General features: G+C 69.2%; 87 protein-coding genes and 2 pseudogenes (2 of these 89 running past the window's edge). 51 read left to right on the top strand and 38 right to left on the bottom strand.

All coding sequences use genetic code 11. The features are described from left to right. From E2169_RS01105 to E2169_RS01145, 9 genes are all read left to right on the top strand, one after another. A protein-coding gene (locus tag E2169_RS01105; protein ID WP_132984780.1) for a TldD/PmbA family protein crosses the window boundary here: on the top strand, positions 1 to 1384 show its 3' portion. It extends 245 nt beyond the left edge of the window; the window shows 1384 of its 1629 coding nt (coding positions 246-1629); its start codon lies off the left edge, out of view; its stop codon occupies positions 1382 to 1384. A 132-nt stretch (positions 1385 to 1516) separates the two neighbouring features. After that, positions 1517 to 3151 (top strand): TldD/PmbA family protein, encoded by a 1635-nt coding sequence (locus E2169_RS01110; protein WP_165942289.1) that lies wholly within the window; start codon positions 1517 to 1519, stop codon positions 3149 to 3151. 24 nt (positions 3152 to 3175) lie between these two features. After that, complete coding sequence (locus tag E2169_RS01115; RefSeq protein ID WP_132984781.1) at positions 3176 to 4510, top strand: TldD/PmbA family protein; 1335 nt, start codon at positions 3176 to 3178, stop codon at positions 4508 to 4510. Between the two features lie 19 nt (positions 4511 to 4529). Beyond that, on the top strand, positions 4530 to 5228 hold the full coding sequence (locus E2169_RS01120; RefSeq protein ID WP_132984782.1) for a DUF4159 domain-containing protein: 699 nt from the start codon (positions 4530 to 4532) through the stop codon (positions 5226 to 5228). Between the two features lie 49 nt (positions 5229 to 5277). Continuing rightward, on the top strand, positions 5278 to 6276 hold the full coding sequence (locus E2169_RS01125; protein ID WP_132984783.1) for an AAA family ATPase: 999 nt from the start codon (positions 5278 to 5280) through the stop codon (positions 6274 to 6276). Positions 6277 to 6292: 16 nt separating this feature from the next. Further along, positions 6293 to 7198 carry a DUF58 domain-containing protein gene (locus tag E2169_RS01130; RefSeq protein WP_132984784.1) on the top strand — a complete coding sequence of 302 codons (906 nt, stop codon included), beginning with the start codon at positions 6293 to 6295 and terminating at the stop codon, positions 7196 to 7198. Then, the gene (locus E2169_RS01135) at positions 7195 to 8472 is read left to right on the top strand and encodes a BatA domain-containing protein (protein ID WP_132984785.1); all 1278 of its coding nucleotides are present in this window, start codon (positions 7195 to 7197) and stop codon (positions 8470 to 8472) included. Before E2169_RS01130 ends, E2169_RS01135 begins: the two co-directional genes overlap by 4 nt. Next, on the top strand, positions 8469 to 10793 hold the full coding sequence (locus E2169_RS01140) for a DUF4175 domain-containing protein (RefSeq protein ID WP_229659122.1): 2325 nt from the start codon (positions 8469 to 8471) through the stop codon (positions 10791 to 10793). Before E2169_RS01135 ends, E2169_RS01140 begins: the two co-directional genes overlap by 4 nt. Next, entirely contained in the window at positions 10790 to 12598 is a 1809-nt protein-coding gene (locus E2169_RS01145) for a hypothetical protein (protein ID WP_132984786.1), read from the top strand. The genes E2169_RS01140 and E2169_RS01145 overlap by 4 nt, the downstream gene beginning before the upstream one ends. Positions 12599 to 13070: 472 nt before the next feature. On the opposite strand, the pseudogene E2169_RS01150 reads toward E2169_RS01145, so the two are convergent. Beyond that, a pseudogene (locus tag E2169_RS01150) lies at positions 13071 to 13397 on the bottom strand (OmpA family protein); the annotation flags it as partial. Positions 13398 to 13996: 599 nt separating this feature from the next. Here E2169_RS01150 and E2169_RS01155 point away from each other — a divergent pair. Both E2169_RS01155 and E2169_RS01160 read left to right on the top strand, forming a co-directional pair. After that, positions 13997 to 16708 (top strand): hypothetical protein, encoded by a 2712-nt coding sequence (locus E2169_RS01155; RefSeq protein WP_132984788.1) that lies wholly within the window; start codon positions 13997 to 13999, stop codon positions 16706 to 16708. A gap of 90 nt (positions 16709 to 16798) precedes the next feature. Further along, positions 16799 to 17505: pseudogene (locus E2169_RS01160) on the top strand (IS3 family transposase); the annotation flags it as partial. 122 nt (positions 17506 to 17627) lie between these two features. On the opposite strand, the gene E2169_RS01165 reads toward E2169_RS01160, so the two are convergent. The 7 genes from E2169_RS01165 to E2169_RS01195 form a co-directional block, all read right to left on the bottom strand. Continuing rightward, on the bottom strand, positions 17628 to 18305 hold the full coding sequence (locus E2169_RS01165) for a YiaD family glycine zipper/OmpA-like lipoprotein (RefSeq protein WP_132984789.1): 678 nt from the start codon (positions 18303 to 18305) through the stop codon (positions 17628 to 17630). A 101-nt stretch (positions 18306 to 18406) separates the two neighbouring features. Further along, positions 18407 to 19549, bottom strand: coding sequence for an alanine racemase (gene alr / locus E2169_RS01170; protein WP_132984790.1), 1143 nt, complete (start codon positions 19547 to 19549; stop codon positions 18407 to 18409). Between the two features lie 6 nt (positions 19550 to 19555). Beyond that, positions 19556 to 20971, bottom strand: a complete 1416-nt coding sequence (locus E2169_RS01175) for a replicative DNA helicase (RefSeq protein ID WP_132984791.1) — start codon at positions 20969 to 20971, stop codon at positions 19556 to 19558. Between the two features lie 200 nt (positions 20972 to 21171). Beyond that, positions 21172 to 21621: a 50S ribosomal protein L9 gene (gene rplI / locus E2169_RS01180; protein WP_132984792.1), complete on the bottom strand. Its 450-nt coding sequence runs from the start codon at positions 21619 to 21621 to the stop codon at positions 21172 to 21174. A 97-nt stretch (positions 21622 to 21718) separates the two neighbouring features. Further along, on the bottom strand, positions 21719 to 21949 hold the full coding sequence (rpsR, locus tag E2169_RS01185) for a 30S ribosomal protein S18 (protein WP_132984793.1): 231 nt from the start codon (positions 21947 to 21949) through the stop codon (positions 21719 to 21721). Positions 21950 to 21960: 11 nt separating this feature from the next. Further along, entirely contained in the window at positions 21961 to 22413 is a 453-nt protein-coding gene (gene rpsF / locus E2169_RS01190; RefSeq protein ID WP_132984794.1) for a 30S ribosomal protein S6, read from the bottom strand. Positions 22414 to 22692: 279 nt separating this feature from the next. Continuing rightward, positions 22693 to 23034 carry a HesB/IscA family protein gene (locus E2169_RS01195; protein ID WP_132984795.1) on the bottom strand — a complete coding sequence of 114 codons (342 nt, stop codon included), beginning with the start codon at positions 23032 to 23034 and terminating at the stop codon, positions 22693 to 22695. Between the two features lie 106 nt (positions 23035 to 23140). Between E2169_RS01195 and asnS the strand changes: the two genes are divergently transcribed. The 17 genes from asnS (at position 23141) to E2169_RS01280 (ending at position 37762) form a co-directional block, all read left to right on the top strand. After that, positions 23141 to 24541, top strand: a complete 1401-nt coding sequence (asnS, locus tag E2169_RS01200; RefSeq protein ID WP_132984796.1) for an asparagine--tRNA ligase — start codon at positions 23141 to 23143, stop codon at positions 24539 to 24541. A gap of 4 nt (positions 24542 to 24545) precedes the next feature. Further along, positions 24546 to 24848: a hypothetical protein gene (locus tag E2169_RS01205; protein ID WP_132984797.1), complete on the top strand. Its 303-nt coding sequence runs from the start codon at positions 24546 to 24548 to the stop codon at positions 24846 to 24848. Then, positions 24845 to 25165: a hypothetical protein gene (locus E2169_RS01210; RefSeq protein ID WP_132984798.1), complete on the top strand. Its 321-nt coding sequence runs from the start codon at positions 24845 to 24847 to the stop codon at positions 25163 to 25165. The genes E2169_RS01205 and E2169_RS01210 overlap by 4 nt, the downstream gene beginning before the upstream one ends. Positions 25166 to 25199: 34 nt before the next feature. After that, the gene (locus E2169_RS01215; protein WP_132984799.1) at positions 25200 to 25985 is read left to right on the top strand and encodes an SDR family oxidoreductase; all 786 of its coding nucleotides are present in this window, start codon (positions 25200 to 25202) and stop codon (positions 25983 to 25985) included. A 4-nt stretch (positions 25986 to 25989) separates the two neighbouring features. Beyond that, a complete protein-coding gene (nei, locus tag E2169_RS01220) occupies positions 25990 to 26802 on the top strand; it encodes an endonuclease VIII (protein WP_132984800.1) in 813 nt (270 codons plus the stop codon). Between the two features lie 31 nt (positions 26803 to 26833). Next, the gene (locus E2169_RS01225; RefSeq protein ID WP_132984801.1) at positions 26834 to 28258 is read left to right on the top strand and encodes an aldehyde dehydrogenase; all 1425 of its coding nucleotides are present in this window, start codon (positions 26834 to 26836) and stop codon (positions 28256 to 28258) included. A gap of 37 nt (positions 28259 to 28295) precedes the next feature. Next, positions 28296 to 28958 carry a carbonate dehydratase gene (can, locus tag E2169_RS01230; RefSeq protein ID WP_132984802.1) on the top strand — a complete coding sequence of 221 codons (663 nt, stop codon included), beginning with the start codon at positions 28296 to 28298 and terminating at the stop codon, positions 28956 to 28958. Between the two features lies 1 nt (position 28959). Further along, positions 28960 to 29397, top strand: coding sequence for a RidA family protein (locus E2169_RS01235; RefSeq protein ID WP_132984803.1), 438 nt, complete (start codon positions 28960 to 28962; stop codon positions 29395 to 29397). Further along, positions 29394 to 29942 (top strand): 3-hydroxyanthranilate 3,4-dioxygenase, encoded by a 549-nt coding sequence (locus E2169_RS01240; protein ID WP_132984804.1) that lies wholly within the window; start codon positions 29394 to 29396, stop codon positions 29940 to 29942. Before E2169_RS01235 ends, E2169_RS01240 begins: the two co-directional genes overlap by 4 nt. 77 nt (positions 29943 to 30019) lie before the next feature. Further along, positions 30020 to 30661 (top strand): nucleotidyltransferase domain-containing protein, encoded by a 642-nt coding sequence (locus E2169_RS01245; protein WP_207918342.1) that lies wholly within the window; start codon positions 30020 to 30022, stop codon positions 30659 to 30661. Beyond that, positions 30645 to 31049: a hypothetical protein gene (locus E2169_RS01250; protein WP_132984805.1), complete on the top strand. Its 405-nt coding sequence runs from the start codon at positions 30645 to 30647 to the stop codon at positions 31047 to 31049. The genes E2169_RS01245 and E2169_RS01250 overlap by 17 nt, the downstream gene beginning before the upstream one ends. A 48-nt stretch (positions 31050 to 31097) precedes the next feature. After that, complete coding sequence (locus E2169_RS01255; protein ID WP_132984806.1) at positions 31098 to 32123, top strand: amidohydrolase family protein; 1026 nt, start codon at positions 31098 to 31100, stop codon at positions 32121 to 32123. 136 nt (positions 32124 to 32259) lie between these two features. Continuing rightward, positions 32260 to 33552 carry a kynureninase gene (kynU, locus tag E2169_RS01260; protein WP_132984807.1) on the top strand — a complete coding sequence of 431 codons (1293 nt, stop codon included), beginning with the start codon at positions 32260 to 32262 and terminating at the stop codon, positions 33550 to 33552. Beyond that, positions 33549 to 34955: an FAD-dependent oxidoreductase gene (locus E2169_RS01265; protein WP_132984808.1), complete on the top strand. Its 1407-nt coding sequence runs from the start codon at positions 33549 to 33551 to the stop codon at positions 34953 to 34955. Before kynU ends, E2169_RS01265 begins: the two co-directional genes overlap by 4 nt. A gap of 85 nt (positions 34956 to 35040) precedes the next feature. After that, a complete protein-coding gene (sbcB, locus tag E2169_RS01270) occupies positions 35041 to 36507 on the top strand; it encodes an exodeoxyribonuclease I (RefSeq protein WP_132984809.1) in 1467 nt (488 codons plus the stop codon). Then, positions 36504 to 37190: a DUF2461 domain-containing protein gene (locus E2169_RS01275; protein ID WP_132984810.1), complete on the top strand. Its 687-nt coding sequence runs from the start codon at positions 36504 to 36506 to the stop codon at positions 37188 to 37190. Before sbcB ends, E2169_RS01275 begins: the two co-directional genes overlap by 4 nt. A gap of 2 nt (positions 37191 to 37192) precedes the next feature. After that, complete coding sequence (locus E2169_RS01280) at positions 37193 to 37762, top strand: DUF2939 domain-containing protein (RefSeq protein WP_132984811.1); 570 nt, start codon at positions 37193 to 37195, stop codon at positions 37760 to 37762. Here E2169_RS01280 and E2169_RS01285 read toward each other — a convergent pair whose 3' ends face one another. Together E2169_RS01285 and E2169_RS01290 are read right to left on the bottom strand one after the other, a co-directional pair. Continuing rightward, a complete protein-coding gene (locus E2169_RS01285; protein WP_132984812.1) occupies positions 37763 to 39148 on the bottom strand; it encodes a flavin-containing monooxygenase in 1386 nt (461 codons plus the stop codon). A gap of 226 nt (positions 39149 to 39374) precedes the next feature. Further along, a complete protein-coding gene (locus E2169_RS01290; protein WP_132984813.1) occupies positions 39375 to 40283 on the bottom strand; it encodes a 5'-nucleotidase in 909 nt (302 codons plus the stop codon). 124 nt (positions 40284 to 40407) lie between these two features. On the opposite strand from E2169_RS01290, the gene E2169_RS01295 reads away from it, so the two are divergent. Continuing rightward, a complete protein-coding gene (locus E2169_RS01295; protein WP_165942290.1) occupies positions 40408 to 41550 on the top strand; it encodes an alpha/beta fold hydrolase in 1143 nt (380 codons plus the stop codon). 27 nt (positions 41551 to 41577) lie between these two features. Here the strand turns inward: E2169_RS01295 and E2169_RS01300 are convergent, their stop codons facing one another. From E2169_RS01300 to E2169_RS01310, 3 genes are all read right to left on the bottom strand, one after another. Next, positions 41578 to 42363, bottom strand: a complete 786-nt coding sequence (locus E2169_RS01300; protein ID WP_132984815.1) for an NAD kinase — start codon at positions 42361 to 42363, stop codon at positions 41578 to 41580. Positions 42364 to 42448: 85 nt separating this feature from the next. Further along, positions 42449 to 47368, bottom strand: a complete 4920-nt coding sequence (locus E2169_RS01305) for an NAD-glutamate dehydrogenase (RefSeq protein ID WP_132984816.1) — start codon at positions 47366 to 47368, stop codon at positions 42449 to 42451. Positions 47369 to 47528: 160 nt separating this feature from the next. After that, positions 47529 to 48734, bottom strand: a complete 1206-nt coding sequence (locus tag E2169_RS01310) for an acyl-CoA dehydrogenase family protein (protein WP_370465105.1) — start codon at positions 48732 to 48734, stop codon at positions 47529 to 47531. 105 nt (positions 48735 to 48839) lie between these two features. Between E2169_RS01310 and E2169_RS01315 the strand changes: the two genes are divergently transcribed. The 4 genes from E2169_RS01315 to E2169_RS01330 all read left to right on the top strand — a co-directional run bounded on the left by E2169_RS01315 (position 48840) and on the right by E2169_RS01330 (position 55072). Further along, positions 48840 to 49769 (top strand): ArsR/SmtB family transcription factor, encoded by a 930-nt coding sequence (locus tag E2169_RS01315; protein WP_132984818.1) that lies wholly within the window; start codon positions 48840 to 48842, stop codon positions 49767 to 49769. After that, positions 49766 to 50842 carry a homocysteine S-methyltransferase family protein gene (locus E2169_RS01320; protein ID WP_132984819.1) on the top strand — a complete coding sequence of 359 codons (1077 nt, stop codon included), beginning with the start codon at positions 49766 to 49768 and terminating at the stop codon, positions 50840 to 50842. Before E2169_RS01315 ends, E2169_RS01320 begins: the two co-directional genes overlap by 4 nt. Before the next feature lie 325 nt (positions 50843 to 51167). Beyond that, positions 51168 to 53873: a methionine synthase gene (gene metH, locus E2169_RS01325; RefSeq protein ID WP_132984820.1), complete on the top strand. Its 2706-nt coding sequence runs from the start codon at positions 51168 to 51170 to the stop codon at positions 53871 to 53873. 17 nt (positions 53874 to 53890) lie between these two features. Further along, positions 53891 to 55072, top strand: a complete 1182-nt coding sequence (locus tag E2169_RS01330) for an MFS transporter (RefSeq protein ID WP_132984821.1) — start codon at positions 53891 to 53893, stop codon at positions 55070 to 55072. A gap of 318 nt (positions 55073 to 55390) precedes the next feature. Here E2169_RS01330 and E2169_RS01335 read toward each other — a convergent pair whose 3' ends face one another. From E2169_RS01335 to bamJ, 5 genes are read right to left on the bottom strand one after another with little or no spacing between them, the layout of a single operon-like run. Beyond that, on the bottom strand, positions 55391 to 56080 hold the full coding sequence (locus E2169_RS01335; RefSeq protein WP_132984822.1) for a DUF2058 domain-containing protein: 690 nt from the start codon (positions 56078 to 56080) through the stop codon (positions 55391 to 55393). A 6-nt stretch (positions 56081 to 56086) separates the two neighbouring features. Beyond that, positions 56087 to 56302 (bottom strand): SlyX family protein, encoded by a 216-nt coding sequence (locus E2169_RS01340; protein ID WP_132984823.1) that lies wholly within the window; start codon positions 56300 to 56302, stop codon positions 56087 to 56089. 2 nt (positions 56303 to 56304) lie between these two features. Then, entirely contained in the window at positions 56305 to 57648 is a 1344-nt protein-coding gene (locus E2169_RS01345) for a UDP-glucose dehydrogenase family protein (RefSeq protein WP_132984824.1), read from the bottom strand. A gap of 4 nt (positions 57649 to 57652) precedes the next feature. Further along, positions 57653 to 58414 (bottom strand): FKBP-type peptidyl-prolyl cis-trans isomerase N-terminal domain-containing protein, encoded by a 762-nt coding sequence (locus tag E2169_RS01350; protein ID WP_132984825.1) that lies wholly within the window; start codon positions 58412 to 58414, stop codon positions 57653 to 57655. A gap of 36 nt (positions 58415 to 58450) precedes the next feature. Then, positions 58451 to 59392 carry a BamJ family beta-barrel-assembly machinery protein gene (gene bamJ, locus E2169_RS01355; RefSeq protein WP_132984826.1) on the bottom strand — a complete coding sequence of 314 codons (942 nt, stop codon included), beginning with the start codon at positions 59390 to 59392 and terminating at the stop codon, positions 58451 to 58453. 185 nt (positions 59393 to 59577) lie between these two features. Between bamJ and E2169_RS01360 the strand changes: the two genes are divergently transcribed. From E2169_RS01360 to E2169_RS01380, 5 genes are read left to right on the top strand one after another with little or no spacing between them, the layout of a single operon-like run. Further along, a complete protein-coding gene (locus E2169_RS01360; protein ID WP_132984827.1) occupies positions 59578 to 59832 on the top strand; it encodes a hypothetical protein in 255 nt (84 codons plus the stop codon). A gap of 3 nt (positions 59833 to 59835) precedes the next feature. Continuing rightward, a complete protein-coding gene (locus E2169_RS01365; RefSeq protein ID WP_132984828.1) occupies positions 59836 to 60198 on the top strand; it encodes a GntR family transcriptional regulator in 363 nt (120 codons plus the stop codon). Continuing rightward, positions 60195 to 61064, top strand: coding sequence for an ABC transporter ATP-binding protein (locus tag E2169_RS01370; protein ID WP_132984829.1), 870 nt, complete (start codon positions 60195 to 60197; stop codon positions 61062 to 61064). The genes E2169_RS01365 and E2169_RS01370 overlap by 4 nt, the downstream gene beginning before the upstream one ends. Further along, a complete protein-coding gene (locus E2169_RS01375) occupies positions 61064 to 62110 on the top strand; it encodes a hypothetical protein (protein ID WP_229659121.1) in 1047 nt (348 codons plus the stop codon). The genes E2169_RS01370 and E2169_RS01375 overlap by 1 nt, the downstream gene beginning before the upstream one ends. Before the next feature lie 57 nt (positions 62111 to 62167). Next, positions 62168 to 63019 carry a DUF4097 family beta strand repeat-containing protein gene (locus tag E2169_RS01380; protein ID WP_132984830.1) on the top strand — a complete coding sequence of 284 codons (852 nt, stop codon included), beginning with the start codon at positions 62168 to 62170 and terminating at the stop codon, positions 63017 to 63019. Positions 63020 to 63035: 16 nt separating this feature from the next. Here E2169_RS01380 and E2169_RS01385 read toward each other — a convergent pair whose 3' ends face one another. Continuing rightward, positions 63036 to 64424 carry a class II fumarate hydratase gene (locus E2169_RS01385; RefSeq protein ID WP_132984831.1) on the bottom strand — a complete coding sequence of 463 codons (1389 nt, stop codon included), beginning with the start codon at positions 64422 to 64424 and terminating at the stop codon, positions 63036 to 63038. Positions 64425 to 64923: 499 nt separating this feature from the next. Between E2169_RS01385 and purB the strand changes: the two genes are divergently transcribed. The 9 genes from purB to pilH all read left to right on the top strand — a co-directional run bounded on the left by purB (position 64924) and on the right by pilH (position 76089). Further along, positions 64924 to 66294 (top strand): adenylosuccinate lyase, encoded by a 1371-nt coding sequence (gene purB, locus E2169_RS01390; RefSeq protein WP_132984832.1) that lies wholly within the window; start codon positions 64924 to 64926, stop codon positions 66292 to 66294. A gap of 25 nt (positions 66295 to 66319) precedes the next feature. Then, positions 66320 to 67546, top strand: coding sequence for a JmjC domain-containing protein (locus E2169_RS01395; protein WP_132985430.1), 1227 nt, complete (start codon positions 66320 to 66322; stop codon positions 67544 to 67546). Next, on the top strand, positions 67543 to 68043 hold the full coding sequence (locus E2169_RS14605) for a DUF7931 domain-containing protein (protein ID WP_132984833.1): 501 nt from the start codon (positions 67543 to 67545) through the stop codon (positions 68041 to 68043). Before E2169_RS01395 ends, E2169_RS14605 begins: the two co-directional genes overlap by 4 nt. A gap of 168 nt (positions 68044 to 68211) precedes the next feature. Further along, positions 68212 to 71076 (top strand): 2-oxoglutarate dehydrogenase E1 component, encoded by a 2865-nt coding sequence (locus tag E2169_RS01405; protein ID WP_132984834.1) that lies wholly within the window; start codon positions 68212 to 68214, stop codon positions 71074 to 71076. Between the two features lie 43 nt (positions 71077 to 71119). Further along, positions 71120 to 72343 carry a dihydrolipoyllysine-residue succinyltransferase gene (gene sucB, locus E2169_RS01410; protein WP_132984835.1) on the top strand — a complete coding sequence of 408 codons (1224 nt, stop codon included), beginning with the start codon at positions 71120 to 71122 and terminating at the stop codon, positions 72341 to 72343. Between the two features lie 85 nt (positions 72344 to 72428). Then, on the top strand, positions 72429 to 73865 hold the full coding sequence (lpdA, locus tag E2169_RS01415; RefSeq protein ID WP_132984836.1) for a dihydrolipoyl dehydrogenase: 1437 nt from the start codon (positions 72429 to 72431) through the stop codon (positions 73863 to 73865). 103 nt (positions 73866 to 73968) lie between these two features. Further along, positions 73969 to 74562, top strand: a complete 594-nt coding sequence (locus tag E2169_RS01420) for an LOG family protein (RefSeq protein ID WP_132984837.1) — start codon at positions 73969 to 73971, stop codon at positions 74560 to 74562. Between the two features lie 77 nt (positions 74563 to 74639). Continuing rightward, complete coding sequence (locus E2169_RS01425; RefSeq protein ID WP_132984838.1) at positions 74640 to 75632, top strand: acrylyl-CoA reductase family protein; 993 nt, start codon at positions 74640 to 74642, stop codon at positions 75630 to 75632. 67 nt (positions 75633 to 75699) lie between these two features. Beyond that, positions 75700 to 76089, top strand: a complete 390-nt coding sequence (gene pilH, locus E2169_RS01430) for a twitching motility response regulator PilH (RefSeq protein WP_132984839.1) — start codon at positions 75700 to 75702, stop codon at positions 76087 to 76089. A gap of 12 nt (positions 76090 to 76101) precedes the next feature. Here the strand turns inward: pilH and E2169_RS01435 are convergent, their stop codons facing one another. Then, a complete protein-coding gene (locus E2169_RS01435) occupies positions 76102 to 77007 on the bottom strand; it encodes a DnaJ C-terminal domain-containing protein (RefSeq protein WP_132984840.1) in 906 nt (301 codons plus the stop codon). Between the two features lie 160 nt (positions 77008 to 77167). Between E2169_RS01435 and E2169_RS01440 the strand changes: the two genes are divergently transcribed. After that, positions 77168 to 77644, top strand: coding sequence for a peroxiredoxin (locus E2169_RS01440; RefSeq protein WP_132984841.1), 477 nt, complete (start codon positions 77168 to 77170; stop codon positions 77642 to 77644). Between the two features lie 3 nt (positions 77645 to 77647). On the opposite strand, the gene pbpC is transcribed toward E2169_RS01440, so the two are convergent. From pbpC to smc, 8 genes are all read right to left on the bottom strand, one after another. Next, positions 77648 to 79975, bottom strand: a complete 2328-nt coding sequence (gene pbpC, locus E2169_RS01445) for a penicillin-binding protein 1C (RefSeq protein ID WP_132985431.1) — start codon at positions 79973 to 79975, stop codon at positions 77648 to 77650. A 154-nt stretch (positions 79976 to 80129) separates the two neighbouring features. Then, positions 80130 to 85052 (bottom strand): alpha-2-macroglobulin family protein, encoded by a 4923-nt coding sequence (locus tag E2169_RS01450; RefSeq protein WP_165942291.1) that lies wholly within the window; start codon positions 85050 to 85052, stop codon positions 80130 to 80132. Positions 85053 to 85193: 141 nt separating this feature from the next. After that, positions 85194 to 87929: a DNA gyrase subunit A gene (gene gyrA / locus E2169_RS01455; protein WP_132984843.1), complete on the bottom strand. Its 2736-nt coding sequence runs from the start codon at positions 87927 to 87929 to the stop codon at positions 85194 to 85196. Positions 87930 to 88101: 172 nt separating this feature from the next. After that, entirely contained in the window at positions 88102 to 89175 is a 1074-nt protein-coding gene (gene mtnA, locus E2169_RS01460; RefSeq protein ID WP_132984844.1) for an S-methyl-5-thioribose-1-phosphate isomerase, read from the bottom strand. 24 nt (positions 89176 to 89199) lie between these two features. Then, on the bottom strand, positions 89200 to 90150 hold the full coding sequence (gene epmA, locus E2169_RS01465) for an EF-P lysine aminoacylase EpmA (RefSeq protein WP_132984845.1): 951 nt from the start codon (positions 90148 to 90150) through the stop codon (positions 89200 to 89202). Continuing rightward, on the bottom strand, positions 90147 to 92510 hold the full coding sequence (ligA, locus tag E2169_RS01470) for an NAD-dependent DNA ligase LigA (RefSeq protein ID WP_132984846.1): 2364 nt from the start codon (positions 92508 to 92510) through the stop codon (positions 90147 to 90149). The genes epmA and ligA overlap by 4 nt, the downstream gene beginning before the upstream one ends. 360 nt (positions 92511 to 92870) lie before the next feature. After that, the gene (zipA, locus tag E2169_RS01475; protein ID WP_132984847.1) at positions 92871 to 93626 is read right to left on the bottom strand and encodes a cell division protein ZipA; all 756 of its coding nucleotides are present in this window, start codon (positions 93624 to 93626) and stop codon (positions 92871 to 92873) included. Between the two features lie 19 nt (positions 93627 to 93645). Next, a complete protein-coding gene (gene smc, locus E2169_RS01480) occupies positions 93646 to 97149 on the bottom strand; it encodes a chromosome segregation protein SMC (protein ID WP_132984848.1) in 3504 nt (1167 codons plus the stop codon). A gap of 275 nt (positions 97150 to 97424) precedes the next feature. Between smc and E2169_RS01485 the strand changes: the two genes are divergently transcribed. Continuing rightward, complete coding sequence (locus tag E2169_RS01485) at positions 97425 to 98303, top strand: DNA ligase (RefSeq protein WP_132984849.1); 879 nt, start codon at positions 97425 to 97427, stop codon at positions 98301 to 98303. A 111-nt stretch (positions 98304 to 98414) separates the two neighbouring features. Here the strand turns inward: E2169_RS01485 and E2169_RS01490 are convergent, their stop codons facing one another. The 4 genes from E2169_RS01490 to E2169_RS01505 all read right to left on the bottom strand — a co-directional run bounded on the left by E2169_RS01490 (position 98415) and on the right by E2169_RS01505 (position 104844). Next, complete coding sequence (locus E2169_RS01490) at positions 98415 to 98681, bottom strand: hypothetical protein (RefSeq protein WP_132984850.1); 267 nt, start codon at positions 98679 to 98681, stop codon at positions 98415 to 98417. Between the two features lie 112 nt (positions 98682 to 98793). Further along, positions 98794 to 102912: an RHS repeat domain-containing protein gene (locus tag E2169_RS01495; protein WP_132984851.1), complete on the bottom strand. Its 4119-nt coding sequence runs from the start codon at positions 102910 to 102912 to the stop codon at positions 98794 to 98796. Between the two features lie 10 nt (positions 102913 to 102922). Continuing rightward, entirely contained in the window at positions 102923 to 103522 is a 600-nt protein-coding gene (locus E2169_RS01500) for a DUF6531 domain-containing protein (RefSeq protein ID WP_132984852.1), read from the bottom strand. A gap of 200 nt (positions 103523 to 103722) precedes the next feature. Continuing rightward, complete coding sequence (locus E2169_RS01505; RefSeq protein ID WP_132984853.1) at positions 103723 to 104844, bottom strand: ABC transporter ATP-binding protein; 1122 nt, start codon at positions 104842 to 104844, stop codon at positions 103723 to 103725. Positions 104845 to 104959: 115 nt separating this feature from the next. On the opposite strand from E2169_RS01505, the gene E2169_RS01510 reads away from it, so the two are divergent. Beyond that, entirely contained in the window at positions 104960 to 106339 is a 1380-nt protein-coding gene (locus E2169_RS01510) for a GH1 family beta-glucosidase (RefSeq protein ID WP_132984854.1), read from the top strand. Positions 106340 to 106356: 17 nt separating this feature from the next. Further along, positions 106357 to 107106 carry a 6-phosphogluconolactonase gene (gene pgl, locus E2169_RS01515; protein WP_132984855.1) on the top strand — a complete coding sequence of 250 codons (750 nt, stop codon included), beginning with the start codon at positions 106357 to 106359 and terminating at the stop codon, positions 107104 to 107106. Positions 107107 to 107147: 41 nt separating this feature from the next. On the opposite strand, the gene E2169_RS01520 is transcribed toward pgl, so the two are convergent. The 6 genes from E2169_RS01520 to E2169_RS01545 form a co-directional block, all read right to left on the bottom strand. Next, positions 107148 to 107876 carry a hypothetical protein gene (locus tag E2169_RS01520; RefSeq protein ID WP_132984856.1) on the bottom strand — a complete coding sequence of 243 codons (729 nt, stop codon included), beginning with the start codon at positions 107874 to 107876 and terminating at the stop codon, positions 107148 to 107150. 5 nt (positions 107877 to 107881) lie between these two features. Beyond that, complete coding sequence (locus tag E2169_RS01525; RefSeq protein WP_370465143.1) at positions 107882 to 111013, bottom strand: discoidin domain-containing protein; 3132 nt, start codon at positions 111011 to 111013, stop codon at positions 107882 to 107884. Positions 111014 to 111128: 115 nt separating this feature from the next. After that, entirely contained in the window at positions 111129 to 111965 is an 837-nt protein-coding gene (locus E2169_RS01530; RefSeq protein WP_132984858.1) for a carbohydrate ABC transporter permease, read from the bottom strand. Further along, entirely contained in the window at positions 111962 to 112840 is an 879-nt protein-coding gene (locus tag E2169_RS01535) for a carbohydrate ABC transporter permease (protein WP_132984859.1), read from the bottom strand. Before E2169_RS01535 ends, E2169_RS01530 begins: the two co-directional genes overlap by 4 nt. Further along, positions 112840 to 114135 (bottom strand): sugar ABC transporter substrate-binding protein, encoded by a 1296-nt coding sequence (locus E2169_RS01540; RefSeq protein WP_132984860.1) that lies wholly within the window; start codon positions 114133 to 114135, stop codon positions 112840 to 112842. The genes E2169_RS01535 and E2169_RS01540 overlap by 1 nt, the downstream gene beginning before the upstream one ends. Before the next feature lie 6 nt (positions 114136 to 114141). Further along, positions 114142 to 115343: the 3' portion of a glucoamylase family protein gene (locus E2169_RS01545; RefSeq protein ID WP_370465103.1), read on the bottom strand. The gene runs 433 nt beyond the window's last position; 1202 of the gene's 1635 nt are visible here — the last part of the coding sequence; the start codon falls outside the window, past its right edge — the gene reads right to left on this strand; it ends in the stop codon at positions 114142 to 114144.

The following is a 115343-nucleotide window of genomic DNA, read 5'->3' on the forward strand; positions in this document are numbered from 1 at the left end:
CAGCGAATCCACCGGCGTGGGCATCCGCGTGCTTGCGCACGGTGCCTGGGGCTTTGCCGCGACCAACGCACTCGCCCCCGACGCGGTCGCCGCAGCCGCACGCCAGGCGGCCGCGGTCGCCCGGGCCAACGCGGGCCTGCAGGGCAGCCCGGTGCGATTGGCGCCGGCGCCGGCGCTGGGCGAACGCAGCTGGCGCACGCCGCTGCGCCGCAACGGCATGGAGGTGCCGGTCCAGGAGAAGATCGAGCTGCTGCTGGGCGTCAACGCCGCGGCGATGGCCGCAGGCGCGGACTTCATCGAATCCAACCTGTTCCTGGTCAACGAGCAGAAGTACTTCGCCTCCACCGACGGCTCGTACGTCGACCAGGACGTGCACCGCATCTGGGCGCCCTTCACCGCCACCGCGGTGGACAAGGCCAGTGGCCGCTTCCGCACCCGCCAGGGCCTCGGCACGCCGGTGGGCATGGGCTATGAATACCTCGACGGCGACGCCTCCGGGAAGATCGCCCTGCCCGGAGGCATGGTCCAGTACCGCGACTCCTACGACATGGTCGAGGACGCGGTGGCCGCGGCGCGGCAGGCGCGTGAAAAGCTGTCCGCGCCATCGGTGAAGCCCGGCCGCTACGACCTGGTGCTCGACCCCTCCAACCTGTTCCTCACCATCCATGAGTCGGTCGGCCACCCGCTGGAGCTCGACCGCGTGCTCGGCTACGAGGCCAACTACGCCGGCACCAGCTTCGCCACCCTCGACAAGCGCGCCGACGGCTTCCGCTTCGGCAGCGAACGCGTGAATTTCGTCGCCGACCGCACCGTGGCGGGAACCCTGGCCGCCGTGGGATACGACGACGAAGGCGTGCCGGGCAAGCGCTGGGACCTGGTGCGCGACGGCATCCTGGTGGATTACCAGACCATCCGCGACCAGGCGCACATCCTCGGCAAGGATGCATCCGACGGCTGCTGCCATGCCGATTCATGGTCGAGCGTGCAGTTCCAGCGCATGCCCAACGTCTCACTGGAAGCAGGACCCGCCGAGCTGTCGGTGGCGGACATGATCGGCGACGTCGAGGACGGCATCTGGATCCACGGCCGCGGCTCGTACTCCATCGACCAGCAGCGCTACAACGCCCAGTTCGGCGGCCAGCTGTACTACGCCATCAAGGACGGAAAGATCGCCGGCATGGTCGAGGACGTGGCCTACCAGATCCGCACGCCGGAGTTCTGGAACGCCTGCAGCGCGATCTGCGACGCCGGCGACTTCCGCCACGGTGGCTCGTTCTTCGATGGCAAGGGCCAGCCTTCGCAGGTGTCCGCGGTGTCGCACGGCTCCAGCACCACGCGCTTCGATGGCATAAATGTGATCAACACCGCACGCAACCTCGGCTGACGGCTTTCGACCGTGCCATTAGTTTGTTGACCCTCCGGCTACGGCGCGTCAAGAATCAGGGAGCCCCGGCGGCACGGATGCACGCGGTCCGCCGGTGCACCCAATCCACGCGCACTCACCGGGGAACCTGCCTTGGACAGACGTGATTTCCTTGCCTGCAGCGGCATCGGCCTCGGCGGCCTGATGCTGCCGTCCCTGTTCACCCGCGCCATCGCCGCGGAGGAACTCGCCACCACCATCGACGTCGCGCGCAAGAAAGCGCTGGCGGATGCCGGCCTGGCGGCGGCGCGCGAGTCCGGCGCCAGCTACGCCGACGTGCGCATCGGTCGCTACCTGCGTCAGTTCGTGGTCACCCGCGAGGACAAGGTGCAGAACGTGGTCAATACCGAATCCACCGGCGTCGGCGTGCGCGTGATCGCGGGCGGCGCCTGGGGCTTCGCGGCGACCAACAACCTCACGCCCGACGGCGTCGCCGGGGCCGCGCGCCAGGCCGCGGCCATCGCCCTTGCCAATGCCCGCATGCAGTCCGAGCCGGTGCGCTTCGCCGCCGCGCCGGGCTTCGGCGAGGTGTCCTGGCGCACCCCCATCCGTCGCAACGCGATGGAGGTCCCGGTCAAGGAGAAGGTCGAGCTGCTGCTGGGCGTGAACGCCGCCGCCACGAATGCCGGTGCCGACTTCGTCAACTCCACCCTGTTCGCGGTCAACGAGCAGAAGTACTTCGCCTCCACCGACGGCTCCTACATCGACCAGGACGTGCACCGGATCTGGGCGCCGATGACGGTCACCGCCATCGACAAGGCCAGCGGCAAATTCCGCTCGCGCTCCGGGCTGTCCTCGCCGATGGGCCTGGGCTACGAGTATTTCGAGGGCGACCCGGCGCAGAAGTTCGTCTCGCCCAACGGCGTGGTCAACTACGGCCATTCCTACGACATGGTCGAGGACGCCGTGGCCGCGGCGAAGCAGGCCCGCGAGAAGCTCCACGCGCCTTCGGTGAAGCCGGGCCGCTACGACCTGGTGCTCGACCCCTCGCACACCTGGCTCACCATCCACGAATCCGTCGGCCATCCGCTGGAGCTCGACCGCGTGCTCGGCTACGAGGCCAACTACGCCGGCACCAGCTTCGCCACCCTCGACAAGCGCGAGCAAGGCTTCCGCTACGGCAGCGACGAGGTCACGATCTTCGCCGACAAGACCCAGCCCGGCAGCCTCGGCGCCGTGGCCTACGACGACGAAGGCGTGAAGTGCAAGCGCTGGGACCTGATCCGCGACGGCATCCTGGTCGACTACCAGACCATCCGCGACCAGGCGCACATCCTCGGCAAGGACGAGTCCGACGGCTGCTGCTACGCCGACTCGTGGTCGACCGTGCAGTTCCAGCGCATGCCCAACGTCTCGCTGGCGCCGGGCAAGGACAAGCTTTCGGTCGCCGACATGATCAAGGACGTCGAGGACGGCATCTACATCGTCGGCGACGGCTCCTTCTCGATCGACCAGCAGCGCTACAACGCCCAGTTCGGCGGCCAGCTGTTCTACGAGATCAAGGACGGCGCGATCACCGGCATGGTCGAGGACGTGGCCTACCAGATCCGCACGCCGGAGTTCTGGAACGCCTGCGTCGCGGTCTGCGACGAGTCCGACTACCGCCTCGGCGGATCCTTCTTCGACGGCAAGGGGCAGCCCTCGCAGGTGTCGGCGGTGTCGCACGGCTCCAGCACCGCGCGCTTCAACGGCATCAACGTCATCAACACCGCCCGCAACCTCGGCTGACCGGACACAGGAGCCACGAACACCATGCCCATCCTCACCGAAGCCCAGGCCAAGGCGATCCTCGACAAGGTCGTCGCGCTGTCGACGGCCGACGAGTGCACCGCGACGCTGTCCGGCTCCACCGCCGGCAACATCCGCTTCGCGCTCAACAACGTCTCCACCAGCGGCATCGTCGACAACACCGAGCTGGCCGTGCAGGTCGCCTTCGGCAAGCGCGTCGGCACCGCCAGCATCAACGAGTTCGACGACGCCTCGCTCGAGCGCGTGGTGCGCCGTGCCGAAGACCTCGCCCGGCTCGCGCCCGAGAACCCCGAGTTCATGCCCGCTATCGGCAGGCAGGAATACAGGCCAAGCGCCACCTGGGACGACGCCACCGCGGCCATCACCCCCGAGTACCGCGCCCAGGTCGCTGCGGATTCGATCCTCCCCAGCCGCGCGGACGATCTCATCGCCGCGGGCTTCCTGGAGGACAACCGCGGCTTCACAGCGTTCGCCAACAGCAACGGCAACTTCGGCTACCAGACCTCGACCAGCGCCGACTACACCTGCACCGTGCGCACGGAGGACGGCACCGGCTCGGGCTGGGTCGGCCGCAACGTCACCGGCATCGGCCCCTTCGACGCCGGCCGCGATGTCCGCACGGCCATCCGCAAGGCCAGCGCCTCGGCGAATGCGCGCGCGCTTGAGCCGGGCAAGTACACCGTGATCCTGGAGCCGCACGCGGCCGCCGGCCTGGTCTCCTTCATGATGAACTTCTTCGACGCCCGCCAGGCCGACGAGGGCCGCAGCTTCCTGTCGAAGAAGGGCGGCGGCAACAAGCTCGGCGAACAGGTCTACGACCCGCGCGTGAGCATCTGGGCGGATCCGTGGAACGAGGAAGCGCCGGTCATGCCCTGGGACGGCGAGGGCCTGCCGCGTACGCGCATGCCGATCATCGACCAGGGCAAGATCGCCAACCTGCTGTACTCGCGCTACTGGGCGAAGCAGCAGGGCCGGCAGGAGGTCGCGCGCCCGGGCAACCTGATCATGTCCGGCGGCGAGGCCTCGACCTCGGACCTCGTGCGCGGCACCGAGCGCGGCATCCTGGTCACCCGCACCTGGTACATCCGCATGGTGGATCCGCAGACGGTGCTGCTGACCGGCCTGACCCGCGACGGCACCTTCTACATCGAGGACGGCGAGATCAAATACCCGCTGAAGAACTTCCGCTTCAACGAATCGCCGGTGATCATGCTCAACAACATCGACGAGCTCGGCAAGCCCGTGCGCGTCAGCGGCGACGAGTCGCGCTTCAGCATGATGGTGCCACCGATGCGCCTGCGCGACTTCACCTTCACCTCGCTCTCGGACGCGGTCTGAGGGCGGGGGCCGGGGCGACGTGGACCGCCGCGGAGTCCTGCGGCTGCTGGCCGCCGGCATTGCCGGCGCCGCCCTCGCTCCGGCGGCGCGCGGCAATCCCGGCTACGACTTCTGGTTCACCCGCCTGAAGTACGACTCCGGCGACTGGGACGTCGACCAGCGCATGCCGGCCAACGTGGCCACGGCCCTGGTCGACTACACCGGCCTGCGCGTGGACCCGAAGGAACACGTGGTCGCGCTGGCCGATCCGAAGATGCTGCTGGCGCCGTTCTGCTACCTCGCCGGCCACAAGCTGGTGGAGTTCAACCCCGACGAGCGCCGCAACTTCGAGCGCTACGTGCGCAACGGCGGCTTCGTCTTCGTCGACGACTGCAACCACGACATCGACGGGCTGTTCGCGAAGTCCTTCGAGCGGCAGATGGCCGACATCTTCGGCGCCACGGCGATGCGCAAGCTGCCCGACAGCCACCGGCTGTATTCGAGCTTCTTCCATTTCCCCGACGGCCCGCCGGCCACGAGCTACGAGCTCAACGGCTGGGGCGACGACCTGATCCACGACTACCTCAAGGGCATCGAGATCGACGGCCGGCTCGGCGTGCTCTACAGCAACAAGGACTACGGCTGCGAGTGGGACTACGACTGGCGCAACAAGCGCTTCCTCGCCGAGGACAACACGAAGTTCGCGGTCAACATCGTCATCTACGCCCTCGGTGCATGACGCGCTCGCCGGCCACCCACCAGAACCTGGAACCCCCAAGCACTCGCCCATGAACCAGCCCACCTTCGAATCCCGGGTCCAGGAGCAGCTCGACCGGCTCACCCTCCTCCGCGCCGCGATCGGCAAGGCCGTGGTCGGCCAGGACGCGGTCGTCGAGCAGATGCTCGTCGCCCTGTTCGCCGGCGGCCACTGCCTGCTCGAGGGCGTGCCCGGCCTGGGCAAGACCCTGCTCGTGCGCTCGCTCGGCCAGGCGCTCGACCTCGGCTTCCGCCGCATCCAGTTCACTCCCGACCTGATGCCCAGCGACATCCTCGGCACCGAGATCCTCGAGGAGGACCACGGCACCGGACGCCGCAGCTTCAAGTTCCAGCGCGGCCCGGTGTTCACCCACCTGCTGCTGGCGGACGAGCTCAACCGCACGCCGCCGCGCACCCAGGCCGCGCTGCTGGAGGCGATGCAGGAGCGCACCGTGAGCTATGCCGGCACCACCCACGCCCTGCCCTCGCCGTTCTTCGTGCTCGCCACCCAGAACCCGCTGGAGCAGGCCGGGACCTATCCACTGCCGGAGGCGCAGCTCGACCGCTTCCTGCTGCACGTACGCGTGGACTACCCCGACGAGGCCGAGGAACGCGAGATCCTGCTGCAGACCACCGGCAGCCACGCGGCCGAGGTGACGCAGGTGATGGATGGCGACGAGGTGCTGGCGCTGCAGGCGCTGGTGCGCGAAGTGCACCTGGGCGAGGACCTGCTGGCATGGATCACGCGCCTGGTGCGCGCGAGCCGCCCGGGCCCGGACGCACCGCAGGCGGTGCGCGACTGGGTGCGCTGGGGCGCGGGCCCGCGCGCCGGCCAGTCGCTGGTGCTGGCAGCGAAGGCGCGCGCCCTGCTCCACGGGCGTTACTCCGCGACCCGCGACGACGTGCACGCGCTGGCCGCCCCGGTGATGCGCCACCGCCTGCTGCTTTCATTCGCCGCCGAGGCCGAGCAGAAGGACGCCGACGACGTGGTGGCGGCGCTGCTGCGCGCGGTACCCGCGCCCGGCGCCTGAGCGCGCGGCGCGAAGCATGGCGACCCACGGATTCCTGCCGGCCGACGTCCGCGCCAGGCTCCGCCAGCTGGCCCTGGTGCCGCGCTCGGCCATCGGCGACCGCGGCTTCGGCCAGCACGCCAGCCGCAGCCGCGGCGCCGGGCTCGAGTTCGCGCAGTACCGCGCCTACGAACCCGGCGACGAGCTGCGCCAGGTGGACTGGAAGCTGTACGCGCGTTCGGACCGCTACTTCGTGCGCGAGGCCGAGCGCGACAGCCCGCTGACGGCCTGGATCGTGGTCGACGCCAGCGCATCGATGGCGCAGGCCGACGGCGCGCGGCCCGGCTGGTCGCGACTGGACGCGGCCCGCGGCCTGGCCGCGGCAACGATCGACATCGCCCTGCGCCAGGGCGACCGCTTCGGGCTGGCGGCGATCAACGGCGACGGGCTGGCGCTGCACACGGCCGCCGCCGGTCCGCGGCATCGTGATCGGTGCCTACTGGCGCTGGGCGCGCTGCGCACGGGCGGTGGCTGGCCGTCCGACGCCGCACTGGCCCCGCTGTACGAACGCGTCGCGCCGCGCGACCTGGTGCTGCTGCTGACCGACGGCTTCGACGCCGCCGCCCTGCGCCTGGCCGAACGCCTGGCCGCCGCGCGCCGGGAAGTGCTGGTGATCCGCGTGCTGACCGTGGAGGAGCGCGACTTTCCCTTCGAGGGCGGCCACCTGTTCCGCGACGTCGAAGGCGGTGCCGAACTCCGCGGCGACGGTGCCGCGATGCGCGCCGGGTTCCTGGAGCGCTTCGGGGCTGCGCGACGCGAGCAGTCGGCGTACCTCGCGGCCGCGGGCGTGCGCCAGGTCGAATACGTGCTCGACGAAGCGCTGGACCTGCCGCTGCGCCGGCTGTTCGCGGACGATGCGCGCGGCGGCGCAGCGGGCCGGTGATCCCGGCGCTGCTCCTGCCCGCGGGCCTGGCCGCGCTGGCGGCGCTGCTGCTGCCGCTGCTGCTGCACCTGGCGCGGCGCGAGGAACGTCGGCCGGTCGACTTCGCCGCGCTGCGCTGGCTGTCCACGCGCCTGCGGCCGCGACGCAGCGTCCGCTTCGAGGAATGGCTGCTGCTGGCGCTGCGCCTGCTGCTGGTCGCGCTGCTGGCGCTGCTGCTGGCGCGGCCGGTGCTGTACGGCACGGACGACGACAGGCCGTGGATCGTCGCAGTGCCGGGCCTGGCGCCGGCCGCGCTGCTCGAAGCGACGCGGCCCGACGCTGGTGGCAGCGCCGCAACGACGGTGAATCCCGGCGTCGAGGCCGAGTGGCGCTGGCTGGTCCCGGGCTTCCCCGCCGCGGACCCGGCGTCGCCATCCGCACCGTCGCCCTCCACGGCCCATGCGATCTCGAGCCTGCTGCGCCAACTCGACATGCGCATGCCCGCGGGCGCAGCGCTCACGGTCCTGGTGCCACCGGTGCTGGAAGGTGTCGACGCGGAGCGTCCGCGGCTGTCGCGCGCGGTGGACTGGCGCGTGGTCGAAGCACCCGCGATTCCGACCACCGATGCTCCGGCGCCGCATGCGACGCACGACCCCGCGCAGGCGCCGCGGCTCACGATCCGGCATGCGCCCGACCGCGCGGCCTCAGCGCGCTACCTGCGCGCCGCCGCCCTTGCGTGGAACGCAGGTGCGGCCGGAGGCGTGGACGCATCCAGCGACGAAGCCGCGGTCGACCTGGCCGCCATCGACAAGGACAGCGGCCTCCTTCCACCCGCCAGCGACACCGACGTGCTCGCATGGCTCGCCCCGGGCGAAGTCCCGCCCGCCGTGCTCGCCTGGGTCGAGTCGGGCGGCACCGCCCTGCTCTCCCATGACGCGACCCTGCAGGGGCTTGAAGGCGCAGTCGCCCACTGGCGCGACCCCGATGGACATGCACTGCTGCAGGGCGCCGTGCTGGGCCACGGACGCGCGCTGCAGTGGACCCGGCCGCTGCGACCGGACGCCGTGCCGGCGCTGCTTGAAGCCGATTTCCCGCATCGCCTGCGCGCCGTGCTGGTGCCGCCAGCGCCGCCATCGCGGGTCGTCGCGGCCGAGCATGCCCCGCTCGTGGGCGCGGTCGGACCGTGGCCGCAGGGCGCACGCGAGCTGTCGCCCTGGCTTGCACTGCTGATCGCACTGCTGTTCGTCATCGAGCGCTGGATCGCCGCCGGGCCGCGCCGCGAGCGCGTCGCATGAGCAGGGACCCCGTCGCAGGCCTGCTGGCTGTCGCGCGACGGCGCCGCATCGCCATCGTGCTGGCGCTGGCCCTGCCCTGGCTGCCGGCCGTGGCCGCGTGCACATGGCGCTGGCAGGGCGCCGCGGCCGCAGGCGTTGCCACCGCGGCGGCGGCCATCCTGATCGCCGCGCTGGCATGGCGGTCAGCCCGTGCCCTCGACAGCCGCTGGCTGCAGCGCCGCCTGGATGCCGCCCATCCCGCGCTCGAGGACAGCAGCGCCCTGCTCTCCACCCGAGCCGCCAGCCTGTCGCCACTGGCCCTCCTGCAGCGCGAGCGCGTGCTGCAGCGCCTGCCTTCCCCCGACGCCGCGGGCATGCGCTTCCCCTGGCCGCGTGCACGCATTGCAGCCGGCGCGGTGCTCGCGATCGCGCTCACCGCCGCGGCGCTGCTGTGGCCACCCCAGCCACCGCAGCCTTCGCGGGCCGTCGATGCCGTCGCCACCCCGGCCGCCGCCGACGCCGGGCCCGGCGCACTCCAACTGCTCGAACACACGCTCGGGATCACGCCGCCGGCCTATACCGGCCTGCCCCCGCGCAGCGGCAGCGCACTCGATGCGCGCGTGCCCGAAGGCGCCGTGCTGGCGTGGCAGCTGCGCTTCGCTCCAATGCCCGCATCCGTGGCCCTGGAATTCCTCGATGGCCGCCGCATCGCACTGCGCCGGGAGGGCGACGATTGGCGCGGCGAAGCCACCGCGTCCACCCCGGGCCTGTACCGCATCGTCGCCACCTCGCCGCTCCCATGGGCCGATGACACCCTGTACCGCATCGACGTCGCGCGCGACCGGCCGCCATCGATCCGCGTCATCGCGCCGGCGCAGAACCTCAGCCTGCGCACGCCCGCCCAGCGCCACTGGACGCTGGCCTTCGAAGCCGGGGACGACCACGGCATCGCCGCGTCGGCGGAGATGCACCTGACGATGACCGAGGGCAGCGGCGAGAACATCGGCTTCCGCGACGAAGTGCGCCGCCTCACCGGGCGTGGCGACCGGCACCTGAAGCGCTTCGAGCACCGCCTCGATCTCGACGGCCTCGGCCTCGTCGAGGGCGACGACCTCATCGTGCACTTCGTGGTGCGCGACAACCGCGCCGGCCGCGCGCAGTCCACGCGCAGCGCCAGCCATATCCTGCGCTGGCCGCCTCCGCAGGCGCGCGCGGACAGCGGCATCGACGGCGTGCTGCAGCGCGTGCTGCCGGCCTACTTCAGCAGCCAGCGCCAGATCATCATCGACGCCGAGGCACTGATCGCCGGGCAGCCGCGGATGCGGCCCGAGGCATTCGCCGCAGGCTCGGACAGCATCGCGGTGGACCAGCGCCTGCTGCGCCTGCGCTACGGCCAGTTCCTCGGCGAGGAGAGCGAGGGCGCACCGGCGGGACCCGGAGCCGACACCGCTGCCGCCGCGGAAGACCTCCCGCCGCCACCCATGCTCCTGCCGACCAACGACGCCGAGGACGAGGCCGAGGCCTGGCGCGACATGGTGGCCGCGCAGGCGGAGGACGGCCCCGCGCGAACTGCCGGCGACGCGCATGCACGTGGCGATGATGCGCACGGCCACGACCACGACCACGGCGATGGCGCCGCCGCGTCGACCGGCACCGAAGCCGCCAGCGCCGGCTTCGGCGTCGCGGGCGACGTGCTGGAGGAGTTCGGCCACACCCACGACATCCCCGAAGCCGCGACCCTGCTCGACCCGAAGACGCGCAGCCTGCTGCGCCGCGCGCTTGGCGAGATGTGGCAGTCCGAGCTCGCGCTGCGGCAGGCGCGTCCGCGCGACGCCCTCCCCCCCGCCAACCGCGCGCTGGCCCTGGTCAAGGAGATCCAGCAGGCCGACCGCATTTACCTCGCGCGCACGGGCACGGCGCTGCCGCCGGTGGACTTCAGCCGACGCCTGGGAGGCGAACGCGAAGGCATCACCAGCCGCCGCCACGGACTGGTGCCGGCCACCATGGACGACGACGTGCCCGCGGCAGTCTGGCGCGCCCTGGGTCCGCAAGCCGCGGCTGCGGCCGGTGACGGGCCTGCGGATGGCGTATCGCCGGCCGACCTGGCCGCATTGCAGGCCTGGCTCTCCGCCAACGAAGCGCGGGTCGAGGATCCGCTGTCCCTGCTCGCCGCGGTCGACGCGTTCGCGCGTGATCCCGGCTGCGACGACTGCCGCCAGCACCTGCGCGGCCTGCTCTGGCCGCTGGTCACACCGCCGCCCGCTGCACCCGCACCGCGTACCGCCGCCGATGGCGTCGGCCGTGCCTACCTCGACGCCCTGCGCGGGGAGCGCAGCGAATGAGCCTCGAGACCATAGCCGGCCTGCTGCTCGCGCTGGCCGTGCTTGCCGCCACGCTCCGACAGTCCCTGCGCTGGCTGCGCCTGCCCGCGCCGGCACGTCCCGCCGGTTGGCGCATGGCGCTGCTGCCCACCCTGCAGCTCGCATGCGCGGCCTTGCTGTACTGCACGCTGCTGCCTCCCCAGCGCAGCGTCGAAGCACCCACCCTCGTGGTGCTGACCGCACGCGCCGATCCAGCCCTTGCGGAGCGTGCGATCGGCCGCGGCGAACGGGTGGTTGCGCTGCCGGAAGCAGACCCGGCCCCCACGGGCGGCGTCGAACGCATGCCCGACCTCGCCACCGCGCTGCGCATGCATCCGGCCACGGCGCGCCTGCGCATCGTCGGCGAGGGACTCGCGGCGCGCGACGTCGATCCGGCGAAGGGCCTGGCGCTGGAATTCGAGCCTGCGCCGCCGGCGCGCGGCTTCATCGGCCTGCAGGCATCCGCGCGCGTGGTCGCAGGCGCCACCCTGCGCGTCGTCGCACGCGTGCACGAGGCCGGGGACGGCGTGGTGGAGCTGGTCGATCCCGCCGGTACCGTCCAGGATCGCGCGCTTCCGGATGCCGGGGGGCGCGTCTTGCTCCAGGCACCCGCGCGCGCGCGCGGCCCCGTGAGCTGGCACCTGCGCCTGCGCGACAGCGCCGCCGGCGACGCCGCCGTGATCGAGGAGGCAGCGGTCGCGGTCGACGTGGTGCCGGGCGGGCAGACGCGCATCCTCCTCCTCGCCGGCGCACCCAACCCGGAAGTGAAGTACCTGCGACGCTGGGCCGCCGATGCCGGCCTGCACCTGCAGAGCCGCATGGCGCTGGGCGCCGGCGCGGTCCTTGGCGACGGACCGCTCGCGATCGACGCCGACACGCTGGCCGGCTTCGACCTGGTGATCGTCGACGAACGCGCATGGAACGGCCTCACCGCAGCGCAGCGCACCGCCCTGCTGGCCGCCGTGGAGCAGGGCCTGGGTCTGCTGTGGCGCATCACGTCGGCGCCCGAACCTGGAACCCGCGCTGCGCTGCACGAACTGGGATTCGCGATCGACACCGACGCGGCGGCTCCAGGCGACGAAGTGCGGCTCGGTCCCCAGTCGCCACCGGGCGACAGCGCCGACGTCGGGGCCACCGCCGTGGATCCCCCGAACGCGCTGCCGGCCCTGGCCAGGCAGCCCTTGCGCCTGGCTGCCATCGACGGCGTCGCGCTGCTGCGCGACCGGGACGGCGAACCGCTCGCACTCTGGCGCGGCGCCGGACGCGGCCGCGTGGCCGCGTGGAACCTCGACCAGAGCTTCCGCCTGGTCCTCACCGGCCATGGCGAGCGCCACGCCCGCCTGTGGAGCGAAGCGGTCGGCACCCTGGCGCGGGCGCGCGCCGCCGAGGTCCCGCACTTCATCGATATCGCGCGCGAGGGCCAACGGGCGATCCTGTGCGGCATCCAGGCCGGCGCGACCCTGGTGGCGGAGGACGGCACCCGCATCCACCCGCTGCCCGATCCCGGCGCGGGCGGCTGCGCGGCCGCATGGCCGACGCGCGCCGGCTGGCATCGCACCGGCGACGGCGACGCTGCCGTCCACCTCCATGTGCGCGATGCCGCCGCGCTTCCGGGCGTGGAAGCGCACATGCGACGCGAAGCGACCCTGCGCCTGGCCGGCGCGGGCCCGGATCGGCCCGCGGGAACCGCGACATCAGGAACCCCGGCCTCCCGCTGGCCATGGTTCCTCGCCTGGCTGGCGACCGCGGGGCTTCTGTGGTGGCTGGAACGCCGGCCTGGCCGATGACACAGGTGCATCTCCCGACTGAGGGAATGGCGCGCCTATAGATACAGCGAGCGCGGGCGCCGGATGCCAAGGCCCTTGAGTGCTCATGTCCCCCGGCGCTGGCCTGCGGCCATCGCCTCCTCCTTGACTTCGCTCTCAAGGGCCTTGGCACCCGGTGCGCAGCAGTACGCGGTGGCCCGGGAGTAAAAGCCGGGCATCGTGCGTACTCCAGCCGAAGCCGAGCCCCGTCGTGGCCGGGAGGGCTTCGCGGGGAAGTCAAGGAGGAGGCATCCGCCGCAAGGCGGATGCCGGGGGACATGAGCCGCGAAGCCCTCCCGGCCACGGCGGGGCCCTCCAGCTCACGGCGACGCATGGCGAAGGAAGCAGACACTCCTCGTCGAAACCGTTTCCCAGGAGATGGGAGATGAACCAGTAAAAAGGGGTCGCATCCCTGCGACCCCTGGCTTGCTCCGTGATCGGTTGTCGGCTGCAATCAGCCGCGTAGCGGCACCACCCGAACCTCGACGCGACGGTTCTGGGCACGGCCCTGCTCGGTCGAGTTGTCCGCGATCGGCATCGTCTTGCCGAAGCCCACGATCTCGAAGCGCTCGCGCATCAGGCCCTGGCCGACAAGGTAGTTGGCGACCGACGAGGCGCGCTGCTCGGAGATGCGCTGGTTGACCGCATCGCCGCCGACGTTGTCGGTGTGGCCGGCCACTTCCACGATGGTCTGGTTGTACTCGGCCAGCGTGCGGGCGACGTTGTTCAGCGCCGGGTAGAACTGCGGCTTCAACTCGGTCTTGTTGAAGTCGAAGGTCACGTAATGACCAAGTGATTTCCTGCTCAGGTACTACCTTTGAATGGAGAGCACGATGAGCCAACTGATGGACAAGATTCGGTGACCACGCTAGGGTCTGGACGTGGGGGCCAAGTGAGCCGTAGGGATGGGGCAGCCGTCGTTTCTTTTGGCAAAGTATGCTTCGTCTTCGGGCAGTCGGACGCGACGTGGCTGCGGGTCTGAAAGAGCCCGGCCAATCAAAACTCTATGCCTGAGAATAAATCCCATGGACTGCAAGAAACGATTAGGACACATTGCGCTACAGGCTGATCAGATCGAGAAGAGCTTAATTTCTTCCACGTCAAACCCATCATGGGAACTCCGTCACAAAAAATAAATCTTGAGCCACAACTGACACGGAGGTGGTATCGCTAGCCAGACAATGTATCAGAGCATGCAAAAGGACAAGCGAAGGAACAGTTTCTAACCAATCTTGTGGAGGTCACATGTTCGCTCGAAGATCATTGTTAGGGATGCTACAAACGAAGGCCTTATTACTACTGCTTTGTGTTGTAGGCATGGCTACGGTAATGACATCCGCCAACGCGTCTCCACAAGTTCCCGGTGGACATACGTGCGAGGTGTATTACGACACCGCCAACGTGGTCATCGCCACGGAAGTCGACGGTCGCGGCGAGCAACGCAAGCTGCAGACGAAGCTCGACAATGCGTGGCGCGCATTCTGGAAGGATAAGCAACTGTCCACTGCCAACAACAGCTTGGATACACTGGACCAGCTGTTAGCCAGTAATGCGACTAAGGGCGTGTCGGAGGAAAGCAAGGTCCTCATTGCATTGGTCGTATCGGAGTTCCGCCAATGCATCAATGGGCAGCCTGCGGCCGGCACTGCAACACTTGCGGTCAGCGTCTTCTACTTCGACGAGACCACCTCGGACGGCAAGGGCGAACCGGCGGGTGAAGGCGTATATCTGTTCGTCGATGGCAACCATCTGGCCAGTACCGATGCGAACGGCCAAGCCATGTTGACGGTACCAGCAGGCACCGTGGCGGTGCAGGCCATCGTGCCGTCGACGGCGATTGCGGAAGCAACGGTGGTGGCGTCCGAAGGCACGACCGTGCCATTGCAGCTGATACTGGACGATTCCAAGGAAGTTACTTCGCCGGTTCAGCTATCGGTCAGCGGCATGACCGGAGATGTGCTGCCATCGACGTTCGACAGTTTCGCCATCACCCTGCTCGACAATGGCGCGTCCCGCGCGGCGGTGGCAGTAGCCGAGGTGGCCATCGAAGATGACTTGGGCAATACCTTGGAACGCCTGACCGACGACTTCCAGGTGGACGCGTTTGGTCGCCTGCTGCCTCCGGATCTGGCCGTCGTGGCCAATGCGGTGGCGAAGTACCCTGGAAAGGCGCTAGTCCTGCGAGTGATGGCGGAAGACGCGCTGGGCTTCACCCTGTTGGGTACGCAGCCACTGTACTTGGGCCAGTACACCCTCAACGTTGCCTTGGTGGCACCGCCGTCGAATCCGTCGCTGCCAGTCGCCGGCGTCCAAGTGACCTACCAACTTATGGGGACGGGGCTGATCTTGGCAGGAACCAGCGACGGAGCGGGGCACCTGACCTTCGGTCAGGTCCCGCTGGGTAACGCCAACTTGGACAGCGTGACCGTAGAAGCGGGTCGCTACTACTACGGGCAAGCGAGCTTCTTCTTGCCGCGGGCGAGCCAGGCGCGGGTGACAATGACCCATGCCGATGACATCGCCAACGGCGTGCCCCGCTTCGAACTGCTGTCCTTGCCCAACGCGACTAGCGGAAGTTCGACCTCTGCGGACGGGTACGACCCTGAAATAGCGGCGCACCGCGAGGCACTGCATGCACAGCTGAACGGCTACGGCGACCTCACTCCGATGGCTGCTGTCAATCTTCGCGTCGGCGCCGGTGCCGCCAACGAACCGGTCAGCGGCAGCCGGTCACTGACGGCGTCTCAGGGTACACAGCGTGTGATTCTCAGGTATCAGGTGGCGACGCAGGAATATCCGTACTACGTCAACCAGCAAAGTATCTACAACGACACATGGTCCCTGAGCGTGCATGCGCGCCAGTCTGGGCAACAGCTATTCAACATCGCCCGAAACGTGAACTCGCAGTTGCGCAATGCACCAGTCTGGCTTCCAGACGGTTCTACCGGCTACATCGAAGAGAGTTTCGATGTAGCCGCGCTAACGACCGAGGGTCCGGCAGAATTGCTGCTAGCCGCCGCTGTCACCAACGTCGCTGATTCGTTCCTACCGACGATCGTCGATGCAGACCTTAGCGATGATCCTGATCGCCTGATAGTTAAGCAAGTCACTCCGGAGCGGCTGATCAAAACCACCGGCGATCACAACTCGTACAGCGTGCCTTTACAGGGCGAGAACAACATACTCGCTCGCTGGTTTACGCTGACGCTAGATAAGCCCGACGGGGCGCAAGTCACCCGCGTACGCGCCGAGCTGCAGCATGGGAGCGGCGCGATGCCGGGTGGCCAGATCTTCGAAGAAGGTCCCGGTGCCAACGTGCAGGTGATCGATGACACCACACTGCGCGTGCGCGTCACGCTCCATGCGGGTGGTACGGTCAACACAGTTCCGCCACCAGCACATGCAATCACTTACAAATTCACAGTGTTCGCCAACCTGCAGGACGGCACCGAGGTTTCCGACGATGCCATCAGCGCAACCAAGCGAGCGCTGTGGCGGATGCCGGCTGACTGGCGCGATCCGGCACGGCGCTATGGTATGCGCGATAGCGGTCACGACGATTGGCTGTCGGCGCGAACTTGGGACTTCATCAGCCAGCACGGCACGTTGTTGACTCGCATCGACGACATCTCCGGTGAGCACGGTCGCGACATTGGTCACGCCACCCACGATGTCGGTACCGACATTGACCTTTACCATGTATATCGGTTCGCTGGCGCTACCAGCGGCGGAGACAACTACAATCGGCTGCGCAATGCGTTAATTCGAGTGTTGTCCCTGCCGGCCGAACAGACCGCTAACGACCGCGCGGCGATCACCAGTTGGACCGCCGATACCCGCGAGCGTTTCGCGGCGATCCTGTCAACAACCGATGCGCAAACACTGTACTACGCGGTGGGTAGCGCCTACACATCCTCGGGCATAGCCCTTCCACGCGGCTGGGCGCGCTCGTTGCTGGTGGATGGTACGGTAACGGCATCTGGCCAGCAGCTCGACACTGGGCTGGGTGCGTGGGGTTTCCCGCAGGATCGGCTCGTCTACAATGCCGTGCACAACTCTCACTTCCACATCAAGCGACCGCGCGAAAGATAGCGGTACGTTGTTTGAACGTATTGGAAAGGCCTCGCACACTCTGCGGGGCCTTTCTTCTTCACTCAAAATGCCCTTCTTCGAGTAGGAGGAGTGACCCAACGGGCCGAGATCCTGGGCATCAGCCGGGGCAGCGTGTACTACCTGCCACGACGGGTCCCGGCGGAAGACTCGGCGCTGATGCGCGGGATCGACGAGCTGCACCTGGAACTGCCGTTCGCCGGCAGTCGGATGCCGCACAACCTGCTGAACCAGAAAGGCTTTGCCGTGGGCCGCAAGCACGCGGCACGCTGATGCGGCGGATGGGTATCGAGGCGTTGTACCGCAAAGTCGCAAGCACCCCCAGCACAAGATCTACCCGTACCTCCTACGCGGCCTGAAGATCGACCGGCCCAACCAGGTCTGGGCAATGGACATCACCTACATCCCGATGGCCCGGGGCTTCGTCTACCTGGCGGCCCTGCTCGACTGGCACAGCCGGTGAGTGCTGTCGTGGCGGGTGTCGATCACCATGGACACGGACTTCTACATCGAGGGCCGTGGAGGAGGCGATTGCCTGCCACGGCACGCCGGAGATCTTCAATACCGACCAGGGCAGCCAGTTCACCAACCAGGCTTTCACCGACCTGCTCAAGGATCACGGCATCGCCATCAGCATGGACGGCAAGGGTTGCTGGCACGACAACGTGTTCATCGAGCGGTTGTGGAAATCGGTCAAGTACGAGGAGGTCTACCTGCACGCCTACGACAGCGTCAACCACACCAGAAACTCGCTGGGCCGCTACCTCGAGACTTCGAACCCATCGTCCCGCAGTCTCTGCTGGACCGAGACCATCAGGTTCTCGTCCTTGCCCAACAGGGACGCCAAAGAAAGGGCTGCATCGCTGCAGCCCTTTCCGGTTGCATCGTTCGCCGCCAGTGATCAGCCGCGCAGCGGTACCACCCGAACCTCGACGCGACGGTTCTGGGCACGGCCCTGCTCGGTCGAGTTGTCCGCGATCGGCATCGTCTTGCCGAAGCCCACGATCTCGAAGCGCTCGCGCATCAGGCCCTGGCCGACAAGGTAGTTGGCGACCGACGAGGCGCGCTGCTCGGAGATGCGCTGGTTGACCGCATCGCCGCCGACGTTGTCGGTGTGGCCGGCCACTTCCACGATGGTCTGGTTGTACTCGGCCAGCGTGCGGGCGACGTTGTTCAGCGCCGGGTAGAACTGCGGCTTCAAGTCGGTCTTGTTGAAGTCGAAGGTCACGCCGTCGGGCAGGTTGAGCTTGATCACGTCGCCCTCGCGGTCGACGACGATGCCTGTGCCGGCGGTCTGGCGACGCAGCTCGGCCTCCTGGCGGTCCTGGTAGACACCGACGGCACCGCCGGCCAGGCCGCCCACGCCGGCACCGACCAGCGCGCGCTGGCGGCGTTCGGTGGCGTCGGAGCCGCTGAGCAGGCCGGCGACCGCGCCGATGCCGGCGCCGATCAGCGCGTTGTTGCGGGTGCGGTTGGGATCGTTCGGGTCGCTGGTCTGGCCGGTATAGCTGGCGCAGCTGGTGAGCAGGACGGCACCCGCGACCGCGGTTGCGAGGAAAATAGTGGGCGAGTTGCGCATCGGGGGAACTCCTGTGACGGGCGGTGTGTGCCCAGGGGAATGTGAATGAACGCGGTCAAGCTACCCGCGTTTGCGTCCCCGCGGAGTGATGGCACCCAACCCTATTCAGCATCCAGATAGCCGTCGCCAGGGTATATGCGCGGGATGCGGTCGTTGAGTCCCACCAGCACTTCGTAGGGAATCATGCCCGCGGCATGCGCCACGTCTTCCGCGCGCAGCCGGACATCGCCCTGGCGACCGACCAGCACCACCTCGTCCTCGTTCCAGGCGCTGTCGTGGCCGATGTCGACCATGAACTGGTCCATGCACACCCGGCCCACGATCGGATATTCGCGGCCGCGTATGAGCACCGTGCCGCGCGACGACAGCGCGCGCGGATAGCCGTCGCCATAGCCGATGGGCACCGTCACCACGCGGGTGTCCGCTTCCGGCGCCCAGGTGCCGCCATAGCTCACCGCGTGGCCGGCTTCCACGACCTTGAAGTAGACCACCCGCGACACCAGCGACAGCGCCGGCTGCACCGCCACCGTGGGCTGCGACTCCGCGCCTGGCAGCACGCCGTACAGCAGGATGCCCGGGCGCACCATGTCCAGCCGTGCCTCCGGGAAATGCAGGATGCCGCCGGAGTTGGCGATATGCCGCGGCGGCACCGGCACGCCGAGGCGGCCAAAGTGCGCGCAGGCTTCCTCGAAGCGCTCCAGCTGCCGCGCGGTCATCGGCGAGCCGGGTTCATCCGAACAGGCCAGGTGCGAGTAGATGCCCGCCAGCTCGATCCAGCGCGAGGCCACCGCGGCCTCGATGAAGGGTCCGGCCGTCCAGGCGTGCACGCCGATGCGCTCCATGCCGGTGTCGACCTTGAGGTGCACCGTGGCGCGGCGCCCCCGGGCCTCGGCCGCGGCCTCGACCTGGCGCAGCTTCTCCAGCGACGACACCGTGATCTCGAGGTCGTGGGCGAGATACTGCGCCACCTGCGGGCCGTAGATGCCGCCGAGCACGAGGATCGGCACGGTGATCCCGGCACGGCGCAGCGCGATGCCTTCTTCCGGGAACGCGACGCCCAGGTGCTCCACGCCCTGCGCCTGCAGGTGGCGCGCCACCGGCACCAGGCCGTGGCCGTAGGCGTTGGCCTTGACGACGGCCATCACCGGCACCCCGGCGTGGGCGCGGATCGCGCGCAGGTTGCCGGCAATGCGGTCGAGGTCGACCAGGATCCGCGTCGGGCGCTCGGCGGCGTGCAGGCTCACGCGCGGCTACTCGAAGCTGCCGACCGAGTCGTGGGCGAGGTTGTCGAAGCGCGTGTACTCACCGAAGAACTTGAGCTTCACCGACCCGGTCGGGCCGTTTCGCTGCTTGCCGATGATGACCTCGGCCAGGCCCTTGTCCGGCGAGTTTTCCTTGTTGTAGTACTCGTCGCGATAGATGAAGACGATCACGTCGGCGTCCTGCTCGATGGCGCCGGACTCGCGCAGGTCGGCCATCACCGGGCGCTTGTCGGTACGCGTCTCCAGCGAGCGGTTGAGCTGCGACAGCGCGACCACCGGCACGTTGAGCTCCTTGGCCAGGCCCTTGAGCGAGCGCGAGATCTCCGAGATCTCGGTGGCGCGGTTCTCGCTGTTGCCCGGCACCGCCATCAGCTGCAGGTAGTCGATCACGATCAGGCCCAGGCCGTGCTCGCGCTTGAGCCGGCGCGCCTTGGCGCGCAGCACGTCGGGCGACAGCGCCGGGGTGTCGTCGATGAAGATCTTGGTCTCTTTCAGCAGGCGGATGGCGCTGGAGATCCGGCTCCAGTCCTCGTCCTCGAGCTGGCCGGTGCGCAGGCGGGTGGCGTTGACCCGGCCCACCGACGAGATCAGGCGCAGCGCCAGCTGGCTGGCCGACATTTCCATCGAGAACACGGCCACCGGCTTCTTGGTCTTCATGGCCGCGTACTCGGCCATGTTGAGCGCCAGGGTGGTCTTGCCCATCGCCGGGCGCGCGGCCAGGATCACCAGGTCGGTCGGCTGCAGGCCGGCGGTCATCTCGTCGAACTCGGTGTAGCCCGTCGGCAGGCCGGTGATGCCGCCGCCGTTGGCGTAGCGGGTCTGCAGGACGTCGAAGGCCTCGGCCATGGCCTGGTTGACCGCGGTGAAGTCGGTGCGCCCGCGGCTGCCGGCCTCGGCGATCGCGAAGACCTCCTGCTCGGCCTTGGCCAGGAGCTCCGCGCTTTCGCGGCCTTCGGGCTGGAAGCCGTCGTTGACGATCCCGGTTCCGACCTCGATCAGCTGCCGCAGCACCGCCTTGTCGCGGACGATCTCGGCGTAGGCGACGATGTTGGCGGCCGAGGGCGTGGTGCTGGCCAGTTCCACCAGGTAGGCGCCGCCGGCGACCAGTTCGGACTGGCCCTGCGACTCGAACCACTCACCCAGCGTCACCGCGTCGAACGGGCGACTGCGCTCGGCGAGCTCCTTGATGGCGCGGAAGATCAGTTGGTGGTCGCGGCGGTAGAAGTCGCTTTCGACGAGCTGGTCGCCGACGCGATCGTAGGACTCGGGCGACAGCATCAGCCCGCCGAGCACGGCCTGCTCGGCCTCCACCGACTGCGGGGGCACGCGCAGCTGCTCGATCCGGGCTTCGCCGCGCCCCTGGAAGTCGCGGCCCTGCTGGTGGAAGCCCGGTCGTGCGCTCATCGGTATCGGAACTCCCCTGGGGGGACCGTCGTCGCGGCCCCTGATCATGTGTCGGATAGTCATCCTAACGGCCTCCGAGGGAGAAGCGTTGCAGACAACCCTGTGGATAACCGGTGGGCATCGCAGGAATCGAGACTGTGGCCCCCCGGAACGAAGACGGGCGCCCCGAGGCGCCCGTCAGATGCCCTGCCTGCGATGGATCAGGCTTCGGGTTCGACGACCACCTTGACCGTGGTTTCGACGTCGGCGTGCAGGTGCACGAGGACGTCGTATTCGCCGACGGTGCGGAACGCACCCTCGCCCATCACCACCTCGGACTTCCCGACCGGGGTGCCGGCCTTGGTCAGCGCTTCGGCGATGTCACGCGGGCCGACCGAGCCGTACAGCTTGCCCTCGGTGGAGGCGTTGGCGTAGATGGTGACGCTGGCGTCGGCAAGCGCGGCGAGGCGCTTGTTGGCGTCGTCCAACGAACCCTGGGCCTTGGCCTCGTACTCGGCGCGACGCGCCTCGAAATCGGCCAGGTTGGCGGCGGTGGCCGGAACGGCCTTGCCCTGCGGCACCAGGAAGTTGCGGCCGTAGCCCGGCTTCACGCTGACCTTGTCGCCAAGGCTGCCGAGGTTCACGACTTTCTCGAGAAGGATCAGATCCATGGGGTGTCTCCGTATTCGTTAGCGGCGCGCGCTGGCGCCGCAACTTGTGGCTGTCCGAACGGACGGTGGCCGCGCCGCCCCGCGGTGCGGCGGCGGATCAGATGTTGTGGTTGTCGGTGTACGGGATCAGGGCCAGGAAGCGCGCGCGCTTGACGGCGGTGGCGAGCTGGCGCTGGTACTTCGACTTGGTGCCGGTGATGCGGCTGGGAACGATCTTGCCGTTCTCGGTCACGTTCTGGCGCAGGGTGTTGAGATCCTTGTAATCGATCTCCTTGACGCCCTCGGCGGTGAACTTGCAGAACTTGCGGCGGCGGAAGAACTTGGACATGTGCGTGATCCTCAGGCGGTTTCGGAGTTGTCGTCGGACTCGGGCTCGGCGGCAGGCGCTTCCTTCGCGCCCTCGCCTTCGCCTTCGTCGTCACGGCGGCGGCGCTCGCCGCGCTCCGGACGGTCGGTCTTCTCCGGCTTCTCGTCCTTGTTCTTCATGATCAGGGACTGCTCGGTCTCGGCCTCTTCGCGACGGATCACGATGTGGCGCAGGACGGCGTCGTTGAAGCGGAAGCCCTCGACCAGTTCGTCGAGCACCGGCTGGCCGGCCTCGATGTTGAGCAGCACGTAGTGGGCCTTGACCAGGTTGTCGATCGGATAGGCCAGCTGGCGGCGGCCCCAGTCCTCGAGGCGGTGGATCTTGCCCTCGGCACCTTCGATCAGGGTCTTGTAGCGCTCGACCATGGCCGGCACCTGTTCGCTCTGGTCCGGATGGACCAGGAACACGATCTCGTAATGACGCATGTTGTTTCCTTGTGGATATCGGCCCCGGCAGCGTGCCGCGGGCCCGGATAGCCCCCGGCCGGTCCTGTGTGGACGCCGTGGGGCAAGGTCTCCCGAAAAACGGGAGCCGCTCAGTATCGCATCGGCACGAGGCCCCCGCAAGCCGCCTGCCTGGCGGGGGAGGCTCTGGAGAGGCTCAGTCGCGGGCGCGCGCGACGGCGGGCTGGTGGGTACTCCGTGGGCTGACCACGGTGGTGGTCAGCCGGCGGAGTACCCGCGCACCCTCCGCCCCGCCGCGACTCAGGCGACCTTGTCGGCGTCGGTGGTGAAGCTCTCGCCGCAGCCGCACTCGGCGGCAGCCTTCGGGTTGCTGAACGTGAACTGTTCGTTCAGGCCCTGCTTCAGGAAGTCCATCCGGGTGCCGTCGACCAGCTCCAGGCTGTCGGCGTCGACGAAGATGCGTACGCCATCCTGTTCGAAGACGGTGTCGCCGGGATCTTCTGCACGGGCGAGGTCGACCGCATAGCCCCAGCCGGAACAGCCGGTGCGGCGCACGCCGAAGCGCAGGCCGAGGGCGTCGGGCGCCGAGGCGAGATAGCCCTTCACGCGTTCGAGGGCTGCAGGGGCAAGGGTGATGGCCATGGCGTCATTGTACTCCGTGGGGGCGGTCGCGCCCGGTGATCCGTCGGACGGTGCGTCCGGTAAACTGCCCGTCTTCAATCTGTCCCTTTCCCCAAGGATTCAAGGCATGACGGTGGTCAGCGTCGAACACGCGCTCGCGGGCAGGATCCCCGCCGGAGGCGAAGTCACGGTCCGCGGCTGGGTGCGCACCCGGCGCGACTCCAAGGCCGGGCTGAGCTTCGTCAATGTCAGCGATGGCTCCTGCTTCGCGCCGATCCAGGTGGTCGCGCCGTCGGCGCTGGCCAACTACGAAAGCGAGGTCAAACGGCTGACCGCCGGCTGCGCCGTCATCGCCACCGGCATCCTGGTGCCCTCGCAAGGCCAGGGCCAGAGCTTCGAGATCCAGGCTTCGGCGATCGAAGTCGTCGGCTGGGTGGACGATCCCGAGACCTACCCGATCCAGCCCAAGGCGCATTCGCTGGAGTTCCTGCGCGAAGTCGCCCATCTGCGCCCGCGCACCAACCTGTTCGGCGCGGTCACCCGCATCCGCCACTGCCTGGCGCAGGCCGCGCACCGCTGGTTCCACGAGAACGGCTACTACTGGGTCAACACGCCGATCATCACCACCTCCGACGCCGAAGGCGCGGGGCAGATGTTCCGCGTGTCCACGCTCGACCTCGCCAACCTGCCCCGCGGCAAGGACGGCAGCGTGGATTTCGACCGCGACTTCTTCGGCAAGGAAACCTTCCTGACCGTGTCGGGCCAGCTCAACGTCGAGGCCTTCTGCCTGTCGATGAGCAAGGTCTACACCTTCGGCCCGACCTTCCGCGCCGAGAACAGCCACACCACGCGCCACCTGGCCGAGTTCTGGATGATCGAGCCGGAGATCGCCTTCGCGGACCTGGCCGAGACCGCGCGCATCTCCGAGGAGTTCCTCAAGTACCTGTTCAAGGCGGTGCTCGACGAGCGCGGCGACGACATGGCCTTCATCGCCGAGCGCGTGCAGAAGGACGCGATCACGCGGCTGGAATCCTTCGTCAACGCCCCGTTCGAACGCATCGAATACACCGACGCGGTAGAGCTGCTGCAGAAGTCGGGGCACAAGTTCGACTTCCCGGTCGAATGGGGCCTGGACCTGCAGACCGAGCACGAGCGCTGGCTGACCGAGCAGCACGTCGGCCGCCCGGTGGTGGTGACCAACTATCCCGAGCACATCAAGGCCTTCTACATGCGCCTCAACGACGACGGCAAGACCGTCGCGGCGATGGACGTGCTGGCCCCGGGCATCGGCGAGATCATCGGCGGCTCGCAGCGCGAGGAGCGCCTGGACGTGCTCGACGCGCGCATGGACCAGTTCGGGCTCGACCGCGAGCTCTACGACTGGTACCGCGACTTCCGCCGCTACGGCACGGTGCCGCATGCCGGCTTCGGCCTGGGCTTCGAGCGCCTGATCGTCTACATCTGCGGGCTGTCCAACATCCGCGACGCCATTCCCTACCCGCGTGCGCCCGGCACGGCGGAGTACTGAGGCCATGCTGCTGTTCTTCGCCCTGTGCTTCGTCGGCATCGCGATCGCGGGAGCCAGCGCCTACATCATCTTCTGGCCGCTGTCGCTGGTGCAGCTGCGCGATCTCCATCCCGAGGTGCGCGAGCGCCTGGGCGAAGGCGCCTTCCTCAAGCCCTCGGTGATGTGGTGGCTGCTGTCCGGCGGCTACCGCGAGACCGGCGACCCGGCCTTCACCGGCCTGGCGACGCCGGCGCGCGTGGCGCTGTCGACGGTGATCTTCGGCCTATCCGGCGCCGCCATCATGTGGCTGTGGTCGGTGGCGCCATGAACCATATCGACGACGGACGCCTGCGCGACGAGTGGTGGCTGGCCACGCTCGGCCGCATGGTCATCTGGGCGCGGCTGCGCGTGCGCGAAGCCGGTACCGCCGAGGTGTTCGACAGCGATGGCAACACCCTGGTCTACGACAGCGAGGACACCGCGCGCGCCATGCTGATGGATGCCGAGTTCGTGTCGCTCGACGGCCTCGACGACGCGGATGCCGCCGAGCGCGGCTTCCTCCCCGGCGAGCTCACGCCGCCGCAGGGCGACGATGACGGCGTGCTGCAGGCCGGCATGGTGCAGACATTCGGCGGCAACGCCTGACAGCGCCCCACCCCACCCGGACAAGGAGACACCCATGGACCTCGACCTCACCGGACGCCACGCACTGGTCTGCGGTGCGTCCGAAGGCATCGGCCGCGCCACCGCGATCGAACTGGCCGCGCTGGGCGCCAGCGTCACGGTGCTTTCCCGCCGCGCGGATGCGTTGCGCGACGTGGTGGCGGCGCTGGCCACCGGCGGTGGCCGCGAGCACGCCTTTGCGGCTGCCGACAGTGCAGACACGGACGGCCTGGCCAAAGCAGTGGCCGCGGTGGTCGCACGGCGCCCCGTGCACATCCTGGTCAACAACACCGGCGGCCCGCCGGGCGGCCCTGCGGCCGACGCGCCGCTGGCCGCCTTCGAAGCCGCTTTCCGCCGCCACCTGCTCGCCAACCAGGTGCTGCTGCAGGCGGTGCTGCCGGGCATGCGCGATGCACGCTGGGGCCGCATCGTCAACGTGGTCTCGACCTCGGTGCGCGAACCGATCGCGGGCCTGGGCGTGTCCAACACCATCCGCGGCGCGGTGGCCTCCTGGGCCAAGACGCTCTCGCGCGAGCTGGCGCCCGAGGGCATCACGGTCAACAACGTGCTGCCTGGCTTCACCGAGACCGGGCGCATCCGCCAGATCATCGGCGACCGTGCGAAGAAGGAAGGCCGCAGCGAGGACGACATCCGCCGCGAGATGGAGGCCGCAATCCCGGCCCGCCGCTTCGCCACCGCCGACGAGACCGGCGGCGTGATCGCCTTCCTGTGCTCGCCGGCCGGTGCCTACGTCAACGGCGTCAGCCTCGCGGTCGACGGCGGGCGCATGGCCTCGATCTGAGGCCGTGCCCGAAGGCCCGGAGATCCGTCGCGCCGCCGACCGCCTCGCCGCAGCGGTGGCCGGGGAAGCACTGGTCCGCGCCTGGTTCGCATTCCCCGGGCTGAAACGCTTCGAGGCCAGCCTGGTCGGCCGCCGCATCGAATCGATCACCCCCCGCGGCAAGGCCCTGCTGATCCGCTTCGACGACGGCTGGACGATGTACAGCCACAACCAGCTGTACGGGGTGTGGAAAGTCGTTGCCGCGGGCGAACGGCCGGAGACGAAGCGTTCGCTGCGCGTGGCGCTGGACACCGCACGCGGCGCGATCCTGCTGTATTCGGCGTCCGACGTTTCGATGTGGCGCAGCGACGAGGTCGAGTCGCATCCGTTCCTGCTGGGCCTGGGCCCCGATGTGCTTGATCCCGCGCTCGACGCGACCGCGGTGGCCGCGCGCCTGCAGTCCCCGGGCTTCCGCGGCCGAGCGCTCGGTGGCCTGCTGCTCGACCAGGGCTTCCTGGCGGGCATGGGCAATTACCTGCGCTCGGAAGTGCTGTTCGCGGCCGGCCTGCGGCCCGGACGACGCCCGAAGGACCTCGACCCCGAGCGCACCGCGCGCCTGGCGCAGGCGCTGCTCGACATCCCGCGCCTGAGCTATGCCACCCGCGGCATCGCGCCGGCCGACCGCATGCGCGACGACTACCTCACCGATACCCCCGACGGCTTCCGCTTCCAGGTCTTCGGCCGCGAAGGCCAGCCCTGCCCCGCCTGCGGCACCGCCATCGAACGCATGAGCGTCGGATCGCGCCGGCTCTACCTCTGCCCGGCCTGCCAGTCCTGACGGCCCGGGCCGGCGCGGGTAAGCTTGCGGGATGCGACGCTACGCACACGTCATCGGCAGCGCCACCCGCGAAGCCGCCAGCGGACGCTGGCGCGAGGTCTTCGAGCCGGCAACGGCCGAGGCGTATGCCGAGGTCGCCGACGGCGATGCCGGTGACGTCGAGGCCGCGGTCGCAGCCGCCAGCGAAGCCTTCCCGGCCTGGGCCGGCCTGCGCAACAGCGAGCGCTCGCGGCACCTCGAGCGCCTGGCAGACGCGCTGGAAGCGCGCGTCGACGACTTCGCCCACGCCGAGGCCCGCGACGGTGGCAAGCCCTTCGCCCTCGCGCGCGACGCCGAGATCCCGCGCGCGGTATCGAACCTGCGCTTCTTCGCCCACGCCGCCACCCAGTTCGCGAGCGAGTCGCACCACGGCGAGGCCGGGCTGAACTACACCCTGCGCCAGCCGCTGGGCGTGGTCGGCACGATCTCGCCCTGGAACCTGCCGCTGTACCTGTTCACCTGGAAGATCGCGCCGGCGCTGGCCGCGGGCAATACCGTGGTCGCCAAGCCTTCCGAGGTCACGCCCGCGACCGCCACGATGCTCGGTGAACTGGCGCTCGAGGCCGGGCTGCCGCCGGGCGTGCTCGACATCGTCCACGGCGGCGGCCCCGAGGTCGGCGAAGCGATCGTGCGCCACGATGCGGTCAAGGCGATCTCGTTCACCGGCAGCACCGCGGTCGGCAAGCGCATCGCCGGGATCGCCGCGCCGCTGCTGAAGAAGGTTTCGCTGGAGCTCGGCGGCAAGAACCCGACCCTGGTGTTCGCCGACAGCGCCTGGCGCGACCACCTCGACACCATCGTCCGCTCCGCCTTCCAGAACAGCGGCCAGATCTGCCTCTGCGGTTCGCGCATCCTGGTCGAACGCAGCGTGTACGCCGAGTTCCGCGAGGCCTTCGTCGCGCGCGTGCTGGCGCTGCGCCCCGGCGACCCGATGGACAGCGACGCCAACTTCGGGCCGCTGGTCTCGCAGGCGCACTTCGACAAGGTGGTCGCGGCGATCGCACGCGCCCGCGACGAGGGCGGCGGCGTGCTCTGCGGCGGCACGGTGCTGGAGCGCCCGGGCTGGTTCGTGGCGCCGACGGTGTTCGAGGGCCTCGGCCCCGACTGCGCCAGCAACCGCGAAGAAATCTTCGGCCCCGTCGCCACCCTGCAGGCCTTCTACGGCGACGACCACGCGCTGGCGCTGGCCAATGCCGGCGACTACGGCCTGGCCGCCTCCGTCTGGACCCGCGACCTGGCGCGCGCGCACCGCTTCGGCGCGCAGCTGCGCACCGGCATCGTCTGGATCAACGCCTGGCTGATGCGCGACCTGCGCACGCCCTTCGGCGGCATGGGCCAGTCCGGCCTCGGCCGCGAAGGTGGCCTGGAGGCCATGCGCTTCTTCACCGAACCGCGCAACGTCTGCATCGCGACCTGAGCGCCCGCCCCCTTTCCCCCAAGCACCACGGAATCCCATGCACCGAATGCACGAGCTCCTTGAACGCAACCGCATCTGGGCCGAACGCGTCGAAGCCGAGGATCCCGGCTTCTTCACGCGCCTGTCGAAGATCCAGAAGCCGAAATACCTCTGGATCGGCTGCTCCGATTCGCGCGTGCCGGCCAACCAGATCATCGACATGGCCCCGGGCGAAGTGTTCGTGCACCGCAACGTCGCCAACGTGGTGGTGCACACCGATCTCAACTGCCTGTCGGTGATCCAGTACGCCATCGACGTGCTCGAGGTCGAGCACATCCTGGTGGTCGGCCACTATGGCTGCGCCGGCGTGGGCGCGGCGCTCGACGGCCAGCGCGTCGGCCTGGCCGACAACTGGATCCGCCACGTCAAGGACGTCAAGCACAAGCACCGCGCGATCATCGAAGGCCTCGACGACCACGCCATCCGCCACGACCGCCTGTGCGAACTCAACGCGCTGGAGCAGATGATCAACGTCGCCGAATCGACCGTGGTGCGCGAGGCCTGGGCGCGCGGGCAGAAGGTCTCGCTGCACGCCTGGGTGTATTCCCTCCGCGACGGTCGCGTGCACGACCTGGGCCTGTCCATCGACTCGCCCGCGGCACTGCCGGAACAGTACGACCCGGCGGTCGAGCGGATCCGCGACGACCGCGAGGACCGCTGAGATGGACGGCCGCATTTTCCGTACCGACAGCGCGCCGAAGCCGGTCGGCGCCTATCCGCACGCACGGCGTGTGGGCGACCTGCTGTTCCTGTCGGGCATCGGGCCGCGCGACGCGGCCACGGACAGCGTCCCCGGCAACGAGTACGGCCCCGACGGCGGTCTGCTCCGCCACGACATCACCGCCCAGGCCCACGCCGTGTTCGCCAATGTCCGCGCCGTACTCGAGGCCAGCGGCGCGCGCTGGGAGGACCTGGTGGACGTGACCGTCTACCTGACCGACATGGCGCGCGACTTCAAGGCCTACAACGCGGTCTGGGCCGAACATTTCCCCGACCCCGCCACCGCGCCCTGCCGGACCACGCTCGGCATCACCGCGCTGCCGACGCCGATCGCGATCGAGCTCAAGTGCGTCGCCGCCTTCCAGGGAGACCCGCCATGATTCCCGCCCCGCTGAACTTCCAGAAGTGGATCGAAGACAACCGGCACCTGCTCAAGCCGCCGGTGGGCAACAAGTGCATCTATGACGGCGAGTTCATCGTCATGGTGGTCGGCGGGCCCAACGCCCGCACCGACTACCACTGGGAGGAAGGCCCGGAGTGGTTCCACCAGCTCGAAGGCGAGATGGTGTTGCGCATCCAGGAGGATGGAAGGGTCCGCGACGTGCCGATCAGCGCCGGCGAGACCTTCCTGCTGCCGCCGCGCGTGCCGCACTCGCCGCAGCGCGCCGAGGGCTCGATCGGCCTGGTGATCGAGCGCAGGCGGCTGGCGCACGAGGACGACGGCCTGATGTGGTTCTGCGAGGAGTGCAACGAAAAGGTCTACGAAGAGTTCTTCCACCTCGAGGACATCGAGCAGGACTTCTTCCGCGTGTTCGAGACCTTCTATCGCAGCGAGGCGCTGCGCACCTGCAAGGCCTGCGGACATCTCAACCCGCGGCCGACGCGCTACGAGATGCAGGCGGATTCGCAGGCCGACATCACCTGAGCATCGCAGGTTCAAACCCCGCCCCCGCTACCACTGCGCGCTTGACCATGCTCAATCTGGGCATTAATGTGCCCAATATGGGCATCAAACCACCAACACCCCGGATCAGCGAAGCCGCGGCCCGCTTCGCCAAGGCGAGCCTGACCGATGCCCTGTTCACCGCCACGCAGCGCCGCGTGCTGGGCTGCCTGTTCGGCCAGCCTGGACGCAACTACAGCGTCACCGAGCTGATCCAGAGCACCGGAGCCGGCAGCGGCGCCGTGCAGCGCGAGCTTGCCCGGCTGGCCGGCAGCGGGCTGCTGCAGGTCGAACAGGTCGGCAACCAGAAGCGCTACAGCGCCAACCCGCACGCTCCCATCCACGATGAACTCGTGGCCATCGTGCGCAAGACCTTCGGCCTGGCCGAGCCCCTGCGCGAAGCGCTCGCGCCGCTGGCCAACCGCATCCGCGCCGCCTTCGTCTACGGTTCCGTGGCCAAGGGCACCGACGTCGCGAGCAGCGACATCGACTTGATGCTGGTGTCCGATGATCTCGCCTACTCCGAGGTCATGGGCGCGCTGCATCCCTTCATCGAACGGCTCGGGCGGGAGGTCAACCCCACCCTTTACACCCTTGCCGAGCTGCGCCAGCGCATCGATTCCGGCAACAGCTTCGTCACCCGCGTGCTGCAGCAACCGCGCATCTGGCTGATCGGAGGCGAGGATGGCCTCGCCGCTTGAGAACCTTGCCGGGCCGGGAAAGCCTCTGTCGCCGGAACCACCCGACGACGCCGAAGTCGCCGGCCTGCTGCGGTCTGGCCGTGCACGACTGGTCGACTCGCGCAATGGCACGCTTTCGATCGAGAGCCGCTTCGACCTCGCCTACAACGCCGCGCATGCCCTGTGCCTGGCCGCGCTACGCCGCAGCGGTTACCGCGCGCACCATCGCTATATCGTGTTCCAGGCGCTGCCGCATACGCTTGGGCTCGGCCCCGAGGTCTGGCGCGTGCTCGCCAAGGCCCACGACCTCCGCAACCTGGCCGAGTACGAAGGCCATGTCGATGTGGAGGAAAGGCTGGTGCGGGACGTGGTCGCCGCCTGTGAACGGGTTTCCGCACTGCTCGGCTAGCCCCACCCACGCAATGACATCTCCTTACGGGCAGCCTAGGATTCCACCATGCTGAAAATCGACATCCACGCCCACTACCTCCCCCGCGACTGGCCCGACCTCGCGCGCAAGTACGGCGACGACCGTTTTCCCGTCATCCACCACACCGAAGACGGCCGCCACCGGATCTACAAGGACGGCCGCTTCTTCCGCGAGATCTGGTCCAAGACCTGGGATCCGCAGGAGCGCATCGACGACTACGCGCGCTTCGGGGTGCAGGTGCAGGTGATCAGCACGGTGCCGGTGATGTTCAGCTACTGGGCGAAGCCCAACCAGGCGCTGGAGCTGCACCAGGCGCTCAACGACCACATGGCCGAGACCTGCCGCGCGCATCCGCGCCACTACGCGGGCATCGGCACGGTGCCGCTGCAGTCGCCGCGGCTGGCGGTGCAGGAACTGGAGCGCTGCATGGACGAGCTCGGCCTGCAGGGCGTGCAGATCGGCTCGCACATCCAGCTGGCCGACGGCCAGCACTGGAACCTGGACGCGCCCGAGCTCTTCCCCTTCTTCGAGGCCGCGGCCGACCTGGGTGCCGCGATCCTGGTCCATCCCTGGGACATGATGGGCACCGACACCATGCCCAAGTACTGGCTGCCCTGGCTGGTCGGCATGCCCGCCGAGCAGTCGCGCGCGGCCTGTTCGCTCGTGTTCGGCGGCGTGCTGGAGCGGTTGCCGAAGCTGAAGATCTGCATGGCGCACGGCGGCGGCAGCTTCCCTTACACCATCGGCCGCATCGAGCACGGCTTCAACATGCGCCCGGACCTCGTGGCCACCGACAACCCGCGCAACCCGCGCGAATACCTGTCGCGCCTCTACTTCGACTCCTGGGTCGCCGACTCGAAGGCGCTGGAGTACCTGATCGACACCTGCGGCATCGACCGCGTGATGCTGGGCACCGACTACCCCTTCCCCCTGGGCGAACAGGAACCCGGCGCCGGCATCGACGCACTGCGCCTGGACGACGCCGGCCAGTCCCGCCTCTACCACGGCACCGCGCTCGAATGGCTCGGGCTGCCGCGATCGAGGTTTTCATAAGAGCTTTTTTGCCGCGGATTTACGCGAGTTACGCGGATCAGAGCCGAAAGAACTTGACGTGGACCGACCCTCCAGACAGTTGTTGTCCTATCTGCTTTTATCCGCGTAAATCCGTGGCAAAAAAGGCTTTCTATCCATGACCGAGCTGTACACCGACCAGCACGCCGCAATGCTTGACGAGGCCGATCCGCTGCGCGGGCTGCGGGCGGAATTCCATCTGCCGCGGCACGGCGACCGCGAGCAGGCGTACTTCTGCGGGAACTCGCTGGGGCTGCAGCCGACGTCGGCACGCGGCCATGTGCTCGACGTGCTCGACAAGTGGGCGGCGGAAGCGGTGGAGGCGCACTTCACCGGAACCACGCAGTGGATGCCCTACCACGCGCTGCTGCGCGAGCCGCTGGCGCGCGTGGTCGGTGCGGAGCCGTCGGAAGTGGTGGCGATGAATTCGCTGACCGCCAACCTGCACTTCATGCTGGTCAGCTTCTATCGGCCCACGCGCGAGCGGCCGGCGATCCTGATGGAGGCCGGGGCGTTTCCGTCCGACCGCTACGCGCTGGAGTCGCAGCTGCGCTTCCACGGCTTCGATCCGGCCACCGACCTGATCGAGCTCGAGCCCGACCTGGCCGAGGGCACGTTCTCGATGGAGGCCATTGCGCGCGCCATCGAGGAACACGGCCCGCGGCTGGCGCTGGTGCTGTGGCCGGGCGTGCAGTACCGGAGCGGGCAGGCCTTCGACATCGCGGAGATCACGCGGCTGGGGCATGCCGCCGGTGCGGTGGTCGGTTTCGACCTGGCGCATGCCGCCGGCAACCTGCCGCTGCGGCTGCACGATGACGGCCCGGACTTCGCCGTCTGGTGCCACTACAAGTACCTGAACTCCGGGCCGGGCGCGGTGGCCGGCTGCTTCGTGCACGCGCGGCATGCGCGCACCGGGCGCCCGCGCTTCGCCGGATGGTGGGGACACGACGAGGCCACGCGCTTCCGCATGGCACCGACCTTCGAGCCGACGCCCGGCGCCGACGGCTGGCAGCTCAGCAACCCGCCGATCCTGGGCCTGGCACCGCTGCGCGGCTCGCTGGAGCTGTTCGACCGCGTCGGCATGGAGGCGCTGCGCGCGAAGTCGCATTCGCTCACCGGCTACCTGGAGACGCTGATCGACCAGCGCCTGCCGGACACCCTGCGCATCGCCACGCCGCGCGACCCGGAGCAACGGGGCGCACAGCTCTCGCTGCGGGTGCTGGAAGGCCGCGGCCTGCGTGGCCGTGACGCCGGTCGCTCGCTGTTCGAGTCGCTGTCCGCGCAGGGCATCGTCGGCGACTGGCGCGAACCCGACGTGATCAGGATCTCGCCGGCGCCGATGTACAACAGCCATGCCGACGTACTGCGCTTCGTCCGCGCCACCGAGGCCTGGCGCGAGGGCCGCGGATGAGCACTGCTCACGCAGCGGCCGGGGTGCCAGGGGCCGGCGCGGCGCGACGCGAAGCCACCATCGTCGGCGCCGGGCTGGCCGGCGCACTGATGGCCACCCTGCTCGCCCAGCGCGGCTGGAAGGTCGAGGTTTACGAAAGCCGCGGCGACCCGCGCCTTCACGGCTTCGCCGGCGGCCGCTCCATCAACCTCGCGCTGGCCGAACGCGGCCTGCACGCGCTGCGCGCCGCCGACGCCGACCGCGACGTGCTGGCGCAGGCGGTGATGATGCGCGGGCGCATGGTGCATCCCCTCGACGGCACCCCACAGCTGCAGCGCTATGGCCGCGACGACAGCGAGGTGATCTGGTCGGTCAGTCGCGGCGAGCTCAACATCACGCTGATCAACGCCGCCGAGTCCGCGGGCGCGGTGCTCCACTTCGACCGCCGGCTCGAGGCCGTGGACTTCGCGGCGCGCAGGGCCTTCTACCGGGGCGACGGCGCGCTGCATCGGGTCGGATTCAGCACCCTGATCGGCTGCGACGGCGCCGGCTCCACGCTGCGCGCGCAGATGGGACAGCGCGCCGACCTGGGCGAACGCACCGACTGGCTCGGCCATGGCTACAAGGAGCTGGAGATCCCGCCGGCCGCCGATGGCGACTTCCGAATCGAGCCCAACGCCCTGCACATCTGGCCGCGCGGCCGCTACATGTGCATCGCCCTGCCCAATGACGAGCGCACCTTCACCGTGACCCTGTTCATGGCGATGCGCGACGAAGGCGTGGGCGACCCGAGCTTCGAGACCGTGCCCACGGCCACAGAGGCGCGCGCGCTGTTCGAACGCGACTTCGCCGACACGCTGCCGCTGATCCCCGAGCTGGAGCACGACTTCGACACCAATCCGATCGGAACCCTGGGCACGCTGTACCTCGACCGCTGGCACCTCGGCGGCGACGCCGTGCTGATCGGCGACGCCGCGCACGCGATGGTGCCCTTCCACGGCCAGGGCATGAACTGCGCCTTCGAGGATTGCGTGGCGCTGGCAAGGCAGCTGGACGCATCGGCCGACCTGGCGACGGCCTACGCCGCCTTCGAGGCGCAGCGCATGCCCGATGCCGCGGCCATCCAGCGCATGGCGCTGGACAACTACATCGAGATGCGCGACCTCGTCGACGACGCCGACTACCTGCTGCAGCGCGAACTCGAGCTGGCACTGCAGGCGCGGCACCCCACCCGCTTCATCCCGCACTACGCGATGGTCACCTTCATGCGGATTCCCTACTCGCTCGCACTGGAACGCAGCGAGGTGCAGCGCGGCATCCTGGAGCGGGCCACGCAGGGCCTGTCATCGGTGGACGAAGTCGACTTCGAAGTCGTCGCCGCCGAGATCGAGCGGCTCCTGCCACCGCTGGAGGACGCCGCATGAACCGCCTCCCGACCATCGCCGCAGCCACTGCAGGACCGGCAATGGCCGCTCCTGCAAAAGCAGACGAAGAGGCGGCGCGACCGACGTGAGCGACAGCTTCCTGTTCTACGACCTCGAGACCTGGGGCATCGATCCACGGCGCACGCGGATCGCGCAGTTCGCTGCCATCCGCACCGATGCGGAACTGCGCCAGCTCGGCGACCCGATCGAGTTCATGGTGCGCGCCGCCGACGATCTGCTGCCCTCGCCGGGCGCGTCGATGGTCACCGGGCTTGCGCCGCAGGACGCGCTGGCCACGGGCCTGGGCGAGGCCGAAGCCTTCGCCCGGATCGTCGACGAGATGGCGCGTCCCGGTACCTGCACGCTCGGCTACAACTCGCTGCGCTTCGACGACGAGTTCGTGCGCCACGGCCTGTACCGCAACTTCCACGATCCCTATGAGCGCGAGTGGCGCAACGGCAACAGCCGCTGGGACCTGCTCGACGTGATGCGCCTGGCGCACGCGCTGCGGCCCGAGGGCATCGCCTGGCCCGTGCGCGAGGACGGTGGCGGCATATCGTTCCGGCTCGAGCACCTGGCCGAAGCCAACAACGTGCGCAGCGGCGACGCGCACGAGGCGCTGTCCGACGTCCGCGCGCTGATCGGACTGGCGCGGCTGTTCCGCGAGGCGCAGCCGCGCCTGTGGCAGTACGCGCTGGCGCTGCGCCAGAAGCGCCACGTCGCCGCCCTGCTCGACCCGATGGCGATGGCGCCGGTGCTGCACGTCTCGCAGCGCTACCCCGCCGCGCGCATGTGCGCGGCGGCCGTGCTGCCCTTGGCGATGCATCCGCAGATCGGCAACCGCGTGATCGTCTACGACCTCGACACCGAGCCCGACGACCTGCTGGCCCTGCCCCCGGAAGAGATCGCCGCCCGCCTCTATGTGCGGACGGCCGACCTGCCCGAAGGCGTTGCACGGGTGCCGCTCAAGGAAGTGCATACCAACCGCAGCCCGGCCCTGGTGCAGTGGAACCACCTGCGGCCGGCGGATTTCGAGCGGCTCGGGATCGATCCCGGTGTCGCGGAGGCCCGCGCCGCGCGCATCCGCGCGCTCGGTCCGGCGATCGCGGAAAAGGTGCGCCGGGTGTTCGTCCGCGACCGTGACGGCAACCGGGTCCCGCCCGACGTCGACGCCGCGCTCTACGACGGCTTCATCGGCGACGGCGACAAGGGCCGCCTGGCCATGGTGCGCGCGACGCCGCCCGCACAGCTCGGCGCGCGCGATTTCGGCTTCCAGGACCCGAGGCTGCCGGAGCTGCTGTTCCGCTACCGTGCGCGCAACTGGCCCGACACCCTCGACGCCGCGGAGCGCATGCGCTGGGACGACTACCGGCGCCTGCGCCTGAGCGGCGACGCCGGCCTGTCCGAACTCACTTTCGACGCGTATTTCGACGACCTCACGCGCCTGCGCGGAGAACACGCCGGCAGCGACGGCAGGCAGGCCCTCCTCGACAGGCTCGAGCAGTGGGGCCGCGGCCTCGCCGCAGGCCTCGCGCCCGACGCATCCCCATGAGCTCCTATTTCACCGACAGGACCTTCCGCTTCCTGCGCGCACTCGCCCGCAACAACGAGCGCGTCTGGTTCCACGCCCACAAGCACGACTACGAAGCGCACGTGCGCGACCCGCTGCAGCGCCTGGTCACCGATCTCGGACCCGACCTGGCCGAAGTGAGCCTGCAGTTCCGGGCCGATCCGCGCACGGTCGGCGGTTCGCTGTACCGCATCCAGCGCGACACCCGCTTCGCCAACGACAAGCGCCCCTACAAGACCTGGCAGGGCGCGCGCCTGTTCCATGCGCGCCGGCGGGAGCTGGCATCGCCGCTGTATTACCTGCACATCGAGCCCGGCGGCTGCTTCGTCGGCGCCGGCATCTGGCGGCCGGAGTCGCCGACGCTGCGCACGATCCGGCAGTTCATCGTCGACAACCCGGCCGGCTGGAAGGCCGCGGCGCACGCGCCCGCGTTCCGGCGCCGCTATGCGCTGGACGAAGAGGACATGCTGGTGCGCCTGCCGCGCGGCTTCCCGGCCGACTTCGCCTTCATCGACGACCTGCGCCATCGCAGCTTCGTGGCCTGGCGCGCGCTCGACGACGCCACCGTGACCGGCCCGCGCCTGCGGCAGGTGCTTGCAAAGGACCTGCGCGACCTCGCACCCTTCGTCGACTACCTCTGCGCTGCGCTGGACCTGGAGTTCTGAGCATGGCCGACACCCGCACGCTGCGCTGGTTGCCCTGGATCGTGGCCGCGGCGCTGGTGGCGCTGCTGGCGTGGACCGCCACCGGCCCGTGGCGCGCCATCGAAGGCATCCGCCAGGCAGTGAAGACCGAGAACGCGAGCGCGCTTGCGCGACACGTGGACTTCCCCGCATTGCGCGCTAGCCTGAAGCCGCAGATACAGGACCGCCTGGTGCGCGCGGCGGGAGTGGACGCGCAGTCCGGGCCCTTTGCCGCCTTCGGCCTGAGCGTTGCGAGCGGCCTGGCCGGAGGCCTGGTGGACGCAATGGTGACCCCGGTCGGCCTGGGTGCGCTGATGGAGGGACGCAAGGTCTGGAACCGGGTGGGCGGCATTCCCCCACCCACGCGCAGCGACACCAGCGCGCAGCCGGAGCCGATCGCGGACCCGCGGCTGCGCTTCGAGTCCTTCTCGCGTGCCACCGCCACGGTCACCATGGATGACGGCAGCGAACTGGAGCTGGTGCTGACCCGGACCGGACTGCGCTGGCGGCTGGCGGAGATGCGATTGCCGCCGCCAGCCGACCCGCCGCGCTGATCAGGCCCGCGCGAGCTCCCGTTCTGTTTCAGGTTCCGGGACCGTCGACGCCTCCAGGAAGGCCTCCAGCGAGTCGTCCATCGCCTCCATCCACGGCGTGTGGTGCGGCGGTGCCAGGGTGCCGGTGATGGTCGAACGGTAGCTCTTGTTGCGGTAATCGAGGATGCCCTCGGCCTTGTCCCGCATCCACTCCTTGAACATCTCCGCGACCTGCTCGATCGCGAACTCCGGGTAATCGGTGCGGTCGACCAGGTCGCGCACGTAGGCGGCCTGGAAATCGATGTCCTCGTCGACGCTGGAGGCCGCGTTCTCACGCGCGAACCAGCGATCGCTGTCGGCGCGCATGGCCTGCGCATCGGGCAGCGGGATCCGGCCCAGGATCATGTCGCGCGCCAGCCAGGCCTGGGCGTCGAACATGTTGAAGGTGTAGTACTGGTCCTGCATGCCGAGGTAGATGAGCTTGGGGTTGTCGATCCAGAACACGCCCTTGTAGAGATCCTGCGGGTACAGGCGATTGCTGGTGCGCAGGGTCAGCGCGTCGGGCAGGAACGGGAAGTGGTGCTGGTAGCCGGTGCACAGGATGATCGCATCGACGTCGCGGCTGCTGCCGTCGATGAAGTGCGCGGTATTGCCCTCCACGTGCTGCAACAGCGGGCGCTCGTCGAAGGCCTCGGGCCACTGGTAACCCATCGGCGCGCTGCGGTAGCTGAAGGTCACCGACCTGGCGCCGTACTTGTGGCACTGCGTGCCGATGTCCTCCGCCGAATAGCTGCTGCCCACCAGCAGCAGGTCCTTGCCGGTGAATTCGCAGGCGTCGCGGAAGTCGTGGGCATGCAGCACGCGGCCCGGGAACTGGTCCAGGCCCTTGAAGCCGGGCGCGTTGGGCGTGGAGAAATGGCCGGTGGCCACCACCACGTAGTCGAACTCCTCGGCGACCAGCTGGTCGTCCTCGAGCTTGCGCACGGTGACGGTGAACCTGCCGGTGTCCTCGCTGTACTCGACCGAATGCACGGCGGTGTCGAAGCGGATCTGCCCGCGCAGGTCGCTGCGTTCGATGCGGCCCATGATGTAGTCGCGCAGTACCGGGCGCGGCGGATAGGACGCGATGGGGCGTCCGAAATGCTCCTCGAAGCTGTAGTCGGCGAATTCCAGGCATTCCTTGGGGCCGTTCGACCAGAGGTAGCGATACATGCTCGCGTGCACCGGCTCGCCGTGCGCGTCCAGACCGGTACGCCAGGTGTAGTTCCACATCCCGCCCAGGTCGGACTGCTTTTCGAAGCAGACGACCTCGGGCACGTCGGCGCCCGCGCGGCGGGCGGCGTCGAAGGCGCGGAGCTGCGCCAGGCCACTCGGGCCGGCGCCGAGAACGGCGATACGAAGGGTCATGCGACTGGATCTCCTTGTTCGGTACGGCGCCCGGCGGGCGCGGGGAGCCCGGCTGCAGCGGGGCTGCACCCGTGGAATCAAGGCAGAACCAGGCTCGAAGGTACGCGCGGAAGGCAGCTCGAAGCGACTGCAAAGCCAGCGAACGTCATCTATCGGACGTAAATATGCGGCTATTTGCGCGTAACGCCGGCAATACTAACACAGCGACCCGCAGGCCTCCGGCGACTCAGCCGGGATTGGCGACACCGTGCGGGACATGGCCCGTGGCGACATGCTGGCGCGCGCTGTCGATATTGTGCTGCGAGTCGTCGAAGAAGATGTCGGCGCCGAACACGTCGAGGAACGGACCCTTGGCGCGGCCGCCCAGGAACAGGGCCTCGTCCAGGCGCACGCCCCATTCGCGCAGGGTGCGGATCACGCGCTCGTGCGCCGGCGCCGAGCGCGCGGTGACGAGCGCAGTGCGGATGGGCGAGGCCTCCCCGGGCGGATACGCGGCCTGCAGGTGATGCAGGGCGTCAAGGAAGCCGCGGAACGGGCCGCCCGAGAGTGGCTCGTGGGCGCGTTCCCTTTCGTGGCGGTGGAAGGCTTCGATCCCGCCCTCGCGCGACACGCGTTCGCCCTCGTCGCCGAAGATCACCGCGTCGCCGTCGAAAGCGATGCGCAGCTGGTCGTGGCGGTGCGCCGGCGCCTTGGCCGGCAGGATGGTGGCCGCGGCGACGCCGTTCTCCAGCGCCGCGCGCACCGAGTCCGGATTGGCCGACAGGAACAGCTGTGCGCCAAAGGGGCGGATATAGGGCCAGGTCGGCTCGCCCGAGGTGAAGGTGGCGCGCGCGATCGCCAGGCCGTGGTGCTGGATGGAGTTGAAGATGCGCAGCCCGGTGTCGGCGGAGTTGCGCGACAGCAGGATCACCTCCACGCGCGGCGCGTCGGGAGCGGCTCCATCGTTGAGCCCGAGCAGCTTGCGCACCAGCGGGAAGGCGATGCCGGGCTCGAGGATCTCGTCCTCCTTGCTGCGCTGGTGGTCGGCGTAGGCCTCGATGCCATCGCTTTCGAACAGTGCATGGCTGTCCTCCAGGTCGAACAGTGCCCGGGAGGAGATGGCAACGATCAGCGGTGGCAGGACGTCGGATGGCATGCGGCCAGTATGCGTGATGGCCGTCGCAGGGAGCGAGATGTGCGATCCGGGCGTGACCGTTGACACTGCCTGCGGCGCGCCGGCGCTTGCGAAGCTGCCGCCACCACGCGGACAAGGCCCGACCATGCAATCCATCGCCCATACACGGTATCCCGCAGCAGTCCTGCTTGCCCTGCTGCTTGGCTTCGCCACGACGGCATCCGCTGCGCCATCCCCGCCGGCGGATGAGCCCTATGCGGACGCCAAGCGCATCCTCGCCGACCTCCAGCAGGTGGTCACGCCGGATGGCGTGCAAGCCCTGGAACAGGTGCGCCTGGGCGGCATCGACCAGTGGATCTCGGTGCGCGGCGCCGATCGCGACAATCCGATCCTGCTGTACCTGCACGGCGGCCCGGCACAGCCGATGATGCCGGCCAGCTGGACCTTCCAGCGCGCCTGGGAGGATTACTTCACCGTGGTCCAGTGGGACCAGCGCGCCTCCGGCAAGACCCATCTGGCGAACGACCCCGCCGCGGTCGCGGACACGATCCACATCGAGCGCTACGTCGACGACGCGCTCGAACTGATCGCGCTCCTCCGCGAGCGCTTCGGCAAGGACAGGGTGGTGGTGATGGGCCACAGCTGGGGCACGATCATCGGCATGGAAGTGCTGCTGCGGCGCCCGGAATGGCTGCACGTCTACGTCGGCCTGGGCCAGATCATCAGCGTCAAGGAGAACGAGACCCTCGGCTACGACTACGCCCTGCGCCGCGCACGCGCCGAAGACAATCGGGAGGCCGTCGCCGAACTCGAAGCACTGGCGCCCTACCCCGGATCCGAACCGCTGCACCGCGACCGCATCGGCACGCAGCGCAAATGGAGCATCCACTACGGCGGCCTCAGCGGCTACCGCAGCAACGCCGACCAGTATTTCGCCGCGCAGCGGCTGTCGCCGGACTACAGCGAGGCCGACCGCCGCGCGATCCACGAGGGCAGCATGCTGACGCTGGACCGGATCATGGCGGAGTGGAACGCGGTGGATTTCCGCGCCGTGCGCAAGGTCGGCGCACCGGTGGTGATGTTCATGGGACGGCACGATTACACCACGCCCTCGCAGCAGGCTGCCGACTGGGTGGCGCGGGTGGAAGCGCCTGGCAAGGACGCCGTGTGGTTCGAGCACTCGGCGCACCTGGCGCCGCTGGAAGAACCGGGACGGGTGCTGATGGCGCTGGTGGACCGGGTGCGCCCCTTCGCGGTGGCCAAGGGCGACGGCGCGCCCGCACGCTAAGCGTTCCCGGGCAAGCCAGGAGCACGTTCAGGCCTCGAACTGCTCGCTGAGGATGCGTTCCTCGAGGTTGTGCTCGGGATCGAAGAGCAGGGTCACGGTGCGGTCGCGCGATTCCTGGATGGTGACCTCGACCACGTCGCGGACTTCATGCGAATCGGCGGTGGCGCTGACCGGGCGCTTGTACGGATCCAGCACCCGGAAGCGCACCACGGTATCGGCCTTGAGCAGGGCCCCGCGCCAGCGCCGCGGCCGGAAGGCGGCGATCGGGGTCAGGGCGACGACGCTGGAACCCAGCGGCAGGATCGGGCCTTGCGCCGAGTAGTTGTAGGCGGTGCTGCCTGCGGGCGTCGCCAGCATCACGCCGTCGCAGACCAGCTCGTCCAGGCGCACCTGGCCGTTGAGTTCGATCGAGATGTGCGCGGCCTGCCGCGTCTGCCGCAGCAGCGAGACCTCGTTGTAGGCCAGGGAGCCGACGCTGGCGCCGGACTCGGTGGTCACGACCATGTCCAGCGGCCGCAGCACGGCCGGCTCGGCGGCCTCCAGCCGCGCCATCAGGTCGGGCACGGTGCCACCTTCGCGCTGGTCGTGGTTCATCAGGAAGCCGACCGTGCCCAGCTTCAGGCCATACACCGGCTTGCCCAGCGCCGCGTGGCGGTGGAGGGTCTGCAGCATGAAGCCATCGCCGCCGAGCGCGCAGATGATGTCGGCGTCCTCGGGCGCGCACTGGCCGTGGCGCGCGGTGAACTGCGCGAGCGCCGCCTGGGCGTCGGCGGTGGGGCTTGCGAGGAAGGCGATGCGCGGCGACCCGGTCATGCCCCAAGCATACCCGCCCATCCCCGCTTGAAGCGCCCCCTTCCCCCGCAGGCCGGGGGAAGGGGTCCCGGAGGTCGGCCCTGCCTCAGCCCACGCTCGCCAGCTGCGCCAGCCTGCGCACCGCCACCGACGCCGTCGGGTAATCCAGCGTCTTCTGCGCGGCCAGTTCGGCAAGCATGCCGAGCGTGAACTTCAGCGCAGCATCGTCGCGACCGACCCACTGCGCGACCTTGGCGTCGGCATCGCGTCCCGGCATCGACAGCACCTGCCCGACCAGCGCGCGATGCTGGGCGGCAAGCTCGTCGCGCAGCGCTCCGTGGGCGACCGCGTGCCAGCGGCCGTCGACCGCCAGTGCATCGATCTGCTCGACCAGCCAGGGCAGGTTGAGCGCGTCGGCCAGGCGGAAGTGCACGCGTGCGACCTCCGCGGGCTTGCGCTTGCGCTCGCGCGCCAGCTCGATGTTGTCGGCGCAGGCTTCCAGGTACGGCAGCGCCGCCAGCTGGCCGCCAAGCGCGTCGGGCACGCCCTTCTCACGCCAGTCGGCCAGTGACTGCTCATAGGCCGGACGCTGCGCCGCGGTGAGGATGTCGTCCCCCGCGCGGATCGCCTCGAAGCCGTCGTGGTAGCGCGTGACCGCGCTGGTGATGTCGGGCAGCGCACCCGGCCGCGACAGCAGCCAGCGGGTGAAGGAACGCTGCAGCGCCCAGATCACCTGCAGGGCGTCGATCTGCACCGACTCGGCCACCTTGCCGTCCAGGGCGTCGATCTGTGCCCAGAGCGACCGCGCCTCGAGCGTTTCACGGGTGACCGTGAACGCCTTGGCGACCTCGGCCGGCGTGCGTCCGGTGTCTTCCTGCATGCGCAGCAGGAAGGTCGCGCCCATGCGGTTGATGGTGGAGTTGGTGACCGCGGTGGCGATGATCTCGCGCTTCAGGCGGTGCTGCTCCATGGCCTTGGCGTACTTGGCCTGCAGCGGCTGCGGGAAATAGCGCTGCAGCTCGCGCGACAGGTACGGATCTTCCGGGATGTCGGAGTTGAGCAGCTGCTCGAAGGCCACCAGCTTGGAGTACGACAGCAGCACCGCCAGCTCCGGCCGGGTCAGGCCGAGGTTGCGCGCCTTGCGGTCGGCGATCTCGGCGTCACTGGGCAGGAACTCGATCTGGCGGTCGAGCAGGCCCTGCGATTCCAGGGTCCGGATGAAGTGCTGCTTGGAACCCAGCCGCGGCACGCTCATCCGCTCCATCAGGCTCAGCGCCTGGTTCTGGCGGTAGTTGTCGTGCAGCACCAGGCCGGCGACCTCGTCGGTCATCGACTTGAGCAGCGTGTTGCGGTCGGCCAGCTTGAGCTTGCCGGCCTGTACCTGCGCGTTGAGCAGGATCTTGATGTTCACCTCGTGGTCGGAGGTGTCCACGCCGGCGGAGTTGTCGATGAAGTCGGTGTTGAGGATCACGCCGGCCTGGGCCGCTTCGATGCGTCCGCGCTGGGTCATGCCGAGGTTGCCGCCCTCGCCCACCACGCGGCAGCGCAGCTCGCCGCCGTTGACGCGGATCGCGTTGTTGGCGCGGTCGCCGACGTCGGCGTGGGTCTCGCCCGCGCCCTTGACGTAGGTGCCGATGCCGCCGTTCCACAGCAGGTCCACCGGCGCCTTGAGCACCGCCGACATCAACTCGTTGGGACTCATCGCAGCCACGCTGTCGGCAAGCCCGAGCGCCGCGCGCATCTCCGGCGACACCGGGATCGACTTCAGGCTGCGTGCGAACACGCCGCCGCCCTTGCTGATCAGGCTCTTGTCGTAGTCGTCCCAGCTCGAACGCGGGACCTTGAACAGGCGCTGGCGCTCCTTGTACGAGCTCGCCGAATCCGGGTTCGGGTCGACGAAGATGTGGCGATGGTCCATCGCCGCCAGAAGGCGGATGTGCCTGGACAGCAGCATGCCGTTGCCGAACACGTCGCCGGACATGTCGCCGACGCCGACCGCGGTGAAGTCCTGCTTCTGGGTGTCGTGGCCGAGCGCGCGGAAATGGCGCTTGACCGACTCCCAGGCGCCGCGCGCGGTGATGCCCATGCCCTTGTGGTCGTAGCCGACCGAGCCGCCGGACGCGAACGCGTCGTCGAGCCAGTAGCCGTAGTCGCGGGCGATGCCGTTGGCGATGTCGGAGAAGGTCGCGGTGCCCTTGTCGGCGGCGACCACCATGTACGGATCGGGATCATCGTGGCGCACGACGTTGGCCGGCGGCAGCACCTTGCCGTCCACCGTGAGGTTGTCGGTCACGTCGAGCAGGCCGCTGATGAAGCGGCGGTAGCAGGCGATGCCTTCCGCCTGCACGGCGTCGCGGTCGCCGCCCACGGGCGGACGCTTGACGATGAAGCCGCCCTTGGAGCCGACCGGCACAATGACGGTGTTCTTCACCATCTGCGCCTTCACCAGGCCCAGCACCTCGGTGCGGAAATCCTCGCGGCGATCGGACCAGCGCAGGCCGCCGCGCGCCACCGGGCCGAAGCGCAGGTGGGTGCCCTCGACGCGCGGGCCGCAGACGAAGATCTCGCGGTACGGACGCGGCTTGGGCAGGTCGGGCACCGCGGCGGAGTCGAACTTGAAGGCGATGTAGTCCTTCGGCGTGCCTTCGCCGTCGACCTGGTAGTAGTTGGTGCGCAGGGTGGCCACGATCACGCCCACGTAGCCGCGCAGGATGCGGTCCTCGTCCAGGCTCGCGACGCGCTCCAGCATGTCCTTGATCGCGGCGTGCGCGGCGCGCATGCGCGCGTCCCGGGCCTTGTCCGCCGCGGGGTCGAAGCGGGCCTCGAAGAGTTCGACCAGCTGCCGCGCCAGCTGCGGGTAGCGGACTAGGGTTTCCTCGACGTAGCTCTGCGAGAACGGCACGCCGACCTGCAGCAGGTACTTGCAGTAGCCGCGCAGCATCGACACCTGGCGCCAGTCCAGGCCGGCCGCGGCAACCAGCCGGTTGAAGCCGTCGTTCTCGGCGTCGCCGTGCCAGATGCGCGCGAAGGCCTCCTCGAAGCGCGCGGCGTCGGGTTCGGCGCCGCCGACGACCTCGACCTCGAAGTCCTGGATATAGGCCACGCGTGCGGCGGCCTCTGCGGACAACGGGCCCTCGAGCCGGTGCGGATGCTCGGCGATCACGCGCAGGCCCATGTTCTCCATCATCGGCAGCACGTCCGACAGCGGGACGTCATGGCCGGCGCGGTAGAGCTTGAGCCGCAAGGTGCCTTCGCCAGGCTGGTCGAGCGCGGAGCGCCGCAGGCTCAGGCGCAGGTCGTCGGGAGCGGCCAGCGCGTCGAGGTGGGCGACGTCGGCGGCAGCGACGGCCGGGGTGGCGCGCTCGATGTACTGCGCAGGCAGCGCACGGCCCCAGCCCGCGGCCAGCGCAAGGCCGCGGGCCTCGCCGTGGTCGGTGATCAGGGTCTCGCGCAGGTCGTCCTGCCAGTTGCGGACGATCGCGGCCAGCCGCGACTGCAGCGCGGACTCGTCGACGTCGACCGCCTCGCCGGTGCGCGGGCGGACCAGCATGTGCAACTGCGCCAGCGGCGATTCGCCAAGCGCGACATTGGTGTCGACGTGGTCGGCACCCAGGACGTCCTTGAGCATCGCCTCCACGCGCAGGCGGACCACGGTGTCGTAGCGGTCGCGCGGCACATAGGCGAGCACCGAATAGAAGCGGCCGTAGTGGTCGCGGCGCAGGAACAGGCGGCTGCGCACGCGCTCCTGCAGGCCGAGGATGCCGCTGGCCACGCGCTGCAGCTCGCCGCTGGAGGCCTGGAACAGCTCGTCGCGCGGCAGCGTTTCCAGGATGTGCTTGAGCGCCTTGCCGCTGTGGCCGGTGTCGGCCAGGCCGGAAGCGCCCATGACCTGCTCGTAGCGGTCGCTCACGATCGGGATGTCCCAGGGGCGGCGGTTGTAGGCGCTGGAGGTGTACAGGCCGAGGAAACGCTTCTCGGTGATGGCCTTGCCACCCTTGCGGTCGAAGCCGAGCAGGCCGATGTAGTCCATGTAGCCGGGGCGATGGATCGTGGAGCGGGCGTTGGTCTTGGTCAGGATCAAGGGTTCCACCGTGCGCGCGGTGCGCTGCGCGCCGACCGTGCTCAGCAGGCGCGGCTTGCCGACGTCACGGCCACGCAACAGGCCCAGGCCGCTGCCGTCGACGGCCTGGAGGACGTCGTCGCGGCCCTTCTTCACCACCTCGTACTCACGGTAGCCGAAGAAGGTGAAGTGGTTGTCCGCGGCCCAGCGCAGGAAGGCCTGGATCTCCGCGCGTTCCGCGTCGGACACCGGCAGCGGCTGGCCGTCCAGCCCGTCCGCGACCTGCTCCATGCGCGCACGCATCGCGACCCAGTCCTCGACGATCGCGCGCACGTCCTCGAGCACGCCACGCACGGCGGCCTCGATGCGGGCGCAGCCCTCGGGCGACTGGCGATCGATCTCCATGTGGATCAGCGATTCCGGTGCGCCATCACCCACGCGCTTCAGCTTGCCCGCACGGTCGCGCTCGAGCGCCACCACCGGGTGGCCGAGCACGTGCACGCCCACGCCCAGCTCGGCGAGCGCCATGCTCACCGAATCGACCAGGAAGGGCATGTCGTCATTGGCGATCTGCAGCACCGTGTGCTGCGTCTCCCAGCCGTGGGTGGCCAGGGTCGGGTTGAACAGGCGCACGCTGGCCGTGCCGGGCTTGCGCTTGCCGAGGAAGGCGAGGAAATCGGCGGCCAGTGCCGCCCAGCCGTCGGCCTCGTGCAGGGCGATCTCGTCATCGCCCATGCGCTTGTAGAAGGCGTTCGCGAAGGCGGTGGCATCGTCGCCACCGGCCTTGCCGACGCGCTTGCGCATGGCGGCGAGCACGGGATCGAGCAGCTGGCCTGTGCGCGCGTCGGCGCGGCGCTCCACGGTCTTGCCGGCCTTGCCTGTCTTGCCTGTCTTGGCGACCTTGCCGGTCTTGGCGTTCGCGGTGGTGGAGGTGCGGGCCGAAGCCTTCTTGCTTGGGGTACTCATGTCGTCATCCGGATGCAATGAGGCCCGCGCACAGGCACGGGCCAAGGGGTCGTTTCGTCAGGAACCAGAAGTCGCCGTCGCGTCGGCGCCCGGGATCGGGATCGGCACGGGACGCGGGCAGTGGCAGGGTGTCGGCATGGGCTGCACGGTCGTCGATGCGTCAGCGCAGCCCGGTCTCATGCCGGGCGATCACCAGCCTCTGGATCTCGCTGGTGCCTTCGTAGATCTCGGTGATCTTGGCGTCGCGGAAGTAGCGCTCGATCGGCATTTCCCTGGAGTAGCCCATGCCGCCGTGGATCTGCAGCGCCTGGTGGGTGATCCACATCGCAGCCTCGGACGCGGTGAGCTTGGCGATCGCGGCCTCGTTGCTGAAGCGCTTGCCCTGGCCCTTCGTCCACGCCGCGCGCAGCGTCAGCAGCAGGGACGCATCGAGCTTGCACTTCATGTCGGCGATCTTGGCCTGGGTCATCTGGAACGCGCCGATCGGCTGGCCGAAAGCCTTGCGCTCCTTCACGTACTCGATGGTCGCCTCGTAGGCCGCGCGGGCGATGCCGATGGCCTGCGACGCGATGCCGATGCGGCCGGCGTCAAGCACGCCCATGGCGATCTTGAAGCCCTGGCCCTCCTCGCCCAGCACCTCGTCGGCCTTGACGACGTAGTCGTTGAACTCGATCTCGCAGGTGGCCGAGGCGCGGATGCCGAGCTTGGGCTCGGTCTTGCCGCGGCCGAAGCCCTCGCGGTCGCCGTGGACCAGGAACGCGGTGATGCCGCGCGCGCCCTTGTCGGGGTCGGTCATCGCGAACAGCACGAAATACCTGGCCACCGGGCCGGAGGTGATCCAGCTCTTCTTGCCGTTGACCACGTAGCTGCCGTCGGCCTGCTTGACGGCGCGGCAGCGCATGGCGGTGGCGTCGGAACCCGACTGCGGCTCGGTCAGCGCGAAGGCGCCGATCTCTTCGCCCTCGGCGATCGCGCGCACGTACGTCTGCTTCTGCGCTTCGGTGCCGTGGGTCAGGATGCCGTTGCAGAACAGCGAATTGTTGACCGACATGATCGTGGAGTGCGCGGCGTCGGCGGCGGCGATCTCGATCATGGCCAGCACATAGGCCACCGGGTCCATGTCGGCACCGCCGTACTCGGTCGGCACCTCGATCCCCATGAGCCCGTTCGCACCCAGGAGGCGGATGTTCTCGAGGGGGAATTCACCGGTCTGGTCGTGGTGCCCGGCGCTCGGCGCGATCTTCTCCTGCGCGATCCGCCTGGCCACGTCCTGGATCATCAACTGCTCTTCGGTAAAGCTGAAATCCACGCGCTGCTCCTGAGTCGTGCCGCGCACGCGCGCGGCAGCTGTTGGCAAGACCGCCATTCTAGCCTGCCCGTCGCGCGGCTTCGACAGTCGGCACCCGCCGCGCTTGACCCTGCGCGGATCCCGCCGGAGAATGCATCGCTATATCGCGATGGGAAGATATGTATGGACCTCGAAGCCTGGTCGAGCCACCTCAAGGTGCTGGCCGACGCCACCCGGGTGCGACTGCTGGCCCTGCTCGATGGCGAAGAACTGACGGTCGCCGAGCTTTCGGCCATCACCCGCCTCGCCCAGCCGCGCGTCTCCACCCACCTCGCGCGGCTCAAGGAAGCGGGACTGGTGCGCGATCGGCGCGCGGGCGTCTCCGCCTATTACCGATTCGACGAGGACCGCCTCGACCCGGCGCAGCGCGCATTGTGGCAAACGCTGCGCGAAGGCAGCGACGACCCGCTGCTGCGCCAGGACGCCGAGCGCGTGGCCAGCGTGCTGGCGATGCGCGCCGCGGACCAGAACTGGGCCGATTCCGTCGCCGGCGACATGGAGCGCCATTACTCGCCCGGCCGCACCTGGGAGGCGATGGCGCGCTCGGCGCTGCCGTTGCTGGAAACCGGCGACGTGCTCGACATCGCGTCCGGCGACGGCGTGCTGGCCGAGCTGCTGGCCCCGCACGCGAAGCGCTACGTCTGCATCGACACCAGCCCGCGGGTGGTCGCCGCGGCGCAGGAGCGGCTGAAGCGCTACCGCAACGTCGAGGTGAGCGAGGCCGACATGCACGCCCTGCCCTTCGACGAGGCCAGTTTCGACCTGGTGGTGCTGATGCACGCATTGACCTACGCCGGCAAGCCCGCCGCGGCCGTCTCCGAAGCCGCCCGGGTGCTGCGTCCCGGCGGCCGCCTGTTGCTCACCAGCCTGGCGCGCCACGGCCATCGCAGCGCGGTGGAGGCCTTCGGCCACATCAACCTCGGCTTCACCGAAAAAGAGCTGCGCCGCTTCGTCGACAAGGCCGGCCTCGAGCTGCAGTCCTGCGAGACGGTCACGCGCGAGAAGCGGCCGCCGCACTTCGAAGTCGTCTCCCTGATCGCAGGCAAGCCATGAGCACCCTCCCCTGGCTCCATCCCGATCGCGTCGCGCTGCTCGAAGCCGCGCTGGCCACCCGCATCCTCGTCATCGACGGCGCCATGGGCACGATGATCCAGGGCTACCGGCTGGAGGAGGCGGACTACCGCGGCGAACGCTTCGCAGACGGCTTCGACAGCCTGCACCCGGGCGATGGCAGCGGCCACGATCTCAAGGGCAACAACGACCTGCTGAGCCTGAGCCGACCCGACATCATCTCCGCCGTGCACGACGCCTACCTGGACGCAGGCGCCGACCTGGTCGAGACCAATACCTTCAACTCCACCGCGGCCAGCCAGTCCGACTATCGCCTGCCGCACCTGGTGCGCGAGCTCAACTTCGAAAGCGCGCGCCTGGCCCGCGCGCGCTGCGACGCCGCCGAGGCTGCCACGCCGGACAAACCGCGCTTCGTGATCGGCGTGATCGGCCCGACCAGCCGCACCGCCTCGATCAGCCCCGACGTCAACGACCCGGGCTTCCGCAACACCAGCTTCGACGCGCTGCGCGAGGACTACCGCGTGGCGGTGGACGGACTGGTCGACGGCGGCGCCGACGTGCTGATGGTGGAAACCATCTTCGACACCCTCAACGCCAAGGCCGCGCTGTACGCGATCGAAGAGGCCTTCGACGCCCGCGGCGCCCGCGTGCCGGTAATGATCTCCGGCACGATCACCGACGCCTCCGGCCGCACCCTTTCGGGGCAGACCGCCGAAGCCTTCCACATCTCGGTGACGCATTCGCGGCCGCTGTCGATCGGCCTGAACTGCGCGCTGGGCGCCAAGGAGCTGCGGCCCCACGTCGAGACCCTTGCACGCGTGGCCGAGTGCTACGTCAGCGCGCATCCCAACGCCGGCCTGCCCAACGCCTTCGCCGAGTACGACGAGACCCCCGAGGAAACCGCCGCCATCCTGGAAGAGTTCGCCCGTGCGGGACTGCTGAACCTGGTCGGCGGCTGCTGCGGCACCACCCCGGCCCACATCCGCGCCATCGCCGATGCCGTTCGCGGCATCCCCCCGCGCCGGCTGCCGGGCTCGCTGGAGGCTGCGGCGTGAACGGGGCAAGGAGCGTTTTTGCCACGGATTTGCGCGGATGCGCGCGGATTTACGCGGATAGAGCGAACAGCTTTGGCCACGGATTTACGCGGATTTGCGCGGATTGGGCTGAGGCCCTGTCGGCTGCATCTCCGCGGGCCTGCACCAGCTCGTGGACGATCCTCAATTCGTCGAAAAGCCCCTGCAAAGAATCTCCCAAGACCGGCCTCGGCCAGATCCGCGTAAACCCGCGCAAATCCGTGGCTAAAAAAGGCTTTCTTTCTTGCTCCCGTTTCTGCCCTATCCGCGCTTATCCGCGCAAATCCGTGGCAAAAAAGGCTTCCGCATGAACACGCCCCGCTACACCCGCCTGTCGGGCCTTGAGCCGCTGGTGATCACGCCGGAGCTGCTGTTCGTCAACGTCGGCGAGCGCACCAATGTCACCGGCAGTGCGAAGTTCAAGAAGCTGATCAAGGACGACCGCTTCGAGGAGGCGGTCGAGGTCGCGCGGCAGCAGGTCGCGAGCGGTGCGCAGATCCTCGACGTCAACATGGACGAGGGGCTGATCGACTCGGCCAAGGCGATGACCCGCTTCCTGACGCTGATCGCGTCGGAACCCGACATCGCGCGCATACCGGTGATGGTCGATTCCTCGAAGTGGGACGTGATCGAGGCCGGGCTGAAGTGCCTGCAGGGCAAGGGCGTGGTGAACTCGATCTCGCTCAAGGAGGGCGAGGAGCAGTTCATCGAGCAGGCGCGCAAGGTGCTGCGCTACGGCGCCGCGGCCGTGGTCATGGCCTTCGACGAGGACGGACAGGCCGATACGGTCGAGCGCAAGGTGGCGATCTGCACCCGCGCCTACCGCATCCTGGTCGACCAGGTGGGGTTCCCGCCCGAGGACATCATCTTCGACCCCAACATCTTCGCCATCGCCACCGGGCTGGAAGAGCACGACAACTACGCCGTGGACTTCATCGAGGCCACGCGCATCATCCGGCAGACGCTGCCGCACTGCCACGTGTCCGGCGGCGTCTCCAACGTCTCGTTCTCCTTCCGCGGCAACGAGACCGTGCGCCAGGCGATCCATTCGGTGTTCCTGTACCACGCCATCGGTGCGGGCATGGACATGGGCATCGTCAACGCCGGCGCGATGACGATCTACGACGATATCGAGCCCGAGCTGCGCGAGCACGTCGAGGACGTGGTGCTCAACCGCCGCTCCGACGCCACCGAGCGCCTGCTGGCGCTGGCCGAGCGCTACAAGGGCAGCAAGGGGCAGAAGCAGGAAGAAGACCTGTCCTGGCGCGGGAAGGACGTCCGCGCGCGCCTCAGCCACGCCCTCGTGCATGGCATCGACCAGTACGTGGTCGAGGACACTGAAGCGGCCCGGCAGCTGAGCGACCGGCCGCTGGACGTGATCGAAGGCCCGCTGATGGACGGCATGAACGTGGTCGGCGACCTGTTCGGCGCCGGCAAGATGTTCCTGCCGCAGGTGGTGAAGTCGGCGCGGGTGATGAAGAAGGCGGTGGCCTACCTGCTGCCCTATATCGAGGCCGAGAAGCTGCGCACGGGCGATACCGGGAAGAACAACGGCAAGATCGTGATGGCGACCGTCAAGGGCGACGTCCACGACATCGGCAAGAACATCGTCGCGGTGGTGCTTGCCTGCAACAACTTCGAGGTGATCGACCTCGGGGTGATGGTGCCGGCGCAGAAGATCATCGACACCGCAGTGGCCGAGAACGCCGACATCATCGGCGTCTCCGGGCTGATCACGCCCTCGCTCGAGGAAATGGGCCACGTCGCGCGCGAGATGCAGCGCCGGGGCATGACCATCCCGCTGATGATCGGCGGCGCCACGACCTCGCGAGCGCACACCGCGCTGAAGATCGACCCGCACTACAAGTCGCCGACGATCTGGGTGAAGGATGCTTCGCGCGCGGTCGGCGTGGCGCAGTCGCTGGTCTCCGCCGAGCTGCGCCCGCCCTTCGTCGCCGCCAACGAGTCCGACTACGCAGAGATCCGCCAGCGCCACCGCAACCGCGGCGACGCCAAGCGCCTGGTGTCGCTGGCAAAGGCCCGCGGCCAGCGCTTCGACGGCGGCTGGGACGACTACGTCCCGCCGCAGCCGGCGAAGCCCGGCATCACCGTGTTCGACGACTACCCGCTGGCCGAGCTGGTCGACACCATCGACTGGACGCCCTTCTTCCAGGCCTGGGAACTGGCTGGCCGCTACCCCGCGATCCTCACCGACGAAGTCGTCGGTGCCGCCGCCAGCGAGCTCTACCGCGACGCGCGGGAAATGCTCGACACGATCATCAGGGAAAAGTGGCTCACCGCGAAGGCCGTCTTCGGCCTCTGGCCCGCCAACAGCGTCGGCGACGACGTGGAGTTGTATCTGCAAGGCGCCCCCACAAGCGGGGACGGGAGCATCGCCACGGTCCACTTCCTTCGCCAGCAGGTGGACAAGCCGGTCGAGCGCCCGGACTTCTGCCTCGCCGACTTCATCGCGCCGAAGGAGACCGGCCTTCGCGACTGGATGGGCATGTTCGCCGTCACCGCCGGCATCGGCATCGAACCGCACCTGGAGCGCTTCCGCGCCGACCACGACGACTACCGCAGCATCCTGCTCAAGGCGCTGGCCGACCGCCTGGCCGAAGCCCTGGCCGAGCACCTGCACCGCCGCGTCCGCACCGAGTACTGGGGCTACGCGCCCGGCGAATCGCTGGACAACGATGCGCTGATCGCCGAAGCCTACCGCGGCATCCGCCCGGCCCCCGGCTACCCGGCCTGCCCGGACCACAGCCCGAAGGAACAGCTGTTCCGCGTGCTCGACGCCACCGGCAATGCCGGCATGGAGCTCACCCACGGCTTCGCGATGCTGCCGACCGCCGCCGTGTCCGGCTATTACTTCAGCCATCCCGGCAGCAAGTACTTCGTGGTCGGGCGCCTGGGCAAGGAGCAGGTGGCCGATTACGCGAAGCGCCGCGGCGTGCCGCTGGCCGAGGCCGAGCGCTGGCTGGCCTCCAACCTCGACTACGATCCGGAATAGGCACACGGCGACGTCTGATGGTCCAGGGTCCGCATCCCCACGCGGCAGCCGTGCCCATGGTGCGGCTGTCGAGCTTCTATTTCGCCTACTACGCGGCGCTGGGTGCGTTCACGCCGTACTGGGCGCTGTACCTGCAGTCGCGCGGCATGGGCATCACTGCCATCAGCGTGATGATGAGCCTGTGGTACGCCACCCGCGTGGTGGCGCCCACGACCTGGGCGACGCTGGCGTCCGCCTCGCCACGGCCGATCCGGTGGCTGCGCATCGGCAGCGTGCTCACGGTGGCGAGCTTCGCCTGCTTCCTGCCGCAGCAGCCGGAATGGACGCTGTTCGCGGTGATGGTGGCCTTCTGCTTCTTCTACAACGCAGTGATGCCGCAGTTCGAGGCGATCACGCTCGGCCACCTTGGGGCCGACGCCCATCGCTACGGAACGGTCCGGGTCTGGGGCTCGATCGGCTTCATCCTGGTAACGTCGGGCTTCGGATGGCTGATCGAGCACTACGACGCCGCCATCCTGCCCTGGGCGATGCTGCCCCTGTTCGCGCTGATGGCGGTGAGCGCCTTCGCCAACCGCGACGCCGGCCACGTCGGGCCGCGGGGGCCGGCGGGCGCCGGCTTCTGGAAGATCGTGCGCCAGCCGCCGGTGGCGGCGTTCCTGGTGGCGGCGTTCCTGGAACAGCTCTCGTTCGGCCCCTACTACACCTTCTTCTCGGTCTACATGCACGACCTGGGGTACTCGACGTCCATGCTGGGCCTGATGTGGACGGTGGGCGTGGTGTTCGAAGTCGCGGTGTTCTTCACCATCTCCACCGTTTTCCGGCGCTGGGACGCGAGCTGGCTGCTGCTGGTCTCGATGGCCAGCGCCGTGCTGCGCTGGTGGGCCACGGCGCTGTGGCCGGAGAACCTTGCAGTGATGTTGGTCGCGCAGGCCACGCACGCACTCAGCTTCGCGGCCTTCTTCGCGGCGGCCATGCAACTGCTGGCACGGCACTTCCCCGGCCGCCTCAACGGCCACGCCCAGGGCCTGTTCTACGGATTCTCTTCGGGCCTTGGCGGCGTACTCGGCGCCCTGATCGCCGGACAACTCTGGCCCTTCGGAAACGGCCACGTGGCCTTCCTCGCCGCGGGCGCCTTCGCATTGGCCGGCTGCGTGATCGCCTGGATCTGGGTTGTGCCGAGGCGGGGGCGGGCCGGGTAGAGCAAGAGCGATTTTTGCCACGGATTTGCGCGGAAGCGCGCGGATAGAGCGGAATAGCAGAAAAGGCAAAGGCTTTTGGCCACGGATTTGCGCGGATTACGCGGATCAAGCTGAAGCCATTGGAAGTGGGTCTACGAAGCCTGTTGCGGCACGCAGAAGCAGTCCACTAAAAAATCCTCCAAGGCTTGCCTCGGCCAGATCCGCGTAATCCGCGTAAATCCGTGGCAAAGGTTCTTTCCCGATTTTTCTGCTATTCCGCTCTATCCGCGTATATCCGCGCGCATCCGCGCAAATCCGTGGCAAAAACGCTCTTCGCCTTTACCAGATCAGGTCGTCCGGCACCTGGTACTTCGGATCGGCATACGGGTCGTCGGCAGCCGGGGCGTTCGGGTCGACCCTGAGGGCGACGGCCTGCGGGAACACTTTTTCGGCTTCGGCGAGGGCGTCGGCGGTGACCACGAGGTAGCGGCCGTTGAGCTGCACGACGCCGAGCTCGCCGGCGTTGAGGGCGCGCAGCTGCGCTTCGGTCACGTGGACGCGCTTGATCTTGCCGCCGTACTCGAAGTGGCGGACGTGTTCGGCCTCGGCCACGTTCAGGCCCTTGCCCTGCAGCAACGCGGCCAGCTTCGCCTGCGCTTCGCGGCGCTGGCGGGCGGCCTCCTGCTTCTCGCGCTCGGCCTGGATGCGCTCGTCCTTTTCGCGCTGGGCGCGGATGGCGAAGGCCTTGGCAAGGTCGATGTCGCCTTCGGTGCGCGGGCCGCGGCCACGACCGCTTCCAGCCGGAGCGGAGCCGCCCCTGTCGTTCTTCCTGCCTTGGGGGTCACACGGTCCCGCGCCCTTGCCCGGCCCGTGGTCGTTGCGCGCACTCTTGCCGGCGCCGCGGTCATTGCGCGCGCCCTTGCCGCCTGCCGGCGGTCCGTCCTTGCGGCGCGGCCCCCTGGGCCGCTCCGCAACAGGGGCCGGCTTGAAGCCCAGGCCCAGCAGCTGGTCTTTGAGTGAGTCGCTCATCGTCGTTCAGTAGTGCGGCGGGGGCGGCTCATCGGCCGGGTTTCCGGTCGGGCCGGGGCGATCGGCACGCAGTTCCTCGAGTGCGCGGCGCAGCAGGACGTCGTTGCGCGACAGTTCCATGCGGGCTTCGGCCAGGGCGTCGTTGAGCTCGGCCAGGGCCTGCTCCTGGAACGCCAGCCGCGTTTCCAGCTCCACCACGCGCGCTTCAAGCCCGGACGCCATGCTCAGGGCACCCGCACCGAGCGTCCGCGGCCGATGCCGTAATAGGCCAGGCCGGCGTCCTCGGCGTCTTCGGGACGGTAGATGTTGCGACCGTCGAAGACCACCGCGTCGGCCAGCTGCGCGCGGAGCTGCGCGAGGTCGGCGCTGCGGAACTGCTTCCACTCCGTGACCACCACCAGCGCGTCGGCCCCGTCGAGAGCTTCGTTCGCCGAGCCGCAGAAGACCAGATCCTCGCGCTCGCCGAAGACCCGCCGCGCCTCCTCGGTCGCCTCGGGGTCGTAGGCGCGCACGCGGGCGCCGGACTCCCACAGCTGCGCCAGCAGGCGCCGGCTCGAGGCCTCGCGCATGTCGTCGGTGTCGGGCTTGAACGCCAGGCCCCAGACAGCGAAGGTCTTGCCGGCGATGCCGCCATCGCCGTAGTGGCGCTGGATCAGGGCGTGCAGGTGTCCCTTCTGGCGTTCGTTCACCGCTTCCACCGCGTGGAGCAGCAGCGGCTGGTGGCCATGCTGCTGCGCCGTGCGTGCCAGCGCCTGGACGTCCTTCGGCAAGCAGGAGCCGCCGTAGCCTGCACCGGGATAGATGAAGTGCCAGCCGATGCGCGGGTCCGAGCCGATGCCCTTGCGCACCATCTCCACGTCGGCGCCCATGCGTTCGGCGATGTTCGAGATCTCGTTCATGAAGCTGATCTTGGTCGCGAGCATGGCGTTGGCTGCGTACTTGGTCAGCTCCGCCGAACGCACGTCCATGATCACGAAGCGGTCGTGGTTGCGGTTGAACGGCGCGTACAGGCGCTTGAGCTTGTCCGCCGCGGCGGCGCTGTCGACGCCGAGCACGATGCGGTCGGGACGCATGCAGTCTTCCACCGCCGCGCCCTCCTTCAGGAACTCGGGGTTGGACACCACGTCGAAGGCGATGTCGACGCCACGCCCGGCCAGGACCGAGGAAATGGCCTCGCTCACGCGGCCGGCCGTGCCGACCGGCACCGTCGACTTGTCGACCACGATCGCCGGACGCTCCATGTGCTCGCCGATGGTGCGCGCCACCTCCAGCACGTACTGGAGGTCGGCACTGCCGTCCTCGTCGGGCGGCGTGCCCACGGCGATGAACACCACTTCACCGTGCGCGACGGCGTGCGCCCCGTCGGTGGTGAACTCCAGCCGGCCGGCGGCGTGGTTGGCCTTCACCATCGGCTCCAGGCCCGGCTCGTAGATCGGGATCACGCCCTGCCGGAGGCGCTCGATCTTGCCGGCATCGACGTCAACGCAGACCACGTCGTGCCCGACCTCGGCCAGGCAGGTGCCGGTGACCAGGCCGACGTATCCAGTTCCGAAGATGCTGACGCGCATGCCCTTACTCCGCCGCCGGGTCCACGATGTCGAGCAGCTCGACCTCGAACACCAGGGCGCTGCCCGGCGCGATCGGGCCGCCCGGCGTACCCATGTCGCCGTAACCCAGTGCGCTCGGCAGCCACAGCATGTACTTGCTGCCCACCGGCATCAGCTGCAGGCCTTCCTGCCAGCCGGGGACAACGCTCGACAGCGTGAACACCGCCGGCTCGCCGCGCTCGTAGGAGCTGTCGAACACCGTGCCGTCGGCCAGGGAGCCCCGGTAGTGGACGCTCACGCGGCTGTCGGGCCCGGGCTTCGCGCCCGCGCCTTCCTGGAGCACCTTGTACTGCAGGCCGGAGGCGGTGACCTGCACGCCCTCCTGCTTCGCATTCTCCGCGAGGAAGGCCTCGCCGGCCTCACGATTGCCGGCGGACATCTTGGCCTGCATGCGCTGGCCGAAAGCCTCGAAGGCCTCCCGCGCCTGCGCCTCGTCCATCAGCGGCGCGCCGCCGTCCAGGGTGGTGCGCATGCCCTTGACCAGGGCGTCGACGTCGATCTCGTCCTTGATTTCCTCGAGCGTGCCGCCGATCTGCAGGCCGATGGCGTAGCCGGCCTGCTGTTCGACGGTGGGCAGCCCCGCGATGTCCAGCGCGCCGGCGCTAGCGTCGGCGGCATCTGCGGCGGGCTTGGCGGCGTCGGGATCGATCTTCTTGCAGGCGCCCAGGGCGACGAGGAGCGAGGCGGCCAGCAGGCTGGTCGCAAGGGTGCGGACGGCGGTATTCATCGGTGTACCTCGAAAAAGGGGGGCGGACAGCGGCGATCAGCGCAGCTGCAGGAGTTCGACGTCGAAGACCAGGGTGGAGTTCGGCGGGATGCCGCCAGGCGAGCCATTGCGTCCGTAGGCGAGCTCGGACGGGATCCAGAAGCGGTACTTCGCGCCCACCGGCATCAGCTGCAGGCCTTCGGTCCAGCCGGCGATCACCTGCCCCAGGCCGAAGGTCGCGGGGTCGTTGCGCTCGTAGGAACTGTCGAACACGGTGCCGTCGAGCAGCGTGCCCTCATAGTGGACGCGGACCTGCGTGTCCGCGGTCGGCCGCGGCCCCGAGCCCTGGCGCAGCACCATGTACTGCAGGCCCGAACCCGTGGTCACGACGCCCTTGGCGGTGCGGTTCGTGGCCAGGAAGGCGGCCCCGGCCGTGGCGTTGGCCTGCGCGGCGGCCTCGCTCTCGGCACGCGCGCGCTCCTGGATGCGCTTGCTCAAGGCCTCGCGCACCGCGAGCAGCTCCGCCTCGCCCAGCAGCGGCGTGCTGCCATCGAGCACGGTGGCGACGCCGCGCCCGAACACGGCCAGGTCGAGTTCGTCCTTGACCGGGGCCAGCGAACGGCCCACGTCGGCACCCACCAGCAGGCCGACCTTGCCGGCGTCGACCGCAGGAGGCTGGCTGCCCGGCGCCATGCCCGGGATCTGCTGGCCGCCGCGGACGGCCACCCGCTGCATCAGCGCGGGGGCGATCGCCTCCGCCTCTTCTTCCGTGACCAGGGGCTCGCCGCCCTCCAGGGCGTGGCCCACGGCGCGCAGGAAGCTCTCGCGGTCGATGTCCGGGCCGACCGCCTGGATCGAGTTCCCGACGTCCATTCCGATCATGTAGCTGTTCTTTTCGCGCTCGGTGGACGGCACGGCGTTCTCCTGTGCAGATGCGGGAGCCAGCGACAGGGCCGCGGCGAATGACAGCGCGACCAGGCCGCGCAGCAAGGGTTTCATCGGGGGATGCTCCTGGAATCCGGCCGCGTTCCGCGCGGCGTCGAAGGGCCTATTGTCGCGGCACCGGCCGCCTCCGGCAATCGTGGCGCACCCCTGCCATCAGTTGGGGACGGACCGGCTTGACGGGGTGTGTGGTGGTGTTATAGTTGCATACAACACCAGTCACCCCCGGCAGGACCCACGCCATGGACCGCAAGCTCAACCACAGCCTGATCGCGCTCTCCGCCACCGGCCTGTTGCTGGCCGCCGCGCTGCTGGCCGGAACCCCGCTCAGCCAGGGCGGACCGTCCGGAGCAAACGTCATGGACGCCGCCGACGCCACCGTCCACGACGACACCGAGGCCGCCCGCCGCGACGGCCGCAGCGCCAGGAGCGGGCGCCGGGGACTGGCCCTGCCCTACTTCTCGTTCGCGCACGGCATGCGCCGTATCGGAGGCTGAGCCATGTCCGGCATCCAGTGGAGCGACAGCGCTCCCATCTACCGCCAGCTGAAGGAGCGCGTCATCGCGATGATGCTCGATGGCCAGCTCAAGCCCGGCGATGCCCTGCCCTCGGTGCGCCAGGTCGCCGCGGAGTACCAGCTCAACCCGATCACGGTGTCGCGCGCCTACCAGGAGCTGGCCGACGAGGCGCTCGTCGAAAAACGCAGGGGACTCGGCATGTTCGTGACCGAAGAAGCATCGAAGAAGCTGCTCGGCAACGAGCGCGACCGCTTCCTGACCGAGGAATGGCCGCTGGTGCTTGAACGCATCCGGCTGCTGGGCCTCACGCCCGAGGAATTGCTGCGCGAAGGAGACGCCGCATGAACACGCAAGACACCGCCGTCATCGATGCACGCGGACTGCACAAGGTCTACAGGAACTCCCGTGCCCTCGACGGGGCCACGTTCCGCGTCGAGCGCGGCCGCATCGTCGGCCTGGTCGGCCCCAACGGCGCCGGCAAGACCACCGCGCTCAAGGCCATCCTCGGACTGATCCCCTTCCAGGGCGACCTGTCCGTGATGGGCCGCGATCCGCGCAGCGAACGCAACCTGCTGATGAACGATGTCTGCTTCATCGCCGACGTCGCCGTGCTGCCGCGCTGGATGCGGGTCCGCGAGGCGATCGACTTCGTCGAGGGCGTGCACCCGCGCTTCGACCGCGCGCGCTGCGAGCGCTTCCTGGCCAACACCAAGCTCACCCCGAAAATGCGGGTGCGCGAGATGTCCAAGGGCATGATCGTGCAGCTGCACCTGGCCCTGGTGATGGCCATCGACGCCCGCCTGCTGGTGCTCGACGAGCCCACGCTGGGCCTGGACGTCCTCTACCGCAAGGAGTTCTACCAGCGCCTGCTCGAGGACTACTTCGACGAGGAGAAGACGATCCTCATCACCACCCACCAGGTCGAGGAGGTCGAGCACATCCTCACCGACGCACTGTTCATCCGCGACGGCCGGATCGTGCTCGACGCGCCGATGGACGAGCTCGCCGCACGCTTCACCGAGGTGCTGGTCGATGCCGGCCAGGCCGAAGCCGCGCGCGCCCTGTCGCCGATCGACGAGCGCAGCCTGCCGTTCGGCAAGACCGTGATGCTGTTCGACGGTGCCGAGCGCAGCACCCTGGCCGCCTTCGGCGAAACCCGCACGCCGGGGCTCGCCGACCTCTTCGTCGCCACCATGAAGGGAACCTACTGATGAACGCGACAGCCGACACCCTGCCGGTCGCCAAGGCCCCGGCGCACAGGACCCACCGCTTCGCACTGCTGCTCAGGCGCGAATACTGGGAGCACAGGGGAGGCTTCTTCTGGGCGCCCCTGATCGCCGGCGCGATTTCGCTGCTGCTGACCGTGGTGTTCTTCGTCATCGCCATGGTCGGGATGCGCAACGCCGACGGCGACGCGAAGTTCTACCTCGACGACGGCAGCACTATGTCCATCAACGGCCTCGACCTGGGGGTACTGGCCGCGCAGCTGGACGCGGAGGACAAGGCCCAGCTCGCCACCGGCATCGACATGACCATGCTGCTGTCCTCGGCCTGGCCGTTCATCGTCATGGTGTTCGTGATGTTCTTCTACTGCCTGGGCGCGCTGTACGACGAGCGCAAGGACCGCAGCGTGCTGTTCTGGAAATCGCTGCCCGTGTCCGACGGCGAAACCGTGCTGTCGAAGATCGTCGCCGCCACGGTCGCCATCCCCCTGCTCGCGACGCTCATCGCCATCGCCACGATGCTGGTGTTCCTGGTGCTGCTCAGCGCAGTGGTCATGTACCACGGCGGCAACCCCCTGGAGCTCATCTGGGGCCCCGGCCATGCGCTGACCATCGCGCTCTCCCTGCTGGCGGCCATCCCGGTGTACGCGATCTGGGCGCTGCCGACCGTTGGCTGGCTGATGCTGTGCTCGGCCTGGGCGCGCAGCGTGCCCTTCCTGTGGGCGGTGCTGGTCCCGCTCCTTTCCGGGGTGTTCGTGACCATGTTCAGCGTGATGCGGCTGTTCAACCTCGACGCCGACTGGTTCTGGAGCAACATCGTGGCGCGGATGCTGCTGGGCGTGGTCCCGCTGACGCCCTACGACCTGGCCCGCATGGACGGCGCCCAGCTCGAGAGCGCGGGCCTCGTCCACCTGATCGAGCCCGCCGCGGTCTACGGCAACCTGCTGCAGCCCGCCACCTGGATCGGTGCCGCGGCCGGCGTGGCCATGCTGCTGGTCGCCATCCGCCTGCGCCGCTGGCGCGACGAGGGCTGAGGCCCGGTCCGCACCGATACACGACAGACACGACAGACCCGAACACGAGGAGCCACCATGCGAACGACCCATACCGTCTTTTTCCTCGCACTCTGCGCGCTCGGCCTGGCCACGGTGCCGGCATCGGCACAGGCCGACGACGACCGCGCCTGCAAGCACAGCGCGCCGCAGTCGCTGACGCTGGACATCGGCGACGCACGCGTCATCCAATTCCACGTCGGACCCAGCAAACTGCGCCTGGACGGAAGGCCCGGCACGACCGGCAGCCTGCAGGGCCGCGCCTGCGGTTCGAGCCAAAACGAACTCGCGCGGCTGCGCCTCGAGCAGTCGCGCGAAGGCGACCGCCTGGTCGTGCGCCTGGCCCGCGAGGAGCGCATCGGCTGGAGCTTCGGCAATCGCTACGCCTACTTCGATCTTTCCGGCACTGTTCCCGATGGCATGCCCATCGAGGTGCGGGTGGGTTCCGGCGATGCCTGGGCGACCGGGCTGTCCGGACTCGACCTGACCGTCGGCTCCGGTGACGCCGACGCGCGCCGGATCGCCGGCAAGGTCGAAGCCCGCGTCGGCTCCGGCGACATCGTGTTGGCCGACATCGGCAGCCTGGACGTGGGTTCGATCGGCTCCGGCGACCTCGAGGCGCGCGGCGTCCGCGGTGACGCCCGCGTGGGCAGCGTCGGTTCGGGCGACCTCGGCCTGCGTGACGTCGGCGGCAGCGTCGACATCGGTTCGATCGGCTCGGGCGACGCCGACCTCGAGCGCATCGCCGGCAGCGTCGAAGTCGGCTCGGTGGGTTCGGGCGACATCGATGCGAGCGGCGTCGGCGGCGACCTGCGGGTCCGTGCGCTGGGCAGCGGCTCCGTCGACCACGACGGCGTCGCCGGCAAGGTGGACCTCCCGCGCAAGCGCTGAACCGGCGCGCTCTGCCTCAGCCCTGGATCCCGCCGCGGGTCAGCGCCAGCGGGTCGAGCAGCGCGCGCAGCTTCGCCTCCGGCATCCCCGTGGCCTCCACCGCGACATCGAGCACCGGCCTCCCCTCGCGGTAGGCCTGTTTGGCGATCGCCGCCGCCTTCTCGTAGCCGATCACCGGGTTGAGCGCGGTCACCAGGATCGGGTTGCGCTCCACCGCCGCGTCGACCACGTCACGCCGCACCTCCAGGCCCGCGATGACCCGATCGGCCAGCAGCCGCGACACCGACGACATCAGCCCGACCGACTCCAGCAGGTTGTTCGCGATCAGCGGCAGCGCGACGTTGAGCTGGAAGTTGCCGGTCTGGCCGGCCACGGTCACCGCGACGTGGTGGCCCATGACCTGGGCGCAGGCCATGACCGCAGCCTCGGGGATCACCGGATTGACCTTGCCCGGCATGATCGAGCTGCCCGGCTGCAGCGCCGGCAGTTCCACCTCGCCAAGCCCGGCCAGCGGGCCGGAGTTCATCCAGCGCAGGTCGTTGGCGATCTTGGTCAGCGCGACGGCGAGTACGTTGAGTTGGCCCGACAGCTCCACCGCATCGTCCTGCGAAGCGATGCCCTCGAACTTGTCTTCAGCCGAATCGAAGCGGGTGCCGGCCGACGCCGACAGCGCCTTGGCCATGGCCTTGCCGAAGCGCGGATCGGCGTTGATCCCGGTGCCAACCGCGGTGCCGCCGATCGGCAGCCGGCGCAGGCGCTTGAGCGCATCGCCCAGCCGCGCCTCGGCCGATGCCAGCTGCGACGACCAGGCCCCGAACTCCTGCGCAAAGGTCACCGGCATCGCATCCATCAGATGCGTGCGCCCCGTCTTCACCACCTTGCCCAGCTTCCGCGCCCGTCGGTCGATCGTGCGCCGCAGATGCTTCAGCGCCGGCAGCAGGTCTTCGACCACCGCCAGTTGCGCGGACACCCGCAGCGCGGTCGGAATGACGTCGTTCGAACTCTGGCCCAGGTTGACGTGGTCGTTCGGATGCACCGCCCGCTTGCCCGCGCGCGTCGCCAGGGTCGCGATGACCTCGTTGGCATTCATGTTCGACGACGTGCCCGACCCGGTCTGGTAGACATCGATCGGGAAATGGGCGTCGTGCCCACCCGCGGCAACCTCGCTGGCGGCCTTGCGGATCGATGCCGCCAGCCCCTTGGGCAGCAGTCCGAACCCCGCATTGGTCTCCGCCGCTGCCGCCTTGATCAGCCCCAGGGCACGGATGAATCCGCGCGGCATCGGCCGTCCGCTGACCGGGAAGTTGTCCACTGCGCGCTGGGTCGATGCGCCCCACAGCGCATCGGCGGGCACCTGCAGTTCGCCCATGCTGTCGTGCTCGATCCGAAAGCCATTGCCAGCCATGTCGTCCTCCAGTCTGTTCCCATCAGAGGATACGCCCGCCCCTGCCGGGACATCGGCTGCGCCGCTGGCAGCCGCAAAACTGCCCTCGTGAAGATCCGCGCCGCAGGAGGCGGATGGCGGGGGGAGTGCTCCGCCATCCACCTCCTGCACCACTTTCGTCGGCTTCGTGGCGGCGGGCCCACGTCATCCTCGCGATGGCCGGAAATTTGCACTTGTCCGACTGTTTGGCGAAGGGAACCAGCCGAAGTCGCGATCCCCAGTCTTGCGAAGCGTGCCCCTGCGGGGGAGGCATGGACAGCGCACATGGATGTGCGCGGTAGGCGAGTCAGCCATGGACGGCTGCCTCGCCGGTCCATGCCTCCCCCGCAGGGGCATGCTCCCCCACGAAACCCGCGCACCATCAACCCGCAAGCCCGCGAGTCCCAGACCAACCCTCCGGCCGGCGATCGATGCACCCGCCGGGTAGAATGTCCGGCCGCCCAAGCCCGAAAAGCCAGCCATGCCCGCCCTCGACCCGCTGCTCGCCCTCTCCCCGCTCGACGGCCGCTATGCCGGCAAGGTGGAGGCGCTGAGGCCGGTGTTCTCCGAGTTCGGCCTGATCCACGCCCGCGTGCGCGTCGAAGTGGAGTGGCTGCTCGCGCTGGCCGCCGAGCCCGGCATTCCGGAGCTGGCGCCCTTCGACGCCGCCGCCACCGCGCGCCTGCGCGCCCTGGCCGACGACTTTTCCACCGCCGATGCCGCACGGGTGAAAGCGATCGAGCGCACCACCAACCACGACGTCAAGGCCGTCGAGTACTTCATCAAGGAGCGCCTCGCCGACGACGCCGCGCTGGGCCCGGCGCTGGAGTTCGTGCACTTCGCCTGCACCAGCGAGGACATCAACAACCTGTCCTACGGCCTGATGCTCGACGCCGCGCGCCGCGAGGTGATGCTGCCGGCCCTCGACGGCGTCACCGCCACCCTTCGCGGCATGGCGCACGAATTCGCCGCGCTGCCGATGCTCTCGCGCACCCACGGCCAGACCGCCTCGCCGACCACCGTGGGCAAGGAGATCGCCAACGTGGTGGCCCGGCTGGAGCGCCAGCGCGCGCAGCTGGCCGCGGTCTCCCTGACCGGCAAGGCCAACGGTGCGGTGGGCAACTACAACGCCCACGTGGCCGCGTATCCCGACGTCGACTGGCCGGCGTTCTCGCAGCGCTTCGTGGAATCGCTGGGCCTGGACTTCAATGGCTACACCACCCAGATCGAGCCGCACGACTGCATCGCCGAGATCGCCGACGTGCAGAAGCGGATCGCGACCATCTGCATCGACCTCTGCCGTGACGTCTGGGGCTATATCTCGCTGGGCTACTTCAGGCAGGCCGTGAAGGCCGGCGAAGTCGGCAGCTCGACCATGCCGCACAAGGTCAACCCGATCGACTTCGAAAACGCCGAGGGCAACTTCGGCATCGCCGTGGCGCTGTTCGAACACTTCGCCACCAAGCTCCCGGTCAGCCGCTGGCAGCGCGACCTCACCGACTCCACCGTGCTGCGTGCGCTCGGCACGGCCTTTGGCCACGCCCTGGTCGGCTTCGATGCGCTCGGACGCGGGCTCGGCAAGCTCAGCACCAACCCCGAGCGCCTGGCCGCCGACCTCGACGCATCCTGGGAAGTGCTGGCCGAGGCCGTGCAGACGGTCATGCGCCGCCATGGCCTGCCCAACCCCTACGAACAGCTCAAGGCGCTGACCCGCGGCCAGGGCATCACCGCAGACTCCATGCGCGAATTCATCACCGGGCTTGAACTGCCCGCGGACGAACGCCGCCGCCTGCTCGAACTCACTCCCGGCAGCTACACCGGACTCGCGGAAGACCAGGCGCGTGCGGTCTGACCGCCGCCGCCCGACACAGGAACCCATCATGGCCAAGCGCACAGCCGCCCGTCCCTTCGAAGTCCAGGCCAGGCCCGGCCAGCCGCTGGGGATGGCGCCGCGCGCCTTCCTGCGCGACTACTGGCAGAAGCGCCCGCTGCTCATCCGCGGCGCGTTCCCCGGCTACGTCTCGCCCATCGAACCCGACGACCTCGCCGGCCTGGCCTGCGAAGAGGGCGTGCTCGCGCGGCTGATCCAGCACGACCGCGCCAGTGACGCCTGGACCGTGGGCAGCGGGCCCCTCCCCGAGGAGATCTTCGCGGAGCTGGGCGATCGCGACTGGACGCTCCTGGTCCAGGACATGGACAAGTGGGACCCGGACATCGCGGACCTGCTGCCGGCGTTCGCGTTCCTGCCGCGCTGGCGGGTGGACGACGTGATGGTCAGCTTCGCCGCCACCGGCGGTTCGGTCGGTGCGCACGTCGACCAGTACGACGTCTTCCTGCTTCAGGCCCTGGGCCACCGCCGCTGGCAGGTCGACGCCTCCGACGCGATGGGCCTCGGCAAGCCGCCACTCGACTTCCGCGACGACGTCGAGATCAAGCTGCTGCGCGAGTTCGCGCCCACCCACGACTGGGTGCTGGAGCCCGGCGACATGCTCTACCTGCCGCCCGACGTGCCCCACCACGGCGTCGCCGAGGATCCCTGCCTGACCTTCTCGCTGGGCATGCGCGCGCCCTCGGTCGCGGAACTCATGGGCGATTACGTCGACACCCTGGCCGCCGAAGCCGACGAGGCACTGCGCTACAAGGACGCGGACCTCGACCCGGCGAAAGACCCGCACGAGATCGACGCCGCCGCGATGGCGCGCGTGGTCGAGGCCCTCAACGCCGTGCGCATGGCCGATGCCGACGCCCTGGGCGACTGGTTCGGCCGCTTCATCACCGTCTACCGCGCGGCCACCGGCCCCGGCCACGGCGACGGCCAGCCCCTGGCCACCGACGAGCTGTCACGCGCCCTGGCCGGCGGCCTGCTGCTGCACCGCTACCCGTGGACCCGTGTCGCCTGGCGCCGCGCCGCGAAGCGCGCCAGCTTCTACGTGGCCGGCCAGGCCTGGCGCCTGCCGGTGGCCGATGCGAAGCGACTGGCCGCCGACGCGTGGCTCGATGCCGGCACCTGGGCCGCACTCTCCGCCGCCGGCCGCGATTGCGTCGCCAGCCTCCTGGCCGAAGGCCACTACCGGCTGGAAAGCCCGGACGACGAGGCACCATGAGCACGGCCGGCCCCAGCGGCGACGTCCTCGCCATCGCCGATCGCGAAGAGGCGGTCGAGGCCACGGTGACGCTGGTCGCCGGCGCCCGCCGCCGGATCCGCATCCTCAGCCGGGTGCTCGACCCGGGCCTGTACGACGATCCACGGGTGCTCGAGGCGCTGCGCGTCTTCGCCACCTCGACCACCGACGCCGAGGTACGCCTGCTGGTCCTGGACGCCACCGCCATCCAGCGCACCCACGCCCCGCTACTGGCGCTGGCGCAGCGCCTGCCGAGCGTGTTCCAGTTCCGCGAACTGGCCGACCCCGTCGACCGCGCCCGCGCCGATGCCTTCGTCGCCACCGACAACGGCGGCTGCTACCACCGCGAGTTCGGCCACCGCTTCGAAGGCGAGGCCCGGTTGCACGGCGCCGGGCGCGCACGCCAGCTCTGCGAAGCCTTCGACCCGGTGTGGGAACGGTCGCGACCCTGCAACGAGCTGCGCGCGCTCGGCCTCTGACAGGGCCCGTACACGCCGCAAACGGAACGCACAATGACCCGCGCGTGATGCGCCGCGGCAAGGCCTGCGGCTATAATTGCGGTTCTCCCCCGCCCCCGCGCCGCGGCCGCATTCAAGTTATTGCGGGACTGGCGCGCGCCAATTCAAGAAGAGCCCGACCAGACCCACGTGGACAGTCTCCTGAAGCAGTTTGCGCAGTCCTCCCAGCTCGGCGCCAACGCCGCCTACATCGAGGACCTGTACGAGCAGTATCTCGTGGACCCCGACAGTGTCGGCGACAAATGGAAGACCTGGTTCGACGGGTTCAAGGGCCGCGAGGCGGGGGACGTCCCCCACTCCGTGGTCATGGACGCCGTGGCCCGGGCCGGCCGCGAGGCCCGCAAGGGCGTGGTGGTCTCGGCCGGCGGCGGTGATCTCGAGGCCCAGCGCAAGCAGGGCTCGGTGCTCAAGCTGATCACCGCCTACCGTTCGCGCGGCCACCTGCGCGCGGCCACCGATCCGCTCGGCATGGCCGAGCTGCCGGAGGCACCCGACCTCGAGCTGCCCTTCCACGGCCTGTCCGACGGCGACCTCGACACCGAGTTCGCCACCGGGCCCGGCGGCGGCACCAGCACCTTCGGCGGCGCGCCCCGCATGCACCTGCGCGACCTGCTCGGACTGCTCCAGGCCACCTACGCCGGCCCGATCGGCGCCGAGTTCATGCATATCCCGCAGGCCGAGCAGCGCCGCTGGATGTACGAACGCCTGGAAACCGCCGGCGGCCGCTTCAGCCACACGGCCGACGAACAGCGCCGCATCCTCGAGCGCCTCACCGCGGCCGAAGGCCTGGAGCGCTACCTGCACACCAAGTACGTCGGCCAGAAGCGCTTCTCGCTGGAAGGCGGCGACTCCCTGATCCCGCTGCTCGATACCGTGATCCGCAGCGCCGGCAGCGACGGGGTCAAGGACATCGTGATCGGCATGGCCCACCGCGGCCGCCTCAACACCCTGATCAACATCCTGGGAAAGAGTCCGCGCGCGCTGTTCGACGAGTTCGAGGGCAAGTTCGAGTACGACCCGCGCGCCCACGCCGGCGACGTGAAGTACCACATGGGCTTTTCCGCCGACGTCGCCACCGAGGGCGGCCCGGTGCACCTTGCGCTGGCCTTCAACCCGTCGCACCTCGAGATCGTCGACCCCGTGGTCGCCGGCTCCGTGCGCTCGCGCCAGGAGCGCCGCCACGACGAAGACCGCCGCAAGGTGATTCCGATCCTCATCCACGGCGACGCGGCCTTCGCCGGCCAGGGCGTGGTGATGGAGCTGTTCCAGATGTCGCAGGCCCGCGGATTCGCGGTCGGTGGCACGGTGCATGTCGTAATCAACAACCAGGTGGGCTTCACCACCAGCAACGTGGCCGACGCCCGTTCCACGCTGTACTGCACGGACGTGGCCAAGATGATCGGTGCGCCGGTGCTGCACGTGAACGCCGACGACCCGGAAGCCGTGGCCTTCGCCGCGCGCCTGGCCTACGACTTCCGCCAGGAATTCCGCAAGGACGTGGTCATCGACCTGGTCTGCTACCGCCGCCACGGCCACAACGAGGCCGACGAGCCGGCGATCACCCAGCCGGTGATGTACCAGGTCATCCGCAAGCACAAGACCACCCGCGAGCTCTATGCCACGGCACTCGAGGAGCGGGGCGTGCTGCCTGCGAAGGGTGGCCAGGCGCTGGTCGATGCCTTCCGCGACAAGCTCGATTCGGGGGAGGTCACGACGGAACTCGCCAAGGTCGAAAAGACCCCGCGCGCGAGCCGCCTGTTCGTCGACTGGCCCGGCCTGCTCGAAGGCAACCTGACCGACAAGGTCGACACCACGGTGCCGGCGAAGAAGCTCAAGGCGCTGGCCCAGGCGATCACCACCATCCCCGACGAGGTCAAGCTGCACTCGCGCGTGGCCAAGGTCTATGACGACCGCCGCAGGATGGCCGCCGGCGAGGTCGATGCCGACTGGGGCTTCGCCGAGAACCTCGCCTACGCCACCCTGCTCGAGGACGGCTATGGCCTGCGCCTGGTGGGCCAGGACATCGGTCGCGGCACCTTCAGCCATCGCCACGCGATCCTCCACGACCAGACCACCGACAGCTATTACATCCCGCTGCGCCAGCTGGTCGAGCGCCCGGAACGCGCCACCATCATCGACTCGCTGCTCAGCGAGGAGGCGGTGATGGCCTACGAGTACGGCTTCTCCACCACCGATCCCAGCACCCTGTGCATCTGGGAGGGCCAGTTCGGCGACTTCGCCAACGGCGCCCAGGTCGTGATCGACCAGTTCATCGCCTCGGGCGAGGCCAAGTGGGGCCGCCTCAGCGGACTCACCCTGCTGCTGCCGCACGGCTACGAGGGCCAGGGCCCCGAGCACAGCTCGGCGCGCCTCGAGCGCTTCCTGCAGCTGTGCGCGCTCGACAACATGCATGTCTGCGTGCCGTCGACGCCCGCCCAGGCCTTCCACATGCTGCGCCGGCAGATGCGCATGACCACCCGCAAGCCGCTGGTGGTGATGTCGCCGAAGTCGCTGCTGCGCCACAAGCTCGCGGTGTCCAGCATGGACGAAATGGCCACGGGCGAATTCAAGCACCTGATCGGCGACGCCTCGGCGGACCCGAAGAAGGTCAAGCGCGTGGTGCTGTGCTCGGGCAAGGTGTATTACGACCTGCTCGAGGACGTGGAAAAGCGCGGCCAGGACGACGTCGCCCTGGTGCGCGTCGAGCAGCTTTATCCCTTCCCACGCGCCGCGCTGGTCGAGGAGCTCGGCCGCTACGGCAAGGCGACCTCGGTCGTCTGGTGCCAGGAAGAGCCACAGAACCAGGGCGCGTGGTACCAGATCCGCCACCACCTGCAGGCCTGCGTGCCGGCCAAGCTGGAGCTGCACTACGCCGGCCGCCAGCGCTCGCCCTCGCCCGCCGTCGGCCACTTCGCCGACCACGTCGTCGAACAGCAGAAGCTGGTCGCCGACGCACTCACCTCGCCCGTCGGCAGCGTTTTCGCCGCCGACTGACCCCCACACACGCTGACAGCCACGACCAGGACGCATCAAGACCATGGCCACCGAGATCAAGGTACCGGTACTTCCAGAATCCGTTTCCGACGCCACCATCGCCACCTGGCACAAGAAGGTGGGCGACGCGGTTGCGCGTGACGAGAACATCGTCGACCTCGAGACCGACAAGGTGGTGCTCGAAGTGCCGTCGGCCGTCGACGGCGTGATCAAGGAACTCAAATTCGCCGAAGGCGACACCGTCACCAGCCAGCAGGTGCTGGCGGTGATCGAGGAAGGCGCCGCGCCGGCGAAGACCGCCGACGCACCGAAGGAAGAGCCCGCCGCGGGCGCGCAGGAAGTGCAGCCGAAGGCCGAGGCCGCCAAGGCCGAGGCCAAGGCGCCCGCGTCCACCCGCCCGTCGCCGGCCTCCGGCGCCGGCGACCTGCCCCCGGGCGCGCGCTTCACCGCGGTGAAGGACGGCATCGACCCGGCGCAGGTCGAGGGCACCGGCCGCCGCGGCGCGGTCACCAAGGAAGACCTGGTCAACTACGCCAGCGGCAAGACCGCGGGCGTCAGTGGCGGCGCGCGCCCGGAAGAGCGCGTGCCGATGACCCGCATCCGCAAGCGCATCGCCGAGCGCTTGATGCAGTCCAAGGAATCCACCGCGATGCTGACCTCGTTCAACGAGGTCAACCTGGCCAAGGTCATGGCCATGCGCAAGGAGCTGGGCGAGTCCTTCATGAAGCAGCACGGCATCAAGCTCGGCTTCATGAGCTTCTTCGCCAAGGCCGCGGCCAACGCGCTGCAGAAGTACCCGGTGGTCAACGCCTCGGTCGACGGCGACGACATCATCTACCACGGCTATGCCGACATCTCGATCGCGGTGTCGACCGAGCGCGGCCTGGTGACCCCGGTGCTGCGCAACGTGGAGCGCATGGGCTTTGCCGACGTCGAGAAGCAGATCGCGGACTACGCCACCAAGGCGCGCGACGGCAAGCTCGGCCTCGACGACCTGCAGGGCGGCACCTTCACCATCACCAACGGCGGCACCTTCGGCTCGCTGATGTCGACGCCGATCGTCAACCCGCCGCAGTCGGCGATCCTGGGCATGCACACCATCAAGGAGCGCCCGATCGTCGAGAACGGCGCCGTGGTCGCCGCGCCGATGATGTACATCGCGCTCAGCTACGACCACCGCATCATCGACGGCAAGGACGCGGTGCTGTTCCTGGTGGACATCAAGGACCAGCTGGAAAACCCGCACCGCATGCTGCTGGGGATGTAAGCGACTTTCCCGCGAGGTTGCCCCCATCCGCCCCTCAGGGGGCACCTTCCCCCGCCCTGCGGGGGAAGGGAATCGAGGAAATGAAATGGCTGAACAATTTGATGTTGTCGTGATCGGGGCCGGCCCGGCCGGGTACCACGCGGCGATCCGCGCGGCGCAGCTGGGCATGAAGGTCGCCTGCGTCGACGCGGGCCTGGGCAAGGACGGCAAGCCGGCGCTCGGCGGCACCTGCCTGCGCGTGGGCTGCATCCCGTCGAAGGCGCTGCTGGACTCCTCGCGCCAGTTCCACAACCTGCAGCACGTGTTCGGCGAACACGGCATCTCCGCCACGGACGCGAAGATCGACGTCGGGACCATGATCGGCCGCAAGGACAAGATCGTGAAGCAGTTCACCGGCGGCATCGCACAGCTGTTCAAGGCCAACAAGGTCGCGCCGTACTACGGCTTCGCGACCCTGCACGCCGATCGCCTGGTCAAGGTCAAGCAACACGACGGCAGCGAAGTCGAGCTCACCGGCACCAACGTCATCATCGCCGCCGGTTCCGATTCCATCGAACTGCCGTTCGCGAAGTTCGACAACGACACCATCGTCGACAACGTCGGCGCGCTGGAGTTCACCGAGGTGCCCAAGCGCCTGGCGGTGATCGGCGCGGGCGTGATCGGCCTGGAGCTGGGCAGCGTGTGGAAGCGCCTGGGCGCCGAGGTCACCGTCCTCGAGGCCCTGCCCGACTTCCTGGCCGCGGCCGACGCCGAGGTGTCCAAGCTCGCCGCGCGCGAATTCAAGAAGCAGGGCCTGGACATCAAGCTGGGCGCCAAGGTTTCGAAGGCCGAGATCACCGGCAAGGGCAAGAAGAAGGAAGTCCAGGTCACCTTCGAGGACAAGAAGGGCGAGCAGACCATCACCGTGGACAAGCTGCTGGTGGCCGTCGGCCGTCGCGCCGCGTCCAAGGGCCTGCTGGCCGAGGGCAGCGGCGTGAAGCTCAGCGAGCGCGGCCAGATCGAAGTCGACGAGCATTGCCACACTGGCGTCGACGGCGTCTGGGCGGTCGGCGACTGCGTGCGCGGCCCGATGCTGGCGCACAAGGGCTTCGAGGAAGGAATCGCTGTCGCCGAGTTGATCGCCGGCCTGCCCGGCCACGTCAACATGGACACCATCCCCTGGGTGATCTACACCGAGCCCGAGCTGGCCTGGGTCGGCAAGACCGAGCAGCAGCTGAAGGAAGAAGGCGTCCCGTACAAGGCGGGCAGCTTCCCCTTCGCCGCCAACGGCCGCGCGGTGGCGATGGTCGAGCCGGCCGGCTTCGTGAAGGTGCTGGCGCACGCCGAAACCGACCGCGTGCTCGGCATGCACCTGGTCGGCGCCAACGTCTCCGAGCTGGTGCACGAAGGCGTGCTGACCATGGAGTTCAAGGGCTCCGCCGACGACCTCGCCCGCATCTGCCACGCGCATCCGAGCCTGTCGGAAGCCATCCACGATGCCGCCATGGCGGTCGACAAGCGCGCGATCCACAAGGCGAACTGAGGGTACGCGGCGGGCGCGGTCGACGCCCCGTCCGGTCCCAGCAACAACCGGCGCCGGGCACTGCCCGGCGCCGTCCTTTCCAGCCAATACCGATGACCTGCCCATGAAAAGCCTGTGCGTCTACTGCGGTTCCAACAGCGGCGCCCGCCCCGCCTACGCCGAAGGCGCGATCGCGCTGGGCACGCGCATGGCCCGCGACGGTATCCGCCTGGTCTATGGCGGCGGCAACATCGGCCTGATGGGCACGATCGCCGACGCGGTGCTGGCCGCCGGCGGCGAAGTGGTCGGCGTGATCCCGAAGCAGCTGGTCGACATGGAAGTGGCGCACCTGAACCTGACCGAGCTTGAAGTCGTGGGTTCGATGCACGAGCGCAAGTCGCGCATGTTCGACCTGGCCGATGGCTTCGTCGCCCTGCCCGGCGGCTTCGGCACGCTCGAGGAGATCGTCGAGATGCTGACCTGGCGCCAGCTGGGCATCGGCAACAAGCCCTGCGCCATCCTCGACATCGAAGGGTATTACCAGCCACTGGTCGCGATGATGGACCGCATGGTCGAGGAACGTTTCCTGCACCCCGGCCAGCGCGATGACCTGTGGACGGGCCAGGACATCGGCGCGATGATCGACTGGATGCGCGGTTACCAGCCCGCGCAGGCCTCGAAATGGCTCGACGAGAAGCGCAGCCGCGAACTGCGATGAAGCAGGTCGGGCACACGCGCACGGATCGCCGATAATCGACGCGGGCCGCCACTCCGGCGGCATCCCGAGAGGACGGCATGACGATTCCCCGCAGCTTCCGCGCCTTCCGCATCCACAACGACGACACCGGCTACCGCAGCGGCATCGAGCAGGTCGGCATCGACGAGCTCGCGCCGGGCGAGGTGGTGCTGCGCACCGCATTCTCGTCGGTCAACTTCAAGGACGCGCTGGCCGGCACCGGCAAGGGCAGGATCCTGCGGCGGTTCCCGCTGGTGGGCGGCATCGACGTCGCCGGCCACGTGGTCGCGTCCAGCGATCCGGCCTTCAAGGAAGGCGACGCGGTGCTGGTGACGGGCTCCGGCCTGAGCGAGACCCGCGACGGCGGCTACACCGAGTACGCCCGCGTGGAATCGAAGTGGGCGATCCCGCTGCCTGCGGGCCTGTCGCTGCGCGAATCGATGGTGCTCGGCACCGCCGGCTTCACCGCGGCGCTGGCGCTGCTGCGCATGACCGAGAACCGCCAGCACCCCGACCTCGGACCCCTGGCCGTCACCGGCGCCACGGGCGGCGTCGGCTCGCTGGCCGTCGACATCTTCTCCAGCGCCGGCTACGAAGTGCATGCGGTCAGCGGCAAGCCCGGGCAGGCGGCGTACCTCAAGGAGATCGGCGCAACGGAAGTCATCGGCCGCGACGCCCTGGCCACCACGCGACCGCTGGAGTCGGCCCGCTTCGGCGGCGGCCTCGACAACGTCGGCGGCACGATGCTGGCCAGCCTGCTTGCGCAGACTGCCCCCTATGGCAACGTCGCCAGCGCCGGCCTGGCGGCCACCCATGAGCTGCCTGCGACGGTGATGCCTTTCATCATCCGCGGCGTGTCGCTGCTGGGCGTGGCTTCGGCCGGCACCGCGCGCGACATCCGCGACGAGGTCTGGCGCCGCCTGGCCCACGAGTGGAAGCCGCGCCACCTGGACCGCATCTGTACCTGCGAGGTGGGCCTCGACCAGTTGCCCGCGGTGTTCGACCGCATGCTGGCCGGCGGCTCGCTCGGCCGCACCCTGGTAAAACTGTGAAGCCGGGCACGCGCTTGCAGCGCTGCCCGCGACGGCTACAATCGCTCTCTATCCAACGGGGGACACCATGGCGCGCATCCTGATCGTCGACGACTCACCGTCGCAGCTGATGGGCATCCGCCGCATCGTCGAGGGCCTCGGCCACGAGGCGCTGACCGCCGAGGACGGCGCCGCCGGCGTCGAGGCCGCGAAGCGCGAGCTGCCGGACCTGATCCTGATGGACGTGGTGATGCCGAACCTCAACGGCTTCCAGGCCACGCGCTCGATCACCCGCGACCCGGCCACCAGGCACATCCCGGTGATCCTGGTGACCACCAAGGACCAGGAAACCGACCGGGTCTGGGGCATGCGCCAGGGCGCGCGCGCCTATCTCACCAAGCCCTTCAGCGAGACCGAGCTGTCGGAGACCATCACCAGGGCGGTCGCCACCGAGCCCACGCCACCGACGGCGGCCTGAACCGGCGCGGCGCTACTCGCGCCGCCAGTCCCCGGAAAACGCATCGCGCAGCGCCTCGTAGGCGGCTTTCTGCACGTCGTCCCGTGGCGCCGGCGCCTGCACCTCCAGCTCCACGATCTGGTCGCCGTCGGCCTGGCCGCCGCTGCCGGGCAACCCGCGGCCGCGCAGCCGCAGGCGGCGTCCGGCCTCGGAGCCCGGCGGCACCTTGAATTCCACCGTGCCGCCCAGGGTCGGCACGCTCACGCTCGCGCCCAGCGCCGCCTCCCAGGGAGCGACCTGCAGCGCGTACAGGATGTTGCGGCCGTCGACCTCGAAGCGCGGATGCGTGCCGTACTCGACTTCGAGCAGCAGGTGGCCGCCGTGCTCGCCCTGCCCCGCCAGCCGGATCACCTGGCCCGGGCGGATCCCGCGCGGCACCTTGACCTCGAGCGTGCGGCCCTTGACCGCGATGCGCATCGCACCGCCCTGGTGCACGGTTTCCAACGGCACCGCCAGCCGCGCCCGGGTGTCGCCGCGCGGCGGCGTGCCGAAGCCCGGCCCGCCACGCTGCTGCGCCTGGCGCCGGAACAGGCTCTCGAAGAAATCGCTGAAGCCGCCGTTGCCGCCGCCGCTGCCAAAGACCTCTTCGTAATCGAAGCCCTGCCCGCCGCCGTTGCCGCCGAAGCCACCCGGCGGCGGCTGGATGTCGTCACCCGGCCGGTAGCCGCGGCTGCGCAGCTGGTCGTAGGCCTTGCGCCGCTCCGGGTCGCGGAGCGCCTCGTAGGCCTCGTTCACCGACTTGAACTTGTCCTCGGCGCCGGCTTCCTTGCTGACGTCGGGATGGTACTTGCGCGCAAGCCGCCGGTAGGCGGTCTTGATCTCGGCGTCGCCGGCGCCGGGTTCGATACCCAGGATGGCGTAGTAGTCCTTGAACTGCATGCGGTCTCCAACTCGCGCCGCCGCAAGCCGTGCGCCGGGGGCGGCAGGTTAGCAATATCGGGGCGGTGCGGCGCAACGCAAGCCCGCATCACCATGGCATGGCACCATGGCGCGTGCGGCGACCGATCCCGGTGCCGCCCCTGCCCATACGGAGCCCCCCATGCCCATCCAGATCGGCGATGCCATCCCCGAAGTCACGCTCAAGCACATCGACGACGGCGTGCAGACCATCGATACCCCGACCCTGTTCGCGCACAAGAACGTGGTGCTGTTCGCGGTACCCGGCGCGTTCACGCCGACCTGCTCCGAACACCACCTGCCCGGCTTCGTCGAGCGCTTCGGCGAGTTCACCGAGCGCGGCATCGAGGTCGCCTGCATGGCGGTCAACGATCCCTTCGTGATGCAGGCCTGGGGCGAGAGCCAGCACGTCCCGGCCGGGCTGCGCATGCTGTCCGACGGCAACGGCGACCTCGCCCGCGCGCTCGGCCTGGAGATGGACGGCACCGCCTTCGGCATGGGCATGCGCAGCAAGCGCTTCGCGCTCTACGCCGAGGACGGCGTGGTCAAGCAGCTCTTCGTCGAAGCACCCGGCGAGCTCAAGGTGTCCACGGCCGAGCACGTGCTCGGCGCCATCTGACGCTCAGCGGCCGACGTCGAAGGCCAGGCTGGCCCAGGCACCGCCCTCCGCCAGGGCGGTGAGCTGCTGGCGCCCGGGCTCGCCGAATTCGCGCCACAGCACCTGGCCGCCCCGGGTCCGCCCGACCAGGCGGCCATTGAGCAGCCACTGCACCTCGCCGTCGACGCCCACGGCGCGCAGCGCCAGCCGCGGCGGCCGCGATGAGCCCGGCGCGCGCAGCAGCAGTGCGCCGTCGTTGACGCCCTCGATGTGCATGGCCACCGTGTGGCCGCGTCCGTCGTCGACGCAATCGGACGCCAGCGGCGGCAGGCGCGATGCACGGCGTTCGGCAGCCCCCAGCCAGGGCGAAGCCAACGCGGGCCAGCGCGCGATGCTGCGCACACGTCGCTGGTGCGGCCGCGCACAGTCGGCCGTGAGCCGTTGGCCGGTCACGGCATCCACGTCGATCCGCTCCAGCCCCGCCACCCAGCTGCGGATGTCGCGCTCGGGCAGCGTCGGCGGCACCGCGCCGTCCAGCACCCAGGCCTGCATCCGCCGCTGGCAGGTCTCCGCGGGCTGCGCGTCGGCCGCCGTTCCCAGAGGCCAGCACACGTCGGCTTCGGACACGCTCGCCGGCGGCGGCAGGCGCGCGCCGTCGCCCGGACGCTGCGGCAGGCTGTCCACGACTTCGAACAGCAGCGGCAGCGCGGTGACCGCGCCGTACTGGCCGGGCAGCGGCGTGCCGTCGGGGCGTCCCACCCAGACGCCCACCGTGTAGCGCCGGGTGGCGCCCAGCGCCCAGGCGTCACGGAATCCGTAGCTGGTGCCGGTCTTCCAGGCCACCCGCGGGCGGCGACCGGTATCGAACGTGCCGATGCGCTCGCCGGGACGCGGATTGGCGGCGAGGATCTCCTGCACGATCCAGGCCGCACCCGGCGACAGCAGGCGCCGCTCCAGCAGCGCATCGTCGGCCGCGTAGCGCACGCGCCCGGCAATGCCGCCGCGCACCAGGGCGGCATGCGCGCCGACCAGGTCCTCCAGGCGCGCGCCCGTTCCGCCCAGGATCAGGGTGAGGTTCGGTTTGGCACCGCGGGGAAAGCGCAGGCCGATGCCGGCATGATCCAGGCGCGCCGCGAAACGGGCCGGGCCGACGCGATCCAGCAGGTCCACCGCCGGCACGTTGAGCGACAGGCGCAGCGCATCGGCCACGGACACCGGGCCGTTGAAGGCCGCGTCGAAATTGCCCGGGCGGTAGCCGTCGAAGGACTGCGGCGCATCGACCAGCAGGCTCTGCGAATGTACCAGGCCATCGTCCAGCGCCATGCCGTAGAGGAAGGGCTTCAGGGTCGATCCGGGCGAACGCCATGCCCGCACCATGTCGACGTGGCCCAGGCGCGCGGCGTCGCCGAAGGCCGCGGTACCGAGATAGGCGCGCGCCTCCATGGTGTCGTTGTCGACCACCAGCACTGCCGCCGAGGTGCGCTCGGGCAGGCGGCCGACATAGGCGCCGAGGCGCTCTTCGAGCGTGCGCTGCAGGGCGGCGTCGATGGTCGATTCGATGCGCTCGGCGCCGGGCCGCTGCGAGCGCAGGCGCTGCGCCAGCAGCGCAGCCGACAGTGGCGGCTTCAGCGTGCGCGAGACGACCGCTTCCACCCGTGCGTCAGCCACCTCGGCACGGCTCCAGCGGCCCTGGTCGAGCATGCGTTGCAGCACCTTGTCGCGCGCCCGTCGCGCGGCTTCGGGCGCGCGGTCGGGGCGCAGCCGCGTCGGCGCCTGCGGCAGCACCGCCAGCAGCGCGGCCTCGGCGTGCGACAGCCGCGCCGCCGGCTTGCCGAGATAGGCCCAGCTGGCCGCTTCCACGCCTTCGATGGTGCCGCCGAAGGGCGCGCGCTCGAGGTACAGGCTGAGGATGTCGTCCTTGGACAGGTGCGCCTCGAGCTGCAGCGCGCGCAGCATCTGCCGCAGCTTGCCGGGCAGCGTGCGCGGGTGCGGTTCGAGGATGCGCGCCACCTGCATGGTCAGCGTCGAGCCGCCGGACACGATCCGACCGCTGCGTGCGGCCTGCCACGCGGCGCGCAGCAGCGTCACTGGGTTCACCCCCGGATGGCGGCGGAACCAGCGGTCCTCGTAGGCCAGCAGCGCTTCGACGTACAGCGGCGAGACGGTGGCTTCGGACGCGGGATGGCGCCACACGCCTTCGGCGTCGGCGAAGGCGCGCAGCGGCGTGCCGTCACGCGCGGTGACCAGGGTCGCGTGGTCCCGCGCTTCGGGCAGCGCTGGGGGGAAGGCGAAGTCGAGGATGAGCAGCGACAGCAGCAGCGCGACCGTGCCCCAGCGCAGTGCGGCCGGCAGGCGTGTGCGCCAGTTCGGGCGCGCTGCATGCGGCGTTCCCGCGGGGCTGCCCCCTTCCGCCCTTCGGGCACCGTCCCCCGCAGGCGGGGGAAGGGGGACGCGGCCGGGGGGCTTCCTGCCGGCTACCCCCGACCCCACGGCACGCGGCCCCGGCTCACGGCTGCACCACCGTCATCCGCGCCGGCTGCGCACGGCCGACGCCGCGCAGCTCGGGCCGGTACATGTCTTCCACCAGCGGCGGCGGCACGGTGTATTCGCCGGGCGTGACCGCTCGCACCAGGTAGAACACGTCGGCGGCGCTGCCGGCATCCAAACGCAGCGCGGCGACGTAGCGGTCGTCGCGGAACTCTTCGTGCAGCAGGTCGGCGGCTTGCCCGCGCTCGGTGAGGCGGATCCCGCCAACGACCACGTCGGCCCAGGCCGATGCGTCACCAAGGTTCATGTTCTCGACCTCGAGTCCTGCCGGCAGCAGGTCGGTCAGCAGCGCGTCGGGCATGTCGCGGTCGGCGGTCACGGTGACGCGCACCACCAGGGCCTCGCCTTCGCGCAGCGCCCTGGGTTCCCAGGGCTTGCCGTCGGTGGTGTACCAGCGGCGCTCGACCCGCAGCACGCTGTCGTCGGGCGCAGGCGCGGTGCGCGGGATGCCCGCCACGTCGATGCTCGCGTACAGCGGCGGCTCGCCCTGCGGTGTCAGTCGGACGCCGGCTGCGAGGGCCTCGTATCCGTAGCCGCGCGAGAAGCGCCGCATCGGCTCCAGGGCCTCTTCCACGCCGCCTTCGACCAGCGTGCCGCTGAAGCTGCGTCCCGGCGTACCCGCCAGCGCGCGGCCCAGCCGCGCCAGCGCCGACTGCTCCTGGGTGCTGAGATGGAACCAGCGCGCCTTGCGACGGGCGTCGAGCTCGAGGCCGAGCGTGCGCAGCCCGGTCGTGCGCTGCGGCGTGGCCAGGCCGTGTTGCTGCAGCAGGGCCTGCATCAACGCGGCGTCGCGCAGCGGCGTGCCGTAATCGCCCAGCCAGCCGGGGCGGTCTCCGCTCCACGCGAAGGCTTCGTCCAGGGCCTTGTTTCCGCGGGTCGCATCGCCCTGCAGTGACAGCGCGAGGCCGAGGTGGGCCAGCGGCATGGCGCTGCGCGCGGACTTGCGTTCGCTGTCGTACAGCGCGCGCAGCGTGCCCAGCGGCGCGCGGTTGAGGCGCGCCAGCACGTAGCCTGCGTGCGCCTTGTAGGCCAGGCGCAGATGGTTGCGGTTGTCACGGCCGTAGAACTGCTCGCCGTCCGACAGCAGGTCTTCGGACATGCGCGACAGCGCCTTCTGCAGCATGGCGTCGGGCACGTCGAAGCCGCCGTCGCGCGCATCGAGCAGGAACTCGGCGATATAGGGCGTCAGCATCGGCTCGGTGCGGCCGCTGCCACCCCACATGGCGAAGTGGCCGGAGTTCGACTGCAGCGCGGCCAGCCGTCCCAGCGCGCTTTCCATGCGTCGCAGGCGGTCGTCGCCGGGCAGCGGCGACATGCCATAGGCCTCGGCGGTGGGCGCGTCGAGCATCAGCGCCGCATAGCCCTTGCTCGCGGTCTGCTCGGCGCAGCCATAGGGATAGCGCAGCGCGCCCTCGAGGGCGGCGGCGAAGGCGATCGGCGGCGTCGCACCCAGGCCCAGGCGCGCGTTCACCGAAGACGGCAGCATGCCTTCGGCCAGCGCGGCGTCGAGCATCACCGGCGCCAGTGGATCCAGCACCAGGCTGCGCGAACGCGGCACCTGCGGCCACGGCGCGCGCACCGGCAGGTCGTGGCTGCGGTCGACCGCGACCCCGGGGCCGTCCACGCGCAGCCGGACCTTGGCGACATCGTGTCCTTCGAGCGCGCGCAGCGGGAAGGACAGGGTCGAACGGCCGTCGACGGCGAGCTTCACGTCGCGCACGCCCTCCTCCACCCGCAGCGGCCCGACGCCCTCCACGCGCACGCGGAAATCGCCGGCCTTGCCGGTGAAGTTGCTGAGGTCCAGCGTCACCGTGGCGCGGTCGCCGGGCGCCATGACCCGCGGCATGCTGGCCTCGGCCACCAGCGGCGCGCGCACCAGCACTTCGGTGTCGCGGTTGCCGTAGCGCGCGTCGCTGAAGACCAGCGCGGACACCCGGAGCGTGCCGTTGAAGTCGGGCAGCGGGAACGCGACGGTGGCGTTGCCCTTGCCGTCGAGCTTCACCGGGCCGGAGAACAGATCGACCGTCTGCACCCGCGCGGTAGGCCGCCGCGCCTGCGGCAGCGCTTCGATGCCCGCATCGCCGCCGAAGCGCAGTCGCGCGGTGCCACCGTCCAGGCTCTCGATCACCCGCCCGTAGATGTCGTAGGCGTCCACGCCGAGCCTGCGCTGGGCGAAGAAGTGGCGGTTGGCGTCGGGCACCGGATAGCGGGTGATGTTGAGGATGCCGATGTCGACCGCGGACACGGTCGCGTGCGCGGTCGTACCCGCCAGCTCCGGCACCGCCAGGGTCACGCGCAGGGTCTCGCCGGGCTTCGCCTGCTTCGGCAGCGACAGTCCGACCGCGACGCGCCGGTCGCCGCGCGCCATCGGCACATGGGCCACGCCCACCGCGCGCGCCGGGGTCACCTTGCTGGTGGCACTGCCGCCCCGGAATACCAGCGCGGTGACGTAGACATCGTGCCGCTCCCAGTCCCCGGTCACCGGGATGCGGTACGTGCTGCCGGCCCTGGCGTCGATCGCCTGCACATAGAGCAGCTTGTCGCTTTCCACCAGCAGCAGGCCCTTGCCTGCATGCGGCGGCGTGACCGTGACCTCGAGGGTGTCGCCGGCGCGGTAGCCGGTGCGGTCCAGCGCCAGCTTGACCTTGTCGGGACGCGCGTCGAGCCCGCGGTTGTCGTCGTTCCAGCTCCAGCCTGCGTTGAAGGGATAGCGCGTGACCAGCCCGGTTTCCGGATCGCGGATCTCGACCCGGTACCCGCCCCACTCGACCGGGAAGTCCACGCGCAGGGCGGAGGATCCGGCATCCACGGTGCGGGTTTCCACCACCTCGAAGTGGCTGGTGTGGTTGTAGTTCCAGCCGCTGTCCTCGTCGAAGTTCCAGTGGTAGTCGCGGCGCTCGCGCACCAGCTTGAGTTCGAGGCCCGCCAACGGTCGCGGCCTGCCCTCCGCGTCCACGCGGAGGATCTCGAAGCCGGCATTGGCATTGGCGTCGCTGCCGTCCTTGTCGTCGAACAGGGGGCGCACGCCGACCAGCGCCTCCGCGGGCCAGAGCACGCGCTGCAGGCTGCGGTTGACGGTGCGGCCGCCGGTCTCGTACAGGCTGCCCGCAAGCACCACCGACACCGGCGTATCGCCGCGCACCTCGGCGGGCAGCGGCAGTTCCTGCGCCAGCTTGCCGGCATCGTCGAGCGTCGCATCGATCACGTCGCTGGCCTCGCGCGGCAGCGACACCGTCGGATCACCGAAGAACCAGCCGGGCAGCGACTCCAGCGGGTGCTGCTCCACCGCGACCGCCATCCGCCCCGTGAACCGGTTCCCCGCCGCCGGCGCGCCGTACAGGTAGGCACCCGTGACGTCCACGCGCAGCGGATCGCCCTTCGCAAGACGCGCCTGGGCGCTGTCGAGTTCGAGCTTCATGCGCTCGGGCAGGAATTCCTCGATCCGCAGCGCCATGCCCTGCACCGCCTCCTTGCTGGCGGGATCGGTGCGGAACTCGACCTGCCAGCGCCCCGTGGGCGCCTCGACCGGGACCTCCTTTTCGAAGCGGTAATAGCCCTGCGCGTCGGACTCGAGCCGCGACTCCACGAAGGTCTTGCCGTCGGGCTGCTTCAGGCGCGCGAACAGCGGCTGCGCCTTGCCGTCGGCCGCGGCCGGCACCGGCTTGCCGTCGGCGTCGCGCAGCAGGGCCGAGACGCGCACGGTCTCGCCCGGGCGGTAGAGGTCGCGCCCGGACCACGCGAAGACCTCGAACCAGGCCTGCCTGCGGCCGGCGACCGCGAACTCGGAAAGATCCAGCGCAGGCTGGTTGAACGGCAGCAGCGAGACGTCGCTGCCGCGCGTGGCCACCAGCACCTGCGCGGCGTCGAGCCTGTGGTCGAGCACGGCGTTGCCATTGCCGTCGGTCTCCGCCTTGAACACGGTGCCGCCGTCCTTGCCCAGCACGCGCAGCTCGACGCCACCCAGCGCGTCGCCAGCCTGCAGCGATGCGGTATGCACGAACAGCTGCTCGGCGTAGGCGCGCACGTGCAGGCCGATGTCGCTGACGGTGAAGAAGGCGGTGTCGTACATGCCCTCGAAGCTGCCGGCGCGCTTCATGGTGGCGAAATACAGGCCCGGCTGCTGCAGCTCGGCGATGTCCTGCAGCGGCAGGTAGGTCACCGCGCGCTCGTTCCGCTCGCCGCCGAGCACGAAGCGGTTGACGTAGACCGGCTCGGCCATGCGCGCAAGCGTCGGCCGGCCGCGGTAGCGGTTGTCCAGGTCCCAGCTGCTGCGACGCCCGCCGCGCTGGTATTCGGAATAGAAGCGCGACAGCTCCGAGTCGCGCACGCGCAGGAACTCGACGTCGACCTCCTCGACGTTTACCGACACCACCGGCAGCCCGCGCGACTCGCGGGCCGGCAGCACGCTGCCCTGCGAGGCGAAGCCGGCGGCGGGCTCCAGCTCACCGGTATAGACGGTCTGCTCGATATCGCGGCCCAGGGTGCTGCCGTCGGCGGCGGTGAGCGCGGCGGAGATGCGCAGAGTGTATTCGCGGTCGGCCTGGGCGAAGGGGAAGCGCAGCACGCGGCCGTCGTCGTCCAGGCTCCAGCTGCTGTCGGCGGCCACCGGCTCGGCAAAGGTCAGGAGTGCGTCGAAGTCCTGGGTGCCGACCAGCGGCTGCGAGAACTCGACGGCCAGCGCCAGCGATCCCTGCTCCTGGTCGGGCCAGGCGCGCACCAGGCCGAATCCATCGACCTCCGTACGCTCGGCGACGATCGCCTCGCCGGTGGGTGCGGGCAGCTGCCCGCCCTCATTGCGCTTGCAACCCACTGCCAGCAGCGCCAGCACCAGCATGGCTGCGGCACAAAGCCGCAGGCCGACCGAACGTCCGACTCCATTCATCGCCCGCATTCCCGCCCTCCCGAGGTCGCCGGCAGTATAAGCAGTGCCGGCAGCCCGGATGGCAACGCGCGAAGGCCTCGCGTGGGCTTGGGCTGCGTGGGTCGGGGAAGGCGGGCGCCGCGCGCGGGCGCCCGGGATCAATCAGCCCGCGTCGGTGTCGCTGCCGCCCTCGTCACCGGCCGCGTTGGCGTTGGCGCCGATGTCGGCATCGACCTGTCCGGCGACGGCGTCCGTCGCTGCTACGTCCTCGTCGTCACCGCTGTCGATCGAGCCGTCCACGCGCTCGATGGCCTGCAGCCGCTCGCCCTCGCCAAGACGGATCAGGGTCACGCCCTGGGTGTTGCGGCTGACCACCGAAATCTCGGCGGCGCGGGTGCGCACGAGGGTGCCGCCATCGGAGATCAGCAGCACCTCGTCCTCGCGGCTGAGCAGCACCGCCGCCACCAGCGGGCCGTTGCGCCCGGTGGTCTGGATGCCGATCACGCCCTGCGTACCGCGGCCCTTGCGCGGGTATTCGGCCAGGCGCGTGCGCTTGCCGTAGCCGTTCTCGGTGGCGGTCAGGACGTAGGCATCCGGCTCGTCCTCGCGCTCGCCCTCGACGACTTCGAACTCACCCTCGACGACGACATCGTCGTCCTCGGGCTCGTCAAGGCTGTCCGCGGAACCAGCCACGATCAGGCCCACAACCGACTCGCCCCCGGCAAGGCGGATGCCGCGCACGCCGGTGGCGGTGCGGCCCATGGCACGCACGGCGCTCTCGTCGAAGCGCACGGCCTTGCCGTTGCTGGCGAACAGCATGATGTCGCGCGAACCGTCGGTCAGCTCGGCGCCGACCAGCGCATCGCCCTCTTCGAGGTTGATCGCGATCTTGCCGCGCTGCAGGCGGTAGGCGAACTCGGTCAGCGGCGTCTTCTTGACCGTGCCGCGGCGGGTAGCGAAGAACACGTACTGGTCGTCGCGGTACTCGCGCACCGGCTGCACGGCCTGCACCTTCTCACCATCCTCCAGCGGCATCCAGTTGATCAAGGGACGGCCGCGCGCATTGGCACCGGCTTCCGGCAGCTGGTGCACCGGCAGCCAGAACACGCGCCCGCGGCTGGTGAACGCCAGCAGGGTGTCGTGGGTGTTGACCAGCCACAGCTGGGCGATGAAGTCCTCGTCGCGGGTGGCGGCGGCGTTGCGGCCACGGCCGCCGCGCTTCTGCGCACGATAGGCGCTGACCGGCTGGCGCTTGGCGTAACCGGCCTGGGACACGGTGACCACCACGTCCTCGGGCTCAATCAGGTCGAGGATGTCGAGGTCTTCCTCGCTGGCGCGGATCTCGCTGCGGCGCGCATCGCCGAACTCTTCCTTGACGTTGCGCAGCTCGGTGCGGATCACCTCCAGCAGCACGTCCGGATCCTCCAGGATCTCGATCAGGCCGCGGATGGCCTCCAGCAGCAGCTTGTATTCCTCGGTCAGCTTTTCCTGCTCGAGGCCGGTGAGGCGATGCAGGCGCATTTCCAGGATCTGCTGGGCCTGGACGTCGGTGAGCTGGTAGCCGTCGGCGAGCAGGCCGACGCCGGCAGGGAGGTCCTCGGGGCGCGAGGCATCGGCACCGGCCGCGCCGAGCAGCGCGCCGACCAGGCCCGGCTGCCAGGTGCGGGCAAGCATGCGCTCCTTGGCCTCCTGCGGATTGCCCGAGGTCTTGATCAGCTCGATCATCTCGTCGATGTTGGCGAGCGCGACCGTCAAGCCTTCCAGGATATGGGCGCGGTTGCGCGCCTTGCGCAGTTCGAAGATCGTCCTGCGCGTGACCACCTCGCGACGGTGGCGCACGAAGGCCTCGAGGAAGTCCTTCAGGTTCAGCAGCCGCGGGCGGCCGTCGACCAGCGCCACCATGTTGATGCCGAACACCGACTCCATCTGCGTCTGCTGGTAGAGGTTGTTCAGCACCACGTCGGCGGAGTCGCCGCGCTTGATCTCGATGTAGATGCGCATGCCGTCCTTGTCGGACTCGTCGCGCAGCTCGCTGATGCCCTCGAGCTTCTTCTCCTTCACCAGCTCGGCGATCTTCTCGATCATCCGCGCCTTGTTCACCTGGTAGGGGATCTCGGTGACGATGATCGATTCGCGACCGTTGTCGGCGATCTCGATATCGGCCTTGGCGCGCATGCGCACGCGGCCGCGGCCGGTGCGGTAGCCGAGGTGGATGCCGCCGACGCCGTTGATGATGCCGCCGGTGGGGAAGTCCGGGCCCGGGATGTATTCCATCAGGCCGTCGATGTCGATGTCGGGGTTGTCGATCAGCGCGATCAGCGCGTCGATCACCTCGCCCAGGTTGTGCGGCGGGATGTTGGTGGCCATGCCCACCGCGATGCCGGCCGAGCCGTTGACCAGCAGGTTCGGGAACCGGGTCGGCATGACCGTCGGCTCGTTTTCCTTCTCGTCGTAATTGAGCTGGAAATCGACGGTGTCCTTGTCGATGTCGGCCATCAGTTCGTGGGCGAGCCGCGACATCCGGGCCTCGGTGTAACGCATGGCCGCGGCGGAGTCGCCGTCGACCGAGCCGAAGTTGCCCTGGCCGTCAACCAGCATGTAGCGCAGCGAGAACGGCTGCGCCATGCGCACCAGGGTGTCGTACACCGACTGGTCGCCGTGCGGATGGTATTTACCGATCACGTCACCGACGATGCGCGCCGACTTGTAGTAGGGCTTGTTGCTGTGCGCACCGAGCTCGGTCATGGCGAACAGCACGCGCCTGTGCACCGGCTTGAGTCCGTCGCGGACGTCTGGGAGCGCGCGCCCCACGATCACGCTCATGGCGTAATCGAGGTAACTGCGGCGCATCTCGTCCTCGAGATTGACCGGGATGATTTCCTTGGCGAGCTCGGCCATTGCGACCCTTTCGAAGTGATTCGGGAAACCGCCGCGGCGCGGCGCGCTGACAGCCGCGCGCGTACTACGGCGGAACCCTAGGATTCTATCACGAATGCGCGCTCTTTTCCCGCCCGATTCCGCTGGAAATCAAGGGTTTGCGCGTTCCGACGGGCGGCGCGAGCGGCCTCCTTCAGGCGCCGCCGAACAGCGAGCGCATCGACGCCGCGTGCGGACGCTCGACGATGCCCTTCTCGGTCACGATCGCGTCGATCAGCTCCGCCGGCGTCACGTCGAACACCGGGTTCCAGGCCTGCACGCCCTCCGCCACCGTGCGGCTGCCCGCGACGCCCAGCAGCTCACCCGGATCGCGCTCCTCGATCTCGATCAGGTCGCCCGATGCCATGGCCATGTCGACCGTGGACGACGGCGCGACGACCATGAAGCGCACGCCGTGGTGGCGCGCGGCGATGGCCAGCTGGTAGGTCCCGATCTTGTTGGCGACGTCGCCGTTGGCGCAGATGCGGTCGGCGCCCACCACCACCCACTGCACCTCGCCGCCCTTCATCAGGTGCGAGGCCGCGGCATCGGCGATCAGGGTGGCATCGATGCCGTCCTGCTGCAGTTCCCACACCGTCAGCCGCGCGCCCTGGTTCCAGGGGCGGGTCTCGCCGGCGTAGACACGCCCCACCCTGCCCTGAGCGACCCCGGCACGGATCACGCCCAGCGCCGTGCCGAAGCCGGCGGTGGCCAGCGAACCGGTATTGCAGTGGGTAAGCACGCCGCTGCCCTCCTCGATCAGCGAGGCGCCGAGCACGCCCATGGCACGGTTGGCGGCCAGGTCTTCGGTCTCGATCGCGCGCGCCTCGGCTTCGAGCGCGGCGCGCCAATCGGCACCTTCGCCGGCCTGTGCCAGCGCCAGCGCCGCACGCATGCGCGCCAATGCCCAAGCCAGGTTGACCGCGGTCGGGCGCGCTGCGTTGAGATGCCGCAGCGCAGGCTCCAGACGCGCCGCAGCCTCGGTGGCGTCGCGCGCCTGGATCGCGCGCCCCGCCAGCACGACGCCCCAGGCAGCGGCGATGCCGATCGCGGGCGCGCCGCGCACCGCGAGCGCATGGATCGCTTCGGCGACCGCGTCGCTGTCGGCGCAGGCCACGTACTCGGTCGCGAACGGCAGCCTGCGCTGGTCGAGCAGTTCAAGCGTATCGCCGGTCCAGCGGATCGGACGGATGCGGTCGTAGCTGGCGTAGTCGATGGCGTCGGTCATCAGGCAATTCTAAGGTGCCGGCGCTCAGGCGCGCGCGAAGTCGCAGGCCAGCACGTCGGCGATGGCACCGGTGCCGAGCATCGCCATCAGCAGGCGGTCGATGCCCAGGGCCACTCCCGAGCAGTCGGGCAGTCCCGCGGCCAGCGCTTCCAACAGCGCCTCGTCGATCGGCGGCAGCGCGTCGCCGCGCGAGCGGCGCACGGCGTGGTCGCGTTCGAAGCGCGCGCGCTGCTCGCCGGCATCGGTGAGCTCGTGGTAGCCATTGGCCAGCTCGAGCGGACCGAGGTAGAGCTCGAAGCGCTCGGCCACGTCGACATCGTCGCGCCGCACGACCCTGGCCAGCGCGCACTGCGTGGCCGGGTAGTCGTACATGGCCAGCAGCTGGCCAGGCGGGAATGCCGGCTGGATGCGGTGGGTCATCAGCAGGTCCAGCCAGTCGTCCCGGGTGAGGCCTTCGGGATCGACCTGCCCCGGGAACGCGGCCTGCAGCTCGGCCGTGGAGGCGGTCATCGGATCGAGGCCCAGCGCATCGCGGTAGACCTCGCGGAACGAGGCCTTGCGCAGGGTCGCCTCGCGACCGACGAGCGCGAGCGATGCGCGCACCAGCTCCGCGGTCTCGTCGATCAGCGGATCCAGCGTCCAACCCACGCGATACCACTCGAGCATGGTGAACTCGGGGTTGTGGCGGCCGCCGGCCTCGCCGTCGCGGAACACGCGGCCCAGCTCGTAGCAGTCGCCGACGCCTTCGGCGAGCAGGCGCTTCATCGGGTATTCGGCCGAGGTGCGCAGCCAGCGCGTGCGCGACGCGCCGTCGGTGCGCCCGCCGAACTCGACGGTGAACGAGGCGATGTTCGGGTCGGTATTGCCCGCGCGCGACATCACCGGCGTCTCGACCTCGAGCACGCCGCGGACGTCGAAGAAGTCGCGCACCAGGCGGTTCAGGCGTGCGCGCAGGCGCAATGCATCGTGGCTCACGCGTGCTCCCCGAGGAAGGCCAGCAGGCGCGCCTCGTCCCAGACTTCGACGCCGAGCTCCGTGGCCCTGGCCAGCTTCGAACCCGCCTCGGCGCCGGCGACGACGAAGCCGGTCTTCTTCGACACGCTGCCCGACACCTTGGCGCCCAGGGCCTCGAGCTTCGCCTTGGCCTCGTCGCGGCCCATCGAATCGAGCGTGCCGGTGATCACCACGGTCATGCCGTCCAAGGGCCCCGCCGCGGCCTCGTCCTCGGGCAGCGCCGCCAACAGCTCGGCCTGCATCGCCGCGGCGGCCAGCAGCGGGCCTGCATTGGCTTCGTCCGACAGCCACGCCGCGAAGGCGGTCGCCGCGTCATCGGGCAGGCCCGCGATCACGAAGTTGTGGCGCTCCTGATCGAGCAGGGTCGCGGCATCGGGAAACGCATCGGCCAGCTGCTTCGCACGCAGCGGCGTCAGTTTCGGGATTCCGCAGTCGGCCAGCAGCTGCGCCAGCGTCAATCCCTCGCGCAGCTTCGGCGATGGCGGATGCGCGTCGGCGATGCGCACGCCGGCCGCCAGCAGCGCATCGATCACCGCCTGGTTGCCGGGCTGGTCGAGGAAATGCCCGAGCGAGCGCGCAACCTCGTCGCCGATGTCGGGCACGCGCTTGAACAGCGGCCAGGGGGTGCGGCGGATGCGGTCGAGGTCGCCGAGCCAGGCCGCCAGCGCCTTGGCCGTGCTTTCGCCCACGTGCTCGATGCCGAGCGCGAACAGGAAGCGCTCCAGCGTGGTCTCGCGGCTGCGCGCGATCGCGGCCACCAGGTTCTCCGCCCACTTCGTCGCGACCTTGCCCGACTTCACCGTCTCCGGCGTGGTGCCGTCGCGCTCGTCGGCGCGCCGCTTCATCTCGACGAAATCCTCCACGCCCAGGCCGTAGAGGTCGGCGATGCTCTTCACCTGGTCGAAGTCGACCAGCGCCTGGATCAGGCGCTCGCCCAGGCCCTCGATGTCCATCGCGCGACGCGAGGCGAAGTGGAACAGGCCCTGCACGCGCTGCGCCGGACAGACCAGCTCGCCGCTGCAGCGCGCGACCACCTCGCCCTCTTCACGCACGATCTCGGAGCCGCAGACCGGGCAGCGCTCCGGCATCCCCCACGGCGTCGTGCCGTCCGGCCGGCGCTCGGGGATCACCCGCAACACTTCCGGGATCACGTCGCCTGCGCGGCGCACGATCACCGAATCGCCGACGCGCACGTCCAGGCGCGCCACCTGGTCGGCGTTGTGGAGCGTCGCGCGGGTGACGGTGACGCCGCCCACGTGCACCGGCTGCATCAGCACCCAGGGCGTGACCGCGCCGGTGCGGCCGACGTTGACCTCGATCGCCTCGACGATCGTGGCTTCCTCCTGCGCCGGGAACTTGTGCGCGATCGCCCAGCGCGGCGCGCGCGAGACGAAACCCAGGTCGGCCTGCAGTTCATGGCTGTCGAGCTTGTAGACCACGCCATCGATGTCGTAAGGGAGCGTGTCGCGGGCCTCGCCGATGCGGCGGTAGTAGTCGAGCACGCCGTCCAGGCCCGACGCACACTCGACCAGCGGCGACACCGGCAGGCCAAGGCCGCGCAGCCAGGCGAGCACGCCGGAGTGGGTCGCTGGAACGCGGACGCCTTCGACCTCCCCCAGCGAGTAGGCGAAGAACGCCAGAGGCCGCTTCGCGGTGATGGCCGGATCGAGCTGCCGCAGCGAACCGGCCGCGCCGTTGCGCGGATTCGCCAACGGCTTGGCGCCGTGCGCCAGCGCCCACGCGTTGTAAGCCTCGAAGCCCGCGCGCGGCATGTAGACCTCGCCGCGCACCTCGAGCACCTTCGGGATGCCCGGGCCAGCGGACCCGCCGCCCGCGTCCCGCAACCGCAGCGGGATCGCCTTCACCGTGCGCAGGTTGGCGGTGACGTCCTCGCCGGACGCGCCATCGCCGCGGGTCGCACCGCGCACGAACAGGCCGTCCTCGTAGCGCAGGCTGATCGCCAGGCCGTCGAACTTCGGCTCCACCGAAAACACCGGCGCGTCCTCGCCGGTCTCGCGCACGATGCGCGCGACGAACTCGGACACCTCCCCGTCGCTGAAGGCATTGCCCAGCGACAGCATCGGCACCGCATGGCGGACCGTGGGGAACTTGCCCGAAGGCACGCCGCCCACGCGCAGCGTCGGCGAATCCGGTGTCTGCAGCGACGGATCGGCGGCTTCGAGTTCCCCCAGCTCGCGCAGCAGCCGGTCGTACTCGGCATCCGGCAGCGCCGGATCGTCGAGCACGTGGTAACGGTGGTTGGCGTCGTCGATCAGTCGGCGCAGTTCGGCGGCGCGCTGCTGCTGGGCGTTGTCGGGCATCGGCAGATTGTACGGCGGGCGTATGTGGCTGGGCTGAGAGGGCGGCGGCTGGCCGAGGGCGGCGGAGGATGTGCAGGTACCCCGCCGGCTGTCCCGCTGCGCGGGCCTTTATGCCGGCTGCGTACCTGCCCACCCTCCGCTGCCATCGCTGAGGTGGAGTGAGGAAAGAGCGTCGCGTCTTTGCCTTTCCCGGCGGCCCGCGGCAAAAACGCTGCAAGGCGGATTGGTGGGTACGCAGTGGGCATAAAGGCCCGCGCAGCGGGACAGCCCACGGAGTACCCACCAATCCGCCGTACCGCGCGCCTCCGGCACCCGCTTCCGCCCAGGGCTGTGGCGCCCTGGGTTGTGGCCCCGTCCCGGCTACCAGTCCGGGCTGCGCGTGATCGGCACGTCCTGCTCGCGATCGTAGGTGCGCAGCTCCTCGCGCAGGTGCGAGATGCGCTGGCGGCCCAGCGCGTTGCGGTGCTCGTCCAGCAGCACCCCGTCGAGCAGCTCGGCCATGCGCTCCGCCGTGGGCAGCATCGCGTCCCAGGCGTCGAGCGCGGACACCGGCGCCGGCAGCGTCAGGAAGAAGGCGATCGCCGGCGTCTCCAGCGACTGGATCTCGGCCATCTCGAAGCTGCCGGGGCGGCGGATGTTGGCGACGCTGAACACCGGCCCGCGCTCCGGATGCCCGTTGACCAGGCGGTGGAAGACGTTGAGATGGCCGTAGGTCAGGCCGGCCTTCTCGGCGGCCACCACGATGTCCGGACCGCGCAGCACGTTGCCTGCGCGCGCGGCGATGTACAGGGTCACGATCTTGTCGAAGTCGTCGCTGACGCGGCGGCCGTACTCGCTGACCGTGGCGCCCGCGGTGCCGCCGACGGCGCCGTCGAGCAGGTCCATCTCGCTCTGCACGGCCTCCTCGGCCGGGGGCTCCTCGCCCTCGCCCAGCTCGCGCTCGAGCTGCGCGCCCAGGGTCGGCTCCATGCGCTCCTCGCGCGCGGCGGAGGCGGCCTTCGCCGACACGCGGCGGCCCTGCGGGCTCCGCGGACGCGTGCCGAAGTACCAGATTGCGGCGAACAGCAGGACGCCCGCGACCAGGATCCCGATCCGCAGCAGCCAGGTGTCGCTCATTCCACTCTCCCGTATTTGTTCAGGCGGCGCCGGCCAGGCGCGCGGCTTCCGCAAGGTCGACCGACACCAGCCGGCTGACGCCGGGCTCGCGCATGGTAACGCCCGACAGCTGCTGCGCGGCTTCCATCGTCGCCTTGTTGTGGGTCACGAACAGGAACTGCACCTTCTCGCTCATCTCGGTCACCAGCGCGCTGAAGCGGCCGACGTTGGCTTCGTCCAGCGGCGCGTCGACCTCGTCGAGCAGGCAGAACGGCGCCGGGTTGAGCTGGAAGATCGCGAACACCAGCGCCACCGCGGTCATCGCCTTCTCACCGCCCGACAGCAGCGAGATATTGGACACGCGCTTGCCCGGCGGGCGCGCCATGATCGCGACGCCGGTGTCGAGCAGGTCCTCGCCGGTGAGTTCGAGATAGGCGTGGCCGCCGCCGAACAGGCGCGGATAGATTTCCTGCACGCCGGAGTTGACGCGGTCGAAGGTGTCCTTGAAGCGGCCGCGGGTCTCGCGGTCGATCTTGCGGATCGCGTCTTCGAGCGTTTCCAGCGCCGAGTTGAGGTCGGCGTCCTGGCTGTCGAGGTACTCCTTGCGCTGCGCGGCCTCGGCATGCTCCTGGATCGCCGCGAGGTTGACCGGCTCCAGCCGGCGCAGCTTCGCATCGAAGTCGGCCACCATGCGGCCCCAAGTGCCGGCCTCGGCGTCGTCGGCCAGGCCCGCGACCACGTCGTCGAGCACGAAGCCGGCCTCGACCACGGCGGCGCCCAGTTGCTCGGCGTGGATCACAAGCGCCTGCTGGTCGAGGCGGCGCTGGGCGATGGCCTCGCGCTGGGCGATGGCCTGCTCGTCGCGCTGGTGGCGCACCTGCTCGTAGTCCCGCAGGCCGGCGTCGATGCCGTCGAGCGCGCTGCGCGCCTGCGCCAGAACCTGCTCGGCGTTCACCCGTTCGGCAAGCGCGGCCTGGCGCTGCTGCTCCAGCCCGTCGACCGGGGTGTCGCCGGCAGCCAGCTGGGTGCTGATCTCGCCCAGCCGGCTGTCGAGCTGGCCGCGCTGGCCGCCCATGCGCTGCAGCGCCTGGCGCAGGCCGTTGGCCTGGGTACGCTGGGTTTCCAGCTGCAGCGCGAGCGCGTGGGCCTCTTCGCGCGATTCGCGCGCGGCGGTGCGGGCTTCGTCGCGGGCCGCCGAGAGACGCGCGCGCTCGGCGTCCAGCTCGCGGCGGCTGCCTTCGAGCTCGGCCATGCGCGACACGGCGTCCTCGAGTCGCCCGCGGGACTCGCGCGCCTGTTCGCCGCTGCCGGCGATGGATTCGCCGAGCTGTGCGAGCTCGGCGTCGATGCGTTCGATGCGGTTGCGGGCCGCGTCGAGGCGACCCTGCTGGCCCTGCAGCCGGCCGGCGAGCTCCGAGACGCTGCGGTGGGCATGGTAGAGCTGGCGCTGCGCGTCCTCGCGCGCCTGCTCGGCGGCCAGCAGGCGCTCGCGGCCGCTGGCCAGCGCCTCTTCGAGTTCGCCCTCGCGCGCCTGCAACTGCTCGATGCGCTCGCGCAGCCCCTGGATCTCGCGCTCGCGCAGCAGCGCGCCCTGGCGCGCCGCGCCCGAGCGCAGCACCCGCAGCCAGCCGGCGCCAAGGCGCTCGCCGTCGCGGGTGATCACCGAATCGCCGGGTTCCAGCCCTGCCTGCAGCGCGCGCGCATCGGCCAGCGAATCGGCCACGTGCAGCCGCGCCAGCAGGCGCCGGATGGCCAGCGGGCCGCGCACGCGGGCGGCCAGCGAGGTCGGCGCGAAATCGGCATCGCCGGTGTCGGCCGACACCAGCGCGATCCGGCCATCACCAAGGTCGGCCAGGGCTTCGACCAGTGCCTCGGGGCTCTCGACCAGCACGCCCTCGATCATCTGCCCGAGCGCGCCCTCGACCGCGTTCTCCCAGCCCTCCTCGACCTCCAGCGCCTCACCGACACGGGTCGCCGAATCCAGGCCGCGCTGGCGCAGCCAGGCCACCGCCGCGCCCTGCTCCTGGCCGAGCGCGGCGTGCTGCAGGGTCTCGAGCGAGGACAGGCGGCCGCGGGCCTCCTGCGCCAGCTTGCGCACCTCGGAAATCTCCTGCTGGCTGGCGCGCTGCTGGTCCTGCAGGTCGAGCGCGGCCTGCTTGCGTTCGTCCAGGCCCTCGTTGAGCCCGTCCAGCGCAAGCTTCTGCGCCTCGTGCTCATCGGCGACGCCGGCGAAGGCCTCGGCCAGCGCGTCCAGGTCCAGGCCCGCGCGCTCGCCCGACAGCGCCTCGCGACGACGGTCTTCTTCCAGCGACTGCCGGTCGAGGTAGTCCACTCGGGTGCGTTCGACCTCGGCCGCGCGCGCCGCCTCGCCGGACTCCTGGCTGTGGGCGTCCCAGCGCTCCTGCCAGTCGGCCAGCGCGGCCTCGGTGTCGCGCAGCGCGTCCTGCCGGGTCTCGTCGCTCTCGCGCAGGGCCTCCAGCGCCGGCTCGGCCTCGGCGACCGACTCCTCCAGGATCGCCAGCCGCTCCTCGTCGCCGCTGATGTGCTGCGCCAGCTCGGCAATCGCGTCCTCGGCCTCTTCGCGGGCGCGCAGCAGGCGCTGCGAGAGCTCGCGCTGGTGGGCGATCTGCTGCTCGATGCGCGCCAGCGTGCCGCCAACCTCGTAGCCTGCGGCCTGGGCGCGGTTGAGCGTTTCCATCGCTTCTTCGCGCTTCACGCGTCCTTCTTCGAGCGCGCGCTCGGCCTCGCGCTGCTCGGCGATCAGCTGCTGCAGGCGCGTCTCTTCCTGCGACAGGCCCTCGCGCAGCCTGGACAGCTTCGCGTCGAGCGCACGGTATTCGAGCGCCTTCCACTCGGCGTCGCGGACGCGGCGTTCTTCCTGGATCGCGGTGTACTGCTCGGCCTGCCGTGCCTGGCGCGCGAGGTGGCCCAGCTGCTTGCCCACTTCATCGCGCAGGTCGCCCAGGCGGTCGAGGTTCTCGCGGGTGTGGCGGATCCGGGTCTCGGTTTCCCTGCGCCGCTCCTTGTACTTGGAGATGCCGGCGGCCTCCTCCAGGTACACGCGCAGTTCCTCGGGCTTGGCCTCGATGATCTGGCTGATCATCCCCTGCTCGATGATCGAGTAGCTGCGCGGCCCGAGGCCGGTGCCGAGGAACAGGTCGGTGATGTCGCGGCGGCGGCACCTGGCGCCGTTGAGGTAGTAGTTGCTCTGGCCGTCGCGCGAGACCAGGCGCTTGACCGAGATCTCGTTGAAGGCCGCGAACTCGCCGGTGATGGCGTGGTCGCTGTTGTCGAAGACGAGCTCGACGGTCGCCTGCGACACCGGCTTGCGCGAAGTGGAGCCGGAGAAGATCACATCGGTCAGCGAGTCGCCGCGCAGGCGGCTGGCCGAACTCTCGCCCATCACCCAGCGCACGGCGTCGATGATGTTCGACTTGCCGCAGCCGTTGGGCCCCACCACGCCGGTCATGTTGGTCGGCAGGTGCAGGGTGGTCGGATCGACGAAGGACTTGAAACCCGAGAGCTTGATCGTGGACAGGCGCATGCGGCGTTCTGGGTGCCTCGGCGGCGCACGGGCGGGCCGTGGCGGCGCTGGATTGCGGGAAACTGCAGGAAGAATGCGGCCCGGGGGCCGCATCCGCCGAGTATAGCGGCAGCCGCGGGAGCGGGTCGGGCCCGCCCCGCCACGCGGCGGGCCCCTACGCCGAAGCGGCGCGCCCGCCGATGCCGCCGGCCCCGGGCGCCGCGGAACATGGCCGCATGGACAGTCTCCCGACAGACACGACACACGCATCCCGCCCCCGGCCGGGCAGCGCCAGAATGACGGCCCTGGCCCTTGCGCTGACCGCGGCCCTCGCCGCGGCGCCGGCGGCCGCCGACGATCCGGGCCGGGGCCAGGGCCTGATGCTGGCCACCATGGCCCAGGATGGCCACGACCCCGGCACCGCGCACCCCGTCACCGAGTACTGGGCCAGCGAGAAGCTCGACGGCGTCCGCGGCCGCTGGGACGGCCGCCGCCTGTGGACCCGCGGCGGCTATCCGGTGGACGCACCGCCGTGGTTCACCGCCGGCTGGCCCGCGGTCGCGATGGACGGCGAGCTGTGGCTGGGCCGGGGCCGGTTCGAGGAGGCCAGCAGCCTGGTGCGCAACCCGCCGGCCGGCGACGCGGCCTGGCGCGACATGCGCTTCATCGTGTTCGACCTGCCCGACCATGGCGGTCCGTTCGAGGAGCGGGTCCACGCCATGCGCGCACTCGCGGACGGCAGCATTCCCGGGCTGCGTCCGGTGGCACAGTCGCGGGTGGCCGGCCGCGCGCAACTGCAGAGGCGGCTGCAAGCGGTGCTCGATGCCGGTGGCGAAGGCCTGATGCTCCACCACCGCGACGCGCGCTACCTGCCCGGCCGCAGCGACGGCCTGCTCAAGCTCAAGCCGCACGACGACGCCGAGGCCCGCGTGGTCGCCCACCTGCCCGGGAACGGAAAGTACGCCGGCCTGGTCGGCTCACTGCTGGTCGAGCGCGACGACGGCGCCCGCTTCCGCCTTGGCAGCGGCCTCGGCGACGCCGACCGCGTCGCGCCCCCGGCCCTGGGCAGCCTGGTCACCTATCGCTACAACGGCCTCACGGTGAACGGGCTGCCGCGCTTTCCTCGCTATCTGAGGCTGCGCGAGCCCCCGAAATCTCTACCAGCAGGCCCCTGAATCACCGTGTCCGCATACCTTTGTACTTGCGATTGAAATTAGTCCGAACACTGGCGGGGATAAGTTTAGCTTCGTCGAGAATTAAGCTCGGACCCTTCTTCAGTCTTTCGCTCACTTGTAAGCGACAAACTTGATTAGAGATAGATCCGCCTTATTGATGTGATACTCACCGCCGCCACCTACCACTCTTTCAAAAGGCAGGACTCGCCTTCGCAGAAAGACCACAATGAATGTCTCACTAGTTTGACTTACGCCAATAGAATAGCTTTCTGGATTCTTCGCAAACTTAAGTAGATCCGCCGTCTCGGGCACCGCCTCCTCACCCGCATAGTATTCCTTCAAATGGTCTGAAAATCTTGTCGCAGTGATCTTGATCACCTCACTTACAGTCTCTTCGTAAGATCTTTCGACGTCACTCGCAAATGCGCATTGAGGTGCAGCCAATGCGAACGCAATGAGGGACGAGCACAAGCTAACTCCACAGATTTTTCTAAGGTTCATTTCCACACCCGCAAGTTCCCATGTTACTTCTAGGTTCTTCTAGGATCGATATACGCCACTGGCTGAACATGTTTTGTTCGTACTTCTTTATCTCAAATGCTGGAGTGCCAAGATATCCGACTAATCCATCTGCATTATTGTAATGCCAACTATAGTCACCCCGACCCCAGTTGAAATTGCCCGAACCATTTGCAGGCGTGTACGCACCATGAGTGTGATACCAACCAACAGCACTAGCGGGCCTCTCCCCAGGATCCACCGAATCGGAGATTCCCATCCTCGGCACGGTATATGTAAAACCACCTCCCGGCAAACTATAGACCCAACCTCCAAACTCTCTACCACGCCTTACGGACATCGAATTGACCTCTGCTATGGCAGCCGCTCCAGCCTTATCTTCAGTTGAGTAGCAGTCTCCGGGCAACAAGCCCAACGGATCAATCAAACTAATCGGGTTTCCACGAACATAGGCATATGTATTCAGACCTCCAGAAAGCCCAATCGGGTCGGACTGGATATATCTGCCCGTGTACGGATCATAATCTCTGAACCCGTTATGCCACGTCTGGGTTTCCTCGTCCCATACCTGCCCCGGGAATCCCAGCGGAATCCCCGTGCCGATGCTGCTCAACACCACGGCACGACTGTACGCAAGATTGGACGCCTTCCACACCGCCTGCCGACTTGTATTGGTGGCCAGCTGCGGTCGATTCAGGTGGTCGGTGTGGATGAAATAGCGCGCGCTTGACGCCGACACCATCGCGATCGGCTGCCCGCCCAGGTACACGAAGCTCTTCCAGCCGTTCGACTCATGCTGCGCCAGCAGCGTGTTCTGCCCGCTGTACACGTACCGGAACGTCCCCAACGGTCCCGACTTGCGCATGCGCTGGTCGAGCGCATTGACCACATATGACGTGGCAACTCCGCTGGCCGTACTCGATGTCAGCCGGTCGAAACCGTCGTAGCCATAGGAGCGGTTGCCAAGCCACCCTGTCGTGGCTTCCAGATTGCCTTGGGCGTTGTACTGGAAGTTCCTGTTGGCGTTCCCCGACATGGCCAGCATCCGGCTGGATTGGCCCGCAATGGTGTAAACGGTCGGAGTGCCCGGCACCCCGCCTGATGTCGAGAGGCGCTGGAGCCGATTGCCCACGGCATCGAATTGATCCTGCCAAGTGGATGAACCACCCATGCTGTTGCTTGTCAGGCGACCAAGCTCGTCGTAGCCGAACTGATGGCTCATGCTTGCGTCCACGCCGTCGGTGATCGCCGTGATCAGTTCACGCGCGTTATGACCATAGGTCAGGCTCTGGTGGACACTTGCTCCATACACCGAGCTGATGCCGGTGATCCGGCCATCCAGGTCACGGTCGCGGCGATGGACGATACCGTTGGCGTAGCGCCAACCCGCCACTGCGCCGGTCACGTCGTAAGCAAACTCGTCCGCGATTCCTTGCGTCGACCCATTGGCGAGATCGGCCTGGATCGACGACAAGTAGCCTCCGCTGTAGACGTAGTTCACTGCCAACCCGCTTGGGTACTCGACCCAGGTCAGTCGGCCCATGCCATCGTAGGCATAGCCGGTGGCGTCGTTCGCGCCGGAGCCCGTGTCGAGCCGGCTGGCCACCTGCCCTTGCGGTGTGTACGTGAGGACCGCCTTCGACAATGTGCTGCTGCCCTGGATTCGCGATGCGCTGCACAGCATCCCTCGCCCATTGGTGCAGCTGTCATATGTGAAGGTACGGCGTTCGCCGGGAGCGTTGATGGCGGTGACCCGACCCTGCGTGTCGTATTCGTACGACAGCCCACTTCCGTTCGCACGCTGCATGGACGTCCGAAGTCCGCTGGCAGAGTAGACAAAGGTTGTAGTGCCAGTGTCAGGGCTGCTCTGTGACCAGAGTTGACCGAAGCCATCGTACAGATAGGTGGTTACGTTGTGAGTGGGGTCGGTGACCGAGGTGATCCGTCCAGCCACGTCATAAATGAATACTGTTGCCCCCAGCTTGGCATCGACTTGGCGGACAAGACGGCCAAGCTTGTCGTAATGGTAGCGGGTCTCGTTGGAGTCGGCGTCGACCGTGAGGACCAGACGGTCGCTGCGGTCATAGCCGAAATCGACCCGCTGCCCGTTGTTTCCGCGGCGAGCCATGATGCGCCCGAGTTCGTCGTAGTCAGTGAAGGCGCGATATCCCACGCCGAGCGGCCCAGAAAGAGTACCTGCCATGCTGCCTGACGCGCTGTACGGGTCTTCCGGCACCACATGGATCTGGCAATCCGGCATATGCGGAGAACAAGGCTCTTCAGGTCCGGGTGGCTGCGGAGCGTGTAGCAGCGACAGCGTGGTGAGCGGAGAGGCTTGCCCGAAGGACTGTCCCTGACCCGTCATCTTCCACTGGAAGGCGTAGTTGGAAACCGTCGCGGGCGTGCGCGCCACGATAGGAATATCCACCGACTGGCCGGGCTGAACAACCCCGGGAACACCGACCGCATGAACGCCGAAATCCTGCGAAAACTGTGGCGACTGCGACACCAGGCGATATCCGTCCGCCGTGGACCATGCAGAGGAGCCGGTGTTCTTCATGCGCACCGTGAAAGTGACGTTCCGGTCCGTATACAGCGGCGAAGGTATCACCTGGGACACGTACTGAGATCCATTCACAGGAGCTACAGGGGCAAAGGCCAGGCGCTCGATCTCCGTCTTTACCGGGAGCGACATGGCGTTGTACTGCATGCGATTGCGTACGTAGGTGCCGCCAGGCTCTGGATAATGCACGGAGACCGGGCGCCATGCTGCGTCGTACCTGGTGGTCGCCGTCTGGCCATCAGGCGTTTTAACGGTATACAGGCGTCCGAGCCCGTCGTATCCGTAAGTAGTCGTGTGCCAGCTTCCGTTGACGCTGCGGCGGCTGGTGAGCATCCTTCCGGCCGCGTCATAAGTGAACTCTTCCACGGCGCCATTCGGGCCGGTGACGCGTCGCGGCCTGCCCATCGCATCATGGTTGGCGTAGGTGGCCATGACGCCAGAGGCCGTGGCCACCGTCAACAGGTTGCCGCTCGCATTGTAGGTAAGGGTCTTGGAGTCGCCCGTCCCGGTCAGCGGGCCATCCACCGTGATGACTCTGGGCATCCCATTGGCATGATAGGAATAACCGTAGCTTGTGGTCCGGCTCTGACCTTGACTTGCGGGGACGAGGGTCGAGAGGTTAGTAACCGTTTCGGATGCCACATAGTTCCGGGAATTGTAGGTATAGCTGACCCGGTACTTCGTCTTCCCTGCGTTCACGCCCACGCCATCAATGGTACGGCTCAGGGTCCGGTTCGCCTGCGTGTCCCAGGTATAGGTCGTAACGCGGGCGTAAGCTTCTCCGACCGCTTCGGTCTTCTTGAGCAGTTGCCCCTTTGGGTTGTAGTCGTAGTCGGTCTTCTCGCCCTCGGGACCAGTCACGACGTCGCGATACCCGTTTGCATCATAGGTGATCGTACTGACGCTGCCGAGACAGTTCGCGCTGGCATGCCCTTGCACCGATACAAGCTTACCCCCCACGAAGTTGTGGGTCGCGACGCGCCCCAGCGGATTGGTCTCGGTCACGGTCAGCGTGGGCTTCCCGTTCTGGTAGCCACTCTGATACGAGAGCGTGACCCGCTCTGCCCCGCCCGCATGCTCGGTGGATGTTGCGCGGCGCTCGCTGTCGTAGGTGAACCACGAGTACCGGACGTCGTTGATCGACTTTCCAACGAACCTGAAAAAGCCGGGTCCTTCGTAGTGATATGTGATCTTCACGGGCACTACGCCGGGTTGCTCCGTGGATGCCAGGAGATGACGCCCCGTGTAGATCTTCTGGTGGCTGTACGTGTAGCGATAGATCGCGTTGTCTGGCGCCTTGATGCTGGTCAGCTCGTCGCCGGTCCATGTGAAGACAACCTCCCGGCCCGAGGTATGGATGACCTTCTGCACCTGCGTGCCATTGAGGCCGCCGTACAGGAACGTCAGGCCAATCCCGTGGTGGTTGTTGATCTGGAGGGGTAGCCCGCCCTTGCGATAGCGCTCTACCGAATTGTCTTCTCCGTAGAACTGCCACGTTCCGTCTCCTTGCCGGACGATCCGCGCCACGGCGGAGGCCTTAGTCTTCGAAGAAGACCCCCTCGGACTGCTTCAGAAAGCGGATCTTGCGCCCGTCGGGGCGATGCGCCCAAATGATCGTGGCGCTGGCTGCGGTCTGGCATTCGGCCTCGCCATTGATCGGATAACAGGGGCCGTTCTCGTAGCTTCCGCCAAAGCTCAGCTTGAAATCGAAACTACTGAGCCAGTGGTATCCGAAAATGCCGACACCATCCCAGTGCTGATTCCACACACGCTCCAGACGCAACCCACCGGCGTCGAAATCGAGCTCGGGCTCAGTCTTGTTGCCCGTTGAAATTACAACGGGATTTCCTGTGACGGACTTGTCGCAGCCTCTTGTTCCCGCATCTTTATCGCCAAGTTGCTCGAGTTGTCCCGTGTTTCCGGAGAAGCCACCATCTTGGAGTTGATACCCACCGATTTCCACGCCCCAGCTCCCCCCAAGCGTGCCGATCTGTTCTGGCAGGACACCTTTTACTACTATGGGATCGAGGGTCGTCGTCGCTTGAGCCTCGCCAGGAAAATAGCCTATCAGCGCTGCGACAGCGGCCACACATACGATCAAGCTCCGACGACAGGCGTCGCCCTCTTCGAGCCACATGAATATCGCCTCCCCAAGCGTTCATGGCACAGATGTAGCAGATGTGCTGAGCGGCATCAATCAGCCGGGCTTTTGGCCAGGGCGGCCGGCTGATACAAAGCGAACCAGTTCTTGAACGCCCTTGCAGAGGAAGTAGTTCGTACTACACCTCGCCGCAACATCGCGCTTGGATTACAGTCGCGCGCCGCTGGCGGGATCGACTACGGATCCAGCCGCCGCCCGTCGTTGTCGGGATCGAAGAAGTGCAGCGCTTCCACGGCCACGCGCATCGACAGCGTCTCGCCGACGCGCGGCAGCTGGCCGGGCGGAAGCCGGGCGACCAGGGCGTGGTCGCCCAGGCGCAGGTTGACGAAGACCTCGCTGCCGACCGGCTCGACCACCTCGACCACGGCCTCGAATACACCCACGCCAAGCGTCCCGCCGGCAGCGGAACCGACCGCGCCATCCGCGCGCAGCAGATGCTCCGGACGCAGGCCCACGGCCAGCTCGCGTCCCAGCCAGGCTTCGGGCATCCGCAGTCCAGGCAGCGGCAGGCGCACACCTCCACCTGCCAGCAGCGTCGGCACGCCAGCGGCGGCTTCGATCCGCCCCTTGATCACGTTCATCGCCGGGCTGCCGAGGAAGGTCGCCACGAACAGGTTCGCCGGACGCTCGTACAGCGCCATCGGGGTGTCGACCTGCTGGATACGTCCGCCATCGAGCACCACGATGCGCTGGCCGAGGGTCATCGCCTCCACCTGGTCGTGGGTGACGTAGACCATGGTGGTGCCGAGGCTGCGGTGCAGGCGCGCGATCTCCACCCGCATCGCCGCGCGCAGGCGGGCGTCGAGGTTGGACAGCGGCTCGTCGAGCAGGAACACCTGCGGCTGGCGCACGAGGGCGCGGCCCAGGGCCACGCGCTGGCGCTGGCCGCCGGACAGTGCGGCGGGCTTGCGCTCGAGCATGTCCTCCAGGCCCAGCATCTTCGCCGCGTCCGCAACCCGCCCGGCAATCGCCGCCTTGTCCATGCCGCGCAGCTTCAGGCCGAAGGCCAGGTTCCCGGCCACGGTCATGTGCGGATACAGGGCGTAGTTCTGGAACACCATGGCGATATCGCGGTCGCGCGGGGCGACGTCGTTGACCACGCGGTCGCCGATCGCGATCGTGCCGCCGTCCACCGCCTCCAGGCCCGCGATCATCCGCAGCAGTGTGGACTTGCCGCAGCCCGAGGGCCCGACGAGCACCAGCAGCTCGCCGTCGCCGGCCTCGAAGCTGGCGTCGTGGACGGCGACGAAGCCGTCGGGATAGACCTTGCGGACGTGTTCCAGCCGGACCTGCGCCATCCTCGCTCCCGGGTTTTCCCGCGATGACACTCGCGGAGGCACTGCGTTATCCTCGCAATGTAACCGTTTTCAACGCATCCACCGCGCACAGCGGCAGCCCGGAGTCCCACGTCCCATGCCCGATTCCCCCACGCCCGCCAGGGACCTCCGCTTTCCGGACGGTTTCCTGTGGGGTGCCGCCACCGCCGCCCATCAGATCGAGGGCTCGCCGCTGGCCGACGGTGCCGGCCCCAGCATCTGGACGCGCTTCGCGCACACGCCGGGCATGACCCTCAACGGCGACACCGGCGACGTCGCCTGCGACCACTACGGGCGCTGGAAGCAGGACGTCGCGCTGATGCGCGAGCTGGGCCTGAAGGCCTATCGCTTCAGCGTCTCCTGGTCGCGCATCCACCCGGAGGGTACCGGGCGCGTGAATCAGGCCGGCCTGGACTTCTATTCCCGCCTGGTCGACGAACTGCTCGCGAACGACATCGAGCCCCTGCTCACCCTGTTCCACTGGGACCTGCCCGCGGCGCTGGACGACCGTGGCGGCTGGCTCAACCGCGACTGCGCGGACTGGTTCGCCGAGTACGGCAGCACGCTCTACCGCGCGCTCGACGGCCGGGTGAAAAAGTGGGCGACGATCAACGAGCCCTGGGTGGTCACCGACGGCGGTTACCTGCACGGCGCGCTGGCCCCCGGCCATCGCAGCCGCTACGAGGCGCCGATCGCCGCGCACAACCTGATGCGCGCGCACGGCGCCGCGGTGCAGGCCTACCGCGCCGAGGGCCGGCACGAGATCGGCCTGGTGGTGAACATCGAGCCCAAGTACCCGGCCAGCGATTCGGCCGAAGACGCCGCCGCCGTACGCCGCGCGCACGCCTACATGAACGAGCAGTTCCTGCACCCCGCCCTGCTCGGCCACTACCCGCCGGAGCTGAAGGAAATTTTCGGCGACGCCTGGCCGGACTGGCCGGCGGAAGACTTCGCACTCATCAGGCAGCCGCTGGATTTCGTCGGCATCAACTACTACACGCGCAGCGTGACCGCCGCCGGCGACAGCTATCCGCTGAAGACCGCCGTGGTGCGGCAGCCGCTGGGCACCTATACCGAGACGGGCTGGGAAGTGTTTCCGCAGGGCCTCACCGACCTGCTGCTCTGGTTCAAGGACACCTACGGCGACCTGCCCGTCTACATCACCGAGAACGGCGCGGCGTTCTTCGATCCGGCGGTGGCCGATGAGGGCCGCGTGCGGGATCCGCTGCGCATCGACTACCTGCGCAAGCACCTCACCGCGATCCGCGACGCGATCGATGCCGGCGTGGACATCCGCGGCTACATGGCCTGGTCGCTGCTGGACAACCTGGAGTGGTCGCTTGGATACTCGAAGCGCTTCGGTATCGTGCACGTGAACTACGGCACGCAGGAGCGCACGCCCAAGGACAGCGCGCGCTGGTACTCGAAGGTCATCGCCAGCAACGGACGCACGCTTTCCGATCCGCTCCCTTACTGAAGGACGACGGCGCCGGCATGCACGACATCCATCTGCAGACCGGCGCCAGGGGCGGTATCCCGATACGTGAAGGCGTCGAGTTCCAGGCCTTCCAGGACAGCACGCAGTGGGCGTGGGCTGCGGCCGTCACCCTGGCCGCCGCGCTCGGTCGCGCGCTCGAGGCCGAGCCGCGCGCGCGCCTGCTGCTCTCCGGCGGCCGCACCCCCGGGCCGGCCTATGCCGCCCTGGCCCGGGCACCGCTGGCCTGGGACCGCGTCGATGTCGCCCTGGTCGATGAACGCTGGCTGCTGCCCGACGAACCCGACAGCAACGCGCGCCTGGTGCGCGAATCGCTGCTGGCCGATCGCGCCGCCGCCGCGCGCTTCGAGTCGATCACATGCGCCGGGCGCAGCTTCGAGGAGGCAGTGACCATCGCCAACATGCATGCAGCGCACCCCGCCGGCGTGGTCGTGCTGGGCATGGGCGATGACGGCCACGTCGCATCGCTGTTCCCGAACATGTCCGGCCTGGACAGTGCGCTTGCCTCGCCGCGGCCCTATGTGGCGGTGGATGCCACCGGCTGCCCCGGTGCCGGTCCATGGACGCGCCGGGTGAGCCTTACGCCCGCGGGCCTGGCGCCGGCGCACACTCGGCTGTTGCTGATCCGTGGCGCACACAAGCGCGAGCTCCTCGACCGGGTGCTCGCCGGCAACGACCCGATGGAGTTCCCGGTGCGCATCGCATTCACGACGCCCGGGGCACCGCTGCGCATCCTGTGGTGCCCATGATCGATCGGGCCGCAACCAGGCAGGAGCCGGTCGAAGCGCGGCTATGACGCCCGCGGCGGGCCGCCTGGGCCGAGGACCAGCCCGAGGCGATAGCCGCTGCGGTGCCACAGCCAGGCCTGCAGCAGGTACCAGGCGACCAGGAACACGCCCAGCTGCCACTCCAGCACGTTCTCGATGCGGTCCTTCAGCAGCGGATCGGCCACCAGGGCGGACGCCGCCACGTTGCCGACCCCCAGGGCCAGCATCAGGCCGCAGATCGCGACCATGGCCGTCTGCAAGCGCCCGCCTGGCGCATCCACCGCGCGCCCCATGCGCAGGAACAGCAGCTGCGCCAGGTAGCTGGCGCCGAAGTAGGCGATCACGCCGTAGCGGCGCATGAAGCGGTACGCGGCGCCCTCGGTGCCCAGGAAGGTCGCGTATACCGCCAGCGCCACCGCGGCCGCGACGCCGAGCGCGAGCAGCCAGCCACCGCCCCGCAGCGCTCCACGCAGCGCCAGCCAGCGCGCGGACGACCACCAGTGCAGGGCCAGCAGCGCCGTGCACGGCAGGACCATGAGCCGGAACACATGGTTGCCGAGCCCGTGGCGCGCGGCACGGCTGATCGACGTGCAGCCTTCGAGGTAGGGGATGCACGCCGGCACGTGGCCGTCGCGCACCGACAGCCCCCAGGCAAGGTGCACGGCCACCACCAGCAGCGCCGCGATGGCCAGTGGCAGCGGCCAGACCGGGAACGTGGCGCGCTGCGGATCCGCCAGTTGCTGGTCCAGCATCGGCGTCATCCGCTGGGCGCCGGGTCCACCGGGCGCGCGGGACGCTCGATCTCGACGCGTGCGGGCACGTGCAGGATGCGCAGTTCCGCTTCCTCCCACGTCGCCGGACGACCGTCGATGGTGGTTGCGCCCGGGGCATCGCCGTTCCATGGCCAGGGCAGCACCAGCCCACCCGGCGGCAGCTCGAGGCCGTCTTCGACCTCGAGCACGAGCACATCGTCGTCGCGCTGGAACGAGTACGCCAGCGCCCCACCGGGCGTACGCAGGCCGCGGAGGCCGAAGCCCTGGCCGAACCAGTCCGCGGGCACCCCCGCGGCAAGCACGATGCTGTCGTCGGACTCGCGCACGTGGGCGAACATGTCCAGCGCCGAGCGCACGAAGTCCGAGGCCACCCAGGCATGCGGCAGGTCGCCGAGGAAGAAGGGCTTGCGCGGCGTCGGCGTCACCACTTCCGCCCACTGGTTCCACGTCGGCGGCGCGCGATCGGCCATGAACCAGTCGGTTGCAGCCCAGGCGCGTTCGCGCCAGCCCAGGCGCACGAAGGCCCCCACGTTGCGCCACTCGTAGGGCGTGTAGGCATCCCACTCGCGCTGGCCGTCGCCGCGCGCGACGAACTCGCGCCAGTAGCGCTCGAAGGTGTTGTGCAGGCGGTCGGCCGGCAGCTTGGCGAGTTCGCCGCCCGGCGCCAGGGCAATGGTGGTGGAGGTGGCGTCGAAGTCGCCGAGCTCGGCGGCGCCGGGAATGTAGTCGATGCCGTGGCGCGCGGCCGCGGCGTCCAGCGAGGCCATGAGGTCGGCGCGGAAGCGATCGCGGGAAGCGGCCATGCGCGCGGCATCGGCGGCCTTCCCGAGCGCTTCGGCCACCTGCACGGCATCCTTGTAGCCGCGCAGCGCCCAGAAGTTGTCCCAGTACGAGTGCATCGGCTTGGCCGAATAGCCCTCGTGGCTGATCGAGGCCGGCATCATTCCGTAGAAGGCGGGATCGATCGCGCGGTTGGCCTCGGTGCGCTCGCTCAGCGCCAGGACTTCCATGTACTCCCAGGCCGCGAGCACGTGCGGCCACATGCGTTCGAGGAAGGCGTCGTCGCCGGTGTAGCGCCAGTACTCGGCGATGTTGAAGATCAGCTCGCCGTGGCTGTCGTTCTCCGGCACCGGGTCGCTGCCGCGGTCGTCGACGCAGCACGGCACCTTGCCGTCGTCGAACTGGAACGGCGCATACCACTCGACGTAATCGCGCACGGCGTCGGCGCGCCCAAGGCGCAGCAGGCCTTCGGAGATCATCGCGCCGTCGCGGATCCAGCTGCGCGAGTACGAGCGCGTGCCCGGCTGCAATCGCGGGCCCACGCGCGAAATGAGCATGTGCGCCAGCGCCGTACGCAGGCTGTCGGCCAGGGCCTGCCCCTGCGGCGGCAGGTCCAGGCGCACCTGGTCGAGCTTGCCACGCCACTGCGCCGCGACCTGGCGCTGCAGCGCCTCGGCGTCCCACCAGCGCCGCGCAGGGGCGCTGCCACCGGTCATCGGCACCATCACCTCGACGCTGCCGACCTCCCCCGGCCCCAGGCGCATGCGGTAGACCATGGCCGCCGATGCCAGCCCGGTGGGATCGTCCACCACGCGCGTGGTGGAAGGAAGCGTCCCGCTGGCCAGGTGCTGCACCACGTCCCCGGCATCGAAGGCCGACGCGAACGAGGCCTGCGGTATCTGCTTGGCGAACACCCGTGGCAAGCCCGCAACCGAAACCATGCCGCCGTCGACGGCGATGTCCTCGATCCGGCTCACACCGCCGATGGTGTTGAGGAACTGCGCCGGCGGGTTGACCTGCAGCGGTCGCGTGGCAAGGGCAAGCTGGAGCTCCTGGGCGCGACCGCTGATATTGGCCAGGCGGTAGCGGAGCACCAGCTGCGAGTTCCTGGGCTCACCGGTGGCGAACGCGGTGACGCGCAGCGAGAAATCGCGGTGGCGCCAGTCGACGCTCGGGATCGGCAGATAGCCATCCTGCAGCGACTGCCGCGGCGCGCCATCGGCCCAGCTGACAAGGCCGCCGTCGGCGATCACGAAGGGCTCGATGCTGAAGCCACCACGCGCGACTTCGACCGCGCCGTCCTCGCCGATCAGTCCCTGCTGCAGGCCACCATCGAGGCCGATGATCGTCCAGTAGGGCTGTTCGCTGCTGAAGCCACGCGGGAAACGCCCGCGAGGCAGGTCGGCGGCCACGGCGCGCACGAAATCGTTGGGATGCGCGCTGAATCCGAGCGGCTTGACCGCGGCCTCCGCCAGTGCGAATTCCGGACCGGGACCGGCAATGAAATCCAGCGCGACGTAGCGTGCTTCGGATTCCGGCAGCGCGATCCAGTCGCGCCCGCCGTTGCCGGCATTCACCGCGCGGACGTTGCGCCACCCTGCCCCGTCGTCGGACAGCTGGACTCCATAGCGCGAAGCCTGCGCACCCGGCAGCCAGTCGAGCGACAGGCCGCCGAATTCGCGGATGCTGCCCAGGTCGAGCACAAGCCGCTGGCCGCCGGTGATCGCCGGCGCGCGCCAGGCGGTGGCGGCGTCGCCATCCACTGCCGAGGCGGCGTCGCCCGCGGTGGCCAAGCCCGTGGCCGTGAGCGGGCTGTCGTCGGCCGGCGCCAGTTCGCTGAACGTGAGTTGGTCGAAACATACCGAGCCCTGCCCACCGACGCGGTTGTACACCACGAACTCCAGCGTCGCGCTGGTGCGCAGCGTCGGATCCGGATCCGGTCCCCAGGCCTTCACGATGTGCCGGGCCTTGTGCCGCACGGGTGTCCAGCGCGCCGGCGGATCGACGGACGTCCGGTTGACCCACCACACATTGTCGCCGGTGGCGTCGACCAGCTTGAACTGCAGGTCGTTGGCCGGCGCGTCGCCGCGCAGGCGCAGGTCGAAGCGGTAGTTGCCGGGATAGTCGAGCGGCAATGCGCGCTGGATACCGGCGTGGCCGGAGACGCCGTTGAAGTCGTAGTCCAGGCACAGCGCACGCCCCTCGTCGCCCTCGGCGACGCGGATCGAGGCGCTGACCTGGTCCGAGGCCACCGTGCTCCAGGCAAGCGGGCTTTCGAAGTCATCGAGCAGGCGCGTGGAGATGGCCTCCTGCGCGACGGCCGGAACCGTCAGCAGGCATGCGGACAGCGCAAGCAGCGCCGCCGCGGCCCAACGCGCCCGCCGGCAGCGGCGCCCGGCACCGCGCCCGCAGGCCCGCACGGTCTCCTTGAAACCCATCACCCGCATCTCCTCAGCCCTTGACGCTGCCCAGCAACAGCCCCTGCATGTAATAGCGCTGCAGCGCCAGGAACAACAGCAGCACCGGGAGCACCGTGACCACGGCACCGGCCATCATCATCTCAACGTCCATGATGTGTTCGCGCGACAGCGCGGCCAGCGCCACCGGCAGCGTGTACTGCTGCTGCTCGGCAAGCACGATCAGCGGCCACATGAAATCGTTCCACGCAGCCATGAAGGTGAAGATCGCCAGCGTCACCAGCACCGGCTTCAGCATCGGCAGCACGACCTGGAAGAAGATCCGCAGTTCGCCGGCGCCGTCGATGCGCGCAGCCTCGATCAGCGCGTCCGGGATCGAGCGCGCGTACTGCCGCACCAGGAAGATCCCGAACACGCCCGCCAGCGCCGGAACCACCACGCCGCCCAGGCTGTTGACCAGTCCCAGCTCCTTCATCAGCAGGAACAGGGGCAGCATCGCCACCTGCGCCGGGACCACCAGCGCCGCCAGCATCAGCTGGAACAGCCGCTCGCGGCCGCGGAAGCGCAGCTTGGCGAAGGCATAGCCGGCGGCGGTGTTGACCAGCAGCGAGCCGAGCGTGATCGCAAACGACACGACGAGGCTGTTGCCGAACGCGCGGCCGAACCCGGTGCGCGCGAACAGCTCCCGGTAGTTGTCGAGCGTGACCGCGGCCGGGAGCAGCGGCGGCGGAAAGCGGCTGGCCTCGCCCATCGGCATGAACGACACCGAGACCATCCAAGCCAGCGGTGCCAGCGCCAGCAGCGCGAACAGCGCCAGCGCGCCGTTGACCAGCAGCAGCTGCAGCCGCGAGCCACCCACCGGCCTGCTCATACCAGGTCCCGCTTGCGGCCGGCGCGCAGCAGCAGCGTGGTCGCGCCCAGGATCACCAGGAACAGCATGAACGCGACCGCCGACGCGCGGCCGAGGTTCCACCACTTGAAGCCTTCCTCGAACATGAAGTACAGCACGCTCACCGTGGACTGCAGCGGATCGCCCCGGGTCATCACGTAGGGTTCGGCGAAGAGCTGGAAGTAACCCGACACCGTGATCACCGACACCACCAGCAGCACCGGCCCCAGGGACGGCAGGGTGATGTGGAGGATCTGCCGCCAGGTCGACGCGCCGTCGATGCGCGCGGCCTCGTAGAGTTCGCGCGGGACCGCCTGCAGGCCGGCGAGCAGGATCACCATGTTGTAGCCGAAGTTCTTCCACACCGCGAAGCCGATGATCGTCGGCATCGCCCACAGCGGGTCGCCCAGCCAGTCGATCGGCGCGATGCCGATGTGCCCCAACGCCCAGTTCACCAGGCCATAGCTGGTGTGGAAGAGGTAGCGCCAGATCACCGCTACCGCCACCAGGGTGGTCACCACCGGCGCGAACAGCGCGGTGCGGAAGAAGGCCCTGGCACGCGCCAGTCCGGAGTCGAGCAGCAGCGCCGCGGCCAGCGAGACCGCGATCGACAGCGGCACCCCGACGACGACGAAGTAGGTGGTGTTCCACAGCGCCTTCCAGAAGATCGGCGTACGCAGCAGCTCGATGTAGTTGTCGAACGCGACAAAACGCAGGTGGTCTGGATCGGCCAGTGCGTAGAGGTCGAAGTCGGTCAGGCTCAACAGCAGTGCCGATGCCACCGGCAGCGCGAAGAACACGCCCAGCACGAGCAGCGCCGGCGCCACGAACATCCATCCGGCGATGCCGGCGCGCATCAGCGTCCCTCCTGTTCGACGATCCAGCGGCGCTTGGCGAGGATCGCGTCGACGCTGGCGTCGAGCTGCCGCACGGCCTGGTCCTGCGGCAGCCCCCCGCGTACCACGCGCTCGGTCACCAGGCGGATCTCCTGCGCGATGCGCTCCCATTCCAGCACCTTGGGCGTGGGGCGCACGCGCTCCAGCTGGTCGCGGAAGGCCGCGGCCAGCGGATCATCGGCCAGCTCGGGGTGCTCCCAGGTGCTGCGCCGCGGCGGCAGGTTGCCGCTGAGGGCATGGAAGCGCCGCTGCACCTCGGGCCGCGACAGGTACTCCACCAGCAGCCACGCCGCGTCGGCGTGCGCACCGCCCCGCGGCAGCACCAGGCTGGTGCCGCCGGCGATCCCCGCGCCCGGACCGTCCGGGCCGGGCAGCGGCATCGTGCCCCACTGGTCGGCCAGCCCAGGTGGCGCGCGCCGGCGGAACTCGCGGATATTCCAGGGACCCGAGAGGTAGAAGGCGTTGAAGCCACGGAAGAACTCGTCCCAGACGTTGGAGATCTGGGTTTCCGACAGCACCGGCGCCCAGCCCTCCTCGAACATCCTGGCGTAGAAGGCCAATGTCTCGCGAAAGCCGTCGCTCTGGAAATTCCCTCGGGTGCCGTTGTCGCGCAGCAGCGGATCGGGCTGCTGCAACGCGAGCGAGAGCTGCGGTTCGAACTCGTTGAGCGGCAGCAGGATGGCGTAACGCCCGGGGCCGACGTGGCGCTGGATCGCTTCCATCGCCGATGCCCACTCGTCCCAGGTGCGAAGCGGCACGGCGACACCGGCATCGCGCAGGATGTCCTTGCGGTAGAACAGCAGCCGCGTGTCCACGTACCAGGGCACGCCGAGCACCTCGTCATCGACGACATTCGTGTCCCGGATCCCCGGGAAATAATCGCCTGCATCGATGGTGGCCGAGGCGTCGATCCGCGCCCCCAGCGGCTCCAGCGCGTCGAGCGCGGCGAACTCGGGGATCCAGGTGTTGCCCAACTGCAGCAGGTCGGGCATCGCATCGGCGGCATAGGCCGTCAGCAGCTTCTCGTGCGCGGCCGTCCATGGGATCGCCTGCAGCTCCACGCGCAGCTGCGGATGCTCGCGCTGGAAGTCCGGCAGCAGCGTCGCAACGATCTCGGCCTCGCGGCCCATGGCCCAGAAGCGGATCGTGGTCGTCCCGTCGTCGACCTTGCGCGCGCAGCCGGCGACCAGGGCGCCCAGCACCACCAGCGCGAGCAGCAGCGCGGCATGGACACCGCGGGGACGGGACTGCGACATGCCGCGTCAGCCCCCGCGCGGCGGGGCAACTGTGGACGTCCGGTCCGCTTCGGGCGCTTCGGCCGCGTCGTCCACTTCATCCGTGGCGTCCGCTGCGCCCGCTTCGTCGGCCGCTCGATCCAGCGCCTCCGCCTCATCCTGTGCCTGCAGCTCCGCCAGCCAGCCGCCGGTGAATCCCGCGCGCTCCAGGCCCCTGCGAATGTGCGGGTTGCGCTTCATGACGTCCCAGACGAAGTCGTTCCGGTAGTTCGCGATCCCGATCAGGATCGGCCCCTGGTCGATGCCGATGTAGTCGCTGGCCACCCAGCCCTTGTCGGGAACGATGCGGCCGGTCTTGAGCGGGATGTCGTAATCGAAGCTCGGATTGAAGGAGTCCAGGAAGCCGTAGCTGGAGAACAGGTACTCGCCGTACTGCTCCACCAGGGCGCGGGTGGCCGGGATCACGATTTCGGGCGCGTACGGCAGCGAGCCGATCGCCGCGGTCGGCGCGATGGTGCCGTCGTCGAAGGCCACCGCGATCCCCGCACCGCGTGCGCTGTAGTGGCGGAACCCGCGCAGCGTGCCCTCGTAGACCTGGTCGGTGCGCTGCGGACCGTCGCTTGCGGTCAGCCCCCAGATGTCGGCCCCGTAGCCCTTCCAACCCATCGGGTTCTCGATCGCATAGGAACGCTGGGCGTAGGTCGCGCGCCGCGAGTTCTCGAAGTAGTCGATGCCGCGTCCGCGCATGTAGGCGTCGCGGATGCCACGGAAGTCGATCCAGGCGTGGCTGTACTGGTGGCCGAAGTGCGGCGCGAAGCTCAGGTACTCCTGGCCCTGGAAAATGCCCCAGCTGTCGTCGTAGGTCTGCGTCCAGGTCGTCCATGCCTCGGGCTCCACCGGGTACGTCGGCGAGCCCAGCGCCAGGATGTAGACCAGCATGGCCTCGTCGTAGCCGGTCCAGTCGTGCTCGATGAAGCCACGCTCGGGATACCAGCCCATCGAGATCAGCGGCGGCCGCTGCTGCAGCCAGGGCCATTCGATGCGCCGGTAGAGCTCCTCGGCGACCTCGCGGATGCGCTGCTCGCGCGGGTCGTCGCCGTCGTAGTAGCTCTGCGCGAACAGCACGCCGAGCATCATCAGCCCGGTATCGACGCTCGACAGCTCCACCCAGGGCTCGTAGCGGTGCCCGCTGCGCATGTCGAGGAAGTGGTAGAAGAAGCCGCGATGGC

The sequence above is a fragment of the Luteimonas terricola genome (assembly GCF_004352845.1).
GTDB classification, from domain to species: domain Bacteria; phylum Pseudomonadota; class Gammaproteobacteria; order Xanthomonadales; family Xanthomonadaceae; genus Luteimonas; species Luteimonas terricola.

Bases quoted from the DNA above. Each gene is read 5' to 3' on its own strand.
- E2169_RS01115 (WP_132984781.1), top strand. From the start codon at position 3,176: ATGCCCATCCTCACCGAAGCCCAGGCCAAGGCGATCCTCGACAAGGTC.
- E2169_RS01125 (WP_132984783.1), top strand. From the start codon at position 5,278: ATGAACCAGCCCACCTTCGAATCCCGGGTCCAGGAGCAGCTCGACCGG.
- E2169_RS01130 (WP_132984784.1), top strand. From the start codon at position 6,293: ATGGCGACCCACGGATTCCTGCCGGCCGACGTCCGCGCCAGGCTCCGC.
- E2169_RS01140 (WP_229659122.1), top strand. From the start codon at position 8,469: ATGAGCAGGGACCCCGTCGCAGGCCTGCTGGCTGTCGCGCGACGGCGC.
- E2169_RS01145 (WP_132984786.1), top strand. From the start codon at position 10,790: ATGAGCCTCGAGACCATAGCCGGCCTGCTGCTCGCGCTGGCCGTGCTT.
- E2169_RS01165 (WP_132984789.1), bottom strand. From the start codon at position 18,305: ATGCGCAACTCGCCCACTATTTTCCTCGCAACCGCGGTCGCGGGTGCC.
- E2169_RS01175 (WP_132984791.1), bottom strand. From the start codon at position 20,971: ATGAGCGCACGACCGGGCTTCCACCAGCAGGGCCGCGACTTCCAGGGG.
- rplI (WP_132984792.1), bottom strand. From the start codon at position 21,621: ATGGATCTGATCCTTCTCGAGAAAGTCGTGAACCTCGGCAGCCTTGGC.
- rpsR (WP_132984793.1), bottom strand. From the start codon at position 21,949: ATGTCCAAGTTCTTCCGCCGCCGCAAGTTCTGCAAGTTCACCGCCGAG.
- rpsF (WP_132984794.1), bottom strand. From the start codon at position 22,413: ATGCGTCATTACGAGATCGTGTTCCTGGTCCATCCGGACCAGAGCGAA.
- E2169_RS01195 (WP_132984795.1), bottom strand. From the start codon at position 23,034: ATGGCCATCACCCTTGCCCCTGCAGCCCTCGAACGCGTGAAGGGCTAT.
- asnS (WP_132984796.1), top strand. From the start codon at position 23,141: ATGACGGTGGTCAGCGTCGAACACGCGCTCGCGGGCAGGATCCCCGCC.
- E2169_RS01205 (WP_132984797.1), top strand. From the start codon at position 24,546: ATGCTGCTGTTCTTCGCCCTGTGCTTCGTCGGCATCGCGATCGCGGGA.
- E2169_RS01210 (WP_132984798.1), top strand. From the start codon at position 24,845: ATGAACCATATCGACGACGGACGCCTGCGCGACGAGTGGTGGCTGGCC.
- E2169_RS01215 (WP_132984799.1), top strand. From the start codon at position 25,200: ATGGACCTCGACCTCACCGGACGCCACGCACTGGTCTGCGGTGCGTCC.
- E2169_RS01225 (WP_132984801.1), top strand. From the start codon at position 26,834: ATGCGACGCTACGCACACGTCATCGGCAGCGCCACCCGCGAAGCCGCC.
- can (WP_132984802.1), top strand. From the start codon at position 28,296: ATGCACCGAATGCACGAGCTCCTTGAACGCAACCGCATCTGGGCCGAA.
- E2169_RS01235 (WP_132984803.1), top strand. From the start codon at position 28,960: ATGGACGGCCGCATTTTCCGTACCGACAGCGCGCCGAAGCCGGTCGGC.
- E2169_RS01240 (WP_132984804.1), top strand. From the start codon at position 29,394: ATGATTCCCGCCCCGCTGAACTTCCAGAAGTGGATCGAAGACAACCGG.
- E2169_RS01245 (WP_207918342.1), top strand. From the start codon at position 30,020: ATGGGCATCAAACCACCAACACCCCGGATCAGCGAAGCCGCGGCCCGC.
- E2169_RS01250 (WP_132984805.1), top strand. From the start codon at position 30,645: ATGGCCTCGCCGCTTGAGAACCTTGCCGGGCCGGGAAAGCCTCTGTCG.
- E2169_RS01255 (WP_132984806.1), top strand. From the start codon at position 31,098: ATGCTGAAAATCGACATCCACGCCCACTACCTCCCCCGCGACTGGCCC.
- kynU (WP_132984807.1), top strand. From the start codon at position 32,260: ATGACCGAGCTGTACACCGACCAGCACGCCGCAATGCTTGACGAGGCC.
- E2169_RS01265 (WP_132984808.1), top strand. From the start codon at position 33,549: ATGAGCACTGCTCACGCAGCGGCCGGGGTGCCAGGGGCCGGCGCGGCG.
- E2169_RS01275 (WP_132984810.1), top strand. From the start codon at position 36,504: ATGAGCTCCTATTTCACCGACAGGACCTTCCGCTTCCTGCGCGCACTC.
- E2169_RS01280 (WP_132984811.1), top strand. From the start codon at position 37,193: ATGGCCGACACCCGCACGCTGCGCTGGTTGCCCTGGATCGTGGCCGCG.
- E2169_RS01285 (WP_132984812.1), bottom strand. From the start codon at position 39,148: ATGACCCTTCGTATCGCCGTTCTCGGCGCCGGCCCGAGTGGCCTGGCG.
- E2169_RS01290 (WP_132984813.1), bottom strand. From the start codon at position 40,283: ATGCCATCCGACGTCCTGCCACCGCTGATCGTTGCCATCTCCTCCCGG.
- E2169_RS01295 (WP_165942290.1), top strand. From the start codon at position 40,408: ATGCAATCCATCGCCCATACACGGTATCCCGCAGCAGTCCTGCTTGCC.
- E2169_RS01300 (WP_132984815.1), bottom strand. From the start codon at position 42,363: ATGACCGGGTCGCCGCGCATCGCCTTCCTCGCAAGCCCCACCGCCGAC.
- E2169_RS01305 (WP_132984816.1), bottom strand. From the start codon at position 47,368: ATGAGTACCCCAAGCAAGAAGGCTTCGGCCCGCACCTCCACCACCGCG.
- E2169_RS01310 (WP_370465105.1), bottom strand. From the start codon at position 48,734: ATGGCGGTCTTGCCAACAGCTGCCGCGCGCGTGCGCGGCACGACTCAG.
- E2169_RS01315 (WP_132984818.1), top strand. From the start codon at position 48,840: ATGGACCTCGAAGCCTGGTCGAGCCACCTCAAGGTGCTGGCCGACGCC.
- E2169_RS01320 (WP_132984819.1), top strand. From the start codon at position 49,766: ATGAGCACCCTCCCCTGGCTCCATCCCGATCGCGTCGCGCTGCTCGAA.
- metH (WP_132984820.1), top strand. From the start codon at position 51,168: ATGAACACGCCCCGCTACACCCGCCTGTCGGGCCTTGAGCCGCTGGTG.
- E2169_RS01330 (WP_132984821.1), top strand. From the start codon at position 53,891: ATGGTCCAGGGTCCGCATCCCCACGCGGCAGCCGTGCCCATGGTGCGG.
- E2169_RS01335 (WP_132984822.1), bottom strand. From the start codon at position 56,080: ATGAGCGACTCACTCAAAGACCAGCTGCTGGGCCTGGGCTTCAAGCCG.
- E2169_RS01340 (WP_132984823.1), bottom strand. From the start codon at position 56,302: ATGGCGTCCGGGCTTGAAGCGCGCGTGGTGGAGCTGGAAACGCGGCTG.
- E2169_RS01345 (WP_132984824.1), bottom strand. From the start codon at position 57,648: ATGCGCGTCAGCATCTTCGGAACTGGATACGTCGGCCTGGTCACCGGC.
- E2169_RS01350 (WP_132984825.1), bottom strand. From the start codon at position 58,414: ATGAATACCGCCGTCCGCACCCTTGCGACCAGCCTGCTGGCCGCCTCG.
- bamJ (WP_132984826.1), bottom strand. From the start codon at position 59,392: ATGAAACCCTTGCTGCGCGGCCTGGTCGCGCTGTCATTCGCCGCGGCC.
- E2169_RS01360 (WP_132984827.1), top strand. From the start codon at position 59,578: ATGGACCGCAAGCTCAACCACAGCCTGATCGCGCTCTCCGCCACCGGC.
- E2169_RS01365 (WP_132984828.1), top strand. From the start codon at position 59,836: ATGTCCGGCATCCAGTGGAGCGACAGCGCTCCCATCTACCGCCAGCTG.
- E2169_RS01370 (WP_132984829.1), top strand. From the start codon at position 60,195: ATGAACACGCAAGACACCGCCGTCATCGATGCACGCGGACTGCACAAG.
- E2169_RS01375 (WP_229659121.1), top strand. From the start codon at position 61,064: ATGAACGCGACAGCCGACACCCTGCCGGTCGCCAAGGCCCCGGCGCAC.
- E2169_RS01380 (WP_132984830.1), top strand. From the start codon at position 62,168: ATGCGAACGACCCATACCGTCTTTTTCCTCGCACTCTGCGCGCTCGGC.
- E2169_RS01385 (WP_132984831.1), bottom strand. From the start codon at position 64,424: ATGGCTGGCAATGGCTTTCGGATCGAGCACGACAGCATGGGCGAACTG.
- purB (WP_132984832.1), top strand. From the start codon at position 64,924: ATGCCCGCCCTCGACCCGCTGCTCGCCCTCTCCCCGCTCGACGGCCGC.
- E2169_RS14605 (WP_132984833.1), top strand. From the start codon at position 67,543: ATGAGCACGGCCGGCCCCAGCGGCGACGTCCTCGCCATCGCCGATCGC.
- sucB (WP_132984835.1), top strand. From the start codon at position 71,120: ATGGCCACCGAGATCAAGGTACCGGTACTTCCAGAATCCGTTTCCGAC.
- lpdA (WP_132984836.1), top strand. From the start codon at position 72,429: ATGGCTGAACAATTTGATGTTGTCGTGATCGGGGCCGGCCCGGCCGGG.
- E2169_RS01420 (WP_132984837.1), top strand. From the start codon at position 73,969: ATGAAAAGCCTGTGCGTCTACTGCGGTTCCAACAGCGGCGCCCGCCCC.
- E2169_RS01425 (WP_132984838.1), top strand. From the start codon at position 74,640: ATGACGATTCCCCGCAGCTTCCGCGCCTTCCGCATCCACAACGACGAC.
- pilH (WP_132984839.1), top strand. From the start codon at position 75,700: ATGGCGCGCATCCTGATCGTCGACGACTCACCGTCGCAGCTGATGGGC.
- E2169_RS01435 (WP_132984840.1), bottom strand. From the start codon at position 77,007: ATGCAGTTCAAGGACTACTACGCCATCCTGGGTATCGAACCCGGCGCC.
- E2169_RS01440 (WP_132984841.1), top strand. From the start codon at position 77,168: ATGCCCATCCAGATCGGCGATGCCATCCCCGAAGTCACGCTCAAGCAC.
- E2169_RS01450 (WP_165942291.1), bottom strand. From the start codon at position 85,052: ATGAATGGAGTCGGACGTTCGGTCGGCCTGCGGCTTTGTGCCGCAGCC.
- gyrA (WP_132984843.1), bottom strand. From the start codon at position 87,929: ATGGCCGAGCTCGCCAAGGAAATCATCCCGGTCAATCTCGAGGACGAG.
- mtnA (WP_132984844.1), bottom strand. From the start codon at position 89,175: ATGACCGACGCCATCGACTACGCCAGCTACGACCGCATCCGTCCGATC.
- ligA (WP_132984846.1), bottom strand. From the start codon at position 92,510: ATGCCCGACAACGCCCAGCAGCAGCGCGCCGCCGAACTGCGCCGACTG.
- zipA (WP_132984847.1), bottom strand. From the start codon at position 93,626: ATGAGCGACACCTGGCTGCTGCGGATCGGGATCCTGGTCGCGGGCGTC.
- smc (WP_132984848.1), bottom strand. From the start codon at position 97,149: ATGCGCCTGTCCACGATCAAGCTCTCGGGTTTCAAGTCCTTCGTCGAT.
- E2169_RS01485 (WP_132984849.1), top strand. From the start codon at position 97,425: ATGACGGCCCTGGCCCTTGCGCTGACCGCGGCCCTCGCCGCGGCGCCG.
- E2169_RS01500 (WP_132984852.1), bottom strand. From the start codon at position 103,522: ATGTGGCTCGAAGAGGGCGACGCCTGTCGTCGGAGCTTGATCGTATGT.
- E2169_RS01505 (WP_132984853.1), bottom strand. From the start codon at position 104,844: ATGGCGCAGGTCCGGCTGGAACACGTCCGCAAGGTCTATCCCGACGGC.
- E2169_RS01510 (WP_132984854.1), top strand. From the start codon at position 104,960: ATGCCCGATTCCCCCACGCCCGCCAGGGACCTCCGCTTTCCGGACGGT.
- pgl (WP_132984855.1), top strand. From the start codon at position 106,357: ATGCACGACATCCATCTGCAGACCGGCGCCAGGGGCGGTATCCCGATA.
- E2169_RS01520 (WP_132984856.1), bottom strand. From the start codon at position 107,876: ATGCTGGACCAGCAACTGGCGGATCCGCAGCGCGCCACGTTCCCGGTC.
- E2169_RS01530 (WP_132984858.1), bottom strand. From the start codon at position 111,965: ATGAGCAGGCCGGTGGGTGGCTCGCGGCTGCAGCTGCTGCTGGTCAAC.
- E2169_RS01535 (WP_132984859.1), bottom strand. From the start codon at position 112,840: ATGCGCGCCGGCATCGCCGGATGGATGTTCGTGGCGCCGGCGCTGCTC.
- E2169_RS01540 (WP_132984860.1), bottom strand. From the start codon at position 114,135: ATGTCGCAGTCCCGTCCCCGCGGTGTCCATGCCGCGCTGCTGCTCGCG.